This is a genomic window from Micromonospora sp. DT231, from assembly GCF_049847025.1.
In the GTDB taxonomy this organism is placed as follows: Bacteria; Actinomycetota; Actinomycetes; order Mycobacteriales; family Micromonosporaceae; genus Micromonospora.
In genome coordinates this window covers 57,539-171,689 of the sequence record NZ_JBNCNO010000007.1, presented here as the reverse complement: position 1 = coordinate 171,689, position 114,151 = coordinate 57,539, and the positions used below count along the sequence as shown (strand labels likewise).

At 73.1% G+C, this 114,151-nt stretch carries 105 protein-coding genes, 1 pseudogene and 1 riboswitch (1 of these 107 only partly in view); of the genes and pseudogenes, 56 read left to right on the top strand and 50 right to left on the bottom strand.

Features of this window, described 5'->3' with window-relative positions:
• A protein-coding gene (locus ACPXBU_RS19995; protein WP_393371025.1) for an FAD binding domain-containing protein crosses the window boundary here: on the bottom strand, window positions 1-322 show its 5' portion. 662 nt of this gene lie to the left of the window's left edge; the window shows 322 of its 984 coding nt (coding positions 1-322); the start codon lies at window positions 320-322; its stop codon lies beyond the left edge, outside the window.
• A complete protein-coding gene (locus ACPXBU_RS19990; protein ID WP_425759258.1) occupies window positions 319-816 on the bottom strand; it encodes a 2Fe-2S iron-sulfur cluster-binding protein in 498 nt (165 codons plus the stop codon). The genes ACPXBU_RS19995 and ACPXBU_RS19990 overlap by 4 nt, the downstream gene beginning before the upstream one ends.
• A 111-nt stretch (window positions 817-927) precedes the next feature.
• Between ACPXBU_RS19990 and ACPXBU_RS19985 the strand changes: the two genes are divergently transcribed.
• A complete protein-coding gene (locus ACPXBU_RS19985; protein WP_425759134.1) occupies window positions 928-1,506 on the top strand; it encodes a nucleotidyltransferase family protein in 579 nt (192 codons plus the stop codon).
• Window positions 1,507-1,562: 56 nt separating this feature from the next.
• Here ACPXBU_RS19985 and ACPXBU_RS19980 read toward each other — a convergent pair whose 3' ends face one another.
• The 4 genes from ACPXBU_RS19980 to ACPXBU_RS19965 all read right to left on the bottom strand — a co-directional run bounded on the left by ACPXBU_RS19980 (window position 1,563) and on the right by ACPXBU_RS19965 (window position 6,162).
• Window positions 1,563-2,939, bottom strand: coding sequence for a GH1 family beta-glucosidase (locus ACPXBU_RS19980; RefSeq protein ID WP_425759133.1), 1,377 nt, complete (start codon window positions 2,937-2,939; stop codon window positions 1,563-1,565).
• A gap of 29 nt (window positions 2,940-2,968) precedes the next feature.
• Entirely contained in the window at window positions 2,969-3,808 is an 840-nt protein-coding gene (locus ACPXBU_RS19975) for a carbohydrate ABC transporter permease (RefSeq protein WP_393371017.1), read from the bottom strand.
• On the bottom strand, window positions 3,801-4,793 hold the full coding sequence (locus tag ACPXBU_RS19970) for a carbohydrate ABC transporter permease (RefSeq protein ID WP_425759132.1): 993 nt from the start codon (window positions 4,791-4,793) through the stop codon (window positions 3,801-3,803). The genes ACPXBU_RS19975 and ACPXBU_RS19970 overlap by 8 nt, the downstream gene beginning before the upstream one ends.
• 70 nt (window positions 4,794-4,863) lie before the next feature.
• The gene (locus ACPXBU_RS19965) at window positions 4,864-6,162 is read right to left on the bottom strand and encodes a sugar ABC transporter substrate-binding protein (protein ID WP_425759131.1); all 1,299 of its coding nucleotides are present in this window, start codon (window positions 6,160-6,162) and stop codon (window positions 4,864-4,866) included.
• Window positions 6,163-6,400: 238 nt separating this feature from the next.
• Here ACPXBU_RS19965 and ACPXBU_RS19960 point away from each other — a divergent pair, with 238 nt between their 5' ends.
• Both ACPXBU_RS19960 and ACPXBU_RS19955 read left to right on the top strand, forming a co-directional pair.
• Window positions 6,401-7,600: an ROK family transcriptional regulator gene (locus ACPXBU_RS19960; protein ID WP_393371011.1), complete on the top strand. Its 1,200-nt coding sequence runs from the start codon at window positions 6,401-6,403 to the stop codon at window positions 7,598-7,600.
• Between the two features lie 256 nt (window positions 7,601-7,856).
• Window positions 7,857-10,085 (top strand): discoidin domain-containing protein, encoded by a 2,229-nt coding sequence (locus tag ACPXBU_RS19955; RefSeq protein ID WP_425759130.1) that lies wholly within the window; start codon window positions 7,857-7,859, stop codon window positions 10,083-10,085.
• Between the two features lie 109 nt (window positions 10,086-10,194).
• Here ACPXBU_RS19955 and ACPXBU_RS19950 read toward each other — a convergent pair whose 3' ends face one another.
• Window positions 10,195-11,649: a flavin monoamine oxidase family protein gene (locus ACPXBU_RS19950; RefSeq protein WP_425759257.1), complete on the bottom strand. Its 1,455-nt coding sequence runs from the start codon at window positions 11,647-11,649 to the stop codon at window positions 10,195-10,197.
• Window positions 11,650-11,789: 140 nt separating this feature from the next.
• On the opposite strand from ACPXBU_RS19950, the gene ACPXBU_RS19945 reads away from it, so the two are divergent.
• The 3 genes from ACPXBU_RS19945 to ACPXBU_RS19935 all read left to right on the top strand — a co-directional run bounded on the left by ACPXBU_RS19945 (window position 11,790) and on the right by ACPXBU_RS19935 (window position 14,557).
• Entirely contained in the window at window positions 11,790-12,146 is a 357-nt protein-coding gene (locus ACPXBU_RS19945) for a YciI family protein (protein ID WP_393371005.1), read from the top strand.
• 2 nt (window positions 12,147-12,148) lie between these two features.
• Window positions 12,149-13,357, top strand: coding sequence for an RNA polymerase sigma factor (locus tag ACPXBU_RS19940; protein WP_425759129.1), 1,209 nt, complete (start codon window positions 12,149-12,151; stop codon window positions 13,355-13,357).
• A 66-nt stretch (window positions 13,358-13,423) separates the two neighbouring features.
• Window positions 13,424-14,557, top strand: coding sequence for a carboxylate-amine ligase (locus ACPXBU_RS19935; protein WP_425759128.1), 1,134 nt, complete (start codon window positions 13,424-13,426; stop codon window positions 14,555-14,557).
• A 10-nt stretch (window positions 14,558-14,567) separates the two neighbouring features.
• Here ACPXBU_RS19935 and ACPXBU_RS19930 read toward each other — a convergent pair whose 3' ends face one another.
• Window positions 14,568-16,352, bottom strand: coding sequence for an N-acetylglutaminylglutamine amidotransferase (locus tag ACPXBU_RS19930; protein ID WP_425759127.1), 1,785 nt, complete (start codon window positions 16,350-16,352; stop codon window positions 14,568-14,570).
• Window positions 16,353-16,547: 195 nt separating this feature from the next.
• Entirely contained in the window at window positions 16,548-16,979 is a 432-nt protein-coding gene (locus tag ACPXBU_RS19925; RefSeq protein ID WP_393370996.1) for a MarR family winged helix-turn-helix transcriptional regulator, read from the bottom strand.
• A gap of 79 nt (window positions 16,980-17,058) precedes the next feature.
• Between ACPXBU_RS19925 and ACPXBU_RS19920 the strand changes: the two genes are divergently transcribed.
• From ACPXBU_RS19920 to ACPXBU_RS19895, 6 genes are all read left to right on the top strand, one after another.
• Window positions 17,059-18,852, top strand: a complete 1,794-nt coding sequence (locus tag ACPXBU_RS19920; RefSeq protein WP_425759126.1) for an ABC transporter ATP-binding protein — start codon at window positions 17,059-17,061, stop codon at window positions 18,850-18,852.
• Between the two features lie 58 nt (window positions 18,853-18,910).
• The gene (locus ACPXBU_RS19915) at window positions 18,911-19,552 is read left to right on the top strand and encodes a TMEM175 family protein (RefSeq protein WP_425759125.1); all 642 of its coding nucleotides are present in this window, start codon (window positions 18,911-18,913) and stop codon (window positions 19,550-19,552) included.
• Window positions 19,553-19,741: 189 nt separating this feature from the next.
• Window positions 19,742-20,689, top strand: a complete 948-nt coding sequence (locus ACPXBU_RS19910; RefSeq protein WP_425759124.1) for a DUF559 domain-containing protein — start codon at window positions 19,742-19,744, stop codon at window positions 20,687-20,689.
• Between the two features lie 114 nt (window positions 20,690-20,803).
• Window positions 20,804-21,373, top strand: coding sequence for a carboxymuconolactone decarboxylase family protein (locus tag ACPXBU_RS19905; protein ID WP_425759123.1), 570 nt, complete (start codon window positions 20,804-20,806; stop codon window positions 21,371-21,373).
• Between the two features lie 101 nt (window positions 21,374-21,474).
• Window positions 21,475-21,804: a hypothetical protein gene (locus tag ACPXBU_RS19900; protein ID WP_425759122.1), complete on the top strand. Its 330-nt coding sequence runs from the start codon at window positions 21,475-21,477 to the stop codon at window positions 21,802-21,804.
• Between the two features lie 314 nt (window positions 21,805-22,118).
• Complete coding sequence (locus ACPXBU_RS19895) at window positions 22,119-23,069, top strand: DUF559 domain-containing protein (RefSeq protein ID WP_425759121.1); 951 nt, start codon at window positions 22,119-22,121, stop codon at window positions 23,067-23,069.
• Between the two features lie 133 nt (window positions 23,070-23,202).
• Here ACPXBU_RS19895 and ACPXBU_RS19890 read toward each other — a convergent pair whose 3' ends face one another.
• Complete coding sequence (locus ACPXBU_RS19890) at window positions 23,203-23,937, bottom strand: hypothetical protein (RefSeq protein ID WP_425759120.1); 735 nt, start codon at window positions 23,935-23,937, stop codon at window positions 23,203-23,205.
• 338 nt (window positions 23,938-24,275) lie between these two features.
• On the opposite strand from ACPXBU_RS19890, the gene ACPXBU_RS19885 reads away from it, so the two are divergent.
• The 17 genes from ACPXBU_RS19885 (at window position 24,276) to ACPXBU_RS19805 (ending at window position 42,900) form a co-directional block, all read left to right on the top strand.
• A complete protein-coding gene (locus tag ACPXBU_RS19885; protein ID WP_425759119.1) occupies window positions 24,276-24,716 on the top strand; it encodes a ribonuclease domain-containing protein in 441 nt (146 codons plus the stop codon).
• 16 nt (window positions 24,717-24,732) lie between these two features.
• Window positions 24,733-25,098, top strand: coding sequence for a barstar family protein (locus ACPXBU_RS19880; protein ID WP_393371762.1), 366 nt, complete (start codon window positions 24,733-24,735; stop codon window positions 25,096-25,098).
• A gap of 210 nt (window positions 25,099-25,308) precedes the next feature.
• Window positions 25,309-26,250 (top strand): hypothetical protein, encoded by a 942-nt coding sequence (locus ACPXBU_RS19875; protein WP_425759118.1) that lies wholly within the window; start codon window positions 25,309-25,311, stop codon window positions 26,248-26,250.
• A gap of 189 nt (window positions 26,251-26,439) precedes the next feature.
• Window positions 26,440-27,609: a hypothetical protein gene (locus ACPXBU_RS19870; RefSeq protein WP_425759117.1), complete on the top strand. Its 1,170-nt coding sequence runs from the start codon at window positions 26,440-26,442 to the stop codon at window positions 27,607-27,609.
• Window positions 27,610-27,626: 17 nt separating this feature from the next.
• Complete coding sequence (locus tag ACPXBU_RS19865; RefSeq protein ID WP_387196822.1) at window positions 27,627-28,055, top strand: hypothetical protein; 429 nt, start codon at window positions 27,627-27,629, stop codon at window positions 28,053-28,055.
• 44 nt (window positions 28,056-28,099) lie between these two features.
• On the top strand, window positions 28,100-28,354 hold the full coding sequence (locus ACPXBU_RS19860) for a hypothetical protein (RefSeq protein ID WP_393370967.1): 255 nt from the start codon (window positions 28,100-28,102) through the stop codon (window positions 28,352-28,354).
• A 2-nt stretch (window positions 28,355-28,356) separates the two neighbouring features.
• Window positions 28,357-31,581, top strand: coding sequence for a hypothetical protein (locus ACPXBU_RS19855; protein WP_425759116.1), 3,225 nt, complete (start codon window positions 28,357-28,359; stop codon window positions 31,579-31,581).
• Window positions 31,578-33,056 carry a hypothetical protein gene (locus tag ACPXBU_RS19850; protein ID WP_425759115.1) on the top strand — a complete coding sequence of 493 codons (1,479 nt, stop codon included), beginning with the start codon at window positions 31,578-31,580 and terminating at the stop codon, window positions 33,054-33,056. The genes ACPXBU_RS19855 and ACPXBU_RS19850 overlap by 4 nt, the downstream gene beginning before the upstream one ends.
• A 2-nt stretch (window positions 33,057-33,058) precedes the next feature.
• The gene (locus tag ACPXBU_RS19845; protein WP_357063288.1) at window positions 33,059-33,556 is read left to right on the top strand and encodes a hypothetical protein; all 498 of its coding nucleotides are present in this window, start codon (window positions 33,059-33,061) and stop codon (window positions 33,554-33,556) included.
• Window positions 33,556-34,203: a hypothetical protein gene (locus ACPXBU_RS19840; RefSeq protein ID WP_425759114.1), complete on the top strand. Its 648-nt coding sequence runs from the start codon at window positions 33,556-33,558 to the stop codon at window positions 34,201-34,203. The genes ACPXBU_RS19845 and ACPXBU_RS19840 overlap by 1 nt, the downstream gene beginning before the upstream one ends.
• Entirely contained in the window at window positions 34,200-36,227 is a 2,028-nt protein-coding gene (locus tag ACPXBU_RS19835) for a hypothetical protein (protein ID WP_425759113.1), read from the top strand. The genes ACPXBU_RS19840 and ACPXBU_RS19835 overlap by 4 nt, the downstream gene beginning before the upstream one ends.
• 10 nt (window positions 36,228-36,237) lie before the next feature.
• Window positions 36,238-36,561, top strand: coding sequence for a hypothetical protein (locus tag ACPXBU_RS19830; protein ID WP_393370958.1), 324 nt, complete (start codon window positions 36,238-36,240; stop codon window positions 36,559-36,561).
• A gap of 1 nt (window position 36,562) precedes the next feature.
• A complete protein-coding gene (locus tag ACPXBU_RS19825; protein WP_355028719.1) occupies window positions 36,563-37,066 on the top strand; it encodes a hypothetical protein in 504 nt (167 codons plus the stop codon).
• Complete coding sequence (locus ACPXBU_RS19820; protein WP_425759111.1) at window positions 37,059-38,495, top strand: baseplate J/gp47 family protein; 1,437 nt, start codon at window positions 37,059-37,061, stop codon at window positions 38,493-38,495. The genes ACPXBU_RS19825 and ACPXBU_RS19820 overlap by 8 nt, the downstream gene beginning before the upstream one ends.
• Before the next feature lie 11 nt (window positions 38,496-38,506).
• Window positions 38,507-40,852, top strand: coding sequence for a hypothetical protein (locus tag ACPXBU_RS19815; RefSeq protein ID WP_425759110.1), 2,346 nt, complete (start codon window positions 38,507-38,509; stop codon window positions 40,850-40,852).
• A gap of 13 nt (window positions 40,853-40,865) precedes the next feature.
• On the top strand, window positions 40,866-41,993 hold the full coding sequence (locus tag ACPXBU_RS19810; RefSeq protein WP_393370947.1) for a hypothetical protein: 1,128 nt from the start codon (window positions 40,866-40,868) through the stop codon (window positions 41,991-41,993).
• Between the two features lie 136 nt (window positions 41,994-42,129).
• Window positions 42,130-42,900 (top strand): AfsR/SARP family transcriptional regulator, encoded by a 771-nt coding sequence (locus tag ACPXBU_RS19805; RefSeq protein WP_425759109.1) that lies wholly within the window; start codon window positions 42,130-42,132, stop codon window positions 42,898-42,900.
• Between the two features lie 465 nt (window positions 42,901-43,365).
• Here ACPXBU_RS19805 and ACPXBU_RS19800 read toward each other — a convergent pair whose 3' ends face one another.
• From ACPXBU_RS19800 to ACPXBU_RS19770, 7 genes are all read right to left on the bottom strand, one after another.
• Window positions 43,366-44,856, bottom strand: a complete 1,491-nt coding sequence (locus tag ACPXBU_RS19800) for an FAD-binding oxidoreductase (RefSeq protein WP_425759108.1) — start codon at window positions 44,854-44,856, stop codon at window positions 43,366-43,368.
• A 149-nt stretch (window positions 44,857-45,005) separates the two neighbouring features.
• Window positions 45,006-45,734, bottom strand: a complete 729-nt coding sequence (locus ACPXBU_RS19795) for an HD domain-containing protein (RefSeq protein WP_425759107.1) — start codon at window positions 45,732-45,734, stop codon at window positions 45,006-45,008.
• A gap of 78 nt (window positions 45,735-45,812) precedes the next feature.
• Window positions 45,813-47,027, bottom strand: coding sequence for a Gfo/Idh/MocA family protein (locus ACPXBU_RS19790; RefSeq protein ID WP_425759106.1), 1,215 nt, complete (start codon window positions 47,025-47,027; stop codon window positions 45,813-45,815).
• Window positions 47,017-48,507 (bottom strand): mannitol dehydrogenase family protein, encoded by a 1,491-nt coding sequence (locus ACPXBU_RS19785; protein WP_425759105.1) that lies wholly within the window; start codon window positions 48,505-48,507, stop codon window positions 47,017-47,019. The genes ACPXBU_RS19790 and ACPXBU_RS19785 overlap by 11 nt, the downstream gene beginning before the upstream one ends.
• Window positions 48,498-49,802 (bottom strand): enolase C-terminal domain-like protein, encoded by a 1,305-nt coding sequence (locus ACPXBU_RS19780; protein ID WP_425759104.1) that lies wholly within the window; start codon window positions 49,800-49,802, stop codon window positions 48,498-48,500. Before ACPXBU_RS19780 ends, ACPXBU_RS19785 begins: the two co-directional genes overlap by 10 nt.
• On the bottom strand, window positions 49,799-51,232 hold the full coding sequence (gene uxaC / locus ACPXBU_RS19775) for a glucuronate isomerase (protein ID WP_425759103.1): 1,434 nt from the start codon (window positions 51,230-51,232) through the stop codon (window positions 49,799-49,801). The genes ACPXBU_RS19780 and uxaC overlap by 4 nt, the downstream gene beginning before the upstream one ends.
• Window positions 51,233-51,256: 24 nt before the next feature.
• Window positions 51,257-52,585, bottom strand: a complete 1,329-nt coding sequence (locus ACPXBU_RS19770; protein ID WP_425759102.1) for a Gfo/Idh/MocA family oxidoreductase — start codon at window positions 52,583-52,585, stop codon at window positions 51,257-51,259.
• A gap of 240 nt (window positions 52,586-52,825) precedes the next feature.
• Between ACPXBU_RS19770 and ACPXBU_RS19765 the strand changes: the two genes are divergently transcribed.
• From ACPXBU_RS19765 to ACPXBU_RS19735, 7 genes are all read left to right on the top strand, one after another.
• Window positions 52,826-54,004: a LacI family DNA-binding transcriptional regulator gene (locus tag ACPXBU_RS19765; protein WP_425759101.1), complete on the top strand. Its 1,179-nt coding sequence runs from the start codon at window positions 52,826-52,828 to the stop codon at window positions 54,002-54,004.
• A complete protein-coding gene (locus tag ACPXBU_RS19760) occupies window positions 53,976-55,325 on the top strand; it encodes an ABC transporter substrate-binding protein (RefSeq protein ID WP_425759100.1) in 1,350 nt (449 codons plus the stop codon). Before ACPXBU_RS19765 ends, ACPXBU_RS19760 begins: the two co-directional genes overlap by 29 nt.
• 79 nt (window positions 55,326-55,404) lie before the next feature.
• Complete coding sequence (locus ACPXBU_RS19755; protein WP_425759099.1) at window positions 55,405-56,382, top strand: carbohydrate ABC transporter permease; 978 nt, start codon at window positions 55,405-55,407, stop codon at window positions 56,380-56,382.
• 8 nt (window positions 56,383-56,390) lie between these two features.
• A complete protein-coding gene (locus ACPXBU_RS19750; RefSeq protein ID WP_425759256.1) occupies window positions 56,391-57,281 on the top strand; it encodes a carbohydrate ABC transporter permease in 891 nt (296 codons plus the stop codon).
• Complete coding sequence (locus ACPXBU_RS19745) at window positions 57,265-57,897, top strand: hypothetical protein (RefSeq protein WP_425759098.1); 633 nt, start codon at window positions 57,265-57,267, stop codon at window positions 57,895-57,897. The genes ACPXBU_RS19750 and ACPXBU_RS19745 overlap by 17 nt, the downstream gene beginning before the upstream one ends.
• Complete coding sequence (locus tag ACPXBU_RS19740) at window positions 57,894-58,787, top strand: PmoA family protein (protein WP_425759097.1); 894 nt, start codon at window positions 57,894-57,896, stop codon at window positions 58,785-58,787. Before ACPXBU_RS19745 ends, ACPXBU_RS19740 begins: the two co-directional genes overlap by 4 nt.
• A gap of 120 nt (window positions 58,788-58,907) precedes the next feature.
• Window positions 58,908-59,282: a cupin domain-containing protein gene (locus ACPXBU_RS19735; protein WP_393370913.1), complete on the top strand. Its 375-nt coding sequence runs from the start codon at window positions 58,908-58,910 to the stop codon at window positions 59,280-59,282.
• A 164-nt stretch (window positions 59,283-59,446) separates the two neighbouring features.
• Here the strand turns inward: ACPXBU_RS19735 and ACPXBU_RS19730 are convergent, their stop codons facing one another.
• The 16 genes from ACPXBU_RS19730 to ACPXBU_RS19655 all read right to left on the bottom strand — a co-directional run bounded on the left by ACPXBU_RS19730 (window position 59,447) and on the right by ACPXBU_RS19655 (window position 74,091).
• Complete coding sequence (locus ACPXBU_RS19730) at window positions 59,447-60,223, bottom strand: hypothetical protein (protein ID WP_425759096.1); 777 nt, start codon at window positions 60,221-60,223, stop codon at window positions 59,447-59,449.
• Between the two features lie 71 nt (window positions 60,224-60,294).
• Window positions 60,295-60,756: a hypothetical protein gene (locus ACPXBU_RS19725; RefSeq protein ID WP_425759095.1), complete on the bottom strand. Its 462-nt coding sequence runs from the start codon at window positions 60,754-60,756 to the stop codon at window positions 60,295-60,297.
• A complete protein-coding gene (locus ACPXBU_RS19720) occupies window positions 60,753-61,682 on the bottom strand; it encodes a hypothetical protein (RefSeq protein ID WP_393370905.1) in 930 nt (309 codons plus the stop codon). The genes ACPXBU_RS19725 and ACPXBU_RS19720 overlap by 4 nt, the downstream gene beginning before the upstream one ends.
• Entirely contained in the window at window positions 61,679-62,194 is a 516-nt protein-coding gene (locus ACPXBU_RS19715; protein ID WP_425759093.1) for a phage tail protein, read from the bottom strand. Before ACPXBU_RS19715 ends, ACPXBU_RS19720 begins: the two co-directional genes overlap by 4 nt.
• Window positions 62,175-64,868, bottom strand: coding sequence for a putative baseplate assembly protein (locus ACPXBU_RS19710; protein WP_425759092.1), 2,694 nt, complete (start codon window positions 64,866-64,868; stop codon window positions 62,175-62,177). The genes ACPXBU_RS19715 and ACPXBU_RS19710 overlap by 20 nt, the downstream gene beginning before the upstream one ends.
• Window positions 64,865-65,299: a GPW/gp25 family protein gene (locus tag ACPXBU_RS19705; protein ID WP_393370896.1), complete on the bottom strand. Its 435-nt coding sequence runs from the start codon at window positions 65,297-65,299 to the stop codon at window positions 64,865-64,867. Before ACPXBU_RS19705 ends, ACPXBU_RS19710 begins: the two co-directional genes overlap by 4 nt.
• A complete protein-coding gene (locus ACPXBU_RS19700; RefSeq protein ID WP_393370894.1) occupies window positions 65,296-65,634 on the bottom strand; it encodes a hypothetical protein in 339 nt (112 codons plus the stop codon). The genes ACPXBU_RS19705 and ACPXBU_RS19700 overlap by 4 nt, the downstream gene beginning before the upstream one ends.
• Window positions 65,634-67,226, bottom strand: a complete 1,593-nt coding sequence (locus tag ACPXBU_RS19695) for a contractile injection system protein, VgrG/Pvc8 family (protein ID WP_425759091.1) — start codon at window positions 67,224-67,226, stop codon at window positions 65,634-65,636. The genes ACPXBU_RS19700 and ACPXBU_RS19695 overlap by 1 nt, the downstream gene beginning before the upstream one ends.
• Entirely contained in the window at window positions 67,223-68,095 is an 873-nt protein-coding gene (locus ACPXBU_RS19690) for a hypothetical protein (RefSeq protein ID WP_425759089.1), read from the bottom strand. Before ACPXBU_RS19690 ends, ACPXBU_RS19695 begins: the two co-directional genes overlap by 4 nt.
• Entirely contained in the window at window positions 68,095-68,385 is a 291-nt protein-coding gene (locus tag ACPXBU_RS19685; RefSeq protein WP_425759088.1) for a hypothetical protein, read from the bottom strand. The genes ACPXBU_RS19690 and ACPXBU_RS19685 overlap by 1 nt, the downstream gene beginning before the upstream one ends.
• A gap of 1,291 nt (window positions 68,386-69,676) precedes the next feature.
• Window positions 69,677-70,159 carry a phage tail protein gene (locus tag ACPXBU_RS19680; protein ID WP_355028749.1) on the bottom strand — a complete coding sequence of 161 codons (483 nt, stop codon included), beginning with the start codon at window positions 70,157-70,159 and terminating at the stop codon, window positions 69,677-69,679.
• A gap of 1 nt (window position 70,160) precedes the next feature.
• Complete coding sequence (locus ACPXBU_RS19675; RefSeq protein ID WP_425759087.1) at window positions 70,161-71,462, bottom strand: phage tail sheath family protein; 1,302 nt, start codon at window positions 71,460-71,462, stop codon at window positions 70,161-70,163.
• 23 nt (window positions 71,463-71,485) lie between these two features.
• On the bottom strand, window positions 71,486-72,184 hold the full coding sequence (locus ACPXBU_RS19670) for a carboxypeptidase-like regulatory domain-containing protein (RefSeq protein ID WP_425759086.1): 699 nt from the start codon (window positions 72,182-72,184) through the stop codon (window positions 71,486-71,488).
• Window positions 72,181-72,789, bottom strand: a complete 609-nt coding sequence (locus tag ACPXBU_RS19665; RefSeq protein ID WP_393370878.1) for a glycine zipper family protein — start codon at window positions 72,787-72,789, stop codon at window positions 72,181-72,183. Before ACPXBU_RS19665 ends, ACPXBU_RS19670 begins: the two co-directional genes overlap by 4 nt.
• A gap of 13 nt (window positions 72,790-72,802) precedes the next feature.
• A complete protein-coding gene (locus tag ACPXBU_RS19660) occupies window positions 72,803-73,138 on the bottom strand; it encodes a hypothetical protein (protein ID WP_110568237.1) in 336 nt (111 codons plus the stop codon).
• Between the two features lie 146 nt (window positions 73,139-73,284).
• On the bottom strand, window positions 73,285-74,091 hold the full coding sequence (locus ACPXBU_RS19655) for an LppM family (lipo)protein (protein ID WP_425759085.1): 807 nt from the start codon (window positions 74,089-74,091) through the stop codon (window positions 73,285-73,287).
• Window positions 74,092-74,244: 153 nt separating this feature from the next.
• Here ACPXBU_RS19655 and ACPXBU_RS19650 point away from each other — a divergent pair, with 153 nt between their 5' ends.
• From ACPXBU_RS19650 to ACPXBU_RS19640, 3 genes are all read left to right on the top strand, one after another.
• Window positions 74,245-75,312: an adenosine deaminase family protein gene (locus tag ACPXBU_RS19650; protein ID WP_425759084.1), complete on the top strand. Its 1,068-nt coding sequence runs from the start codon at window positions 74,245-74,247 to the stop codon at window positions 75,310-75,312.
• 9 nt (window positions 75,313-75,321) lie between these two features.
• Entirely contained in the window at window positions 75,322-75,774 is a 453-nt protein-coding gene (locus ACPXBU_RS19645; RefSeq protein WP_425759083.1) for an NUDIX domain-containing protein, read from the top strand.
• Window positions 75,775-75,948: 174 nt separating this feature from the next.
• Window positions 75,949-77,073 (top strand): FUSC family protein, encoded by a 1,125-nt coding sequence (locus ACPXBU_RS19640; RefSeq protein ID WP_425759082.1) that lies wholly within the window; start codon window positions 75,949-75,951, stop codon window positions 77,071-77,073.
• An 84-nt stretch (window positions 77,074-77,157) separates the two neighbouring features.
• Here the strand turns inward: ACPXBU_RS19640 and ACPXBU_RS19635 are convergent.
• Window positions 77,158-77,421, bottom strand: a pseudogene (locus tag ACPXBU_RS19635) (alpha/beta hydrolase); the annotation flags it as partial.
• A gap of 465 nt (window positions 77,422-77,886) precedes the next feature.
• Window positions 77,887-78,879 carry a LacI family DNA-binding transcriptional regulator gene (locus ACPXBU_RS19630; RefSeq protein ID WP_393370864.1) on the bottom strand — a complete coding sequence of 331 codons (993 nt, stop codon included), beginning with the start codon at window positions 78,877-78,879 and terminating at the stop codon, window positions 77,887-77,889.
• Between the two features lie 161 nt (window positions 78,880-79,040).
• On the opposite strand from ACPXBU_RS19630, the gene ACPXBU_RS19625 reads away from it, so the two are divergent.
• The gene (locus ACPXBU_RS19625) at window positions 79,041-80,303 is read left to right on the top strand and encodes an MFS transporter (RefSeq protein WP_393370861.1); all 1,263 of its coding nucleotides are present in this window, start codon (window positions 79,041-79,043) and stop codon (window positions 80,301-80,303) included.
• Window positions 80,304-80,376: 73 nt separating this feature from the next.
• A complete protein-coding gene (locus ACPXBU_RS19620; protein ID WP_425759081.1) occupies window positions 80,377-81,273 on the top strand; it encodes an aldo/keto reductase in 897 nt (298 codons plus the stop codon).
• A gap of 19 nt (window positions 81,274-81,292) precedes the next feature.
• Here the strand turns inward: ACPXBU_RS19620 and ileS are convergent, their stop codons facing one another.
• The 6 genes from ileS to ACPXBU_RS19590 all read right to left on the bottom strand — a co-directional run bounded on the left by ileS (window position 81,293) and on the right by ACPXBU_RS19590 (window position 88,012).
• The gene (gene ileS, locus ACPXBU_RS19615) at window positions 81,293-84,439 is read right to left on the bottom strand and encodes an isoleucine--tRNA ligase (protein WP_425759080.1); all 3,147 of its coding nucleotides are present in this window, start codon (window positions 84,437-84,439) and stop codon (window positions 81,293-81,295) included.
• A 288-nt stretch (window positions 84,440-84,727) separates the two neighbouring features.
• Window positions 84,728-85,393, bottom strand: coding sequence for a hypothetical protein (locus ACPXBU_RS19610; RefSeq protein ID WP_393370853.1), 666 nt, complete (start codon window positions 85,391-85,393; stop codon window positions 84,728-84,730).
• Window positions 85,394-85,413: 20 nt separating this feature from the next.
• A complete protein-coding gene (locus ACPXBU_RS19605) occupies window positions 85,414-86,226 on the bottom strand; it encodes a metallophosphoesterase (protein WP_393370850.1) in 813 nt (270 codons plus the stop codon).
• A gap of 19 nt (window positions 86,227-86,245) precedes the next feature.
• Entirely contained in the window at window positions 86,246-86,788 is a 543-nt protein-coding gene (locus ACPXBU_RS19600; RefSeq protein WP_425759079.1) for a hypothetical protein, read from the bottom strand.
• Between the two features lie 65 nt (window positions 86,789-86,853).
• Entirely contained in the window at window positions 86,854-87,564 is a 711-nt protein-coding gene (locus ACPXBU_RS19595) for a hypothetical protein (protein WP_425759078.1), read from the bottom strand.
• The gene (locus ACPXBU_RS19590) at window positions 87,557-88,012 is read right to left on the bottom strand and encodes an RNA polymerase sigma factor (RefSeq protein ID WP_393370843.1); all 456 of its coding nucleotides are present in this window, start codon (window positions 88,010-88,012) and stop codon (window positions 87,557-87,559) included. The genes ACPXBU_RS19595 and ACPXBU_RS19590 overlap by 8 nt, the downstream gene beginning before the upstream one ends.
• Before the next feature lie 247 nt (window positions 88,013-88,259).
• Here ACPXBU_RS19590 and ACPXBU_RS19585 point away from each other — a divergent pair, with 247 nt between their 5' ends.
• On the top strand, window positions 88,260-88,595 hold the full coding sequence (locus tag ACPXBU_RS19585) for a hypothetical protein (protein WP_393370840.1): 336 nt from the start codon (window positions 88,260-88,262) through the stop codon (window positions 88,593-88,595).
• A 28-nt stretch (window positions 88,596-88,623) separates the two neighbouring features.
• Here the strand turns inward: ACPXBU_RS19585 and ACPXBU_RS19580 are convergent, their stop codons facing one another.
• On the bottom strand, window positions 88,624-89,331 hold the full coding sequence (locus ACPXBU_RS19580; RefSeq protein WP_425759077.1) for an MBL fold metallo-hydrolase: 708 nt from the start codon (window positions 89,329-89,331) through the stop codon (window positions 88,624-88,626).
• Window positions 89,332-89,465: 134 nt separating this feature from the next.
• Here ACPXBU_RS19580 and ACPXBU_RS19575 point away from each other — a divergent pair, with 134 nt between their 5' ends.
• Window positions 89,466-89,630 (top strand): hypothetical protein, encoded by a 165-nt coding sequence (locus ACPXBU_RS19575; RefSeq protein ID WP_425759076.1) that lies wholly within the window; start codon window positions 89,466-89,468, stop codon window positions 89,628-89,630.
• Between the two features lie 66 nt (window positions 89,631-89,696).
• Here the strand turns inward: ACPXBU_RS19575 and ACPXBU_RS19570 are convergent, their stop codons facing one another.
• The gene (locus ACPXBU_RS19570; protein ID WP_425759075.1) at window positions 89,697-90,503 is read right to left on the bottom strand and encodes an inositol monophosphatase family protein; all 807 of its coding nucleotides are present in this window, start codon (window positions 90,501-90,503) and stop codon (window positions 89,697-89,699) included.
• Complete coding sequence (locus tag ACPXBU_RS19565) at window positions 90,500-91,384, bottom strand: DUF5919 domain-containing protein (RefSeq protein WP_425759074.1); 885 nt, start codon at window positions 91,382-91,384, stop codon at window positions 90,500-90,502. Before ACPXBU_RS19565 ends, ACPXBU_RS19570 begins: the two co-directional genes overlap by 4 nt.
• 156 nt (window positions 91,385-91,540) lie before the next feature.
• Between ACPXBU_RS19565 and ACPXBU_RS19560 the strand changes: the two genes are divergently transcribed.
• The 13 genes from ACPXBU_RS19560 (at window position 91,541) to cobA (ending at window position 109,020) form a co-directional block, all read left to right on the top strand.
• Window positions 91,541-91,816 (top strand): hypothetical protein, encoded by a 276-nt coding sequence (locus tag ACPXBU_RS19560; protein WP_425759073.1) that lies wholly within the window; start codon window positions 91,541-91,543, stop codon window positions 91,814-91,816.
• Window positions 91,817-92,038: 222 nt separating this feature from the next.
• Window positions 92,039-92,215, top strand: a riboswitch (cobalamin riboswitch).
• 311 nt (window positions 92,216-92,526) lie between these two features.
• Window positions 92,527-96,195, top strand: coding sequence for a cobaltochelatase subunit CobN (cobN, locus tag ACPXBU_RS19555; RefSeq protein ID WP_425759071.1), 3,669 nt, complete (start codon window positions 92,527-92,529; stop codon window positions 96,193-96,195).
• A complete protein-coding gene (locus ACPXBU_RS19550) occupies window positions 96,192-98,540 on the top strand; it encodes a VWA domain-containing protein (RefSeq protein ID WP_425759070.1) in 2,349 nt (782 codons plus the stop codon). Before cobN ends, ACPXBU_RS19550 begins: the two co-directional genes overlap by 4 nt.
• Before the next feature lie 73 nt (window positions 98,541-98,613).
• The gene (cobO, locus tag ACPXBU_RS19545) at window positions 98,614-99,225 is read left to right on the top strand and encodes a cob(I)yrinic acid a,c-diamide adenosyltransferase (protein WP_425759069.1); all 612 of its coding nucleotides are present in this window, start codon (window positions 98,614-98,616) and stop codon (window positions 99,223-99,225) included.
• Window positions 99,219-100,574 carry a cobyrinate a,c-diamide synthase gene (locus ACPXBU_RS19540; RefSeq protein WP_425759068.1) on the top strand — a complete coding sequence of 452 codons (1,356 nt, stop codon included), beginning with the start codon at window positions 99,219-99,221 and terminating at the stop codon, window positions 100,572-100,574. Before cobO ends, ACPXBU_RS19540 begins: the two co-directional genes overlap by 7 nt.
• On the top strand, window positions 100,571-101,377 hold the full coding sequence (gene cobI / locus ACPXBU_RS19535) for a precorrin-2 C(20)-methyltransferase (RefSeq protein ID WP_425759067.1): 807 nt from the start codon (window positions 100,571-100,573) through the stop codon (window positions 101,375-101,377). Before ACPXBU_RS19540 ends, cobI begins: the two co-directional genes overlap by 4 nt.
• Window positions 101,374-102,219: a precorrin-4 C(11)-methyltransferase gene (cobM, locus tag ACPXBU_RS19530; protein WP_425759066.1), complete on the top strand. Its 846-nt coding sequence runs from the start codon at window positions 101,374-101,376 to the stop codon at window positions 102,217-102,219. The genes cobI and cobM overlap by 4 nt, the downstream gene beginning before the upstream one ends.
• Window positions 102,216-103,367: a cobalt-precorrin-5B (C(1))-methyltransferase gene (locus ACPXBU_RS19525; protein ID WP_425759065.1), complete on the top strand. Its 1,152-nt coding sequence runs from the start codon at window positions 102,216-102,218 to the stop codon at window positions 103,365-103,367. The genes cobM and ACPXBU_RS19525 overlap by 4 nt, the downstream gene beginning before the upstream one ends.
• Entirely contained in the window at window positions 103,364-104,782 is a 1,419-nt protein-coding gene (gene cbiE, locus ACPXBU_RS19520; RefSeq protein ID WP_425759064.1) for a precorrin-6y C5,15-methyltransferase (decarboxylating) subunit CbiE, read from the top strand. The genes ACPXBU_RS19525 and cbiE overlap by 4 nt, the downstream gene beginning before the upstream one ends.
• Window positions 104,779-106,596 (top strand): precorrin-3B C(17)-methyltransferase, encoded by a 1,818-nt coding sequence (gene cobJ, locus ACPXBU_RS19515; RefSeq protein WP_425759062.1) that lies wholly within the window; start codon window positions 104,779-104,781, stop codon window positions 106,594-106,596. Before cbiE ends, cobJ begins: the two co-directional genes overlap by 4 nt.
• Window positions 106,584-106,775, top strand: a complete 192-nt coding sequence (locus tag ACPXBU_RS19510) for a 4Fe-4S binding protein (RefSeq protein ID WP_425759060.1) — start codon at window positions 106,584-106,586, stop codon at window positions 106,773-106,775. The genes cobJ and ACPXBU_RS19510 overlap by 13 nt, the downstream gene beginning before the upstream one ends.
• On the top strand, window positions 106,772-107,368 hold the full coding sequence (locus ACPXBU_RS19505; protein WP_425759059.1) for a precorrin-8X methylmutase: 597 nt from the start codon (window positions 106,772-106,774) through the stop codon (window positions 107,366-107,368). Before ACPXBU_RS19510 ends, ACPXBU_RS19505 begins: the two co-directional genes overlap by 4 nt.
• Window positions 107,365-109,020 (top strand): uroporphyrinogen-III C-methyltransferase, encoded by a 1,656-nt coding sequence (gene cobA, locus ACPXBU_RS19500; RefSeq protein WP_425759058.1) that lies wholly within the window; start codon window positions 107,365-107,367, stop codon window positions 109,018-109,020. Before ACPXBU_RS19505 ends, cobA begins: the two co-directional genes overlap by 4 nt.
• A gap of 3 nt (window positions 109,021-109,023) precedes the next feature.
• On the opposite strand, the gene ACPXBU_RS19495 is transcribed toward cobA, so the two are convergent.
• The 6 genes from ACPXBU_RS19495 to ACPXBU_RS19470 all read right to left on the bottom strand — a co-directional run bounded on the left by ACPXBU_RS19495 (window position 109,024) and on the right by ACPXBU_RS19470 (window position 114,130).
• Window positions 109,024-111,177 (bottom strand): FtsX-like permease family protein, encoded by a 2,154-nt coding sequence (locus tag ACPXBU_RS19495; RefSeq protein WP_425759057.1) that lies wholly within the window; start codon window positions 111,175-111,177, stop codon window positions 109,024-109,026.
• Window positions 111,174-111,854 carry an ABC transporter ATP-binding protein gene (locus ACPXBU_RS19490; RefSeq protein ID WP_425759056.1) on the bottom strand — a complete coding sequence of 227 codons (681 nt, stop codon included), beginning with the start codon at window positions 111,852-111,854 and terminating at the stop codon, window positions 111,174-111,176. Before ACPXBU_RS19490 ends, ACPXBU_RS19495 begins: the two co-directional genes overlap by 4 nt.
• Window positions 111,851-112,375 (bottom strand): PadR family transcriptional regulator, encoded by a 525-nt coding sequence (locus ACPXBU_RS19485; protein WP_393370804.1) that lies wholly within the window; start codon window positions 112,373-112,375, stop codon window positions 111,851-111,853. Before ACPXBU_RS19485 ends, ACPXBU_RS19490 begins: the two co-directional genes overlap by 4 nt.
• Before the next feature lie 78 nt (window positions 112,376-112,453).
• A complete protein-coding gene (crcB, locus tag ACPXBU_RS19480; protein ID WP_393370802.1) occupies window positions 112,454-112,816 on the bottom strand; it encodes a fluoride efflux transporter CrcB in 363 nt (120 codons plus the stop codon).
• The gene (locus ACPXBU_RS19475; protein WP_425759055.1) at window positions 112,813-113,289 is read right to left on the bottom strand and encodes a fluoride efflux transporter FluC; all 477 of its coding nucleotides are present in this window, start codon (window positions 113,287-113,289) and stop codon (window positions 112,813-112,815) included. Before ACPXBU_RS19475 ends, crcB begins: the two co-directional genes overlap by 4 nt.
• Window positions 113,290-113,371: 82 nt before the next feature.
• On the bottom strand, window positions 113,372-114,130 hold the full coding sequence (locus ACPXBU_RS19470; RefSeq protein ID WP_425759054.1) for a class I SAM-dependent methyltransferase: 759 nt from the start codon (window positions 114,128-114,130) through the stop codon (window positions 113,372-113,374).
• Window positions 114,131-114,151: the final 21 nt, after the last annotated feature.

The window sequence follows — 114,151 nt, the reverse complement described above, 5'->3', positions numbered from 1 at the left end:
TGGCCATGTTGCGCAGCTGTCCGGAGGCGGCGGCGAGCAGGGCGCGGGCCAGCACCGGGTAGTCCCGGCGGACCACCGGGTGGGCCGCGAGGTCGCTGTTGCGGACGGTCGCGCCGATCCGCAGCCCACCGTCGGGCAGCTCCTCGACGGTGTCCAACGGGAGCCCGGTCACGTCCACCAGCACGTCGGGGCGCTGCACCCCGAGTTTCATCAGGTCCACCAGGTTGGTGCCGCCGCCCAGGTACGCGGCGTGCGGTTCGGCGTCGAGCACGGCGACCGCGTCGGCCACGTCGGCCGGCCGGTGGTAGCGGAACGCCCTCATCGCGTCGCGGCCGCCTCGCGCACGGCAGCCACGATGTGCGGGTACGCGGCGCAGCGGCACAGGTTGCCGGCCATCCGTTCGCGGATCTCCGCGTCGGTCAGCTCGGCCGGGGCGTCCAGGTCGTCGGTGACCGCGCTGGGCCAGCCCCGGGCGACCTCGTCGAGCATGCCGCGGGCGGAGCAGAGCTGCCCCGGCGTGCAGTAGCCGCACTGGAACGCGTCGTGCGCGACGAACGCGGCCTGCAACGGGGACAGCTCGTCCGGCCCGGCCAGCCCCTCGACCGTCACCACCGACCGCCCGTCGAGCGTGACGGCGAGCACCAGACAGCTCTTCACCCGGCGACCGTCCAGCAGCACCGTGCAGGAGCCGCACTGGCCGTGGTCGCACCCCTTCTTCGCCCCGGTCAGGCCGAGGTGCTCACGCAGCGCGTCCAGCAGCGTGGTGCGGTTGTCGAGCGTGACCGCGTGGGCCGAGCCGTTGACCTCGACCGTCACCCGGGACGAGTGTCGCTCGTCGGTCGTCGTCGCGTTCCCTGCTCGGTCCGGCACCGGCCCAGACTAGCTTTACCGGTACGAACAGGGGCGAATAACGCGGGAGGTGGCCGGGTGGGAGACCTGCCCGTGATCGCCGGGCTGCTGCTCGCTGCCGGGGCCGGGCGGCGGTACGGCCGCCCCAAGGCGCTCGTCGAGTTGGAGGGCGAGCCGCTGGTGCGGCGCGGAGTCCGGCTGCTCGACGCCGGCGGCTGCGCGCCCGTGCACGTGGTGCTCGGCGCGGGCGCCGACGAGGTGCCCGACCTGCCCGGCGCGATGCCGGTCCGGCACGACAGGTGGTCCGAGGGGCTGGGGTCGTCACTGCGCCGGGGCCTGGTCTCGCTGCCAGCCGACGTGTCGGCCGTCGTCGTGGTCCTCGTCGACCAGCCGCTGCTCAGCCCGGTCGCGGTCCACCGGGTGCGGGCGGCGTACGCCGGCGGCGCGCTGGTCGCGGTCGCCACCTACGCCGGCCGGCCGGGGCACCCGGTCCTGCTGGGTCGGGACACCTGGCCGCTGCTGGACGGCTACGCCGTCGGCGACCGGGGTGCCCGCGACCTGCTGCGCGAGCGGCCGGACCTGGTGGTCGAGGTGCCCTGCGACGACGTCGGCTCCCCGGTCGACGTGGACACCCCGGCCGACCTGCCCGGCCGCTGAGCGGCGCCGAACGGCCGCCCGGGGTGTCGACACCCCGGGCGGCCGTACCCCCGTTCTCAGGCCACCGGCGTCGCGGTGCCGGTGGCGCGGGCGAGACGCTGGTGGGCGCGGATCAGCTCGGCGTAGCGCAGGCCGCTCGCCTTCACCGTCCGGGCTTGCGTGGCGTAGTCGACGTGCACCAGCCCGAAACGCTTGTCGTAGCCGTACGCCCACTCGAAGTTGTCGAGCAGCGACCAGACGAAGTAGCCGTCCAGCGGCACCCCCCGGGCCACCGCCGACGCGCACGCCGCCAGGTGCTGCTCCAGGTGGTCGGTGCGCTCCTTGTCCTCCACGGTGCCGTCCGGGGTGACCTCGTCCGGCCAGGCCGAGCCGCTCTCGGTGACGATGATCCGGCCCGGCCGGTACTCCTCGTGCACGTCGACGAGCAGCCGCTCCAGGCCCGCCGGGTACATCTCCCAACCCATCGCGGTCTCCACCGAGCCGGGCACCGGCACCTGCCGGGCGTACGGCGCCGCGCCGGTCGGGTCGTCGACCACCAGTTGACGGAAGTAGTAGTTGACCCCGAGGAAGTCGGTGGGCGTGGCGATCACCGTGAGGTCGTCGCCGCGTACCGGTGGCTCGACACCGTAGGTGGCGATCATGTCGGCGGGGTAGCCGCGCCCGTGGATCGGGTCCAGCCACCACCTGTTGACGTGCCCGTCCGCCCGGCGGGCCGCCGCCACGTCCTCGGGTCGGTCGGTGGCCGCCTCGATCGGACTGAGGTTGACCACCAGACCCACCGAGGCCGGGCGGGCCGCGTTGGCGCGGATCGCCTGGGTGGCCAGCCCGTGCCCGAGCAGCACGTGGTGCGAGGCGTGCACCGCGCGGGTGAGGTCCCGCTCGCCGGGGGCCATGTTGCCGTCCAGGTGCCCGATCCAGCACACGCACAGCGGCTCGTTGACGGTGCACCAGTCGGCGACCCGGTCACCGAGGCGGGCGGCCACCACCGCCGCGTAGTCGGCGAACGCCTGGGCGGTGGCGCGCTCCGGCCAACCACCGGCGTCCTGCAACGCCTGCGGCAGATCCCAGTGGTAGAGCGTGACGAACGGCCGGATCCCGTCGGCGAGCAACGTGTCGACGAGCCGGTCGTAGAAGTCCAACCCGGCGGGATTGACCCGACCGACGCCGTCCGGCATCACCCGGGGCCAGGCCACCGAGAAACGGTACGCGTCCACGCCGAGCCGGCGCAGCAGCGCCAGGTCCTCCGGCCACCTGTGGTAGTGGTCGCAGGCCACCGCGCCGGTGTCGCCGTTGTCGACGTTGCCGGGGATCGCCGAGAAGGTGTCCCAGATGGACGGCGTCCGGCCGTCGACGTCGACGGCCCCCTCGATCTGGTACGCCGCCGTGGCGACACCCCAGAGGAAGTCGGGTGGCAGCTTGGACAGGTCGGGCACGGGACGGGTCTCCTCTGGGATTGACGTACTCACTTGACCGCGCCGGCGGTGAGGCCGGCGACGAAGTACCGCTGCAGGGCCAGGAACCCGACGACGACCGGGACGCTCACCACGAGTGAGGCGGCCATGATCTGGTTCCAGTAGACGTTGAACTGGGTGGAGTAGCCCTGGAGGCCGACGGCCAGGGTGCGGCTGCCCTCGTCGGTCATCACCGACGCGAAGAGCACCTCGCCCCAGGCGGTCATGAACGCGTACACGGTTACCGCGACGACGCCGGGCACGGCGGCCGGCAGGATCACCTGGAACAGGGTGCGCAGCGGCCCGGCCCCGTCGACCTGCGCCGCCTCGTCCAGCCCTCGCGGGATCGAGTCGAAGTAGCCGACGAGCATCCAGATCGAGAACGGCAGCGAGAAGGTCAGGTACGTGATCACCAGGCCGGTGCGGCTGGCGTACAACTCGATGCCCGTGGCGTTGCCCAGGTTCACGTAGATGAGGAACAGCGGCAGCAGGAACAGGATGCCGGGGAACATCTGGGTGGACAGCACCGTCACCGAGAAGAGGCCCCGGCCACGGAACCGGTACCGGCTGACCGCGAACGCCGCGAAGATGGCCACCGCGACCGAGCAGATCGCCGCGATGCTCGACACCACCAGGCTGTTCACCAGGTACCGGGCCAGGGGCACGGTGCTCCACATGTCCACGAACGGTTGCAGCGTGGGCCGGCTGGGCCACCAGGTGAAGCCGTTCTGCACGTCCTGCAACGGCTTCGCCGCCGAGGTGACCATCACGTAGAGCGGGATGACGACGAAGAGGGTGAGCAGGGTCAGCACGATGCGCCGGCCCCAGCGCTCACCGGCGGTCTCACGCATGGTCGTCCCTCCGACGGTTGGTGATCAGCAGGTACGCGGCCGAGACGATCATCAGGAACAGCAGCAGCGCCACCGACATCGCCGAGCCGGAGCCGAAGTCCCAGGTCTTGAAGGAACTGCGGTAGATGTGGATGGAGATGAGGTCGGCCTGCTCGGGGGCGGAGCCGCCGAAGAGCACGAACGGGGTGTTGAAGTCGTTGAACGTCCAGAGGAACAGCACCAGCAGCAGCACCAGGTTCACCGGCCGCAACATCGGCAGGGTGACCGAGCGCAGCCGACGCCAGAACCCGGCGCCGTCGATCGCGGCGGCCTCGTACAGCTCGCCGGGCACGTTCTGCAGGCCGGCCATCAGGCAGAGGAACGCGAACGGCCAGTTGCGCCAGACCGACACCACGAGCAGCGACCAGAAGCTGTTGTCACCGATCAGCCAGAACGGCCGCTCGTTCAGCAGCCCGAGCTGGTCGACCAGGACGTGGTTGACCAGGCCGGTGTCGCGTTGCAGCAGGAAGCTCCAGGTGATCACCGCGGCGTAGACCGGCAGGGCGTACGGGGTGAGGAAGAGCGCGCGCAGGATCGCCCGTCCGCGGAACGGCTTCTGCAACACGACAGCCGCCGCGATGCCGAGCAGCCAGGCGAACCCGACCGAGAGCAGGCTGTAGGCCAGGGTGATCCAGAACGAGTGCAGCAGTTCCTTGCCGGCCGCGCTGTTCAGGTCGAGCGTCGCCCGGTAGTTCTCGAACCCGATGAAGGGCGCGGTGGACCAGTCGCGGATGTGGAACTGGGTCAGCTCCAGCAGGCTCATCCAGACCCCGACCACCATCGGGATGACGTGGATGGCGAGTTCCAGCACGATGGCCGGGGCGAGCAGCAGATACGGCAGGAGGGAGCGGCGGGGGCCGCGGGGCCGGCGGGCCGGCTTCCGGGCCGGTGACCCGGCCCGGGGTTCGCGCCGGTCGGCGTCCGGCGCGGTGGTGCTGGTTGCCATCGGGGTCCTCTCGGAGGCGGTGGCCGTGGCCAGGCTCAGCGCCTGACCACGGCCACCGGTGACGCCTGGGTCAGCGCATCTTCTGCTGCGCGTCGGTCAGCTTCGCCTTCACCGAGGCCTCGGTGACCGGCTTGCCGCTTGCCGCGTCCGCGAACAGTTCCTTCATCGCGGTGCCGACCAGGGTCTCGAAGGTGCTCTCCTCGGGCACCTGCGGCAGCGGGGCCGCGGTGGTGACCAGGGTCTCCTGGATGGTCTTCTGCTCGGTGGCGCTGAACGCCGGGTCGGAGCCCGCGGTCTTGACCGCCGGCAGCGAGCCGTACGTCTTGTTGAGGATCGTCTGCTCCTCGTCGCTGGTCATGAACTTGACGAAGCTCAGCGCGCCGTCCTTGTTCTTGGTGTGCTTGAAGACCGCCATGTTGATGCCGGCGACCATGCTGTTGACCTTCTTGCCGCCGGCCGGCGGGCTGGCCAGGAACGGCACCGGGGCCACCCCGTACGCGTCGGCGGCCATGTTCTGCGTCTTCAGGTTCGAGCCGGCGGACTGCCACAGCAGCATGGCGGCCTTGCCGTTGGCGAAGTCGGAGACCGACTGGTTCTGCGCGTACTCCGCGTTGCTCGGGTTGGTGATCTTGTCGGCGGCCATGAAGTCGATGTACCGCTTGATCGCCGAGACGTTCTGCGGGGTGTCGAAGGTCGGCTTGCCGGCCGAGTCGAACCACTCGCCGCCGTACTGCTGGCTGAAGGTGAACGCGTGGTGGGCGTTCTCCGACGGGTTGGCCCCCTCGATCGCCAGGCCCCACTTGCCGCCGGTGCTCAGCTTCTTGCCGTACTCGGCGAGCTGTTCCCAGGTGGTCGGCGGTGCGGTGAGGCCGGCGTCGGCGAACGACTTCTTGTTGTAGTACAGGCTGTACGCCATGCTGTAGAGCGGCACGGCGGCCGGCGGCTTGCCGGGGGCGCCGGCGGCGGCGAGCGCGGCGGGCACGATCCGGTCCTTGCCGCCGACGGCCTGGAGGGTGGCGTCGTCGAACTCGACGAGCGCGCCGGTGGCCTGCAACGACGCCGACCAGGTGTTGCCGATGTTCACCACGTCCGGGCCCTTGCCCGAGGCGGCGGCGGCGAGCAGCCGGTTGAGCAGGTCCGACCACGGGACCACCTCGACGGTGACCTTGATCCCGGTCTGCTTCTCGAACTTGTCCAGCTCGGGCTGGAGGGTCGTCTTGTCGGCCTCCAGGCTGGCGCCCTGGTTGCTGGCCCAGTAGGTGAGCGTCTTGGGCGATGCGGCGGAGTCGTCGCCGGAGCCGCCGCAGGCGGTCAGCGAGGCGGCGGCCAGTACGGCGGCGGTGAATATCCCGAGGTGTCGTCTCGACACGGGTCAGCCCTTCCGGAGCGTGGTGGGGGTCCGCCGACCTCCGTCGCCGATAGGGGTCGAGACGACGGGCGGCCGGCTGCGGGACAGGGTTCGGGGGTGCGCCGTCGGAGTCCGTCGGCGTTTCCCGGGAGTTACATCACGGCTTAAATTATGTCGTCATTAAAGTGGCTGGCCGGTGGGTCGTCAAGCACGGTGCGGTTACAGTCGCCTCGAACGGCCAACCAGAACGGGGTGTCGAGTGGAGCTGGCGCGTGCCACCAACCGCAGCGTGCGGCTGCGCAACCGGTCCGCGCTGCTGACCAAGCTCTTCCTCGACGGCCCGCTCACCCGCCAGGACCTGGTGCGCAGCACCGGGCTGAGTCAACCGGCGGTCAGCAACGTGGTGGCCGACCTGATCGACGAGGGGCTGGTCGCCGAGGCCGGGGCCGCCGAGTCCGACGGCGGCCGGCCCAGCATGCTGCTGCGGATCGCGCCCCGCTTCGCCTTCGTGGTCGGCGTGGACGTCGGCGAGACCCGGGTCCGGGTGGAGCTGTTCGACTTCGCGATGACCCTGCTGGCCAGCGTCGAGTACCCGCTCGACCCGGCCCGGACCGAGCCCGACCTGGTGGCCGGGCACGTGCTGGCCGGCATCGACGCGGTGACCGGGCAGGCCCAGGTGGCCCCCGGCGACGTGCTCGGCGTCGGCATCGGCGTGTCGGGAGTGGTGGAGCAGGGCGTCGAGGCCGTCGTGCACGCCCAGGCCCTCGGTTGGGACCGGGTGCCGCTGGAGAGGCTGATCAGCGCGGGCACCGACCTGCCCCTGCACATCGACAACGGCGCGAAGACCCTCGGCCAGGCCGAGATGTGGTTCGGCGCCGGCCGGGGCGCCCGGCACGCCGTCTTCGCGCTTGTCGGCTCCGGCGTGGGCGCGTCCGTGGTGACCGGCGGCGCCACCTACCGGGGCGCGTCCAGCAGCGCGGGGGAGTGGGGGCACACCACCCTGGTGTACGGCGGCCGGGCCTGCCGGTGCGGCGCGCGCGGCTGCCTGGAGGCGTACGTGGGCGCGGAGGCGATCATCGAGCGCTACCGGGAGGCGCGCCGTGGTCGACCGGTGCCCGGCGAGGACGAGGAGTCCCAGCTCGCCGCCCTCGTCGCCGCCGCCGACACCTCGGTGACCGCCCGGCGGGTGCTGGACGAGACCGCCGGCTACCTCGGCGCGGGCGTGGCCAACCTGATCAACCTGTTCAACCCGGAGCGGGTGGTGCTCGGCGGCTGGGCGGCGATGGCGCTCGGCGACCTGCTGCCGGCCGTCCGCGAGGCCGCCGGCCGGCAGGCGCTGCGCCAGCCGTTCGAGCAGGCGTCGATCGAGCTGTGCCGCCTCGGCGTGGACGCGGTGGCGCTGGGCGCCGCCACGCTCCCGATCGCGCGCTTCCTCACCGAGGGCGGCGTCCGCCGCTGAGCCGGGACGACGGCAGCGGGGCACGGCGAATTACACAAAAAGAATCCTCGGGATAAATAACGAAGTTATAGATCGATGTCTTGACGCCGCCGCAATCTCGCCGCAACACTCCTACGAGAGCGCTCTCCGGCCCGCGGTGCCGTACCGGCGGCACCCAGAACTGTGGCGTCGCATCGGCGGCACCACCAACGGCACCACGGGGCGAGCCCGATCCCACCCTCGCGCAACCCGTAGCCCCCTATCGACAGGCGATGTCATGACATCTCGTGCAACATCCGTACGCCCGCGTCCCCGACGGGCCGTTCGGCACCTGCTCGTCGGACTCACCGTGGCCCTGGTCGCGGCGCTCACGCCGACCGGTGCCACCACCCCCGCGCAGGCCGCCCCCTCCCTGCTGTCCCAGGGCCGCACGGCGACCGCCTCGTCCACCGAGAACGGCGGAACGCCCGCCGCCGCCGCTGTCGACGGCAACACCGGCACCCGCTGGTCCAGCGCGTTCAGCGACCCGCAGTGGTTGCAGGTCGACCTGGGTGCCCGCGCCACCATCACCCAGGTCAACCTGCTGTGGGAGGCCGCCCACGGCCGGGCCTTCCAGCTCCAGACCTCCGACAACGGATCCACCTGGACCACGATCTACTCGACCACCACCGGCACCGGCGGCACCCAGAACCTCACCGTCTCCGGCGCCGGCCGCTACGTCCGCATGTACGGCACCGCCCGGGGCACCGGCTACGGCTACTCGCTCTGGGAGTTCCAGGTCTACGGCGAGACCGGCGGCGGCACCAACGAACCCCCGGTGACGCCCACCGACCCGTACAACCCCAACCTCGGTCCGAACACGTTCGTCTTCGGCCCGAGCACCCCGACGTCGACGATCCAGAGTCGACTGAACACCCTCTTCACCCAGCAGGAGACCAACCAGTTCGGCCCGCAGCGCTACGCCGTGCTGTTCAAGCCCGGCACCTACAGCGCCGACGTCAACCTCGGCTTCTTCACCCAGGTCGCCGGCCTCGGGATGAGCCCGGACGACGTCAACCTCAACGGTCACGTCCGCACCGAGGCGTTCTGGATGGGCGGCAACGCCACCCAGAACTTCTGGCGGGCCGCCGAGAACCTGTCGGTCACCCTGCCCGCCGGGCAGACCGTGGAACGGTGGGCGGTGTCCCAGGCCGCGCCGTACCGCCGGATGCACCTGCGCGGCGGGCAGAACCAGATCCAACTCTGGAACGGCGGCGACGGCTGGTCCAGCGGCGGCCTGCTGGCCGACACCCGCATCGACGGGCTTGTCGTCTCCGGCTCGCAGCAGCAGTGGTACTCCCGCAACAGCGAGTTCGGCAACGGCTGGACCGGCTCGGTGTGGAACATGGTCTTCCAGGGCGTCACCGGCGCGCCGGCGCCGAGCTTCCCCAACCCGTCGCACACAGTCATCGCGCAGACCCCACAGGTCCGCGAGAAGCCGTTCCTCTACGTCGACGGCACCGGCGAGTACCGGGTGTTCGTGCCGGCGCTGCGCACCAACTCGGCGGGCACCAGTTGGTACAACAAGACCCCGGCCGGCTCGTCGATCTCGCTGTCGCAGTTCTTCGTCGTGCAGACCGGCACCAGCGCCGCCACCATCAACGCGGCTCTCGCCCAGGGCAAGCACCTGCTCTTCACCCCGGGCGTGCACCACGTCACCGAGCCGATCCAGGTCAACCGGGCCGACACGGTCGTCCTCGGCCTCGGCCTGGCCACCATCCAGGCCGACAACGGCAGCGTCGGGATGCGGGTGGCCGATGTGGACGGCGTCAAGGTCGCCGGCCTGATGTTCGAGGCCGGCACGACCAACTCACCGGTGCTGATGGAGGTCGGGCCGTCCGGGTCGTCGGCGAGCCACGCCAGCAACCCGACCTCCCTGCACGACGTGTTCTTCCGCATCGGCGGGCCACACGTCGGCAAGGCCACCAACACGTTGACAGTCAACAGCGACAACGTGATCGGTGACCACATGTGGCTGTGGCGGGCCGACCACGCCGCCAGCGGCGTGCCGACCGGGTGGACGTTGAACACCGCCGACACCGGGCTCACGGTCAACGGCGACAACGTCACCATGTACGGCCTCTTCGTCGAGCACTACCAGAAGTACCAGACCATCTGGAACGGCAACGGCGGCCGGACGTACTTCTACCAGAACGAGCTGCCGTACGACGTGCCGAACCAGGCGGCCTGGATGAACGGCTCGACCCGGGGCTACGCCGCCTACAAGGTCGCCGACTCGGTGACCAGTCACCAGGCGTTCGGGCTGGGCAGCTACAGCTACTTCAACGTCAACCCCGCGGTGGTGGAGGAGCGGTCCTTCGAGGTGCCGGTCAACTCGAACGTGCGGTTCACCAACATGGTCACCGTCTCGCTCGGTGGCGTCGGCACCATCAACCGGGTGATCAACAACGCCGGTGGCACCGCGAACGCGGCCAACCAGACGGTGTACCTGACCACCTACCCCTGACCGGGGCGTCCGCGCCGGCCCGGTCCTTGCAGACCGGGTCGGCCGGGTAGCACCCAGGGCCGTCGCCGGCCCGGTCCCGCCGAGACCGGGCCGGCCCGGTCGTGTCCGCTCAACCCGCCAGCACCTCGGCCGCCGCCCGCTCACCAGCCCGCACCGCGCCCTCCAGGTAGCCGGTCCAGCGGGTCGCCGTCTCGGTGCCCGCCCAGTGCACCCGCCCCACCGGCGTCCGCAGGCGCGGGCCGTACGTCTGCCAGGTGCCCGGGGTGAGCGCGCCGCAGAAGCAGCCCCGGGTCCACTCGTCGGCCGACCAGTCGTACTCGACGAGGTCCACCGGGTTTCCGGCTGCCGGCCCGACAACTGTGGCGAACGCGTCCAGCAGGCATCGTCGACGCCGCTCGGGCGACATCTCCCGCAGCGCGGCGGCATCCGCGGCGTAGCTGAACCCGGTCAGCACCCCGAGCGGCGAGGTCGGGGTGGAGTTGTCGACCGTCTCGGTGAGCGGACCGGCGCTGCTGGTGGACACGCCGGACAGCCCGTCGGCACGCCAGAACGGCTCCCGGTAGACGGCGTGCACCTTCAACGCCGAACCCATCGGCATCCGCTGGGTGAGCCCGTCGCGCAGCGCGGGCAGCGGCGGGTCGTACCGGATCCGGCCGGCCAGTGCCGGGGCCAGCGCGACCACCACGGCGTCGCCGGCGACGCGCCCGGTGTCGGTACACGCCGTCACACCGTCGACGGTCTGCTCGATCGCCCGCACCGGCGTGGCAAGCGTCAGCGTTCCCGGGGGCAGGGCGGCGGCCATCCGTTCGGCGAGTGCCGGCGGCCCGCCCACGATCCGGTCCTGCTGCGCGCCGCCGGCCATCCCCAACAACGGACCGGTCCCGCCGGCGCTGCGCAGGTAGAACAGCAGGTGCAACAGGGACAGCTCGTCCGCGCCGGTGGCCAGCAGCCCGCCGGCGAGCAGCCGCCCCAGGTAGTCGGCGATGTCGTCGTCCCCGGCCGTCGCGCGCAGCCATTCGCCGAGGATCGTCCGGTCCCACCGTGCGGCCTCCGGCGTCTCCCAGGGCGCGGCCGGGTCCAGTCGGGCGGCGTACTCGTCGAGCAGGCCGAGCACCCGGCCGACCTGCGCCGGCGGCGCGGCCCGGCGCTGGCCGGCCCAGAGCAGGGTGGGCGCGCCGTCCGCAGCCGACGCGAAGGTGGCCAGCCCGTGCTCGGCGACCAGCGCGTACATCCGGTCCTGGGTCGGGCCGATCCACTGCGCCCCCAGGTCGAGTTGCGTGACCTCGGGCAGCCACCGGGTCAGCGCCCTCCCGCCCACCCGGTCGCGGGCCTCCAACACCCGCACCTGGGCGCCGGCGCGGCTCAGCGCCAGCGCGGCGGCGAGTCCGGAGAAGCCGGCGCCGACCACGACCACCCGGATGCCAACGGTCACGCCGGGACGCTTACCCACAACCGTCGCAGGCATGACTACCGGCCGGTCGCGGCGCTGGTGGGCCGTACCCCGTCCTTCGTCCTTTGCTCTGCACCCGCCGACGCGCCACCCGTGCCTGCGCACCCGTCGCATCCGCGGGTGCAGAGCAAAGGACGCCAGCACCGGGCCGGACCGGACGCCGAGAATTTTCCGGCGGCCTGTCGATCCGGGCGGCGGCCGATCGTGTGGAGGATGAGAGGTCGGCGACGGGCCGGCCCTCGCGAGGAGGAACCATGACGCTGTACCTGCTCAGCCTTCACCAGCCGCAGGGTGAGCTGCCGCCGGACCCGGAGTTCCTGGCCGGGGTGATGCGCCAGCTCGGTGAGTTTCGTGAGGAGTTGGCCTCCACCGGGTCGTGGGTCTTCGGGCAGGGCCTGCACGGCCCGGAGACCGCCACCGTGCTGCGCGCCCGCGACGGCGACGTCCTGGTCACCGACGGCCCGTTCGTGGAGGGCAAGGAGCACCTGGGCGGCATCACGATCATCGACGTGCCGGACCTGGACGCCGCCCTGCACTGGGGTCGCCGCTACGCGCTGGCCACCACCCTGCCGATCGAGGTGCGCCCCTTCCAGGGCGGGGCCGGCGACTGATCGTGCCCGACGTGGAGGCGGTGTTCCGCGCGGAGTACGGCCGCGCGGTCGCCGTCCTGGTGCGCCTCCTCGGCGACATCGAACTCGCCGAGGAGGCGGTCCAGGAGGCGTTCGCCGTCGCGGTGGCGCGCTGGCCGACGACCGGCCCGCCGCCCAGTCCGGCCGGCTGGATCATCACCACCGCCCGGAACCGGGCGATCGACCGGCTGCGCCGCGACGCGTCCCGGGTCGACAGGCACTCCCAGGCGGCCCTGTTGTTCGCCGCCGACCGACCCGTCGAGGAGGGACCGGTGCACGACGACCGGCTACGGCTGATCTTCACCTGCTGCCATCCGGCGCTCGCCCCGAGCACCCGGGTCGCCCTCACCCTGCGGCTGCTCGGTGGCCTGAGCACCGCCGAGATCGCCCGGGCCTTCCTGGTGCCGGAGCCGACCATGGCGCAGCGGCTGGTCCGGGCCAAGTCGAAGATCCGCAACGCGCGGATCCCGTACCGCGTGCCGCGTGCCGCCGACCTGCCCGACCGGCTGCACGCGGTGCTCGCGGTGCTCTACCTGATCTTCAACGAGGGGTACACGGCCAGCGCCGGACGACATCTGGTCCGCGCCGAGCTGTGCGTCGAGGCGATCCGGCTGACCCGGCTGCTGGTCGAGCTGATGCCGGACGAGCCGGAGGCGCTCGGTCTGCTCGCGTTGCTGCTGCTCACCGAGTCGCGCCGCGACGCGCGGACCACCGCCGAGGGTGAGCTGGTGGCGTTGCCGAGCCAGGACCGGGCCCGGTGGGACGCTCAGCTGATCACCGAGGGGCAGGCGCTGGTGCGCCGCTGCCTGCGCCGCGACCGGCCCGGCCCGTACCAGATCCAGGCCGCGATCGCCGCCGTGCACAGCGCCGCGCGGCGCGCCGCCGACACCGACTGGGCGCAGATCCTTGCGCTGTACGACCAGCTGACGGTGATCGCCCCCAGCCCGGTGGTGGCGCTGAACCGGGCCGTCGCGCTCGCCGAGCTGTCCGGACCGGCGGTCGCGCTGACCGAGGTGGACCGCCTCGACCTGGTCGGCTACCACGTCTACCACGTGGTCCGCGCCGATCTGCTGGCCCGGCTCGGCCGGGGCGGGGAGGCCGTCGAGGCGTACCGGATGGCTGTCGCCCGGACGGACAACGCGGCCGAACGGGCCTTTCTCACCGCACGCGCGGCGGCCCTGGCAATGCCCTGAGGGCGTGTTTGTCACCGGGGTAGCCCGGGAAACCGAGGCGCCGGCCGCAGCAGTGGGGGAGGCGCCATGGCGTACCGTTCGGCGACCGCCGGCATCGTGCCCGACCTGTCCACCCTCACCCTCGGCGTCGAGGAGGAGTTCCTGCTGCTCGACCCGGCCAGCGGGCGCAACCTGCCGGTGGCCGACCAGGTGCTGGCCGCGCTGCGCGGCCCCGCCCGGGACCAGAGCCGCCAGGAGTTCCGGCACAGCATGGTGGAGATGGTCACCCCGGTCTGCGCCGACCTCGACGAGCTGCGCGCGCACCTGGTGGCGCTGCGTCGCTGGGCCGCCGAGGCCGCCACGGCGGCCGGGGCCCGGCTCGTGGCGATCGGCGCCACCCCGGTGGCCGAGCCGCACCGGACGGTCCCCGACGAGCCGCGCTACCACGCGATGTCGCGCCGGTACGGCCCGGTGGCGCACGACCCGGCGGTGTGCGGCTGCCACATCCACGTCGGGCTCTCCGACCGGGAACTGGCCGTGCAGGTCTGCAACCACCTACGGGTCTGGCTGCCGGTGGTGCAGGCGATCACCACCAACTCGCCGCTACAGGACGGGCGCGACACCGGTCACGCCAGCTGGCGGTCGATGCAGCTGGAACGGTGGCCCAGCATCGGCCCGACGCCGTACTTCGACTCCGCGACCGACTACGACCGGACCGTGGAGGAGCTGATCGCCGCCGGCGTCATGCTGGACGCGGCGATGGTCTACTGGTACGCCCGACCGTCGTCGGCCTACCCGACCGTGGAGATCCGGGTGGGCGACGTCTGCCCGGACGTGGACGACGTGGTGCTTGTCGCCGCGCTGGTCCGGTCGCTCGTTGCCACCCTCGCCGACGACGTCCGCGCCGGGGTGACCGCGCCGCCCGTCCGCGACTGTCTGGTGGCCGCCGCGCACTGGCGGGCCGCCCACGACGGTCTCGACGGCGAGCTGATCGACCTTCGTGCCGGGGGCACCCGGCCGGCCTGGGCACTCGTCGACGAGCTGATGGCGGTGATCGCTCCGGCCCTGCTGCGTCACGGCGACCTGGGGTACGTGTTGGCACAACTGGCCCGGGTACGCCGCGACGGCACCGGGGCCACCCGGCAGCGCCGGGTGCTGGAGCGTACCGGTGACGTTCGCGCCGTCCTCGACGACCTGGCCGCCCGCACGACGGCCGGGTGACCGGCGGCGCTCAGCGGATGTCGTGGGTCTGTAGCCACAGCTCCAGCAGGCCGAGCTGCCACAGCTTGTTGCTGCCGGCCGCCGCCTCGGCCCGGTCCGGGTCGGCGAGCAGGCGTGCCACGTACTCCGGGCGGAACAGCCCTCGCTCGCGCGCGGCCGGCGCCTGCAACGCCTCGGCGACCAGCTCGCGCACCGGGCCGTCCACCCTGCGCAGCGCGGGCACCGGGAAGTAGCCCTTGGGACGGTCGATCACCTCGGCGGGCAGCACCTCCCGGGCGACCTCCTTGAGTACTCCCTTACCGCCCTGGGCGACCTTGTGCCGCGGGGGACAGTGCGCCGCCAGGGTGACCAGGTCCTGGTCGAGGAACGGCGTCCGCACCTCCAGGCCCCACGCCATGCTCATGCTGTCCACCCGCTTGACCGGGTCGTCCGGCAGCATCAGGTGGGTGTCCAGGCGCAGCACCGCGTCCAGCGCGGTCTGTGCCCCGGGCGCGGCGAGGTGCGCGGTGAGCAGGTCCCGGCTGGCGTCGTGCTCCAGCGCGTACGCCGGGCCGACGATGGCGCGCAACTCGTCGTGGTCGCGGTCGAAGAACGCGGCGGCGAACGTCTCGGCGGCGCTGTGCCGGGACGCCTCGGTGAGCGGTTGGTGATAGCCGTAGCCGGCGAACACCTCGTCCGCGCCCTGCCCGGACTGTGCCACCTTGACATGCCGCGCCACCTGCTCGGAGAGGAGATGGAACGCGACCACGTCGTGGCTGCCCATCGGCTCGGTCATCGCCAGCACGGCACGCCGGACCGCGGGCACCAGGTCGTCGTCGGCCAGCCGGATCCGGTGGTGGTCGGTGTCGTACGCGCGGGCCACCAGGTCGGAGTAGTGGAACTCGTCGCCGGACTCGCCGTCGCGGCCGTCGAAGCCGATGCTGAACGTACGCAGGTGCTGTTGACCGGCCTCGGCGAGCAGCGCCACGATGAGGCTGGAGTCCAGTCCACCGGAGAGCAGCACCCCGACCGGCACGTCGGCGACCAGCCGTCGGCGTACCGCCGTGCGCAGCGCGTCCCCGACGGCGGCCCGCCAGTCGGCGGCGTCCATCCCCGCGTCGGCGGGCTCCCGCACGTAGTCGGGCCGCCAGTACACCTCCTCGCGGCCGCGGCCGTCCGCCTCGATCACCCGCAGGGTGGCCGGCGGCAGCTTGCGCACCCCGCGCAGCACGGTCCGCGGCGCGGGAACGATGGAGTGCCAGGACAGGTAGTGGTGCAGCGCCACCGGGTCGATGCCGGTGTCGACGTCGCCGGCCCGCAACAGCGCGGGCAGGGTGGAGGCGAACCGCAGCCGCCCGGGGGTCTCGGCGAGGTAGAGCGGTTTGATGCCGAGCCGGTCGCGGGCCAGGACCAGCCGCCGCCGCGCCCGGTCGACAAGCCCGAGCGCGAACATGCCGACCAGGTGGTCGACGAAGCGTTCACCCCAGTGCGCGTACGCGACCAGGACCACCTCGGTGTCGCTCGTGGAGTGGAAGCCGTAGCCGGCGTTCTGCAACTCCTCGCGCAACTGCGGGTAGTTGTAGACGCAGCCGTTGAAGACCAGGGCCAGGCCCAGGTCGTCGCGGACCATCGGCTGCCCGCCCGCATCGGACAGGTCGATGATTGTGAGTCGGCGGTGCCCGAGGGTCACCCAGCCCTCGGCGCACAGGCCCTCGTCGTCCGGGCCGCGCGAGCGCATCGCCTCGGTCATCCGGGTCACCGCCGCCGCGTCGGGCGACCTACCGTCGAAGCGCGCCTCCCCGCTGATCCCGCACATCAGCCGGGGCGGTTGTTCGGGTGTGGCACCAGCGGCACGAGCGTCCTCCTGTCACCTCGCCCCGGCCGGTGACGGCCGGTCCCTCCGGCGGGGGCCGCTGGCTACCCGTGCGCGAGGTGGGCAAACCCGCTGCGTGTGCGGGGCGGGCGGACCGCCGTCCCCGCTGCGTGTGCGGGGCGGGCGGACCGCCGTCGGTCAGGCGCGCAGGGTCCGCAGGATGCGGGCCAACTCGGCGCGGTCGGTGTCGTTGAGGTGGCCGAAGAAGCGGTCCGCCTCGGCCCGCCGGGCGGTCCGGATGGCGGCGCCGAGGCGCTTGCCCTCCTCGGTGAGCGCGACAAGTGTCGCCCGCCGGTCGGCCGGGTCCGGTCGGCGTTCGACGAGCCCACGGGTCTGCAGGTCGTCGACGACCTCGGTGGCCGAGCGGGCCGCGATGCGCAGGTGCTCGGCGAGCGTGCCGGGACGTACCTCACCGTGGCGGCCCAGGACACCGAGGGCTCGGGACTGGCTGGGCGTGATGTCCCAGGGGGTCAGCGACTCCTTGGTCTGCCGGCGCAAACGGGACGCCACGGCCCAGAACGTCTCGGCCAGGCTGTCGTCGTCGCCGGTCCCGGTGGTGTCCTCGGTCACCGGAATACCGTAACAGCAAATGCGGTTGCTCCCTCATGTTGAGGTAACCTCAGCATATTCGACGGAAAGGCAGTCCCCCTTGGAACCCACCCCGAAGGGCCGCGACCGCGGCCACCGCACCCTCAGCGCCGAAGAGAAGGCGCAGGCCCGCCAGGTGTCACTGCGCCGCATCGGCCGCCTGTTCACCCCCCACCGGCCCGCGCTGGCCGTGGTCACCGCGATCATCGTGCTCTCCTCGATCATCGCGATGGCGACCCCCTTCCTCCTGCGTACCGTGATCGACCGCGCCCTGCCGCAGGGCGACGTGACCCTGCTGGTCTGGCTCGTCCTCGGCATGGTCGCCGTCGCGGCCGTGACCTCCGCCCTCGGCGTCGTGCAGACCTGGATCTCCACCCAGGTCGGGCAGCGGGTCATGCACCGGCTGCGCACCGACGTCTTCAGCCACCTCCAGCGCCAGTCGCTGGGCTTCTTCACCCGCACCCGCACCGGCGAGGTGCAGTCCCGGATCACCAACGACATCGGCGGCATGCAGTCGGTGGTCACCTCGACCGCCACCGCCGTCGCCGCCAACCTCACCACTGTCGTCGCCACCGCCGTGGCCATGGTCGCGCTCTCCTGGCAGCTCTCCCTCGTCTCGCTCGTGGTGCTGCCGCCGGCGATCTGGCTGACCCGCCGGGTCGCCCGGATGCGCCGCGAGATCACCGCCCAGCGGCAACGCGAACTCGCCGACCTCAACGTCACCGTCGAGGAAGGCCTGTCGATCAGCGGCGTGCAACTCGCCAAGACCCTCGGCACCGGCCCCGCGCTGATCGACAGGTTCACCGCCTCCTCGGAACGACTCGTCGACCTGGAACTGCGCAGCGAACTGGCCGGCCGCTGGCGGATGGCCTCGATGAGCATCATCTTCGCCGCCGTACCCGCGGTCATCTACCTCGCCGCCGGGCTGCCCAGCACCGCCGGCACGCTGAGCATCGGCACCCTCGTCGCGTTCACCGCGCTGCAGGGCGGCCTGTTCCGGCCACTGATGGGCCTGCTCAACGTGGGCGTCTCGCTCACCGCGTCGCTGGCGCTCTTCGCCCGGATCTTCGAGTACCTCGACCTGCCGGTCGACGTGGCCGACCCCGCCGAGCCGGTCCACCTCGACCCCACAGGCGTACGCGGACACCTGCGCCTGGAGGACGTCACCTTCGGCTACCCGGGCAGCGACACCGCAGCCCTCGCCGGGATCACCCTCGACGTGCCCGCCGGCACCAGCCTCGCCCTGGTCGGCGAGACCGGCTCCGGCAAGAGCACCCTGGCCGGCCTGGTCAGCCGCCTGCACGACCCGACCGCCGGCCGGCTCACCGTCGACGGCGTCGACCTGCGCGACCTGCGCCTCGCCGACCTCGCCGCGATCGTCGGCGTGGTCAGCCAGGAGACGTACCTCCTGCACACCACCGTCCGGGAGAACCTGCGCTACGCCCGGCCGGAGGCCACCGACACCGAGATCGAGGACGCCGCCCGCGCCGCCCAGATCCACGACCTGATCACCGGGCTGCCCGACGGGTACGACACCATGGTCGGCTCCCGCGGCCACCGGTTCTCCGGCGGCGAGAAGCAACGCCTCGCCATCGCCCGTACGCTGCTGCGCGACCCGCGCATCCTGGTCCTCGACGAGGCCACGAGCGCGCTGGACACCGAGACCGAACGGGCCGTGCAGCGGGCGTTCGACGTCCTCGCCGAGGGTCGTACCACGATCACCATCGCCCACCGGCTGTCCACGGTGCGTGACGCCGACCAGATCGCGGTGCTCGACCACGGCCGGATCGTCGAGGCCGGCACCCACGACAGCCTGCTGGACCGCAACGGTCGCTACGCCGCCCTGGCGGCCTGAGCCGGCGCCGGCTCCGGCTCCGGGGTTGCGCGAAAGCGGCATATAGCATGATTAGGGCGTGAACGCCCAGAGGGGTACGTCGCCGCTGACCCGTCAGCCGGGCCGGTTGGTGAGCTTCAGCGATGGAGTCTTCGCCATCGCCGTGACGCTGCTCGTGCTGGAGATCCAACCGCCACCGGACTTCGGGCACCTGCTGCGGGGCCTCGGGGCGCTCTGGCCGTCGTACCTGGCATACACGCTGAGCTTCCTGCTCATCGGGCAGGTGTGGGTCAACCACCACGTCATGTTCGACTACGTCCGACACGTCGACCGGGGAATCCTGTTCCTCAACACTCTGCTCCTGATGGTCATCGCGTTCCTGCCGTTCTCCACGTCGCTCCTCGCCGGCGCGCTCCGCGCGGAGCAGGGACTGCGGACCGCGATCCTCGTCTACGGCAGCACACTGTGGATGGCCGCGGCCCTGTTCAACATCATCTGGTCCTATCTCCGCCGCGCGAAGCTGCTGGCCCCCTCCCTCGGGGCCTTCGGCGTCCGGGCCATCGGCCGCCGATTCGCGCTCGCGCTGCTCTGGATCGGCTCCGGCATCCTCGTCGGCGCGTTCGTGCCGATCGCGGGCGTCGCCATCATCGCCGGCTTCCTCCCCGCCTACTACCTACCCATCCGCGGCGAGTACGGCGAGAACAATTCGGCGGCGCGATGACGGCCATCCCCCTGATCGTTGGCAGCTGAGCAACTCGACACGCCGGTGTCCGCCCTGCTGAGCTGCCAACGATCGGTGCGGCTAGCAGAAGTTGAACTGGGTGGGGCGTTGTCCACAGACAGTTGCGTTTCCACAGGGCAGCTGCGGGTGTGGTTGCCGAGGGTCGAGGTGGGGCCGCACGGTCGTCGCGTGCAGGTGGCGCTTCAGGAATTGGTTCGGCTCGGCGGAGGGCTGGTTACTCTCGGTGCCCTGCGGCAGGTGGTGCCGCAGTGGACGGTGCGGCAGGCCTGTCGTAGCGGCGAGCTGGTACGCGTACTGCCCGAGGTCTTCGTGGCAGCGGACCTGCTCGACGATCGACCCGGCGCCCCCGCCCTCAGTCGGCTCCGCCCTGCCCTGAGTCAACGGGCGGCTCTCGCCTGGGCAGACGACTGCGGCGCGCTCAGTCACCTCAGCGCGCTCGATCTCTGGGGGTTGCGCCCGTCGGCGCCCGGTGAGCCGGTGCACCTCAGCACACCGGCGAGCGCCAGCCTGCGCACCCGACCCGGACTTGTCGTACATCGACGCCTCGGCCTGAGCATGGGACCACCGCACGTCGTCGTCCGGCGGGACCTGCCGGTTACGCGCATCGAGCAGGCACTCGTCGACTCCTGGCCGATTCTGCCACCTGCCGAGCGGCGGGCGCCGGTGATCCGAGCGGTGAACGACTGGCTGACCACACCCGAACGGCTGACAGCGGCCCTGGACACCGTACCGAAGCTCGCCGACCGGGCGGTGCTCCGAACGTTGCTGGCCAAGCTCGCCGACGGCTGCCGCAGCCCGCTGGAGATCTGGGGACACGAACACGTCTTCACCGGCCCCGGGATGCCGGCGTTCCGCCGACAGGTGCCGATGAGCGTCGGGCGAACGATCTACCTCGACATGTTTGCCGAGCGGGAACGGGTCAACCTCGAACTCGACGGTGCGACCACCCACGGCGACCCGCGTCAGCGGGAGATCGACCTGCGCCGGGACGCGCTGCTCGCGACCATCGGAATCGTGGTGGTCCGGTTCGCCCACCGTCGTCTGGTACACGAGATCGACGAGGTACGCCGGGAAACCCTCGCCATCCTGGCGATCCGCAGGGATGTGAAGCGCTAGCGGGGATCACGGCTGGACGTCCCGCCATGCCAGACGCCGGTACACGACCGATTTCCTGACAGTGCCCGCTGTTCCAACGGCGTACCGTCCGGGTCAAACAAGGGGAGGAGTCGGATGAGTCTTCTGCGGCAGGCAGAGCAGTCGCCGGACACCGAGCGGATGTTCGAGACCGACACGAAGGCGATGGGCTACCTGCCCAACTACACCAGGTTGTTTGCGCACAGCCCGGCGGCGTACCTGGCATGGCAGCAGCTCAACGGTGCGGTGAAGGCCGAGATGGAGCTGCGCCGCTATGAGTTGGTGACCCTCGCCGCAGCCCGGGCCCTGAAATCCTCCTACTGCGGCCTGGCACACGGAAAGGTCCTCCGCGACAGGTTCTTCGACGCGCCGACCGTCGCCGCCATCGCCTCGGATCACGGCAGCGCCGGTCTCTCCGCGCAGGAGGTCGCAGTCGTCAACTTCGCCGGAAAGGTCGCGGCAGATGCGAACTCCGTCACCGAGGCCGACGTCGTGGGTCTGCGCGGTCACGGTCTCGACGACACGGACATCTTCCGCGTGATCCTCGCCGTTGGCGCCAGATGCTTCTTCAGCACTGTCCTGAGCGCTGCCGGGGCTGAGCCCGATCCGCAGTACGAGGAGAGTCTGGACGTGGATCTGCGGCAGGCGCTGAGCTTCGGCGGTTGAATGCCCGTGCCGAACAGTGAGCCGCTCGGACTGCAGCGGCACCTAAGTTGAACCATGACGGCGCCGCCCCACCCAACCTCCCGATTCCACCGGTACGCCAGATGACGAATGAGGAGTTGGCGGACCTGGCCGCGAGCGGGGCCGCGTACCGGGGCAAGGCGGTGTTCGAGTTGGTCGACCGAGCACCCTCCGACGACGATGCCGCCAACCGGCTCGATCAGCTGAGTCGGCTGCCGGTTCTGCGCGAAGACCGCGCATTTCACCTGGTGTCCCTCGCCTGGGCGGCGATCATCGGCCTACTGGCCGCGGAGACGGCGCACGCACGGGCGAAGGCGTACGCCGCGTTCGAGGCCCTCGATCAAACCGATCAGACGGAGTTCCTCGCGTACGTACGGGCCGAGCGAATCGAGGAAGCGCATCTCCACATGTGACCGCCGCACTTTCGAGTCGAAGCGGTCAGGTGACGCCGGTGCGGGCGGTGCAGCTCCGTAGCCCGGGTAAAGCACCATTGCCACTCCCGCGAAGCCACTGTCGGGCCCAACCCGCCGACGCTTCAGCAGCCGAGCAAGGATCTGAATTGCCGGCATATCACTGCGTACACCGCTCCGGTAGACGGTTCGGACGCCGTGCCACCTGTCCTGACGGCTCCGTAGCACAGTCGATGTCGCTTCGGACGGTTGTCCACAGGTGCCTCCGCTGTCCACAGCAGCCCTCAGGGAACAGTGCTCCGAGGCAGGGTGGGCGGGTGGACCCGAGGCTGCATGCTCTGCTCGTACGCCATGACGGCGTGGTCACCCGACGGGACGTGCTGCAAGTGGCGCCGGCCTGGACGATTCAGACTGCTTGGCGTGCGGGTCGGCTAATTCCGGTGCTGCCCGGGACCTACGTTGACGCCGCACTGGTCCGCAACCTGGACGCCGACCTGCCGGTGCTGGCCCGTGTCGAGCCCGAGCTGGCACGCCGGGCGGCTCTGGCATATGGCGGTGGGCGGGCGACGCTCAGTCGCCTCACCGCCCTCGACGTGTGGGGCCTCCGCCGCCAGCCCCCCGGAGAGCCGGTTCATCTCGACCTGCCCAGAGGGTCTGGCTTGCGGAACCGACCACACCTGGCGGTACGCCACCGCAACAACTTCGCGATCGCGCCGCCGCAGGTGGTGACACGTTCGGGAGTGCCGGTCACCCGGCTGGACCGGACTCTGCTGGACTGTTGGCCGCTGCTCCAACCGGTCGACCGACCTGGTCCGCTCATCCGTGCGGTCAATGACCGGCTGACCACCGCGCAGCGCCTCGTCGCCGCTCTCGGCGAGGTGCCGAGGATCGACGACCGCCTGGCGTTGCGGCGTCTGCTCGACCGGCTTGCCGCTGGTTGCCACAGCCCGCTGGAGATCTGGGGCCACGACCACGTCTTCACCGGGTCGGGTATGCCGACGTTCAGCCGGCAGGCACGGGTGCTGGTCGGGGCCCGGACCATCTATCTCGACATGTTCGCCGAGGCGGAGCGGGTCGACATCGAGCTGGACGGCGCTACCAGCCATGGCGATCCGGCCGAGCGGGAGATCGACCTTCGCCGTGACGCCCTCCTGGCGACCATCGGGATCCTCGTCGTCCGGTTCACGCATCGACGGCTCATCGCGGATCCGGTCCAGGTACGCCGGGAAACCATGGCCATCCTCGCCACACGCTCCCGTTTCCCATGATCAGGTGATGAAAAGTAGGTCTCAGGGGCGCTCCAGACCTGTTTCTCATCACCTGATCATGAAATGCGGTGGGGTGGGCGTGGGGTGGGCGTGGGGTGGGTCTGGGTGGGCAGGGCAGCTGGACGGGCGGGAGTCAGGTGGGGGTGGGGCGTTGGTGGGGTGGGGTTGGCGTTGGGGTCAGCGGGGCGCTCGGAGGGTCCGCGTGGTGGTGGAGGAGGTCGGTGATCCATCGCGCGGCTTCCCGTTGGGTGTCGAGCAGGTGGTCGCGGGCGTCGGCGATGTCCTGGTCCTCGCCGTGGGCGCTCAGGATCGTCGTCCACTGGCGGCTCAGTTCCTCGGCGTAGCGCGCCCTGCGTAGCTGCTCGTCGAACTGGTACTCCAACTTCAGCATCCGGTCCACGTGCGGCTGCAGCGCCGGCATGATCCGCTCGTCGAGGCGGACGGCGGCGTCGGGCCGGCAGGTGATGACGACGTCGCCGCGCTGGTAGGTCCACTCCGGATCGTCGGCGAGCGCCTGCTGCAACGCCACCTCCAGGTCACCGGCCCGATGCGGTGGCAGGTCCCGGGCGGCGTCGGCGGCGAGGCGGGTCAGGCGCTGCACGGCGGTGGGCTGGAAGTACTGCACGTACCAGCTGAGCACCTCGGAGCGGAGGCTCACCGGCGACGACCAGGCGAACGTGGCGCGGATGTGGAACGAGTACACGTAGCCGCGCGCGGGCACCGTGATCAGTCGTGGCGCGTCGCGTTGTTCGACGAGCGGGCCGGATGGCGACGGGTCGGCCGCGGAGCCGACAGGTGCCTCGTCCTGGAGGGCGGCGACCAGTCGATCCCAGGTCCGCGCCCACCACCGCCACCCACGGACACTCACGTCGCGGGCGACGGTCAGCCCGCGGATGCCCCGGTGTCGCCACTGGTCCGCGGGTCTCGGCCTCCCATCGGGGGCGTCCGGCATGGCACCCCTCCACGGTCACGGATCCGCGTCCCACGCTAACAACCGGTGCCCGAATCGCCTGCCGCCACGCCGACACCAACCGGACCTCATACCGGCACGAACCGGACCGTCGCGCTCCGCGCGCGGAGAGAGTTCACCGGGCATTGTGGAGCCGTTGGGGTGGCGAGGGGTGCCGCCGTCGGCCGGCAGCGGTGAGACTGGGTCCGATCCGACAGTTACGTCGATCGATGAAGTTGACGATCTGGAGGCAGCCCGTGTCCACCCCCGTGTCCCCGCTCGGCGCGATTCGCCGGCGTACCACCACCCTCGCCCTGCTCCTCGCCATTGTCGCCGCCGCGCTTGTCGGCCCGTCCGTGGTCTCCCCCCGGTTGACCGACTCTGCCTCGGCGGCGGTCTACAGCTCCTGCACCACGAGTCGCTGCGCGGACGCCCGCACCGCCCGCTCGGGCTGGTCGGCCAAGGGGTTCCCGACCAGTCGCGGCTGGTACTCCTGGAGCGGTGGGAAGTCCAATTTCGCCGGCGGGCAGTTCTACAACTACGAGGGTCAACTGCCCACCAACGCCACCTACCACGAGTACGACGTCTACCCGCGTACCCAGGGTGCCGCGCGGGACGCGTACCGGATCGTGGTGAACCGCAGCACCGGGGTCACCTGGTTCTCACCCAACCACTACACCGACTTCTACCGGCTCTGAACAACCTGGGGGCGTGATGGTCGACGAGGGCGCGGACCGCATGCCCGACTGGCTGGTCATCCGCCGCGACGGTGCCCCCGACGTGCCCGGCGCGGTGGTACTGCCCGGGGCGGCGAGTCGGACCAGGGCCGGCCTGGTCGTCGCGCTCGCCGCCGCGCTGGCCCTGCCGGCGTACCTGGGGAACACCTGGGATGCCCTCTCCGACGTGCTCCGGGACCGGCTCGACACCGGCCCGCTCACCGTGCTCGTCACCGACGCCGGGCAGTTGCTCGTCGACGAGCCGACCGATCAGTACGCTCTGCTGCTCACCGTGCTCGGCAACCTCGCCGCCAGCGCTCCGAATCCCTTCCGCCTCGTCCTGCACGACGCCGCGCCGGCCTGATCGGTGCTCCGGCCGTCCTCGACGCACGCTGCCCGGAATCTCACGGCGGGTGACGGCTACCGCTGGCTGTGCGGGTGCTCAGTTTCCGACAGTCCGGGCGGCGGCCGGCCACGGTGACGGTGGTGGTGACGGTCGGGTGACGGGCACCTGGCGATCATCGTGCCGAGCCGGGCATGGTGCACCGGCGCGGGGCAACGGGGAGGCCGTGCGGTGGACTTCGTCGACGGGGTGCTGGTGCGGTTGGCCGATCCGGGCACCCGTGCCGCGCTCTTCGACGACGCGTCGCTGACACATCTGGTCGAGGCCGCGTACGACACCGAGGCGATGCCTGTCGCGCCGCCGTACGCGGCGGTCTTCGACGAGCTGACCCTCGGTTTCGCCGCCGCACCCGTCACCGTGGCCGAGGGGGAGTTGCTGGCCTCCGGTGGCACCGTCCGCAGTGAGCTGCGGGTCCGCCTGCACGGGCTCGGCGGCTCGGCGCTGCGCATCGACGCGTTGTGGCGGGGAAGCCTGGTGGTGCGTACCAGTGCCGCCCGGGACCGGGTCGAGGACCTCGACGTGGCGGTGCCCGCCTTCGACGTCGACCCGCAGATCATCACCGACCTGGGTGCGTTGCCGGTGGACCCGGCGCAACTGGAGACCGAACGCCGGAGCCGGCTGGTGGCCCGACTGCGCGCCGGGCTGCACCAGCCGGCCGCGTTCACCGATGCGCACCTGGACCGGCTACTCGCGGGCGTCGGCGCCGCGAACGCCGGTGACCTCGTGACGCGGATGCGCGGGCAGGCGGCCGGAGCCACCGTGCGGTTGCGCTACGCCGCGCCGCCGGTCGCGCCGCCCACCCCGCGCCCGCTGCCGTTCGCCGCCGCCGTGCTGATCCGTGACCAGGGCTTCTCCCTGGCCGACCTGCTCGTCGAGACCCGCCTCGTGCGGGCCCGCGCCGAGGAGCTGGGGCTCGACGTGCCGGCACCGGACGACGTGCGGCGACGACACCGGGTGGTCGCCGTGTGGGTGGTCCCTGTCGAGACCTTCGACGACGACGGGTGGCCCGGCGGCGACACCGGCACCGACGCGCAGAAGCGGGCGGCCCGCTTCGCGCGGGCCGGCCAGTGGCTCGCCCGCAGTGGCATCGGACTGGCCGCCGTGACGACCTGAGACGGCCGGGTTGCCGCGCAACGACCGCAGCGGCGGGAGCCGCGCAAGGACGGGAGCGGCGCAACCCGCGCAAGGACCGGAGCGGCGCAGCACCCGACAACCGCAGCACCCGACAACCGCAGCACCCGACAACCGCAGCGGCGGGAGCCGCCCAACGACCAGCAGCAGCAACTTCGTCCGGGAGGACCCGTGGCACCGACAGCAGCATTCCCGTTCATCGAGGTCCGGATCGTGCCGCCACCGGCGCCGCTGGCCCAGCGTTCACCGGGCGTCATCGCCGTGGTGGGCAAGGCGCCGTCCACGGCCGACGGCGGTTCGGCGCCGGCGAACACGCCGGTGCGGATCGAGACCCTGGACGACGCGGTCACCAACTTCGCCCGCCGGCAGGCCGGCAACGTGGTCCGCAACGCCCTCTACAACTCCCTGGAGCTGGCGTTCCTGCAGGATCCGCGTCCGGCCAAGGTGTACGGGGTGAAGGTGGCAGGCGACGACTACGCGGCCGCGCTCGGTGGTCTGGAGGCCGCCGACGACGTGACGATGGTGTCGCTGGCCAACGAGTCGAGTGTCGGCAACCCGGCCGGTGCGGGCGCGCCCACCGGGCTGCACGCGCTCAAGGCGCACGTGGAGACGATGTCGGCGGCCGGCCAGCGGCGGATCGGCTTCGCGATGGTCAACCCGGCCACCGAGAAGGGCCCCACCTACGTCGCGGACATCACCACCGCCGCGAACCCGCTCAAGAGCAGCACCAGCCGGATGGTGATGATCGCCGCCAGAGGAGCGGACGGCGACGCCGCGACGGCCGCGATGGCCGCCGTGGCCGGGCTGCCGGTGCACCACAGCATCGTGCTCAAGAAGATCCGCGGCGTGGCCATCCCGGTGGCCAAGCAGTACAGCCCGGCGGAGATCAAGGGTCTCTCCGAGGCCAACCTCACGCCGATCATCGACCCGACGCTGATCACCGGGGAGAGTCTGCACTTCGCCGACGGGCGGCTCTTCACCTCCGACGCGAGCCTGCTGCACGTCGACCTGGTGCGCACCCTCGACCAGATCGAGTTCATGCTGCGCGCCGGCCTGATCGGTCTGGTCGGCGACGCCCGGATCACCAAGCCGGGGATGACGCTGCTGAAGACCCAGGTGGACGGCATCCTCGGCCCCCTCAAGCGGCAGACGGTGATCGACGACTACCGCGTCGAGATCCCGGTGCTGGACATCCTCACCATCCCCGAGGTCGCACGGACCGCCACCGACACCTCGATCGTCACCGCCGCCCGGGCCGACCGCACCGTCGACCTGGTCGTCACCGTCACGTACGGCCCTGCCGTGAGCCGCCTGCTGGTCACGCTCGTGGCCAAGTTCTGACCCGGAGGAACCAGACCATGGAGTGGAAGACCCGCCTCGCGGTGCAGTACACAAAGGGCACCGAGACGGTGCTGATCAGCCCCATCGACTCGTTCAGCCCATCCTTCTCGCTGAACGTCGAGGCGTTGCACTCGTGCGAGGTGACCCACCTGGGTGTCATCCACGCGCCGGTGTCGATGAACTTCACGATGACCGTCAAGGCGATCGGGGACGTCGCCGGCCGGCTCACCAAGCTGGCCCTCGACGGCGAACTGTTCGACATCGCCCTGCTGGAGCACACCGGGGACGACTGGGCGTTCTCGTCCTTCGTCCTGCGGGACTGCATGATCACCAGCGCCACGCCGACCACCGCCACCATCTCCGGCGCTCCCGCCGCGACCTTCAGTGGCTTCAGCCTGGCCGCCTCGGTCGACCCGAAGACCGGCGACCCGTCCGTACTGCCCTGACCGGGCCGGACGACAACCCGCAAACGATCAACCGGAGGTAGGAGATGGCGACCGGTGCTGGCCGCGCCGCCCGGGTCACCCGTACCGGGCTGGCCCTGGTGCACGCGGGTGAGCTGGTGCTGCCGGCGGCCGGCAGCGAGGCGGAGGCCGCGCAGGTGGCCGAGGACGATCGCGCGGTCATCGCGTACCACTTCCCGGTGGAGATCGAGGTGGTCGCGGCCGGCGGCGCGGTCGACGCCGACGCGCTCGCCGACCTCGCGCTGGCACGCCTCGCCGAGCACCTGGACGGGCGGGTCTGACGGTGGCCATCTCGGTGCACGTGCCGGTGCGGGTCCGGCTGGACGCCCGGTCGGTGACCGAACGTCCGGAGGCGGTGACCGAGGCGCTCGCCGCGGCCCTGGCCCGCGCTCTGGAGCACTCCCGCCGCGAGGTGGTCGCGCCCCGCGGCGGCTACCTGGAGGTACGCCCCGAAGCGCCGACCTTCCGCTGGACCGGCGCGGACGGTGCGCGGGTGTCCCCGGACGACAGGCGAGCCTTCGAGGCCCGGCTGCGCCGACGCATCGACGAGGTGATCGCCTCGGCGCGGCTGGATCCGGGGTTGCCCGCCGGGGTGGCCGTGCCGCTGAGCCGACCGGCGGCCGAGGTGTTCGATCCGCAGCGGATGCGTCACCTGCTGGCCGTCTACCGGGTGCCGTCCTACGACGACGGTGGTGACGCCGCCGAGGTGCCGGTGGACGGCGACGAGCCGCCCCCGGTCACCTACCAGTGGTTGCTGCGGCCGGTCACCTACCTGGTCGGTCACTTCGCCGAGCTGGCCCGCGAGGCGGTACGCCAGCACGGTGGCCTGCCGTCGGGTACTCCGCAGGGGGTCATCGCCCGGGTCATCGACCCCACCGGGCGGCAGGTGTGGCTGGTCATGGTGACCACCACCCCGCTGTCGTACCTGACCTTCGACACGTTCGGCGAGACGGTGTTCCGGGCCACCCCGCAGCCGCACTTCGAGGTGGAGGCGCGGGTGCCCAGCCCGCAGCCCGGCGCGGTGCGGCGTCGGCCGGTCGCCGACCGGGCCGGGCTGGTGGCCATGGTGGACGAGGAACTCAGCGCCGACATCCGGCAGCGGCTGCGGACCGCCCAGCCGCGCGGTGAGACCACGACCGCGGACGAGTACCAGGCGCAGATCGAGCGGGCCGTCGACGCCGAGGTGACCCGCCGGGTCGACGGGATCCTGACCTCGGTGGGCGGGGCGTTGCCGACCAGCCTGGTGACGATCAGCATCGGCGGGGTCTCCCTGCTGCTGGTGGGCACCGAGGAGACCGACGCCACCCTGCACTGGACGGGTACGGCAAACCTGTTGCCGATCAGCGTCGAGCAGCGCCCGACGACCCCACCGGACCCGAACGCCCCACGCGGCGGCAGCATCGGCGACGGGACGGGCAGCGGGTCCGGCGCGGGCAGCGGGTCGGGCGGTGGCACCGGCAGCGGACCGGGCGGCAGCGCGGGCACCCGGTCCGGCGCGGGCACCGGGTCCGGCGGCGGCACGGGCACCGGGTCCGGTGGCGGCACGGGCGGGGACGGCAGCGGCGACGCCCGGCGGGGTGGGTTCGTCTTCGACCCGAGCAGCCCCAGCGCCCCACCCGGCGTCGAGGGCCGACGGTTTCCGGCCGTCACCGGCGAGCACTCCGAGCTGCGTGCCTGCGCCCCGTTCAACGGTGAACCGGAGTTGGCCGCGCTCGGGCCGGACGGCGACGAGCTGCGCCGGTTGATGGACGACATCGCGTTCCGGTTGCAGATGGGCGAGCCGTGCCGCTACCCGGCGAACTTCTGCCTCCAGGCCGCCGCCATGCTGCGCGGCCGGGCCGCGGCGATCAGCCTGCTGGTCGGCGGGGCCGAGCGGGAGGCGTTCACCCGGCCCGTGCCGCAGGGCTCCGGAGGGCTCGGCCCGCTGGACTTCCGGCCGGTCGCCTCACCCGCCGTGCAGTTCCTGCGCCACCTCGCCGGGGTGGTGCCGCGCCTGGACCACCTGGCCGAACTGGTCATGGACCGCTACCGCAGGCCCGAGCACTTCGCCCGCATCCAGGGCGGCTGGATCGACTCGTCCGCGTCCTGGAACCTGCACTTCCTGCAGGCGTTCAGCCCCGCCGTCAAGAGCGCCGTCGGGCAGTTGTTCATGGTCGGCAACCAGGCCATGCTCGTACAACTGCTGCTCAGTTCGCGGACCGGCATCGACGCGCGGATCGCCACCTTCGACAGGTACGCGCCGATCTTCGAACGGTTGATCGTCTCCCAGCTCACCGACTACGCCGAGTTGCAGGGGCTGCGCGAGCGGCTGCGCCGACACGAGGCGGCCCGGTGGGTGTCCGCGCACACCGACGTCGGCGGCGGCACCCTCGCCACGGTCAGCGTGGCCAACCCGTCCACCGCGTGGTTCGGGGCCGCCCGCGCGATCTCCAGCGCGTTCCTCGCCACCGAGGCCGCGTTGGGCAGCCCCGGCGCGGCCGGCGAGATCGTCGAACGGGACGGCACCACCCGGATCCGCGACGCGCACGCGGTGCTCTGGACCCTCGCCGAGATCGAGCAGGCGCTCGTCATCCAGCGCGGCGAGGCCGAGGGCATCGACCCGCTGGTCAAGCAGATCACCGACGTGCCCGACGTGCTGGCCCGCTTCGCCGGCGACCGGTCGGCGATCCGCGACGAGCTGTGGCGGGTGTTGCAGGACATGCGGCACAACAACACCGAGATGCTCGGTCGGGCCCGCGCCGACGCCCGGTTCGCGTTCCGGTCCAGTCGGATCAGTGAGCACATCCCGTCGGCGACCATCCCCCGTGGACGCTTCGCCCTGCAGGGCATCCACCTGGTCACCCACCAGCAGATCGGGGAGTTCTTCGGCGGCAACCTCTACTACGCCACGGGCATCGACGAGCTGTTCGGCACCGAACTGGGCCGGGAGGCGCTCAACGCGTTCGCCACGATGGTCGGGATCATCGCCCTGTCACTGCTCTGCCCGCCGCTGGGCTTCGTGGTGGGGGTGGCCGTCGCCGCCGTCGACGTGGCACACGCCCGCCAGCGCGAGCGCCTCTACGCCTCGATGCTCGACCCGGAACTGGTGCTCACCCGCACCGAGGTCGAGGTCGAGCTGTTCGCCGCGTACCTCGGGATGGCGTTGTCGCTGATCCCGGAGGCCGGCACCATCGGCGGCGCGGCCGTGCGCGGCGGCCGGGTCGCCCTGCGCTTCGGCGTCCGCGCCGGGCTGCGTGCCGCCCGGGGGTACGTGGTGCGTCGGGTCACCCGGCAGATCATCGAAGCCGCGTCCCGGGACCTGCTCCAGGGGTTCCTCACCGAGATCCTGCTCAACGAGGTGCTGGAACGGGTGGTGCAGAAGCTGATGGAGCCGGTGCTCGCCTACGTGGAGCGCGAGGCGATGCTCAGCGGCGCGGTCGGCGGCCCGGAGGGCGCCCGGTTCATCCTCATGGTGCTGGACTCCCCGCCCGCCGCCGCCGGGCCGCACGTGCCGGTGGTGCGGCCGTGACCGGGCCGCGCCGGTTCCGCGCCGGCCGGTTCCTCGACGCCGCCGCCGTGCACGCCGCCGCCGACGCCAACCCCCGGCTGCGCCAGTTCATGCGGACCGTCGCCGCGCACAGCGAGGCCGGCGAGGTGCGCTCCCGGCGGCTGCTGGAACACCTCATCCGGCGCATCGTCGACGACGTCGGTGACCTGCACCTGGGCAACGCGCTCAACCGGCTGGAACGCATCGCCGTGCTGCGGGACAACATCGCCGCCATCCTCGACCACGTGTTGGAGGGCGGCACCCTGCCCGACGGGGTGCGGGTGGCCACCCTCGGCGAGTACTTCGACCAGCTCAACACGGAGATGCGCGAGCTGAGCCGGCCGCGCGACGGCATCGTCGGGGACGCCCCGCTGCGGCTGGCCGACGACTCCGCGGCGTACGCCGACTCGCTGTTGCGCGAGTTCGACGCCGCCGGCGGCGCGGCCGGCCGGCACACCGAGCCCGCCGCGATCGTCGGGGACGCGTTCCGGGCCATGCCGGCGGACCGGCAGGCCGCGCTGCGCCGCGCCGCCGAGGTGGAACCGGCCGCGCTGTGGCGCGCCGTGGCCGCCGAGAGCGAGGCCGGCAAGCGGGCCGCGGTCGCCGACCTGGAGACCCGTCTCGGCGGCCGGCTCACCCCCGACGAGCTGACCCGGCTGCGCGCCGCCGTCGACGACCTCGGCCGGGCCCGCTCGCGCGGCCTGCAGGTGAGCGAGGCCCGGCTCACCGAGGCGCTGGCCCGCATCGGCGACCCGGAGCTGCGGGCGGTGGTGGCCGGCGGCGACGTCTGGCTCACCCAGCAGCTCGCCCTGCACAACCCGGAGGCCCTGGCGACCCTGTGGCGGCGCTTCCGGGACCGGGGCGGCCGTGCCGACGACGGCCCCGGCTTCCGCGCCTACCTGCGCCACGACATGGTCACCTACGGTCGGGGCGTGCTCGGCGAGTACAGCGCGGCGTTCTCGCTGAGCAGCATCGAGCTGTTCCTCAAGGGGCCGGACGCCAACGTCAAGGTCGCCGGCACCGACCTGGTCGGCATCGGCCACGACGGCTGGGTGTGGCTGATCGACGACAAGTCGCACCGCGCGCCGAGCGTCGGCGGGGTCAGCGCGCTCACCGACAACCTCGTCACCAACCTGCGCCGCGACGCCGCCGACTTCCGCGCGGCCATCGCCCGGCTGGGCCGCGACGATCCCGGGTTCGCCGCCGACCCGCGGATCCTCGACGCGATCTCCCGGATGGAGGACGCCGCCGCCGAGATCGACCGGATCAACAGGCGCGGGTCGGCGGCCACCCGGCCGGCGCGGATCAGCGCGGCGCTTCAGGAACGCCGGTTGCGGCTGCGGGTCACCAGCGCCGCCGGTGAGGTCCGTGAGATCACCCAGGCGCTGCGCGACCTGGGCCTGGCCGTCGAACCCACCGGTCCGCCGGTGCCGCTGCCACCCACCGGAGGGCGCTGAGCATGGCCACCACCAGTTTCCTGCGGTACGGCACGGTGCCGTCCGCGATCATCAGCGACGGGATCCTGCCCATCCCGATCTGGGCCGTCACCGCCATCTCACTGGCCCAGACCTACCACCTGCCGCCGATCGGCTCCACCGCGCACAAGGCCATCGTGGCCACCCACGACGACACCATCACCCTGACCGGGGTGCTGGTCGGCCCGGAGCGCTACGCCTGGAAGTTCGCCCTGGAGACGATGGCCGAGGCCAGCAAACGCGGCACCGCACTCGCCGCGTACTCCGGGGGGAAGTTCGGCGGGCTGATCCTGGTCACCTCGATGACCATCCGCACCGACATGCAGGTGCAGTCGCTGACGTTCAACGCCTCCGCCGCCCGCCGCGACGTCCTGGACACCACGATCACCCTCGTCCACGTGCCCCGTCCCAGCCTGCTCGGCAAGCTGCTCGACGTGGCCAGCATCGGAGTCGGCGCGCTCGCCGACGGGTTGGGCAACTGATGCCACAGTTTCCGATCGACCGCTACCTGCTGCCGGAGACACCCGTCGAGGTGCCCGACGGGTTCACCGAGGTACGGCAGAGCCTCACCGCCGGCCTGCCGCACCGCGTCGAGCTGGGCGCCGGTGTGCACGCGGTGCTGATCCTGCCCACCGGGCTGGCCCGGCAGTGGCTGCACACCGACCCCCTCGCCGTGGTCAGCACCTCCGCCGACGACCTGGCCCCCCGACCCGCGCCCCCGGCCGTGCCCCCGCCCCCGGCGCTCGTCGGCCGGGTGCCGCTGCGCCTGGTGGTCCGTCAGGGCACCCGGATCCTCGGCTCGGTGCCGCTCGCCGCCGGGCTGCGCCGGGTCTGCCCCGACGCCGGCCCGGCGGTCGCCACCGGAGCCGCCCCGATCGCCGTCGAGGTGGTGGTGCTCGGCTGGCTGCTGCACGCCGGGACGGTACGCGGCTCCGGCGACTACGGCTCGTCCATCGCTCTGGCGTGGCGGCGCGCCGACCGCGCGACGGACCAGTTCGGGCCGCCGCCGATAAACGAGTTCGTCTGGCGTCGCCGCCCACCCGCGCAGCGCGTCGAGTCCGAGCTGGGCCCCGGCCGGCTGCGCTACCGCTATCTGCTCGACAAGAAGCTGCGGAGGGTGCTCCGATGACGCTCACGCCGTTCCAGACCGGTCAGGTCCGCCAGGGCGCGGTCGGCAACGACGCCGGTTGGACCCTGACGTTGCACCGCGAGGCCCCGACCGGGCTGAGCCCCGACGTGGTCCTCAGCCTGTCCAGCGCCGACTACTACGCGGCCATCGACGCGGCGCTGCCCGACGGGCTGGGCCCCGGCGCGTACACGGTCACCGTGCAGGGGCTGATCGACGAGCACTTCGCCGCGCTGCGCACCGCCGAGGGACAACCGCCGCTGGTGGCGAAACTGCACCTGTACTGGCGGGACGCCAACACCTCCGTCGGCGCGTTCTTCACCAACCTGGTCGGCGTCAACGCCGGCCCGACCCCGGCCGAGCTGACTCAGGCGCTCGTCGCCGTGCTGCGGGTGACGAAGGTACGGCGGCTCACCGGCGACCGGACGTACGACACCGAGCTGACCCTCGTCGAGCAGGCGTACGCCCGGCTCGGTCAGCGGGTCGCCGAACGGTTCGAGGCGGCGACCTTCAGCGCGGCGATCCGGGCCGTCGCCGAGCGGACCAGAGTGGACATCGCCACCTGGGGCGCGAACCCGGACGGCACGATGACCTCCGGCGCCACCGAGGCGGCCGGCGACGAACGTGTCGCCTTCGGCGCCGGGCTGCTCTACCGCGCCGCGGTGGAACGGATCGGCGGCGCGTTGCAGCAGTCGCTCAACGCGTACGGGCGGGGAATGCTGCTGATCCGCGACGGCACCGTGCACGTCGGCAGGCGGCCGATCCCCTACCCGGAGGGGGAGCCGAAGCCGCTGACCCTCGCCACCGGCCTGCTGGAGTGCACCGAGAACGGCACCCAGGACACCGACCCGTATGCGGCCACCGAGGCAGGCGGCCCCGCCGCGCCGCGCCGTCGGGCGTGGACCCTGACGCTCAAGGGGCGGCCCGACCTGAAGCCCGGTGACCTGGTGTGCTTCGACCCGCCGGCGGTGGACGAGGCCACCACGCTGGGCAGCGTCGGCGCGGCGCTGCTCGGCTCGTTCGCCGCACCGTTCGTCCCGTCGACGGGGGAGTTGGGGGCGGGGGCGAAACTTCTCTACCTCAGCGCCGCGCGGCACACCCTCTCGCGTACCGCCGGTTTCGTCACGGTCGTGCAGGGCGTCGAGGTCACCTCGGGCGCGCAGGCGTGGGACAGCTGGAGCGACGCCTCCGGTGTGGGCACCGCCGAGCCGGCCGGCCCGGCGTCCTCGCCCGGCGTGGCCGCGGCGGAGGCGGTGCGCCGGGCGGCCCGCGCCGCCCGGGGCGAGACGCGCGGCCTGGAGATCGGCGAGGTACGCGCGGCGGCCACGAACGCCAGCGGCGCGGTCGAGCCACCGGCACAGACCGAGACGGTGTGGGAGGGGTTGGCCCGCCCGGACGGCCGACCCAACGCCGCCCGCCGCCTGCCGGTACGCCGGGAGCAGCCCGCGCCGCTGCCCGGGGTGACCTACCTGACCCCGTTCGCCTGGGGTGGTTGCGGGCTCATCCTGCCCCGCTACCCGGGCACCCGGGTGGCGCTCGCCTACCGCAACGGCTCACCCGACGACCCGGTGGAGGTGGGCGCGCTCTGGCCCACCGGGCACGCCCCGGTGTCGCAGCCGGGGGACTGGTGGCTGTCGCTGCCGGTGGGGGTGGCCAGCAACAGTCGCTCGTCGATCGGCGACACGGTGGTGCCCGCCGACCACGACGGGAAGGTGGCGCACGACCTGACCGACGGCGACGGCAACCGGGTCATCGAGCTGGGTGAGCTGACCGTGCGGGTGGGCCGGGCCCAACTCCAGGGGCGGGGCCAGCGCCCGGCGCGCGCCGACGAGGCCGACAGCATCACCATCGAGCACGCCGCCGGCGGGTCGTCGATCGTGCTGAAGCAGGACGGCTCGATCACCATCACCGGCACCCGGATCGACCTGGACGCGGGCAACGGCGCGGTGAACATCAGCGGCGGCACCGTCACCATCGCCGCCGACGACGTCGACGTGCAGGTCGACAACGCGATGAACGTCCACTGAGGAGATCGCTATGGCCTTCGTGCTCACCACGTCGAGCGACGTGCACTGCCCCAGCCAGGGGACTGTCACCCCGGCCGGGCAGAGCAAGCTGACCGTCGACCACGTCGCGGTGACCCGCCCGGACGGGATCAGCGGGAAATCGGTCGCCGGGTGCACCATCACCACGAGCAACTCCACGAAGCAGTGCAGCACGGTGACCGCGGCGACCGGTGCCGCCAGCAAGCTCAAGGTCGGCGGGGCCGGGGTGGCCCTGGACTCGCTCAGCGGCGCCACCGACGGCAGCACTCCCGGCCTGTCCGCGACTGCCGGGCAGAGCAAGCTGAAGGCGGTCTGAGGTGGACCGGACCGAGCGGGAACGCCAGGCCGCCCAGCGTCGCTACCTCGGCTGGGGCCTCGCCTTCGAACCCACGATGCCCGGCGTGGACCTGGCCCGCGACATCGTCTTCGACGACGGCCCGAACGGCCGGGTGCTGGCCCTCGTCGCCGGCACCGACAACGTGGCCCAGAGCCTCGCGGTGGCGCTGACCACGTTGCGCGGCTCGAACGTCTTCGACGCCACCTTCGGCTTCGACGGGCTCAACGCCCTCGCCGAGCAGATCGAGCCGAACCTGATCCGTGAGCAGGTACGCATCGGCATCATCACGCTGCTCGACCGCGACCCCCGCGTCCGGAAGATCGTCGACGTCAACCTCGACGACGGCCGGCTCGGCGCGGGCCGTGCCGACGACGCGGCGGCAGCCGCGCTGCGGTCCTCCCGCACCCTCCAGGTGCAGGTCCAGTTCGAAACCATCACCGACGACCGGCTCTCGGTGCATCTCGGGGAGCTGCCCAGTGTCTGATCCCACACTCCCGGCCGAACTGGCCGACGTCCTGGCCGTCGACGCCGCCGCGCTGCGGGCCACCGGCTCGACCGGCTTCGGCGTCGTCGAGAGCGGCTTCGTGCCGAAGTCCTTCGCCCGACTGCTCGCCGAGAAACTAGCCACCGCCCGGCTGCTCTTCGGCGACGACATCGACCTGACCAGCGGCGCCGTACTGCGTAAGGTCCTCGAACTGGCCGCGCTGGAGGACGCCCGACTGTGGGCGGCGCTCGGCGCCGTCTACGACAACTCGTACGTGGTGTCGGCCACCGCCGACGCGTTGACCCGCCTCGGCGAGGAACTCGGCATCGGGCGGCCGTACCTGCCGGCGAGGGGGACGGTGAAGCTGAAGCTGAAGGCCGCCCTGCCCACCGGCCGTACCCAGCTCACACTGCCTCGGGGCGCGCGTTTGTCCACACCCGGCGGGCACCACGTGGCCCTGGACGAGACGGTGGTGCTCTCCGCTGCCGTGGGCGAACGGACGCCGGCCGTCGCCGCGTTCTACCCCGGCCCGGCGCACAACCTCGACCCCGCCCAACCCAGCCAGAAGATCGACCGCTGGAACCGGGCCGACACCCTGCTCGCCGACCTGGACGACGCCGAGCAGGCTGCCGGCGCCGAACTGGTGGAGATCACCCACACCGTCGCGCTGACCGGTGGTGAACAGCAGGCGTCCGACGCCCGCTACCGGCAACTGCTGCTGGCCGCGCCCCGCTCCATCTGGACCGCCGAGGCGATCGGCCTGGCCGTGGCGACAGTGCCCGGCGTACGCCAGGTGCAGGTCTTCGACGGCCGGGGCGGGCTGGACCTCAACCAGTCCATCTTCGGCAACTTCAACTTCATCGAGCGGGTCTTCAGCACCGAACGCGACCTGGGCAACCCGTACTACGTCACGGTGCTCGTCGCGCCGACCGCCGCGGCCATCTGGGACGGGCCGGACGGGCTGCACGCCGCCGTCGAGTCGGTCATCGAGGATCTGCGCCCGGTGGGCATCTTCGCCTCGGTGGACCGGGCCGACGAGGTGGGCATCGGCGTCGAGGCCGACCTGGTGATCCGGGGCCTGCCCCTGCCCACCGGTTCGAAGGAGACGGTGAACGCGTCCACCGCCGCCACCGAGCTGCGCGCCCGCCTGCACGCCCGACTGCGCCGCTACGTCGACGAGCTGCCCTTCGGTGAGCCGGTCCGCGCCGCCGAGGTGATCTGGACGCTGATGAACGAGCCGGGCGTCGCCGACGTACGCGGGCTGCGGCTCGTGCGTTTTCCGGCCGACTCGGCGGTGGTGGTGACCGGCAGCGCGCCCACCGGCGACGGGGTGCAGCGCCTGCCGGTCGGCGACAACGCGGTGCTCGCCGCGAACCAGGTGCCCGTCTACGTCGACCGGGACGACCCCCGGCCGTTCCGGATCGTCTGAGCGGGGGACCGATGACCGACATCCGGGTGCCGGTGGACGGCGCCGACCCGTCCGTCGAACGCAACCTCGTCGACCAACTGGAGGGCCCGTACCCGGGCACCGTCCGGCGGGTGGTGGTGCCCCTGGCCGGCACCGGTACGGCGGTGGTGGACTGGACCAGCCGGCATCCGCTGCTCACCGTCGTGCTGCGCCGGGACCTCGTCGAGGAGACCGTGCGGGTGACCGTCACGGTGGACCCGGGCGGCGCCGACGAGCGGGTGCTGCCGCCGCTGGTCTTCGCGCCCTGGTCGGCCGCCGGCGCGTCGGTGCCCGCGTACGCCCCGGACACCGCCGACGAACCGCTTGTCGCGTCGTTCCCGGTCGCCGTGACCGTCGAGCGGGCCGTCGACGGAGGCGCCGCCACGGCGGTCACCGGTGCGGCGCTCCCCGGGCTGGTCGAGCTGGCGGTGGTCGAGGGCAACCTGGGCCGGCTGCTCTACCTGGTGTCGTACGAGAAGCACCGGCTGCGGCGCGCGGCCCGGGAGGTGCACGCGTACCGGACCCTGGCGCACGCCCGACGCGACGCGCTGGACCGGATCGGCGCGGACGTCGGGGTGGCCCGCTTCGTCGACGAGCTGGTGCACGAGCCGGCCAGCGGCGAGGTGTACGCCCGCCGGCTGGCCCCGCCGGCCCGCGAGCCGGACACCGCGTACGCCCACCGGCTCGGGCTCTACCGACGGTTCCTGCTGCCCACCCCGGGTGCGGTGCGCCGGCTGCTCAACGGGCCCGGCACGGACACCGACCCGAACGCCGGGCTCTTCGCCGACCTGCCCGGCGGCGCACGGTTCACCGTGCGCGAGGAGGACGACAGGTTCGCGGTGGCGATCCGACTGGTGGCCGCCGGGGATCCGCAGCACCGCACGAACTTCCTCGCCCAACTGCGCCGGGACCGCCTGGTGCTGCCGGCGAACACCCCGCCGAACAACACGGCGCACGCCGGCCGGGCCCTGCCGGGCAGCCGGCTGGCCGAGGTCACCGCGCTGCGGGCCAGCCTGCGCCAGTCGTACGCCTTCGACAGCGCGCACGGCGTCGCGCCGCCGCTGGCCGCCGCCCTGGACCGCGCGGGGCGGGTCTGCCGGGCGCTCGGCTCGACGATCGTGTGGCAGGTGACCCGGGCGCAGGACGACGGGGGTGGCAGCCGCTACGAGCTGGGCCTCGGGGTGGACGTGAGCTCGCCGACCCCCGCGCAGGCCAATGACCTGCGCGACCGGGTGCTGGACACCGGGCGGGCGGTCACCGCCGACCGGACCGCCGAGGCGCTGATCGCCGCCGCCCGCGCACGCGGTGTGCCCACCGTGGCGGCCGACGGCGAGCTGGCGTGGCTGTGGCAGGCCTGCGGGTTGCCCACCGCGCACCGGATCAGCACCACCAGGATGTACCTGTCCCACCTGCCCACCCGGGGGCTGGCGGTGACCGCGCCGCTGAGCGCCACGGTCGGTGCCGACGCGACGGTCGAGGCGCGGTTCCACGCGCCGGGCGACCCGGGCGGCAACGCGCTGCTGCTGGCCGGGTTGGTCGCCGCGGCGTCCGCCTGGACGGGTGCCGGGGAGCCGGCGTGGACACCGCTTACCGACGCGGCCGCCCGGACCCGGTGGGCGGCGGTGCCGACCCGGCCGGCGGGGCAGCCGGTGGACCAGGTACTGGCCGCGGCCGGCCTGCCGGCGGTGCGGGACCCGGCGTCGGTGGTGGCCGCGCTGAACCAGTTGCCGGACGAGTTGGTGGAGACCATCGAACTGCCGGCGGCGTTGGCCACCGCGCTGATCGCCGGCCAGCCGGCGGCCGGTGACCGGCTGGCCCGGCTGGTCGGGTTGCTGCGCGACCAGCACCTCGCCGCCGCGCTGCCGCTCGTCGAGACGGGCAACCGGGTGCTGCTGGTGTGCAGCGTGATCGGCCTGCCGCAGGCCGGGCTGAACCTGGCCGAGCGCCGGGCCACCGGGTTCCGCTGGTACACGGTGGGGCTCGGCGGCGGCACCGCGGAGATCAAGGCGGTCGGCGCGCGGACCGCGCTGCGGCCCACCCACGCCGGGCTGGTCGCCGTGGTGGCGCTCTCCTACGTGCGCACCGGCCGGACCGACCCGTACGAGTTCCGGGTGGAGCTGCCCGACGGGGTGACGGTGACCCTGGAGCAGTACGAGCGGCTGATGAACGCGCTGACGAGGGTCTGCCCGCTCGGCGTGGAGATCAACACGTTCGGTATCCGCCGCGACCACGTCGACCTCGACGCCGACGGCACCGCCGAGCCACTGCGACCGGCGGTGGCCCGGACCTTCCGCACCTTCCAGCAGCGCCGGCACCGCGGCGTGTACGACCAGCTCTGAGAGGGACACCACAATGGCGAGCGAGATCAATTACGACGGGGTGACAGTCACCGAGCTGTACGAGGCATTCACCCAGCACGGCATTCCGGCCTCGGACGCCAGTGTGCTTGTCTCGTCCTGGATCTACGAGAACGTGGGCACCGCGAAGCGGGTGTTCAGCTACGCCGAGTCGTTTCCCGCCGTGGAGCCGGGCTGCGCGCCGCCACCGTTCGCCCGGACCTTCGCGCACACCGACTGGGTCGACGGCGAGGACGTGGTGCAGGCCGGGCAGACCCCGGGGGAGCAGGGCTTCAACGAGCGGTTCCACCGCATCGAACACGACCTGGACCACCTCGGCACCGACGTGGCCAAGGCGTTCTCCTGCATGGCGGCGATGCGGGTGAGTCTGCGGCGGCTGCTCGACGAGATCCGCGCGGAGCTCAACCGGCTGCACTCGACGGTGCACGAGAACAAGGTCAGCCCCGGCCCGTACCAGCTCGAACAGATCCCCAACTACATCGGCACGCTGGACTTCGGCAGGTACATGGGCACCACGATGTTCATGGACAAAAAGGTCAGCATCTGGCAGACCAAGGCCGGCACCATCGTGCTGCCCGCCGTGGAGACCCTCGGCGTGGACGTGGTCGTCGGCCCGAAGGTCCGGGGGGCCGCCTACCTGGAACGCCACGCCGCCGAGAACGGCGACATCCGGCAGCGCTTCCCGCGCGAGGTGAAGCTGACCGAGTTCATCCGTTTCTTCGGCGAGGACGAGCTGGCCGACGGCCGGACGGTCCGCGACGTGCTCAAGGTGCTGCCGGCGGAGAGCGACTATCCGAGCCTGGACGCGATGTTCGGCGAGGTGAGCGAGCGGGAGGCGGCGATCGTCCGGACCACCGTCGGCGCCCAGTCGGCGGTCGCCGCGGCGCTGGGCATCGAGGCCGAGCTGGAGAACGTCGCCGACGCCGACATCGCCATGCTCGCCGGCGTGCCGACCAAGGCCCGGGCGGCGCTGACCCGCGCCGGGATCAGCACCCTCGGCAAGTTGGCCGACACGAAGCCCGAGCAGGTGCTCGCCATCATGAAGGAGGCCGGGGTCCGCGCCGAGGTCGGCGACGCCGCCGAGTGGGCCGGGTACGCCCGGACGCTGAACAAGCTGCGCTGAACGGTCGGGACCGAGTCCGGCGAACGGTTGATCCCCGCCGCTCGCCGGGTCGGTGTGACGACACAGCGCTGGCGCGCCGACAGTCCACACCCGAGCGTGGAACCCGCCACGGGGATCGGGTGCGAAAGGCGCGGGCATGGTTGTTCACGAGGTGACGTACGACCTGCACTCCGCGGTGTCCGAGGCCGCGGCGGGGCAGCCGTCCCGGTACGCGTTGCGGCTGCTCGGCGGGTTCGGGCTGGAACGCGACGGGCGGGTGGTGGTGGTGCCGCAGGGCGCCCGCCGGCTGCTGGCCTTTCTCGGCGTACGCCAGCGCTGTGCCCGCTCGGAGGCCGCCGGGACGCTCTGGCCCGGCTCCCACGAGGACCGGGCGAGGGCCAACCTGCGCACCATGCTGTGGCGGCTGCACCGGGTCACGCCGGAGCCCCTCGTCGAGGAGGACGACCGGCTGGCCCTGGCCGCCGTGGTGACAAGTGACGTGGCCGCCCTGGGCGCGGCGGCGGCCGTCCTGCTGGCCGACGGTTCGCCGGTGGGCGCCGTGCCGATGCTGGCGACGGGTGAGCTGCTGCCCGGCTGGTACGACGACTGGGTCCTGGCCGAGCGGGAACGGCTGCGCCAGACCCGGCTGTACGCGCTGGAAGCCCTCGCCGAGCGGCTCACCACCCAGGGCCGGTACGGCGAGGCGGTGCAGGTGGCGTTGACCGCCGTGCACCTGGAGCCGCTGCGGGAGAGCGCCACCCGCGCGTTGATCGCGGTGCACCTGGCCGAGCGCAACATCAACGAGGCGGTGCGGCGTTTCGAGCTGTTCCGCGCCGACCTGGGTCGGGAGTTGGGCGTGGCCCCGACGCCCTGGCTGGAGCGCCTGGTGCAGGCCGGCAGGTCCGGGGCCGTAGTCCCGTATCCCTGAGCGGCGGCGCCACTCACCCCGACGTCGCGTCCTGCCCCCGACTGCCCTGCCCCCGCCCGTCCGGCCCGCCTCGCCCCGTCCGGCCCGCCTCGCCTGGCCAGCTTGCCTCGCCCCGTTCGGCTCGCCCCGTTCGGCCCGCTTCGCCTTGTCCGGCCCGCTTCGCCCCGTCGACTTGCCCCGTGCAGCCGGCCCCACGGGCCAGGCGACCGTCGGCGGCCGCCCAAGGTGGGGTGGGGAGGGGCTGCCCAGAAGGTGGGTTGCGGCAAGGCAAGGCAAGGCAAGGCGGGGATGGGGTGGGGCCGCACGCAAGGTGGGGTGGGATGGGGTGGGGCCGCACGCACGGTGGGGTGGGTTGGGGTGGGGCCGTGCGCAAGCTGGGGTTGGGTTGGGGTGGGTTGCTGGGTGGGCGAGGTTGGTGGTGGCCGGCGGCGCGGTTCGTGTCACCCGCGCCGCCGGCCGCCGGGATCAGTGGGTCGCCGGCGGGATGCTCTGCTCGTACTGGAAGACGTTGTGCGGGTCGTACTTCGCCTTGATCTTGCGCAGCCGCGGGAAGTTGCGCCCCCAGTAGGCCTCCTCCCACTCCGCCATGCCGATGTTCGGCACGTTGACGTAGGCGCCGTCCACGTAGGGCCGCAGCGCCAGGCTGAACTCGGCGATCCAGGCCTGGGCGATCGGGGTGACGGCGTCGTCGCTGTCCGGTTCGCCGCGAGTGCCCCAGCCCGCGCCGGGCTCGGAGTAGAAGAGCGAGTCACGGTGCGGGAACGCCGCGCCGCCGAAGGGCTCCTGTCGTTGGGCTCCCCGGCCGAAGGCCTGGGCGAAGAAGTTGCTGTCCGGCGACGGGGCCTTCTCCATGAACCGGCGGACGATGCTGATCGCCTCTGCCGGGAAGGGCTCCCTGGTGAACTGGGAGTAGAACTTCCACTTCCCCGGATCTTCGTCGCTCGGGACCTGGAATCCGGCGTACGTCTCGCCCCAGCCGCCGACCTGCACGACGACCTCGGGGTTGCCGATCGAGAGGAGCGGCTCCAACAGCCTCCTCGCCTCGGCCTCCGAGCCCTCGGCGAGCACCGCGAAGAACAGGATCTTGTCCGGGTGGACCTCGACCTGGGTGCCGAGACGAGGGTCGGCGAACGGTCCGGTGTGCTGCCAGGTGTCGAAGACGTCGTGCAGGTTGTCGAGGCCCGGCCAGGTCGCCTGCAGGTAGGCGACGCTCTCCAGCGGAGCCACCTGGTAGGTCAGGGACGTGACGATCCCGAAGTTGCCGTTTCCGGCGCCGCGCAGCGCCCAGAGCAGGTCCGAGTGGTTCCACGGGTCCACCTGGAGCACCTTGGCGCCGTCGGCCCCCGCCGCGACGACGATCTCCACGCCGATCAGGTTGTCGCAGGCCATGCCGATGTAGCGGGTGAGGAAACCGAGACCGCCCCCGAGGGTCGCACCGGACAGGCCGACGGTCCCCTCGCCGCCGGTCGTCGCCGCGAGGTCGTACTCCCCGAGTGCGGCGACCGCCTCGGACTGGGTGAGCCCCGCGCCGAGCTTCGCCTTGCGGGCGGCGGGGTCGATGTGGACGTCCTTCAGCTCACTGACGTCGATCACGATGCCGTTGTCGACGTTCGACCAGCCTTCCAGGCTGTGCCGGCCGCTGCGTACCCGCAGCGCGACGTCGTGCTGCCGGGCCCAGGTGAGGGCGTTGACGACGTCCTGGGTCTCCTGGGCGAAGACGATCACCAGCGGGTAGCGCACGAACAGTTCGTCCCAGCCGAGGCTCGCCTCCGCGTAGTTCGGGCTCTGGGGACGGACGATCCGGCCGGTCAACGTGGCGGACGGGAACTTCTCACCATCCAGGGGCGGGCCGTCCGCCGCCACCGCCGAACCGCCGGCGATCACGCCGGGGAGGGCGACAGCTCCGGCGCCGACAGCCGTCGCCTTGAGCAGGTCGCGGCGAGTGAGGTCGCGCATGGTCGGAGTCCTCTCGATCGGGGTCGCGTCAGAACGTCGATGGAGAGGACTTCTGCCCCTCAACTGACGCAAAACCACCGTAATGCCGCAGGTGGCGGCAAAGATCCGAGAACTTGTCACGGAACCCTGTCGGGTGATGTGGCCGCAGGTCAGTTGGGGTGCGCGGGCTGGTCCAGGATGGCGCTGAACCGCTCCTCGGCGAGGTCGAGCTGGCCGAAGATGTGCCGCTTCACCACGGCCGACAACGGCGTGTCCGGCCGGCTGATCAGGTCGCGGAAGAGCGGCACCAGCGGCCGGTACTTCCGGGCCGACGAGACGACCTTCGGCCCGACCGTGTGGATCACCCCGACGCCGTTGTCGGTGAAGTCCGACACCTTGATCACCCGGGCCCAGGGCTCGCGGTCCAGGCTGACCGCCAGGTGCTCCCGGTACTGCGCGTTGCGGTCCCGCTCGGGGTCGTACACCGGGTTGGTGACGGCGGCGACGAGCGTCGCGACGCGCGTCCCGAACCGCGCGGCGAGCGCGGCCAGCGCGGCCCCGGTCGGGTCGGCGCCCCCGTCGCCGTCGGCCAGCTCGACCGGGTGGTCCTCGACCGCGTCGTGCAGCAGGCCGGCGACGATCACGTCCACGTCGCGCACCTGGTAGTGGTGCATCAACCGGATCGCCACCCGCAGCAGGTGGTTGAGGTACGGCTCGCGGACGCGCCGGTCGTCGCGGTGCAACTCGGCGGCGAGGTCCAGCGCGGCGGTCAACCGCTCGCGGGCCGCGTCGTCGAACTGCCGGACCTCCAACCGGAAGCGCTCCAGCAGGCCCGGTTCGCCGTGGATCTCGGTGATCGCGTGCATCGGCATGCTGCCCAGGTGCGGCGGGAAGTCCATGCGTCACTTATAGCCGATCTTCCCCACATCGATGAGCCCTTACGTCGCCGACCCGACCGGCGAGCCGGCGTCGGTCGGCTATCCCGCCAGGTCGGCGCGGTACGCGGCGGTCGCCCACGGCACCGCCAGCTCGCTCGGAAGCGCCCCCCGCTCGGCCGCGCGGCGCAACACGTCCACCACGCCCCGCAGGTGGCGCACCCGTTGCCCACCGTCCCCGACGACGCTCACCAGGTCGCCGTCGAGCAGGTGGGGCTCGGGGGCGGCCCGCAACGCGTCCAGCACGGCGGTGAACGGCGCGGTACGGGCCAGCGGGGCGATCAGCGGCACCCCCGACGGGTCGATCCGGTGCGCGAGCAGGTTCTCCAACAGCCCCCGCCGCCCCGGGACCTGGCGGGTGACCGCGTCCCCGGGCAGCCGCAGCCGGTCCGTCGGATACTCCAGCACCGCCTGTCCCGCCGTGCCGGTCACCGCCACCTCGCCCGCCACGAACTCGTCGGCGGCCAGGGTCGCCGCCACCAGCACGGGCGGGCCGGCGCGCAACCGGATCCGCAGGACGGCGGTGTCCTCCACCTCGATCGGCCGGACCCGGTAGCGCTCCACCTCGATCGTCACCGGCCACGGCGTCACCCCGCCCAGCGCCTCGGCGACCGCCAGGCACTGCATCACCGCGTGCGCGAGCGGGTTGACAAGCGCGCCGTCCAGCACCGGCCGGCCGTCCAGGCTCCGGCGACCGGCCCAGGGGGAGCGGACGTAGTAGGCGTCCGGCCGTTGCCAGGCGGCGACCGTGGACATGCCGGTGACCGTGCCCAGTCGGTCCCCGGCCAGCGCGTCGGTGAGCGCCGTGAGCGCCGCCGAGCCGAGCGCCTGGAAGCCGACCTGCGCCACCCGGCCGGCGGCGGCGAGCGCCCGGGTCAGCTCCTCGTGCTCGGCGAGCGACAGCACCGGCGGCTTCTCCAGCAGCAGGTCCGCGCCGCTGGCCACGACGTCCCGCGCGATCGCCAGGTGGGTGTGCGGCGGGGTGCAGATCACCACCACCTCCGGCCGGGTGGCGGCGAGCATCGCCCGGTGCTCGGTGAACACCTCGACCCCGGGCGGCACCGGCGCGGCCGGATCGTCCTGCACCGGCCGGACGTCGACGAGGGCGACAAGCCGCAACCGGCCGGTGGCGTGCAGGCCGGCGATCACCCGCCGGTGCGAGCGGCCGTGCCCGTTCGCCCCGACCACCGCCACCCGGGGTGGCGACGGCGTCGCCCGACCGCTCACCGCGTACCCACCGGCCAACTCACCGGGCACCGGCCAGGGTGGCCTCGACGCCGTGTCGTCCCAGCGCGGTCAGCCAGGCGATCACGTCGGCGCGGACCTCGTCGTCGCCGGCCACCTCCGCCGGGAAGATCTCGCGGAGCGCGAAGACGGCGTCCACCGCGCCGGCCGGGGTCTGCGCGCCGGCGTCCAGGGCGGCCCGGATCGGCCCGGCGAGGGGGTCCTGCAACGGCAACGCCCGGCCGTCGTCGGCGTACCCCAGCGCGAAGCGCAACCAGGACGCCACGACCAGCGCGCCCCAACGTGCGGACCGGCCACTCGCGCGCAGGTCGACGATTGTGTGCAGGACGCGTTGCGGCAGCTTCTGCGAGCCGTCCAGAGCGACCTGGAGGGTGCGGTGGTGGATCGCCGGGTTGCCGAACCGGGCGAGGACCTGCTCGCCGTAGTCGACCACCCGGACCCCGTCCGGCGGGGTGAAGCTGGCCGCGACATCCTCGGCGATCAGCCGGCGCAGCACGTCGGTCAGGTGCGGGATCTCCAGCGCGTCGGCGATCGTCTCCCGCCCGGCCAGCGCGCCCAGGTACGCCACGGCCGAGTGCACGCCGTTGAGGGCGCGCAGCTTCAACCGCTCCCACGGGCCCGCGTCACCGGTCAGCACCGCGCCGGCGTGCTCCCAGCCCGGCCGGCCCCCGGGGAAGTCGTCCTCGATCACCCACTGCGCGTACGGCTCGGCGGCGACCGCGGCCAGGTCGGTCACGCCGAGCGCCCGACGGGCCGCCTCGATCGTCGCCGGGGTGCTGGCCGGCACGATCCGGTCCACCATGGTCCCCGGGCAGGTGACGTTGCCGGCCACCCACTCGACCAGCCCGGCGGGCACCCCGTCGGCGCGGCCGACCGTCTGGTCGAGCATGCCGCGCAGCCGTCGGCCGTTGGCCGGCAGGTTGTCGCAGCTGACCAGGGCCACCGGTCCGGCGTCCGCGGCGGCCCGCGCGGCCAGCCCGCGCAGCAGCAACCCCGGCACGGTGGTCGGCGGCCGGCCGCCGGCCAGGTCGGCGGCGAGCGCCGCGTCCGGGGACAGTTGGCCGGTCACCGGGTCGAGCTGGTAGGCCTTCTCGGTGACGGTGAGCGTCACCACCCGCACCGCCGGGTCGGCGAGCAGCGCCACCACGGCGTCCGGGTCGTGGGGAGCGTGCCGTACGGCGCTGAGCGCGCCCACCACCCGGGTGCCGCTGCTGGCCGCGGAGAGGGTGCTGACACTGAACAGGTTGTCCTGGGCGGCGAGCGCCTCGACCACCGCGGCACTGCGCGGCGCGACGGCCACGATGCCCCAGTCGCCACCGGCCGCGCCGACCGCCGCCTCGGTGTAGACGGCCTGGTGCGCCCGGTGGAACGCGCCCAGCCCCAGATGGACGATGCCGGCCGGCACGGTGCCCGGCCGGACCAGGGGGCGGGCCTCGACGGGCAACCGGCGCAGCACGCCCAGGCCGAGTCGGGCGCCGACGGTCACCGCCATGCCGGACCGTCCGGGAAGCGGAACTCGGCGATCGACGCCGGCTTCATGGTGGCGCTGTAACCGGGCCGCTCGGGCAGCAGATAGCGGCCACCCCGGGTGCGGACCGGGTCGACGAAGTGCTCGTGCAGATGGTCGACGTACTCGATCATCCGCCCGTCCAGGCCGGTGCCCACCCGCAGGTAGTCGAAGATCGCCAGGTGTTGGACGTACTCGCAGAGGCCGACGCCACCGGCGTGCGGACAGACCGGCACCCCGAACTTCGCCGCCAGCAGCAGCTCGGCGAGGACCTCGTTGACGCCGCCGACCCGACAGGCGTCGATCTGCATCACGCCGATCGCCTCGGCCTGCAACAACTGCTTGAAGACCACCCGGTTGGCGGCCACCTCACCGGTGGCGACCCGGCACCGCCCACCGGTCAGCTCGTCGACCGCCCGGGCGATCCGGGCGTGGCCGAGGATGTCGTCGGCGTGGGTCGGCTCCTCGATCCAGTACGGATCCACCTCGGCCAGCGTCGCCATCGCGGTGATCGCCTCGTCCACGTCCCAGACCTGGTTGGCGTCCATCATCAGCAGCGCGTCCGGGCCGATCTCCTCCCGGATGATCCCGGCCCGACGCCTGTCGTCGGCGAGCGGGCCGCCGACCTTCATCTTCATCGCCCGCCAACCGTCGGCGTACGCCTGCCGGGTCAGCGCCCGCACCTTGTCGTCGGGGTAGCCGAGCCAGCCGACCGAGGTGGTGTACGACGGGAAACCGTCGCGTTCGAGGGTGGCCAACCGGTCGGCCAGGCCATCGCGTCCCTTGTCCAGGATGGCCGCCGCCTCGTCCGGGGTGAGCGCGTCGGTGATGTGCCGGAAGTCGACGCTGGCCACGAGGTCGTCGGTGGGCAGCTCGGCGAGGAACCGCCACATCGGCTTGCCGGCCAGGGTGGCCCGCAGGTCCCAGACCGCGTTGACCAGCGCGCCGGTCGCCATGTGGATGACGCCCTTCTCGGGGCCCAGCCAGCGCAGTTGCACGTCGGCGCTGAGCGATCGCCAGAACGCGACCGGCTCGGTGACGATCTCCTCGATCGTGCGTCCGCTGACGTGGTGGGCGAGCGCCCGGACCGCCGCGCAGGTGATCTCGTTGCCCCGGCCGTTGGTGAAGGTGAACCCCGCGCCGGTCGGGCCGGCGTCGGTGCCCAACTCCACGTACGTCGCCGAGTAGTCGCCGCGGTTGACCGCGTCGGAGCCGTCGCCCCGGGCGGCGGTCGGGAACCGCACGTCGTGTACCTCGACGGAGGTGATGGTGACGGTCACCGGTCCACCCTTCCGAAGTTGAAGGCCCGTTTGGGCAGCCGGTACGCCAGGTCGACGATGGTCTCGGCGGCCTCGTCCATCGGCAGCCGGTGCTCGGCGACCAGCCGGGCCAGGAAGCCGGCGTCCACCCGGCGGGCCACGTCGTGGCGTACCGGGATGGAGCAGAACGCCCGGGTGTCGTCGACGAAACCTGTGGTGTTGTAGAAACCGGCGGTCTCGGTGACCGTCTCCCGGAACCGGCGCAGCACCTCGGGGGAGTCCAGGAACCACCAGGGCGCGCCGAGCAGCACCGCGGCGTACCCGCCCGCGAGGGGCGCCAGCTCGCGGGTGAAGGTGTCCTCGTCGAGGGTGTAGAGCACCAACCGCAGCCGGGTGTCGTTGCCGTAGCGCTCCAGCAGCGGGGCGAGGGCGTGCACGTACTCGGTGGCCTGCGGGATGTCGCCGCCGACGTCGCGGCCGTGGCGGGCGTGCAGCCACCGGTTGTGGTTGCGGACCGCGCCGGGGTGCAGCTGCATGACCAGGCCGTCGTCGAGCGACATCCGGGCGAACTCCATCAGCATGTGCGCCCGGAACGCCTCCGCGTCGGCGGCGTCGGCCGCGCCGCGCCGCCCCCGGTCGTAGAGCCGCTCGGCCTCGGCCGGCGTCAGGTCCAGGGTGCGCGCGGTGGGGTGGCCGTGGTCGGTGGAGGTCGCGCCGGCGGCGACGAACGCGGCCCGCCGGGCCCGCAGCGCGGCCAGATAACCGGCGTACGTGCCGGTGTCCTCGCCGGCCCGCTCGCCGAGCCGGTCCACGTTCGTCGACCAGCCGTCGAACTCCATGTCCACCACGTCGTCCGGGCGGAACGTGGTGATGACCCGGCCGCCCGGCCCGCCCCACCCGTCGGCGGCGAGCTTGGCGTGCTGGCCCAGGTCGTCGAGCGGGGACTCGGTGGTGGCGAGGACCTCGATGCCGAACCGTTCGAACAGGGCCCGGGGCCGGAAGTCCGGCTCGGCGAGCCGGGCCGCGATCTCGTCGTAGAGGGCGTCGGCGGTGCTCGGGCCGAGCGCTGTGTGCACGCCGAACACGGTGCGGAAGGTCTGCTCCAGCCAGAGCCGCGACGGGGTGCCCCGGAACAGGTGCCAGTGCGCGGCGAAGCGTCGCCAGATCACCCGGCCGTCGGTCTCCACCGGGCTGCCGTCGCGGGTGGGCACCCCCAGGTCCGCCGGGGGTACGCCCTGGCTGAGCAGCATCCGGGTCAGGTAGTGGTCGGGCACGATGAGCAGCCGCGCCGGGTCGGGGAAGGGCTGGTCCTCGGCGAGCAGGGCCGGGTCGACGTGCCCGTGCGGCGAGATGATCGGTTGCTCCGCCGCGAGGGCGTACAGCTCCCGGGCCAGCGCGCGCTGGCCCGGTTCGGGCGGCAGGAGCAGGTCGGTGTGGTCGAACGTCGGCACGGAGATGGGCTCCTCGTCTCCTGGTCAGCGGGGGGTGAGCAGGTCGGCGACCCGGACCGGTCGACAGGTCTCGAAGGACCGGTTGGCGGCCAGGCCGGTGAGCAGGGCCGACGCGCCGTCGTCGGCGGTCGCGGCGCGGCCCATCGGGTCGGGTTGACCACCGAGGAGCACAGCGGTCATCCGGGCGTCCGCGCCACCGTGGCCGTGCCGGGTGCGACAGTCGACGGGGATCTGCCGGGGCGGGGCCCAGAACGGGCGCAGGGTGAGTGTCGCACCGCCGCCCTCGGCCGGCGCGTCGGTGCCGTGCAGGGCGGCGCCCTTGACCGCGCCGGCGGTGCCCCGGTCGACGAAGTCGTTCTCGGTGACCTCCAGCTCCAGCCGGCCCCGGCTGCCGTTGACCATCACCCGGTAACCCTCCCAGGGCGCGTAGGCGGTGAGGTGGTACGTCATCGTGGCGCCGGTGGAGTAGCGGGCGAGCACCGCCATGTCGTCCTCGATGGTGACGCCGGGGGCGAAGACGTTGCGGTCCCGCTGGTAGCCGTCCTCGGCCTCGGCGTCGAGGTACAGCTCGCGTAGCCGGGGGTGGGCGTCCAAGCGCAGCGCGAACGGGTCGTCGGCGGCGGCGGGGGAGCCGTGGGCCCGGTCGTAGTCGCGGGCGTAGCCGTGGCGCCGGCCGGCGTCGCCGTAGAAGAAGAGGCGACCGGCCGCGTACACCTCCACCGGTGTGGCTGCCAACCACCAGTTGACCAGGTCGAAGTGGTGGCTGGCCTTGTGCACCATCAGCCCGCCGGAGGTGGCCTTGTCGCGGTGCCAGCGGCGGAAGTAGTCCGCGCCGTGGCGGACGTCGAGCAGCCACTCGAAGTGCACCGAGCCGATCTCGCCGACCGCGCCGTCGGCGAGGAGCCGGCGGACCTGCTCGTGCAGGGGGTTGTAGCGGTAGTTGAACGCGACCGTCACCCGACCGCCGGTCTCCGCGACCGCGTCCAGGATGCGCCGGCAGCGCGGCGCGTCCACAGTCATCGGCTTCTCCGTGATCACCTCGCGGCCGGCGTGCAGCGCGGCCACCACGTACTCGTCGTGGGTGACGTCCACACTGGTGACCAGCACGACGTCCACGTGCTCGGCGTCCATCATCGTCGCGAAGTCACCGGCCGGGTAGGTCGGCACCCGACGGTGGCCCAGCTCGACCAGCCACCTGTTGTGCGTGTCCATCCGGGCCTGGTTGACGTCGGCGAAGGCGACCAGCTCGGCGGTGTCGGCGTGGTCGAGCACCAGGGCGCGGACGAACATCTCCGCGCGTGCGCCGGTGCCCACCACGGCGTACCGGACCCGGCCGCCGGTTCTCGGTGACATGGGGTCGCCTCCCGATGATCCTGCAAAGGTTTGCAGTGAAGTAACCACGATCAATGCAACTGCGTCAATGACGGAGACGTGAACGGCGGTGATTTTCCATCTTTTATGCGGCCCTGGGTCACCGCGAGGAGTGTGCCCGCAACAAAGACGCAACCATTGACCGTTGACACTGGCACAACCGTTTGCATTAATGGGCCACACCCCGCGTGACCGCCGCCACACGCAGACGAAGGGCCAGCCGTGCCAGTCACCATCCGGGACGTCGCCCGAGCCTCCGGTGTGCACATCTCCACCGTGTCCCGCACCTTCTCCGCCCCGCACCTGGTCAACCCGGACACCCGGGTCCGGGTGCTGGCCTGCGCGGAGGACCTGGGCTATCGGCCGAACCGGGCCGCCCGGGCCCTGATCACCGGCCGTACGCACAACATCGGCCTGATCATCGCGGACATCGCGAACCCGTTCTTCCCGCCGCTGATCAAGGCGGCGGAGAGTCAGGCCCGACACCGCGACTACCACGTCTTCGTGGCCGACACCAACGAGGACCCCGCCGCCGAGGAGGAGCTGGTCCACGCCCTGGCCAAGCAGGTGGACGGCGTGCTGCTGTGCAGCCCGCGGATGAGCAACAGCCTGATCGAGCAGCTCAGCCGCGAGGTCGCGCTCGTGGTGGTGAACCGCCAGGTGACCGGCCTGCCCTGCGTGCTGATGGACGTCGGGCGGGGCGCCCGGTCGGCGGTCGAGCACCTGGTCGGCCTGGGCCACCGCCACATCGCGCTGCTCGGCGGCCCGCGCAGCTCGTGGACCAACCGGGAGATGCGCCGCGCCGCGGGCACGGCCGCCCGCGCCGGTGGCGCGGAGCTGACCGTGCTCGGCCCGAACGCGCCCACCGAGACCGGCGGCGCCGCCGTCGCCGAGCAGGTACGACGCAGCGGTGTGTCGGCCGTGCTCGCCTACAACGACCTGATGGCGATCGGCCTCATCGAAGGGTTGGACGCCCTCGGGGTCCGGGTGCCGGGTGAGGTGAGCGTCGTCGGCGTCGACGACATCACCCTGAGCCGGCTCACCAGGCCAAAACTGACGACGGTGGCCACACCCGCCGGGGCCGCCGGCCGGACGGCCGTCGACATGCTGCTGCAACAGGACATCGAGTCACCGCGCGGCGCGCGGGGACCCGGTGCCGGCACGGCGCTCGGCGTCCGTCGTACCACCGCACAGGTAATGCTGCAGACCGACCTGGTCATCCGCGACTCGACCGGTCCGGGCCCGCACGCCCGACCGGTGCGTCCCCCGGCCGCGCCGAAGGGCCCGGACCCGCATTGCCCTGCGGGCCCGGGCGCCCCGACCACGGCCAGCGGTGACGCCGTCGCCTCCTCATGCCAAGGAGTGAGCGCACATGCACCCCGCAACGCCCCCCACCACTGACGCGCCCGTCGGGCGCGATGACCGTACCCCGCTGCCCCGCCGGCGCCTGCTGCGCGGCCTGCTCGCCCTGACGGTGGCCGCGCCGCTGATGCTCGGTGCCGCCGCCTGCGGCGACGACGGCGGCGGCTCCGCCGACCCGAACGCCCCGGTCAAGCTCTCCGTCTTCTGGTGGGGCGGCGACGCCCGGGCCAAGCTGACCGAGGACGCGCTGGCCCTCTACACCACGAAGCACCCGAACGTGACGTTCGAGACGACCTGGCAGGCCAACCAGGGCTACTTCGACAAGCTGGCCACGCTCACGGCCGGCGGCAACCCGCCGGACCTGTTCCAGATCGACGACAACTACCTGGCCGAGTACGCGGCCCGCAACACCACGCTCGACCTGACCTCCTACCAGAAGTCCGGGAAGCTGGACACCTCGAAGTTCCCGGAGAGCCTCTGGCAGTACGGCGTGGTCGACGGCAAGCTGGCCGGCCTGGCCGCCGGGGAGAACACCCAGGGCCTGGTCTACAACAAGACGCTGCTGACCAAGCACAACCTGCCCGAGCCCACCACCGGGATGTCGTGGGAGCAGCACATCGCGTGGGCCGAGCAGGTCACCGCCACGACAAAGGTGCCCGGCACGCAGGACCCGAGCGCCGACTACAAGGCGTTCTGGGTCTGGCTGCGCCAGCAGGGCAAGGACCTCTACAAGGGCAAGGAGGTGGGCTTCACCGCCGAGGACGTGACGAAGTGGTTCGACCTGTGGAAGGGCGCCCGCGACCGCAGGGCCACCCCGACCGCCGACGTCATCCACGAGGGCAACTCCAGCGACGTCACCAAGCAGTTGGTGGTCACCGGCAAGTCGGCGACCTCCTGGGTGTGGGCCAACCAGATGCCCGACCTGAAGAAGAACACGAAGGACGAGCTGGGCGTGATCGCCTATCCCGGTGACCCCAGCGCGCAGTGGGCCCGGGCCTCGATGTACTGGTCGGTCTTCAAGGGCAGCAAGAACAGGGACGTCGCGGTCGACGTGATCAACTTCCTGTACAACGACAAGGAGGCGGTCACGCTGCTCGGCACCGACCGGGGCCTGCCGTCCAACCTGGACCTGCGCCGGGTGGTCAGCGACGACGTCACCGACCCGGCCATGAAGCAGTCGATCGCCGTCGAGGCCGAGCTGACCCAGAAGTTCGGCCCGTCGCCACAGGTGCCGATCAAGGGACACAGCAAGGTCAAGTCCGAGCTGATCAAGGCCGCCGAGAACGCCCAGTACGGCCGGGCCACCACCGTCGAGGCCGCCACGCAGTTCGTCGAGGCCTGCAAATCCGCCATCGCCTGACGCCGTCCCGGTCGGTGTCGACGTCCTCGGCCCGACCGGGGACGTCGACACGGACCTCCTGCGAGGAGAGGAGCCGTTCGTGGCGTTGACCACGGCGCCCGGCCCGACCCGACGCGGCCCCGTCCGGACCCGCGCCGGGAGGCGTGGGCCCGGACGCGTGCGGCACAGCGAAGGTCTGGCGGGGTACGTCTTCCTGTCGCCGTGGCTCGTCGGCCTGATGGCCGTCACGGCGATCCCCATGCTGCTGTCGCTCTACCTGAGCTTCACCAACTACGACATCCTCACCCCGTTCTCCGAGGTGGAGTGGGTGGGGCTGGCCAACTACGAGCGGATGTTCACCGCCGACCCGTCGTACTGGCACGCGGTGCGGGTCACCCTGACCTTCGCGCTGATCGCCGTACCGCTGAAGCTGGCCGCGGCGCTCGGCGTGGCGCTGCTGCTCAACCGCGCCTGGCGCGGCGTCGGGTTGTTCCGTGGGCTGTTCTACCTGCCGTCGCTGCTCGGCGGCAGCGTCGCGCTGGCCATCGTCTGGGTCAACATGTTCAACCGCGACGGGGCGTTCAACTCGCTGCTGAGCCTCGTCGGCATCACGGGCAAGCCGTGGGTCAACGACCCGGACTGGGCCCTGGAGACCCTGATGGTGCTGGCCATCTGGCAGTTCGGCGCGCCGATGGTGATCTTCCTGGCCGGGCTCAAGCAGGTGCCCACCGAGCTGTACGAGGCCGCCGCGGTCGACGGCGCCGGCCGGTTCCGCCAGTTCCGCGACGTCACCCTGCCGATGCTCTCCCCGGTGATCTTCTTCAACCTGGTGCTGGAGACCATCAACGGCTTCCAGGGCTTCACCGCCGCGTTCGTGCTCAGCAACGGCACCGGCGGCCCGGTCGACTCCACCCTGATGTACACGCTGAACCTCTACATCACCGGGTTCACCGAACTCCAGATGGGCTACGCCTCGGCGATGGCCTGGGTGTTCCTGCTCGCCATCGGGGTCATCACCGCGATCTTCTTCAGCACCGGACGGTTCTGGGTGCACTACTCCGACGGGGAGGACCGGTGACGGTGACCATGACCCCGACGGCCGACGTGCCGACCGGACCGGCGACCGCCGCGCGCCGACGCACCGGCGGTCGATCGGTGCTGCGACTGCTCATCCTGGTGGCGATCGTCGCCGTGGTGCTCTACCCGCTGATCTGGATGGTCGGCACCTCGGTGAAGTCCCCGGAGGAGATCGTCAACAACGTCGGCCTGCTGCCGGAACGCTTCTCCCCGGGCAACTACACCGCCGGGTGGTCCAACTTCGACGTCAGCTTCGGCCGGTTCTTCCTCAACAGCGCGATGGTCAGCCTGCTCACCGTCGTCGGCAACGGGCTCTCCTGCCTGCTGGCCGCGTACGCCTTCGCCCGGCTGCGCTTCCGACTGCGCGGGGTGTGGTTCGCCGTCATGATCGGGACGCTGCTGCTGCCCCAGCACGTGCTGATCGTGCCGCAGTACATCCTGTTCCGGACGCTCGGGCTGGTCGGCGGCGAATGGCCGTACCTGCCGCTGCTCGTCCCGCAGTTCCTGGCCACCGAGGCGTTCTTCGTCTTCCTGATGGTGCAGTTCATGCGAGGCATCCCGCGCGAACTGGACGAGGCGGCCCGGATCGACGGCGCCGGCCCGTACGGCATCTTCCGGCACATCATCCTGCCGCTGAGCCGCCCCGCGCTCGTCACCACGGCGATCTTCTCGTTCATCTGGACCTGGAACGACTTCTTCCGCCAGCTCGTCTTCCTGTCCCAACTGGAGGACTACACGGTGCCGGTCGCGCTGACCCTGTTCATCGACTCGACCAGCCAGAGCGCGGTCGGGCCGATGTTCGCCATGTCGGTGCTGTCGCTACTGCCGGTCTTCCTGTTCTTCGTCGCGTTCCAGCGGATGCTCGTCGAGGGGATCAACACAAGTGGCATCAAGGGCTGAACCGGCGACCGAGGCCGCCGGCCGGCGGGACTGGCGTGACGTCGCCCGCGACGCCGCCGACCTGGCGCTGCTGGGCATCCTGCTGACCCTCGCCGCGGCGCCCCTGCTCACCGCGGCGGCGGCGTCCGGCGCCGCCAGCGCGGCGGTGCACGACTGGACGCGTACCGGCAGTTGGCCGTCGGCGCGGGCCACCGTGCGCCGGTTCGGCCGCCTGGTCCTGCCGGGCGTGCCGGTCAGCCTGCTCACGCTCGCCGTGGCCGGGCTGCTCGCCGTCGACCTGGCGTCGCTGGCCACCGGCCGGGTGCCGGGCGGGGCTCCGGCGCTGCTGGTGACCGCGCTTGTCGCGGCCGGCCTGGCCGGGTACGCCGGGCTGGTCGTCGTCGAGGTGGGCGGCAACGGGGGTGGGCGGTGGCGGGCCGCGGCCCGGTCCGCCGCCCGCGCCTGCCTCGACGCGCCCGCCCGCTGGGTCGCCCTCGCCGGGGTGACCGCGCTGGCCGCGCTGCTCGCCGTGCTTGTCACCCCGGTCGCGGTGCCGATCCTCGCCGGGTACACGGTGGCCGCCCTGCACGCCGTCGCGGGTCGGTGGCCGGCTCCCAGCGGCGCGGAGCTGCCGTGAGCACCGGGCGGGAGCCGGCGCGGCTGTGGGTGGGGGACACGGAGGTGGCCCGGTACGTGGTCGACCCGCCGCTGGACGCGCGGCACGGGCCGCGACCGTACCTGCATCCGGTCCGCACCCTGGGCGGCACGGTGGTCACCGACGCGCTGCCCGCCGACCACGTGTGGCACCTCGGCGCCTCCCTCGCCGTGCAGGACGTCAACGGCAGCAACCTCTGGGGCGGGCGCACCTACGTCCGCGACGTCGGCTACACCTGGCGCGAGGACCACGGGCGGATCGCACACACCCGTTGGTCGTGGCGCTCCGCCGACCGGCTGGACCACCGACTGGAGTGGCGCGACCCGCGCGGGGCGGTACTGCTCACCGAAGACCGCCGGATCGGCGCCGTCCCGTTGACCGGCGCGGGACCGGCCGAGGAGCTGTCGGCCTGGCGGCTGGACGTGGACTACACGCTTCGGGCCCCGGACGGGCAGGACGTGCGGCTGGGCAGCCCGGCCACCAACGGTCGTCCCGACGGCGCCGGCTACGGCGGGTTCTTCTGGCGGGCGGTCTCGACCGGGCCCGCGTCGGTGTTCGACCCCTCGGCGACCGGGGAGGAGGCGGTGAACGGTTCCGCCGAGCCGTGGGTCGCCCTGGTCGGGACCGGGCCGGACGGGCGGGCGTACACACTGGTCTTCGGTGGTCTCGGCGACGGCGACAGGTGGTTCACGCGGACCGCGATGTATCCGGGCGTCGGGGTGGCGTTCGCGTTCGAGCGGCCGGTCACCATCGCGGCCGGCACGACGCGGCGGGGCCGGCACGCGGTGGTCGTCGCCGACGGTGCCCTGGACCGCGCCGCCGCCGCTGCCCTGGCCGCGACGACGCCACCGGGCGGGCGTCCCGCGACGTGACCGGGCCGCACGGGTCTTGCTTTCTCGGCATCCTCGCCCCGACGGCTCCGCGGCCACCTATTCTCGGGAATTGCCAACCGGGGCGGGTGCCGCCCGCACGACGGCGTGCAGGAGGCCGAGATGAGTGGGAAAGATCGACCCGAGGGGATCAGCCCGACAGCGGTGGAGGGCGCGCCGGGGCTGTGGCGCGTCGATCTCCAGAAACACGATCTCAGCATTCCCGGACGAGAGGTCATCCAGAGCCGGGTGGAGTTCACCCCCGACTCGCCGCCGTTCAAGCACTTCCATCCCGGTGAAGAGATCATCTGCGTTCTTCAGGGCACCCTGGAATACACGCTCGAGGGCCAGCCACCGATCGTGTGCAATGTCGGCGACGCGCTGACCGTGCCCTACGGCGTCCATCACCAGGCCCGCAACGTAGGCGACGGCATAGCGGTAGAGCTGGCCACCTACGTAGTAGAAAAAGGCAAACCCCTCCTAACCAAGGTGGACTAACCCCCCACCCCCCCACCCCCACCCCCACCCCCACCCCCACCCCCACCCCCACCCCCACCCCCACCCCCACCCCCACCCCCACCCCCACGCCCCCACCCCGACGCGTGCGTCGATCATGAGGTTATAGCTGCGACACGCCGGGCCAGAGGACGATAACCTCATGATCACCGGGGTGGGGGCGTTCCGGACCGGGCCGGCAGGGCGGCCGTCACCCGGACGGCCTTCACGATCGCCGGGATCGACCCGATCAGCAGCACCAGCCCCCAGATGATCGCGATCACCGCGAAGACGAGTGCCGCCACGTCGTCGACGATGCTCACCAGGATCACCGGCACCAGGTTGTGCAGGAACTCCAGGACGACCGTGCACAGCAGGGTGGTGAGGATCAGCAGGACGAGACCCTTGTTCTGCAGGAAGCGTGGCTGGGCCAGCACCAGCAGCCCGGCCCACACCAGTTTGAGCAGCAGCACCAGCCCCAGCAGCAGCGCCGCCTCGCCGACCGGGAAGAACCCCCACAGCGCCAGGTACGCGATCGTGCCGAACGGGACCGCCAGGAACAGCGACACCATGATGGTCAGCTCCACGAACGCGACGAGGAGCGCGACCAGCCCGACGATGATCAGGATGATCGAGAAGATCAGGCTGGCGACGCCCTGCACCCGGCCCTGGACCCGTTCGGGCAGCAGCATGCCCAGGCAGAACAGCCCGGTGCTCCAGACCGCCACCGCGTCGATCAACGCCAGGTAGCCGGTGCCCCGGCCGGACGGCTCGCTGACCCCGGACACGTCGTCGAGGTCGACCTCCAGCGCGCCGGCGCTGTCCGCGAGTGCCGCCCCGGCGTCGGCGCCGCCCAGCAGCAGCCCGGCGCCCAACTCCACGCCGATCACCAGGACGATGGCGAGCATCGCCAGCAACAGGAACGGTTTACGCAGGTCACCCACGGCGACACCTTCCTCTCAGCTCAGGACGTGGTCGCGACGGTCCGGTCCGGACGGGACGGCGACGATCAGGGTCAGGACGTGGCCACGAGGACTGTGCAGCTCCCGAGGCCGGGGCAGGTCAGGCCCACCTCGGTGGCCTGGTCGACGGCGACCTTCGCCACCGCGCCGGTGCCGTCGGACGCCGGCTCGACCTCGTCGCGGATGGTGAGGTCGGCGTCGCCGGGCGCCGGCGCGACGACGGTGAACCGTGCCGCGCTGCGCAGCACGAGGGTGCGCAGCCCGCCCGGGTCGGCGACGCGCACCACGCACCTGCCGGAGAACGTCAACCGGCCGGCATCGTCGGCGCAGTCGGCGTCGACGGTCGCCGGATCCACCGCCGCACGCTCGCCGCCCAGCGCGGCCAACCCGTCGACGAACCCGTGCCGGGCGCCCGGATCACCCCGGTCGCCGCCGCCCACGCCGACCGCGACCACGAACAGCGCCACCAGCAGCCCGGCCAGCAGCCCCAGCAGCGCCTTCTGCCGGCCACTCATCGCGCGGCGACAGGTGACACGACCTCGCTGAACCGGATCGTGTCCACCCCGGCGAAGTAGGATTTCGTACCCTGTGTCTTGCCCACCACCAGCAGCGTGACCTGGTGCGGCCCCTTGGCCAGCCGGATCGTCGCGACGTCCAGGAACTCCGTCGTCTGCACCTTCGCGCTGAAGCCGAGGAACGTGCCGCCGACCTGGTTGCCGTCGATGGTGAAGACGGTGTTCGCGTAATCGGGGGCCATGGTCCGTACCGTGGCGAACCGCCAGGTGCCGTCGGCCGGGATCTGCACCGTCACCGTCACCTGGTCACCGATGGCCAGCCCCGTGAAGAACAGTTGCTTGTCGTCGGACCAGGTCACCGCGCAGCAGTTGGGCTGCGCGCCCACGGCGGCCTTGCTCTTCTGCGGCGACGTGACCACCGCGGTGTCCACCAGACTCTCCGCCTCGATGGTGACCACCCTCGGCGTGCCCGGGGCCGGCTCACCGTCGCGGGTCAGCAGGACCACCCCCACGGCCACCACCACCAGCACCAACGCCGCCGCGGCGGCGATCCACAACCACGGGGTACGCCGAGGCGGCGCGACCGCCCGCACCTCGTACGTGACCCGACCGCTGGACCGGGAACTCTCCTCGGGCGCGGTGTTCGCCGAGTACGCGAACCCGGTCATGTCGTAGCGCCGAGGCGGGGTGCCGGCGGGCACGGCGAGCGTGACCAGGAACGACACCGAGCCCTGCCCGGCTACCACCCGTTGCGGTTCGGCGACGGTGAACCACGCCCGCTGGGAGCCGTCGCCGGGCGCCACGTCGAACACCACCGTGTCCGGTGCGGCGCCCGGGTTGGAGACGGTGAAGGTCAGCTCGCCGCTGTTGCGCGGGTCGAGGGTGAACTGCTCGGCGGCGGCGACGACCGCCCATTCGGTGGTCATGACGACTCCTCTTCCAGGACGATCTCGACGGTGGTCGAGGCGGGTTTCTCCGCCTCGACGATGCGGGTGATCACGGCGAGTTGGCCGGCGGCGGTGGCGGGGACCCGCACCACGACGTGGAAGGGCCGCTCGGCCGGCTCGTCGATGGCGAAGCCCGGCATCCCGGTGGCCAGCTCCAGGGCCCGCCGCATGCCGTACGGGGTGCCGCGCCACCGGGCCAGCAGGGCGGCGTTGGCGACCAGGTCGCGCAGCCGTCCCACCGGCAGCGGCAGGGGGGCGTCCGGCCGGGGTGAGGCCACCACGTGGTCCATCGCCACCCAACGGGTCAACCGCACGACCAGCCCGTCCGGGGCCCGGTACGGGTCGAACAGGGCGTCCACCTCGGCGAGGATCGCCTCGTCCGGGGCGTGCAGCCCCTCCATCACGTCCAGCAGCGCCCAGAGCACGCTGCCGGGTACGCAGGCCCGCTGGTAGGCGGCGGGCAGCAGCCGTTCAATCGCCGAACGTCGCATCCTGGCGCACCACCTCGATGTCGTGCTCGCCGGAGCAGAGCAGCCAGGTATCCGGGACGGTCACCACGTCGGCGGTGGCCTGGTTGGCGCTGGGCGTCCAGTCGACGGCGTCGGCGCTGCGGTGCACGCCGCGTTCGCCGCCGGCCAGGATCAGCCGTTCCGCCGGGCCGCCCACTGCGCCGCCTGCGGGGCCGCCGCTCGCTGGGCCACCGCCCGTTCCGGCGCCGCCGGCCGGGCTGCCGCCGGCCGGGCCGCCCACGGCGATGGCGTCCACCGGGACGAACCGGGTCCGGTCGCGCAGCGGCAACCCGCAGTTGACCGACACCGTCTGCCACTGCGGCTGGGCGGCGAGGGTGTCCAGCCGCAGCACCCCGCCGCTCTGCGTCGCCGCCACCGCGAGCTGCCCGGCGAACGCCAGGTCGCGGCACGTGCCGCCGACCCAGCCGAGTTGCACCGGCTGCCACTTCACGTCGGACTCGAACAACCGGGTGCGGTGGCAACCCTGTCCCGGCTTCTTCGGGTCCGGCTCGCCGGCGCCGCTCCACAGCAGCGTCGCCGGGCCGTCGTACTGCACGGCGAGCACCCGGTTGTCCACGTTCGCCAGGCCCACGTGCACGAAGCTGCCCGGTCGGCCGGCGGCGGTGGACAGGTACACCCCGAAGCCGGCCTGCGCGGCCACCGCCACCCCCGGCGCGCCCCGCTCCGAGACGAACGCGCGCACCGCGTAGAACCCCCGGTCGGCGTCGGACGGGTCGACAAGGATCTGCAACGGCACCGCCCCGGGCAGCAACGACACCTCGTACAGGCCGGTGTCGGTGGCCACCAGCAGCGCGCCCGCGCCGTCGCGGTCCAGCCAGGCCACGTCGGAGATCCGCGCGTCCAGGTCGGTCAGCAGCGACCAGGTCTCACCCAGGTCGGTGCTCAGGTGCACCCGGGAGCCACCGGAGGTCCGCAGCGTCACCACGGCCACCGAGCCGGGGCGCGCGACGATTCCCGGCCGCACCGGCGCGGGCGCGGGCGCGATGCGCAGCACCGTCTCGTCGTCGAACCGGCCGGCCGGCTCCCACCCCGCGCCGCCGTTGCTGGAGCGGAACAGCACCGGGCCGCGCCCGGCGTACCAGGTGCGCGGCTGGTACTTGTCGACGGCGAGGGCGCGTACCTCCGCGTCGGGGGCCTCGTCGACCACGAACCGGACCGACTCGACGTAGCGCACACCCGGCTCGGCGTGCTCCAACAGCCGGTACACGTTCGACGCCCGCAGTGGTTCGCCGAACGGCCAACCGGTCGGGTTGAGCGCGGTCGGCAGCGGACTCAACGTCTGGTGCAGCCGGTCGTGGATCCGGCGGCGTACCGCGTCCACGTCCTCCTCCCGGCGGACCACCACCCGGGCCCGGACCGACACCGCCTTGAACCGGGCCCAGGTGGCCCGGGACCGGATGCCGACCATCCGGCGTTCCTCCAGGTCGGCCTCCACCCGGCGGCGCGCCTCGGGCACCTCGTGCTCGCGCAACACCGCCACCGGCAGGCGGCCACCGGGGCGGGCCGTCGGCGGCACGTACGGCACCAGCACCACCTCGACCTCACCGGGCCGGGCGAAGCTGTACACCGCCGCGCGGGTGAACGCCCGCGCCCGTGCCACCGCCCCGGAGCTGGTGGCGAGGACCTCGAAGTCGCGGGCGGTGACCGCCCGTTGCTGGGCGAAGAACTCGTACGGGCCGCGCAGCAGCACCGATTCCAACGCCTCCACCTCCCGGCCGCCGGCCGCCGGGGCGGGGTTGTCCACGCGTACCCCGGGTAGCGGGTCGCGCAGGCTGGTGAGCGCGCCCGCCGCGACGTTGCCGGTGGGCCCGCCACCGGCGCGGTACCAGAGCCGGACCTGCCGCCCGGCCGGCGGCACCGCCGCCACGGTCACCGGCGCCGGGCCGGGTGGCGCGGGATCGCCGGGCCGGGTCGGCGGTCGCAGGTCCAGGGCCGGGGCGAAGGTGACGGTGCCCGAGCAGCGGTCCACCAGGTACGCCTTGGCCTGCGGGCCGAGCCCGGCGAAGCTGTCCACCGGCCGCCAGATCTCGTACGTGCGGCCGTCGTGCTCCCGGGCCGCCGCGCCCAGCTCCACGGTGCCGGCCGGCACCTCCACGCCGAGCAGCAGGTCCAGCGCCTCGGCGGTGTGCGCCAGCGGGGCGTGGGCGGCCCGCAGCACCTGCCCCGGCTGGCCGGTGCCCACGCCGAGCAGCTCGGCCTCGACGAGTTCGCAGTGGTGCATCCGTACCGTCACCGACGTCTCGCCGGCGGCCAGCAGCGTCGGCTCGGTGGTCACGAAGACGACCGGCCGGGGATCCGCGCCGCGCGCCGCCGCGACGCGCAGCCCGGCCGGGATCCGGATCGCGGCCCGGTCGCCGCCGCTGCGGGTGAACCGGACGTCCGCCCAGGCCGCGGTGGGCGCATGCCGGGTGACCCCGAGCAGGTTCAGAAACGAGACGTACGCCTTCTCCGGCAACTGGTTCAGCCGGTAGATCATCACCTCGGTCAGGTGCGCGAACGCCTCCACGAGCGCCATCCCGGGGTCGTGCGCCGACAGGTCGGTCCACGCCGGGCAGGACTGCCGGATCCGTTCCCGGGCCTCGGTGACGAGGTCGAGGAACCCGCGATCGTCCAGGTGCGGCACGGGCAGCGTCATGACTGTCCTCCCTGCGCGGGCTCGTCGGCGGGGAGCAGGTCCACGGAGAAGACAAGTTGCCCGGGTGTCAGGCTGGCGCGCACCCGGTAGTCCAACCGGATCACCAACCGCCACGCGTCGTCCAGATCCGGACCGGCGTCCACGTCGATCACCTCGACCCGTGGCTCCCACCGGGCGATGGCCTGCCGGACGTAGTGGATGGCCAGGCCCGCCGTGGTGTCGTCGTTGGGCGCGAAGACGAGCCGGTGCAGCCGGGAGCCGTACCCGGGTCGCATCAGCCGCTCGCCCGGCGTCGTCGACAGGAGCAGGAACAGCGCCTGCCGTACGCTCTCGTCGCCCTCGGTCATCGCCAGGCCGCCGGCCGCGGTCAGTGCCGGCCCGCCGCCGCGCCCGGCGTCGAAGCCGGCCCCGACGAAACGGAAGGCCCTCACCGGTCCGCCCCCAGCAACGGCTGGCGGGGGTCGCGCACCGTGTGGTGGACCAGCCCCGGCGGCGTGCCGTCGGTGAACCCCTCCAGGTGCGACAGCACCACCCGCTGCCCGTCGACCCGCAGCCAGTCGCTGTAGCCGACCCGGACGTTCAGGGTCTTGCCGCACGGCTTGATGGTCGGGCCGTAGTTCGGGCAGGCCTTGATGTCGCGTCCCTCCGGGTCGTCGTCGACGAGCACGGGTACGCCGGTGACGGTCACCCACCGCTGTGAGGGTCGGTTCTCGACCCGGCCGTCGTGATCGCAGGTGATCACGGAGTCACTGTGGATCCAGCGCATCAGCCGCCTCCTTCGTGGTGGGCGCGGGCCAGCGAACCCGCCTGCCGCGCCGCGGTGGTCGGGTCCTCGGTCGACTCGGCGTGCAGGAAGTCCACGCTGCGGGCGCGGACCACGATGGCCCGGCCCGGTGCGGAGATCACCAGGTCGGACGCCGCGTGCAGGGTGGCCAGATCCGGGGTCAGTTCCAGGAAGCTGCCACCCTCGGTGGCCAGCCGCAGGCTGCGCCGCACGTCGTCGACGACTATCGACTGCCCACCGGCGGTGCGCATCGTCCAGCGCCGCGCCCGGCCGTCGTCGATGCCCGCGTCGTACGGCTCGACGGCGCCGAACAGCGAACCGAGCACGACGCCCGAGGCCGGCTCGCCGGCGGGCAGCACCACGAGCACGCTGTCGTCCGGATCGGGCAGCGCCACCAGACCCTTGCCCCGCCCCGCGCCGGGGCAGAGCACCGCCAGCCAGCCGGCGTCCAGGTCCCCGTAGGCCGGCAGGGTCAGCCGGACCCGGCCCAGCCCGTCGGGGTCGGCGACGTCGGTGACGGTGCCGAGGGTGACCACCGCACCGCCAATCGGGGTCGGTGGAGCGACCGGCGGGACCGTGGAGAAGCGCGTAAGGTGCCCGTTGCCGTCCACGGTGTGCACCACCTCGGTCAGCACGTACGCCCCGGCGACCGGCTCGGGCACACCGCTCAGGGCGACCCGCCGGCCCGGCCGCAGCGCCGGATCGCCCTCGGCCACCCCCTCGGCGGTGACGAGCGCCGCCGCCCGGGTGTCCAGCCGCGCCTGGGCCAGCGCCGCCAACTCGTCGTCGCTGCGGCCCGGCTGGTCGACGGCGGTGCGGACCCCGTCGGCGCCCACGTCGGCCGGGTCCGGTCGGTCGAACGCCGGTCGGCCACACCGCGCCTCGTCGGCCTGCTGGCTGATCACCTCGGCCCGCTGCGGGTGCCAACCCAACGCGGCGCTGGCACCGCTGGCCTGGTCGGCGTTCGTGGACAGGCGCAGGCTGTGCACGCCCGCGCCGAGGGTCAGCGCGACCGGCTCCCCGTAGCCGGCGAGGGTGACCAGCCGGACCGTACCGTCGTCGGCGGCCAGGTGCAGCCCGGCCCGGCCGGCCACCTCGCACAGCAGCTCCAGATCACTGTGCCGGTGCTGCGACAGCCGGTCCAGCCGCGGCCCGTCGACCTCCGCGCTCACCTCCAGCCCCACCGGGCCGCACAGCTCCCGGGCCAACTCCACGGCGGTCACCGACGTGAACACCCGCAACCCCTGACGCTTGCGCAGCCGGTGCAGTGGGTCGTACGCCCGCAGCCGCAGCACCGCCGCCCCGTCGCCGGCGTACTCGACCTCCACGGCGGTGACCTCCCCGTTGAACAGGGCGTCGGCGTGGTCGGCGAGCCGGACGTCGAGCGTCGTGCCGGGGCGTACCGCCGGGTCGAACGCGCCGACGCCGACGGAGGTGGCGAGCACGAGCTCCGCCTGGGTGGGCTGGTCCAGCCGTGCCGCCACCCGCAGCGAGCGGATCCGCTGACGAACCGCACCGGTCAGCTCGACGCCGTCGAGCACGACGATCAGGGCCCGGGGCGCGACGCTTGTCACGGCGTACCCCCGGGGGTGGGGTTGGTGCCGGTCGGGCCCCAGGCGGCGGGCGCGGTGGCGATCGAGGCTCCGACGAACGACGCGCCGGCACCCACCCCGCCGGCCAACGCCCGCGCGACTCCGGTCACCGCGCCCACCACTGATCCGCTGCCTGGCGCACCGGGTGGTGGCACAGCCAGGGTGGTGCCGGCCGGCACCGCGAGGGGGTCGGTGATCCGGTTGTGTTCGGCGAGCAGACGCCAGCGCAGCGGCGAGCCGAGCGCGTCGTTGGCCAGCAGGTCGAACCGCACACCGGAACGGCCCGGCTCCGCCGCGCCGTCGCCCGCGGCGATCACCGCGCTGCCCGGGGCGGCCGTCGGGGTGCTCGCCGCGGCCAACTCCTCGGCGAACCCCGCCTCGGCCTGGTCGGCCGTCTCCGCGGCGCGGACCAACTTCAGCCGCAACCAGGAACGCCGGGGCGAGCCGGTGCCGGTGAACGCGTCGAACCGCTCCGCCACCGCGATGATCACCCCGGGTACGTTCCAGGTCTTTCCCCACACCAAGCGGACCAGCGGCGGACGCAGCCAGCCGTGCTCGGCGGCCGAGTTCTCCGCGAGCATCCACAGCGGACGGGTAAGCACCCGCACATCGGCCGGACGGACCTGCGCCTGGACGAACTCGACGTCGAAGAGCAGGTCGAGCACCAGCTCGGTCCGGCCGCCGCCGGTGAAGACAAGCGGGTCGTCGGCCAGCCCGGACCCGGTGAGCTGCCCGTCGCCGGCACCCCGAGGGCGTACGCCGGCGAGCCGGGTCACCTGGACGGTCTCCGGGTTGAGCAGGCAGTCCACCCGAACGCCTGTGGAGTCGATGAGGAAGGCGACGCGTTCCATCAGCCACCCGCCTGTTCCCGGTCCAGCCGGGTCAGGTGGGCGGTGTCCAGCGCCGCACCGGCGACCGACCACAGCGTGCTGTCATCGGGCAGCGCCGGCCACCTGTCGAACGCCGTCGCGTCGGGCTGGTCCGGGCCTCGCCCGCCGCCCGGATCGTGGTACGCCGAGCCGATCCAGCCGACACCTGCGGCTCCAGCGGCCGGACCGTCCCGCGGTCCGGTGTGCGCTCCGACCGACCCACCACCCTGCTGCCCCGACCGTGCCCGCTCGCCCGGCAGAGCCGGCCACAACCCGCCCCCAGCCGCCGCCCCGCCGCCCCCAGCCGCCCCGCCCCCGCCCGCCCCGACGCCCCCTACCGTCCGGCCGCCACCCGCGGTCCCGCCGCCAGCGGATCGCCCGCCTCGAGCTGCCGCCCGGCCCGGCCTCGCCCCGCCGACGTCGGCGGAGTCAGTTATAGATCTTGGAAAGGAATTGCCCCTGGAGGGGCCGAAATCTTCCAAGATCTCGGCGGGAGGGGTGTGGAGGGGAGAGTTGGCCGGGGCGGTTGGCGCTCGGCGGCCTCCTGGACCGCGTCCGGCTTCGGTGTACCGCTCTTCCGTGTCGATGGCCGGCGTGTCGTCCCGCGCCGGGCCTGTCGCCGCGCCCCGTCGGGATGCGCGCAGACGCCAGCCGCCCAGCAGCCGGCCCCGTGAACGTCGGCCCGCATCCGGTGCGAGGGGCACCTCGCCGGTCACCGCGCCGTGGGCGGCGCGGCTGCCGCCCGGTGGGCTGGCACCGCCCATCCCTGGACCGCCGGACCGGTCGGCTGCCCTCGACGCGTGCTGCGACCGTCCGATTGCGCCCGTCGAACGCGACCCGTCCGGCCCTCCGACCCCGCGCGTCGCCACCAGCCCGTCGACGCCGTACGCCCCGTCCACCGTCCCGTCGTGACCGACCGTGCCGTGGTGACCGTCCGTGTCGTTGTCACCGACTGTGCCGCCCGCGGCGGACGCCGGGCGGCCATGCCCGTAGGAGTGCGCGTCCGCGTCCGGGCCGCTCCTGCTGGTTGCGCCGCCGGGCCCACCCGTGCCGGGGGCACGAGGACCCACCGTGCCGGGGGCACGACGGCCCACCGAGTCGGCAGGAAGCCCGACACCCTCCCCGGCGGGCCGAGCTGGCCCGGTCACCGCAGCCCACCGATCCGGTCCGTCCTGATCGATCCGATCACCGGAGCCGGAGCCAGGTCCAAGGCCCGAGCCGGGGCCAAGGTCGGAGCCGGAGCCAAGACCGGAGCCGGAGCCCGAGCCCGAGCCCGAGCCCGAGCCCGAGCCGCTGGCACGGTCATCGCGCCCCTGCGGCGGTGCCGCAGCGGGCCGGTCGAGGTCCAGGTCGTGCAGCAGACCTGGTGCGTGGGCGGTGACCAGATCCAGCCAGTGCTGCGGGGGTTCCCCGAAGCGGCGCGGTGTCGCCCCGGGCGTCTCCGGCGGCGGCGGCCCATGGTGTGCGGCGGGCGCACGGGGTGTGCGGTGTTCGCCTGACTCGACCCGCCCGGCGAGGCGCTGCACCGCCCCGGCCGCCGAGCGCAGTCGGCCGGCCAGCCAGCTACGCGGGTGTCGGCGCGGTGGCACCGCCGGTCTCCAACTCCAGACCCTCGTAGCGCAGGGTCAACGCGGCGATGGCGATCTCGTGGCTGAGTGTGTTGAGGTGCGCGCCACGCCACCGGGTGGGCCAGGCGTCGATCAGGTTCCAGCGCAGCACCTCGGCGGTCCCGACCGAGTCGAGCAGCACCACGGAGACGTTGCGGCGGTTGAGGGTGCCCTGCGCGGTGGCGTTCACCCAGTCCCACAGCTCGCGGGAGGCGGTGAGGCCGAAGTGCAGCGTCACCGGCTCGTACTCGGCCTGGCCGGGCACCATCCGCATCCGGCCCAGGCCGTGCTCCCGGTACGGCTGCCCGGGGATGTTCACCTCCAGCCCGGTCATCTCGGTGAAGTGGCCGTTGGTGACGCCGTTGATGAGCAGCCGGAAGTTGTACGCCCGGTACGGGTCGACCGGGGCGCCGGGCTGCGGGGTGGCTGTGGTGGGCATGTCAGCCTCCGATCGTCTCGGTCTCGGTGCCGCCGGCCCACTGGCTCAGCTTGAACACCACGAATTCGGCGGGCTTGACGACGGCGATGCCGATGTGGGCGATCACCATGCCCGCGTCGCGGACGTCCGCCGGGTTGGTCTCCTCGTCGCACTTGACGAAGAACGCCTCCTCGGGGCTGCGCCCGAGCAGCGCCCCGTCGCGCCACACCCGGGTGAGGAACGCCCCGATGTCGCGCCGGATCGAGCGCCAGAGGGTGAAGTCGTTGGGCTCGAACACCATCCACCGGGTGCCGTTGGCGATGGCCTGTTCGATGGCGATGCTGAGTCGCCGTACGTTGAGGTAGCGCCACTCGCTGGCCTCGGCGGCGAGCGTACGGGCGCCCCAGACCCGGATGCCCTCACCGGCGAAGTAGCGGATCACGTTGACGCCCTTGGGGTTGAGCACGTCGTGTTCCGGCCGGGTGACCAGGTAGCCCAGGTCCACGGCCCCACGGACGGGCTCGTTGGCCGGCGCCTTGTGCACGCCGCGCAGGGCGTCGGTACGCGCCCAGATGCCGGCCAGGTGCCCGCTCGGCGGGGTCAGTTCCAACTCGCCGCTGATCGGGTCGCGGACCCGTAGCCACGGGTAGTAGAAGGCGCCGAACTCGGACTGCCGGGGCCGGTACGCCGCCCCCTCGTGCCCACCCGAGCCGCCGGGGCCGGCCGAGCCGCCGCCGGGACCGCCCGAGCTGCCGCCGGGACCGGCCGAGCCGCCGCCGGTACCGGCCGAGCCGCCGGCCGTACCCTCGGCGGGCTTGGGGGGTTTGCCGGAGGACGGGGTGGCGACCCGGGTCAGCGCGGCGATGTCGTCGATGTCCGGCGCCGGGTCGCAGATCGCGACCATGGTGCGGGTCCGCTCGGCCATGCTGAGCAGCGCCTCGTGCGACACCACGTCGTGGAAGCCGGGTGCGGCGATGATGGAGATCTCGTCGATGGCCTCCAGCAGTTGCAGGCCACCGCGCCGCTGCCCGGTGCCGGTGATCGCGCCGCCCTCGCCGACGTTCACCACCCAGCAGCGGGCGCCCCCGTTGTCGAGGAAGCCGAAGACCGCTCGGGCCAGCGGGGTGCTCTCCACCCGTTCTCCGTCGGCGAAGAGCCGCAGGAACTCCGTCCAGTTGTTGACCGGCACCGCCCGGCCCAGTTGGGCGTCGCGGTTCGGGGCGATTCCGACGAAGGCGGCGATGCTGGTGCTCGCCGGGCCGATCGGTCGGGCGCCGCTGGGGACCTCCTCGACATAGATGCCGGGGGAGAAGTAGCTGGGCATCGGTCCTCCTGTGCGGGTGGGCGTCAGTGGGTCGGTGGCGCGCAGACGATGACGAGGTCGGGTTCGCCGGGGTCGACGTCGGCGGTGAGGACGAGCCCACGCCCGGTCAGTCGCAGCCGGGCCGGGAACGGGTGCTCCGGGTCGTGCGGGACGCCGACGAGCCGGAACCGACCGTCGGAGTCGGTGCGGGTGGCGGATCCGGTGGCCGACAGCTCGACCCGCATCGCGGCGAGCGGTTGGTCCTCGGGGCCGACCACCCGGCCGGTGAGCGTGCGTACCTCCAGTTGCCGCAGCCGCAGCGGTTGCAGCACCGGCGGTGCGGCCGGGGTCGGGTGGTCGACCTGCGCGGGTACGTCGATCAGCAGCGCCGGACGCGGCGCGGCGCCGAACGCCGCCCACAGTGGCGGGTCACCCGCCTCCAGGACGACCGCGTAGCTGCCCTCGCTGGTGGCGGTGGTGAGCACCCGGTCCAGCCGGGGCAACCCGGCCGGCCCGGTCACGCAGAGCAGGTAGCGGACCGTGAACCGGTACGGTTCGCGGACCGCGCCGCTGGAGCGGGTCTGCCGGGCCGGGCGCAGCTCCAGCGGCCAGAGGGTGAGGCCGGCGGCGTCGCCGCCGGTGCGGGGCGGGCCGATCGGAACGGGTTCCCCCGCCGCGCTGGTCAGCCAGGCGGCCAACTCGGCGGTGGCCGTCTCGATCGGTCCGCGCCCGTGGTCGGTCATCGCGGCGGCGTCCCCTGGATCCGGTACGCGATGGCCTCGTTCCAGACGTGCGGGTAGACGCCGATCTCGAAGTACCTGGTGAACCGGTTGATCGGGGCGTTCGCGTGGTCGTGGTAGAGCAGCCACACCGGGGCGATGGTGAACAGCACGTAGTTCGCCAGCACCAGCGGGATGTAGAGCGGGCCGAGCAGGCGACCCTGGAAGATGTGCACGTCCTCGTGCCGTTGGATGCCCGAGCTGGAGCCGGCGCAGACGGTGCCGATGGTGGTGGCGTAGCGGGGCGAGACCCCCTGCACCACGCTGACCCGGCCGCTGCCCGACGAGGTGGGGCGGTCCAGTGAGTGCCCGAAGACCAGGTGCACGGTCAGGTAGATGGCGCCGACGACCGTGTTGAGCAGACTCCAGGTGTGGTCGACGACGAAGAGGAAGATGCCGCGGGCGTCCGCCGCGTACACCCCGGCGGAGGCCACCGCCCAGCCGAAGACCGCGCCGACGAGCAGGCCCACGACGGCGCCGACCAGAAGCCCGATCGGGCCGCCGGCGAGGAAGCCGAACAGGGCGCCGAGGATGACCTGGATCGCCGCGCTGAGAACTCCGAAGACCATGACGTCATCCCCCTCAGACCCAGGAGCGGAAGATTTTGGGCTCGCGACCGCTCGCGAGCTGGGTCGGCGTCGCCTGCCGGTTGCCGGGCGGGAACTGGCTGACGCCGAGCGCGGCGGAGAAGATGACAAGCGCGTTGAAGAACGCGATGATCCACTTCTCGCCACCGACCTCGTCCGCGAACGCCGCGGTGAGGTAGGACAGCAGGAGCGCGATGACGATGGCGATCCACTTGCGGAGCTTGTCGCCGCTGGGGCCGATCAGCCCCCCGATGACGTTTGTGGCCAGCAGGGTGGCGGCGCTCGCGCCGGCGATGGTCCCCAGGGCTGCCCAGGTGAAGAGATCGTTCATGACGATCCCCCTTTTCTGCGATGGTGCGACCGGGATGTGGTGGTGGTGAGGTCCGGTGCTGCCGGGTGGCAGCGCCGGGGCCGGTCGCCGTCGTCTCGGGGGCGGCCGGGGCCGGGCGTGGCCGGCTCAGCCGGCCACCGGGTGGATCAACCGGGCCCCGGGGCGCCGGCGGGCGGGCCCGGCGGTGTCGGTCCGGGCGAGGTCGGTCCGGGCGAGGTCGGACCGGGGGCGGCCGGCGCCGTGGGCCGCCGGCGTCGCAGCAGGAGTACGCCGACCGCGGCGAGCAGCAGCAGGAGGAGCGCGCCGCCGACGATCAGCGGCCATCCGATGCCGCCGTCGTCAGCACCGGCGGCGGCCGGCGAGGTGGACGGTCGGGGTGGCGCCTCGGCGACGGCGCGTAGCTCGCTCGGCTTGTCCTGGTTGGAGTCGACCTTCCAGCTGACCGACCGGCCGTTGACGGTGCCGTTGCTGTCGATCACCCGGCCGGGAAATGTCACCGAGATCTCGAACGACATCAGCTTGAGGAACGCCTGCTGTTGCTGCGGATTCTGCTGCGCCACCTTTCCGCCGTATTTCGACGGGTCGAGGGGCAACGTGAAACGGTACAAGTCGCCGTTCCGGACCAGTTTTACGCTCTCCGTGTCGAAACCCGCCAGCGGCGCTTTGCGATAACTGATCTGGGCGCCGAAGAGTTTGTCGTCCTCGTACCGGGTCTCTTCCCCCGCCGGCAGGGCGGGAATGTTTTGCCGCAGCTCCGCGAAGGCCGCTGGGATGTTCTTGTTTCGTGAGGTCAGCAGGGACTTCTCGGCGGTCAGCAGCAACTGCCCGTCGACGGTGTCGTCGGCGTTGACGGTGAGCCCCATGTTGAGTTGCATGCAGCCGCCCAACACGGCGACCAGAAGGAGACACACCGCGACGCGGAGTGCCTTACCGCGGTTGACTCTCCTGTTCATGGGATCAGTGTGTGTGATCCATTTCGCCATCGGCAGTCAGCGATCAGTCACAAGGCAGTCGCCGATTGTACCGACGCACTGTCATATGTGACCGAGGCGGATCGGGGCGCCTATTGACTACTCTGGAGCTTTGGGGTCGAGAACAGTTTTCCGGTGGTGATCCCCCGCGTGGGGGAGGTCGGCCCGGACCGGGGTGCGGCAGGCTGGACCCACCCGTTCGACCATCCCCCGAGGACAGCGATGACGCCGGCTCAGCGCCACACCCCGAAGATCGAACTACACGTCCACCTGGAGGGAACGGTCCGCCCGGCGCTGCTCGCCGAGCTGGCCCGCGGCCATCGCCTCCCGGTGCCGGCCGAGACGTCCGGAAGGTTCGACGACCTGTACGACTTCATCGCCACCTGGAACGCGATGACAACCGTGCTGCGGACGCCGCAGGACTACCGGCGGGCACTGCTGGCCTACGCCGCGGAGGCCGCTCGCGACGGCGCGGTCCACCTGGAGCCGATCGTGGACGCCGAGGAGCGGCTCGGGTTGGACGGCTGGGCGAACCTGCTCGCCGCGCTTGTCGACGCGGCGGCCGAGGCCCGCGAGTCGTACGGGGTGTCGATCGGGTTGACCCCGCAGGTCTGCCGGGGGCACGACGTCGAGTTCACCGAGAGCGCGGCCCGCGTCGCCACCCGGTTCGCCGGGCAGGGCGTGGTCGGCTTCGGGTTGTCCGGCGCCGAGGGACGGCACCCGACCACGCCGTACCGCCGGATGGTGGAGCTGGCCCGCGACGGCGGTCTGCCGTTCGTGCCGCACGCGGGCGAGGCGGCCGGGCCGGAGGCGGTCCGCGAGGTGCTGGCGATGGGCGCGGTCCGGGTCCGGCACGGGGTGCGGGCCGTGGAGGACCCGGAGCTGGTCGCCGAGCTGGCCGCGCGGGGCGTCGTGTTGGACGTGACGCCCACCTCCAACCTGCGCCTCGGCGTGGCCCGCGCGGACCTCCCCCATCCGCTGACAGTGCTGACCGACGCCGGGGTCGCCTGCTCGGTGTCCACCGACGACCCGGCCATTTTCGACATCACCCTGGCCGACGAGTACGCGTTCGCCGCCCACCTCGGGGTGACCCCCGCGACGGCGTACGCCGCCGGCCTGCGCGGCATGCTCGGCGACGCCGCCGACCACGCGCGGCTGGTGGTGGTGGGGGAGCAGGCGTACGGGGGCGGCACACCCTCCTAAGCTGAGCCGGTGATCGTCGTCGCGTGTGTGCTGCTGGTGGATCCCGACGGGCGGCTGCTGCTGCAACTGCGGGACACCGAAGCGATGTACCACCCGGACGTGTGGGGGCTGCCCGGCGGCCACGCGGAGGCGGGGGAGACGCCGGAGCAGACCGCCGAGCGGGAGCTGTGGGAGGAGACCGGCCTGCGTGCCGACGGGCCGCTGCGCCTGATCGCCGTGCAGCCGCGTCCCGAGCTGGATCGAGAGATGCACTACTTCCTGGGCCGCACCCGGGCCCGACAGGAGGACGTGGTGCTCGGTGAGGGCGCGGCGATGGTCTTCGTGCCCGGCGACGAGGTGCTCAACGGTCGTCCCTGGACGCCGGGCACCGTCGAGGTGCTGACCCGGTTCCTCGCCGCACCCGACGACACCGCCGCGTTCACCGGCCCGACGCCCGCCGAGTCTGCTCAGGGCAGGCCCTAGCCAGCCGGAGGTCGCCGCCCTCACCGGCACGTGACCCGGTCGGCGATCGTGTCCATGGCATCCCGACACCTCGGGCGCGGTGCGGGGCTGCCCCGGTGAGCAGGGCCGGCGCGGAGTGGGAGACGATCGCCTCGGGCTGCCGTGGGCTGACGGCGGGTTGAGCAGAGGGTGGCGATGGTGCGGTTCAGTGGCCTGCGGACGGCCGGCGGGCGGCTGCGGCACGGCTGGCGGCCGGTGCTGGAGGCGACCGTCGCGGCGACCGTGGCGTGGCTGCTGGCCACCCGGTTGCTCGGGCACCCGCAGCCCTTCTTCGCGCCGGCCGCGGCGCTCATCGTGCTCGGTCAGACCCGCGGTCAACGTATTCGCCGGGCCGTCGAGGTCGTGCTCGGGGTCGCCGCCGGGGTGCTCGTCGCGGACCTGGTGGTGCAGGCACTCGGCCCCGGCAGCACCTGGACCGTCGGCACCGTCATCCTGCTCACCGTCCTCCTCGCGGTGGCCTTCGGCGCCACCGGCGTGACGCTCGTGCAGGCCGCGGTCTCGGCGCTCTACCTGGTGGTGGTCGCACCGCCGGACGGGTCGCTGGTGCCGAACCGGTTCGTCGACGCCCTCGTCGGCGGCGCGGTCGCGCTCGCGGCCAGCCTGCTCGTCGACGCCCGGCACCCCCTCGCGCCGCTGGTCGCCGAGGTACGGCGGACCTTCGACGAGCTGGCCGGGCTGCTGGGCGGGATCGCCGACGCGCTGGACCGCGGCGACGAGGCCGCCGCGTTCGCGGCGCTGACGCAGGCCCGGGGGATGGACGCCCGGGTGGACGGGCTGCGGGACGGGGTGTTGGCCGCCGGTGAGGCGCTGCGGCTCAACGTCCGGCGACGCCGGCACATCGGTCGGCTGCGGTCGGTGGACGAGTCGATCCGGCAGATCGACTACGCGGTCCGCAACGTCCGGGTGCTGGCCCGCGCCGGCGTGACGCTGAGCCGACTGCACACCCCGGTGCCACCGGAGCTGGGCGCCGCCCTGCGATCGCTTGCCGAGGCCGTCCGCCAGGCCGGTGGCGCGCTCGCCGCCGACCTCGACGGCCAGGACGAGACCGCCGAACGGCACGGCAGCCGGGCCGACGAGTCCGCGTTGGCCGCCGTGCGCACCGCCGGGCAGCTCTTCGGCGCCACGCCGACCCTCCCCCTAGCCATGATCATCGGTCAGGTCCGGGCCACGGCCATCGACCTGCTGCGCGGTGTCAACCCGGAGGGCGACGCCGCCGTCCTCGCTCGCGTCGACGAAGCCCTCGGCCTGCCCGCCGTCTGACCTCTCCACGGGAGCGCGCGGGGCGCCGGATGTGCTGGTGAGCCACCTGGTGGCGGAGTCGCGGATCGGGGCGGGAATCTCGTGGCCGCCGGGAAACTCCTCGTAGGTGACGTCGTAGCCGAGCCCGCGCAGGTGGGGAACGAGGCGGCGGCTGCACACGTCGATGGGCAGCACCCGGTCGTCGACACCGTGCGAGACGAAGATCCGTGGCCGGCCGTGGGTGGTCGGTGGCGCGGCGAAACCGGGGGAGAAGGCCAGCACCGCGTCGACCAGCTCGCCGTTGGCCAGGCCCAGCGAGAGCGCGTACGAGGCGCCGTCGGAGAAACCGCCGAACGTCACGTCCCGCACCGGGTAGCCGTCGAAGACGGTCCGCAACAGCCCGTCGACACGCCTGACGTCCGCCCCGAACCCGCCGGCGATCAGGTCCCAACTGGCCGCCGACGACTCCGGGGCGACAAGCAGCAGGTGCCGCGCGTCCGCCACCGGCGACAGCAGGTCCAGCCCCTGTCGCGCGGAGCCACCCGCGCCGTGCAGGAGCAGCACCAGCCGGTACGCCGAACCGTCGGTTGCCGGCTCCGGAACGTACGCCAGCGCCCGCCGCTCCCCGTCGGGGCCGGTCAGACGCAGCAGGCCGGTGGGCCCCGGCGCCACCGGCGGGTGCAGGCGCGCGGTCAACCGCCCGTGCCGGTAGTCCGGGGGCGGCTGCGCGGAGTCGGACACGGCCTGCGCTCCTCGCGGTCGACGCAACGTCCGACGCGGTTACCCGGGCGGCCAGGGCTTAACCGTCGGCGTCGGGCAGGAACGCGCGGACGCTCAGGCGCTGGAGCGGGCCACCAGGGTGGACGGGAAGAGAGTCACCCGGGCGGCCGGACGCCCGTCCAGCAGGGCGGTGGCCGCGGCGACGGCGATCCGCCCGACCGGGTGACTCGCCGTGGTCAGCGCCGGGGCGGTCATCCCGGCCAGCGGGATGTCGTCGAAGCCGGCCACCGCGACGTCGCCGGGCACCCGTACACCGGCGTCACGCAACCCCGCGATCACGCCGAGCGCGGTGTCGTCGCTGATCGCGTAGATGGCGTCGACGTCCGCCCAGCGGCGCAGCGCCTCGCCGGCCGCCGACCGGCCGCGCGCCGCCGTGAAGTCCCCGGTGATCTCCCACTCCGGCAGGCCGGCCTGGCGCATCAGTCGGCGGTACGTCTGCACGGGGCGTTGCGCGCAGGGCAGCCAGCGGGGGCCGGTCACCATGGCGATCCGGCGGCGACCCGCGGCGTAGAGGTGGCGCAGCACCGCGTCCGAGCCGGCGGCGTTGTCGACGTCGAACGACGGCACGGTCGCCGAGCCGACTCCGATCGAGACCACCCGGCCGCGCATTGACCCGGGCACCGCCGCCAGCAGATCCTCGGTGGTGTTGACCAGGATCACCCCGCACACGGTGCGGTCCCCGGCGAGCTGGTGCAGGCCGCGGGGGTCGCCGAGCGGCAGCCAGTGCAACGCCACCCCGACACCTGCGGGTGTGCACACCCGGGCGGCCGAGCCGACCACCTGGTGGACGTACGGGTCGTCCAGCACCGCCGGGCTGGCCGCCTGGGCGGCCACGACCAGTCGTACGCCGCCGCCGCCGCGGACCAGCGCCCGGGCGGCCGGGTTCGGCACGTAACCGAGCTGGTCGACGGCCGCCGTGACCTGTTGCCGAGCTGCCGGCGACGCGAACCCCGTGCCGGCGATCACCCGCGACGCCGTGGACCGCGACACCCCGGCTATCCGGGCGACGTCCTCGAGGGTGGCCGCTCGCTGTGCCGCTGTCGTCATCGTCGCCTCCCCGAGCCGGCCCGTCCGGTCGGACAAACGCCTGTTTCACATCATGCCCTGGCCTGTGCGTCGCCGGTAAGGGGCGGTTGCCGGTTGTGGTGGTAGCGCTCTCAGGTGTGCGATCGTGCCAGGAGACCACCCCGAGGAAGAGGACCTGCCCCGTGAGCGCCCCCACCAGTCGACCCGTTGCCCCGGACACCGCACCACCGCCGTCGCGCGCCGTGCTGCTGGCCCGCAACGGCGTCGCTGTCACCTTCACCCTCAACGGGCTGGCCGTCGGTAGCTGGTTCTCCCGGGTTCCGGCGGTCCGCGACGCGTTGGACCTCTCCGCCGGTCGGCTCGGGCTGCTGCTGCTGGCGATGAGTGTCGGCGCGCTGCTCGCCATGCCCACCTCCGGCCTGCTCGCCCAGCGGTTCGGCGCGGCCCGCACCGTCACGATGGCCACCGTGATTGTCGCGATCGGCCTGAGCGTGGCGGGGCTGGGCGCGACGATGACCGGGTCGTTCGCCATCGTGGCCCTGGGGTTGGTCGCCCTCGGCTACGGCTCCGGCGCCTGCGACGTGGCGATGAACGTCGAGGGCGCGTCGGTGGAGCGACGACTGGGTCGAACGATCATGCCCCGCTTCCACGCGGGGTGGAGCCTCGGTTCGGTGGCCGGAGCGGGGCTCGGCGCCGCGGCTGCCCGGTTCGACGTGCCGGTCGGCGCGCACCTCGTCGCGGTCGCGGTGGTCGTGTTGACCGGCACCGCGCTCGCCGCCCGGACGTTCCTGCCCGTCGTCGTCGATCACACCGGCGACCCGGCGAACGCGACCCCGGCGGCCCGCCGTCGGGCGCAGCTCGCCGCCTGGCGGGAGCCGCGCACCCTGCTGATCGGGCTGTTCGTGCTGGTGGCGGCGTTCACCGAGGGTGCCGCCAACGACTGGCTGGCCGTCGCGTTCGTCGACGGTCGGGACCTGAGCGAGGCCGCCGGCGCGGCGGTCTTCGGTGTCTTCGTCGTGGGCATGACCATCGGGCGTACCGCGGGAACTGTCGCCCTGGACCGCTGGGGTCGGGTGCCGGTGCTCAGCGGCACCATCGGGCTCGCCGTGGTCGGCGCGGGCCTGGCCGTGTTGGCGGGCTCCGGGCCGCTGGCCATCGTCGGCGTCGCACTGTGGGGCCTCGGCGCGTCGTTGGGCTTCCCGGTCGGGATGAGCGCGGCCGCCGACGAGGAGGCGCACGCGGCGGTGCGGGTGAGCGTGGTCGCGGTGATCGGCTACACCGCGTTCCTGGGTGGGCCACCGCTGCTGGGGCTGCTCGGCGACGGGGTCGGCACCCTGCGCGCGCTGCTTGTGGTGCCGCTGTTGCTGCTGCCGACCCTGCTGTTGGTGCGGGTGCTGCGCCCGCCGCACCCCGCGGAAACCGCTCCGTCAGCCCACAAAAACTAACCCAGTTCGCCGTCGGGCGGTATCGGGTGCGCGGCCGACTGCGCCGCGTACCCGCCCTGGCTAGGGTCGCCGAATGCCAACTGACGAGATCACCGCCGCCGCGGCGGGCACCTGGACCCTTGGCGACCGCACCGTGCGCCGGATGGGCTTCGGCTCCATGCGGATCACCGCGAACCCCGACCGCGACCGGGCCCTCGCCCTGCTGCGCCGCGCCGTGGAGCTGGGCGTCGACCACATCGACACGGCCGCGTTCTACGTCTCGCCCGGCGGCGTCCTGCGGGTCGGCACCGGGCCGGCCCGCTACGCCACCGAGTTGATCCGCGCGGCGCTCGCCCCGTACCCGGACGATCTGGTGATCGTCACGAAGGTCGGCTTCGGGTACGACCCGGAGGCGGGCTTCACCGAGGCGCTCACCCCGGCGCAGTTGCGCGCGCAGGTCGAGGAGAACCTCCGCCGGCTCGGCCGCGACCAGCTCGACGTGGTGAACCTGCGCCTCGGCCGGGGGCCGGGCGCGGTGCCGCTCGCCGACCGGTTCGGCGCGCTGGCCGAGTTGCGGGCCGCCGGGCTGATCCGACACCTCGGGCTCTCCAACGCCCGGCCCGAGCACCTGGACGAGGTGGCCGCCATCGCGCCGGTGGTCTGCGTGCAGAACAACTACGGGGTGGACGCCTACCGGGAGCAGGACGCGTTCGTGCGGCTCTGCGGGGAGCGGGGCATCGCCTTCGTGCCGTTCTTCGCGCTGGCCGGCACCGGTCGGGAGGCGGGCGCGGGCGCCGCGCAGAGCGAGGCCGTCGAGGCCGTCGCCCGCGCCCACGGCGTCACCCCGCAGCAGGTACGCCTGGCCTGGACGCTGCACCAGGGCCCGCACGTGCTCGCCATCCCCGGCACCGCGAACCCGGACCACCTGGCGCAGAACGTGGCCGCGGCGGCCCTACGCCTGACCCCGCAGGACCTGACCCGGCTGCGGTGATCGTCCACCCCGGCGCCGTTCAGGCCCGCACGACGTGCACCACGATCTCCTGACCGTCGCCCACGGTGCCGGAGAAACCCTCCGACAACGCGTCCAGCACCGTCAGCGTGAGCGCGAGGGTCTCGTGCGCGATGAGCAACTGGTGCGCGGAGATCGCCGCCGCCACCTCGGCGGGCGCGGCGATCGACACGGTGATCCGGTCGGCGACCTCGAAGTCGGCGTCGCGGCGGGCCTGCTGGACGATGCGGACGACGTCGCGTGCGACGCCCTCGGCCGCCAGTTCGGGGGTGATCGCGGTGTCCAGCGCGATCGTCACTCCGCGCTGGGACTCCACCACCCAGCCGCTCCGCGGCACCTCCGTGACCAGGATGTCGTCCGGGCCCACCTCGACCTGGGCGCCGTCCACCGTCAGCGGGAAGGTCCCGTTCGCCCGGACACCGTCGACCAGCTCCCGTGGGGCCACGGCGGCGACGGCCTTCGCGACGTGCTGGGTGCGGTTGCCGAACCGGCGGCCCAGGGTCCGGAAGTTCGCCTTGACCCGCACGTCGATGACCCCGCTCTGGGAGTCGAGCGGCTGGAGGATCTTGACGTTCAACTCGTCGCCGATGTCGTCGAGCAACGCCTGCGGGAGCACCGTGCCGGCCGGTAGTCCCACGAGCGCGCGGCTCAACGGCTGCCGGATCCGCAGGTTGCTCGCCTTACGCGCGGACCGGCCCGCCTCGGCCAACGCCCGCGCCGTGGCCACCTGGGCCGACAACTCGGCGCTGATCAGCGTGGTGTCGGGCGTGGGCCAGGTCGCCAGGTGCACCGACTCCGGGGCCGACCCGGCGCCACGCCTGATCACCTGCTGCCACACCTCCTCGGTGAGGAAGGGAATGAACGGCGCGAGGAGCCGGGTGAGGATGTCGAGGCACTCGTACAGGGTGCTGAGGGCGTCCGGGTCGCCCTCCCAGAAACGCTGCCGCGAGCGCCGCACGTACCAGTTCGACAGGTCGTCGACGAAGTCGGCGAGCAGTCGGCCGGCGCGGGCCGTGTCGTAGTTCTGGAGTCGTTCGTCGACGGCGGCGGCGAGGGCGTGGACCTCACCGACGATCCACCGGTCCAGCACCTGCCGTTCGGCGACCGGCTGCGCCACCTGCGGCGCCCACGTCGAGTTCGCCGCGTAGAGGGAGAAGAACGCCGCGGTGTTCCAGTACGTCATCAACACCTTGCGGACGATCTCGTCGAGGGGACCGGGCCCGATCCGGCGCGGCGACCACGGTGAGCCGGAGCAGGCCATGAACCAGCGCACCGCGTCGGCGCCGTGCGTGTCCATCAACGGGATCGGCAACAGGATGTTGCCCAGGTGCTTGCTCATCTTGCGGCCGTCCTCGGCCAGGATGTGCCCGAGGCAGACGACGTTCTCGTACGGTGACCTGTCGAAGACCAGGGTGCCCACCGCCATCAGCGTGTAGAACCACCCCCGCGTCTGGTCGATCGCCTCGCAGATGTACTGGGCCGGGTAGGTGCGCTCGAAGATCTCCCTGCTGCCCGGCACGTGGGGGTAGCCCAGCGACGCGAACGGCATCGCCCCGGAGTCGTACCAGGCGTCGATCACCTCGGGCACCCGGACGGCGTCGCGACCGCAGTCCGGGCAGGCGAAGGTGACCTCGTCGACGTACGGGCGGTGCGGATCCAACTCGGACAGGTCGGCGCCGGCCAGCTCTCCGAGCTCCGCACGGGAACCGACGGCTGTCACGTGGTTGTCCGGGCAGCGCCACAGCGGCAGCGGGGTGCCCCAGTACCGGGAGCGGGACACCGCCCAGTCGATGTTGTTCTTCAGCCAGTCGCCGTACCGGCCGTGTTTGATGTGCTCCGGGAACCAGTTGGTGTTCTCGTTCTCCCGGGTCAGCTCGTCGCGTACCTCGGTGGTCCGGATGTACCAGGACGGCTGGGCGTAGTACATCAGCGGGGTGTGGCACCGCCAGCAGTGCGGGTACGGGTGCGCGAACGGCTCGTGCCGGAACAACCGGCCGGAGGTCCGGAGGCGGTCGATGAGCAACGCGTCGGCGTCCTTGAAGAACACCCCTCCGACCAGGTCGATGCCCTCGTGGAACCGCCCGTTCGGTGCGACCGGGTTGACCAGCGGCAACCCGTACGCGCGGCAGACGGCGAGGTCGTCCGCGCCGAAGGCCGGCGCCTGGTGCACCAGGCCGGTGCCGTCCTCGGTCGTGACGTAGTCGGCGAGGACCACCCGGTGCGCGTCCGGGATGTCCACCAGGTCGAACGGCCGCTCGTAGCGCACCCCCTCCAGGGCCGACCCCGGTACGGTCGCCAGGATCTCCGCCTCGTCTCCGAGCACCCGACGGGCCAGCGGTTCGGCGACGACGAACGTGCCCCGCTCGGTGCGGGCGAGGGCGTACGTCACCGTGGGGTGGACGGCCACGGCGGTGTTGGACACCAGGGTCCACGGGGTGGTGGTCCAGATCAGCAGCTCGACACCGCTGTGCCCGGCCACGTCCCCGTGGACCGGGAACCGCACGTACACGGACGGGTCGGTGACGGTCTCGTAGCCCTGCGCCACCTCGTGGTCGGACAGGGTCGTGCCGTCGCGGGTGCAGTACGGCGCGACCCGGAAGTCCTCCACCAGGCGCCCGCCGTCGTGGATCTGCTTCAGTGACCACCAGACGCTGTCCACGTACTCCGGTGACATCGTCTGGTACGGGTGCTCCAGGTCGATCCAGTAACCCATCCGCTGGCTGAGCTGGACGAACTCGTCGACGTGCCGCAGCACCGAGGTACGGCAGCTGGCGTTGAACTCGGCGATGCCCATCTTCTCGATGTCGGGCTTGCCGCCGAGCCCCAGCTCCTTCTCCACCGCCAGCTCGACCGGCAGGCCGTGGCAGTCCCATCCGGCGCGGCGTGGCACCGAGAAGCCCCGCATCGTGCGGTACCGGGGGAAGAGGTCCTTGAAGACCCTGGCCTCGATGTGGTGGGTGCCCGGCGTGCCGTTGGCGGTCGGCGGCCCCTCGTAGAACAGCCACGGCGGACCGTCGGCGGTCTGTTCCAGACTCCTGTCGAACACGTTGTTGGTCTGCCACCACTCGATGACGGCACGGTCCATCCCACCAAGGTCGATCTTGGTGGGCAGTGGCACGAATGGCGACTTCGACGGACCGTCCGGCACCGACGCTCTCCCTACACTCCACATCCGCTCGCGCGGGCATCAGCTCACTGCCCACACGGGGACGAAGTGTCTGGCGTCTGGCCAGGACTCCGCGGTACCACCCCGCTTGCGCCCCGACCGTGCGGGCGCCGCTTGATTTCGCGACGTGACGTGCCGCTCCGTCCGGGTCTAGTGAGGCAGCGAGCTGCCCGTTCTTCCGGAGGCTCCCCGGTGATGGCCGGATCGGTGCCGATGCCGTCCAGCATAGCCGTCCGCACGCGGCGCCAAGGGCGGTGCCGGCGCGGAGCCCTAGGCGCGGAGCCAGACGCGCAGCGGACCGGTGGGGGTGAAGCCGGTTTCCAGGGCGGGGGCCAGGTCCGCCGTGGTTTCGTAGCCGACAAGCGCCGCGTCGGGCACGGTGGCGCACACCGCGCGCCAGATGTCGCGGGGGCGCTCGGTGCGGGAGAACAGGTTGGAGACGCCGTACGGGCCGCCGCCGCTGAGCACCGCTCCGCCGGTGACCGCACCCGTGTCGTCGTGGCGGGCGAGCACCCGTACCCGTGGGTCGGCCAGGAGCGCGGGGCGGAACAGCTTCCCACCGCCGTGGGCCGCCGCCCAGGCCGCCAGGTCGTCGGTGGTGACGACCGGGGTGAGGGGTACGGCGTCGGCCGGTGGCGCCGCCGGTTGCCGAAGGATCCACTGCGCGTCGAAGAGCACCCGGAACCCGTATCCGGACAGGTCGAGGTCGGCGAAGCTGTCCTTCACCGACGCGCCGGGCCCCGCGTCGATCCGGTCCAGCAGGGCCACGGCGTCGACGCCCGGCCGCCTGGTGACCGCGTCCGGGTACCACTGTGGCGAGCGGTGGGGGACCGACCAGGCGTCGGCGTCGGTACGGCCGGCCAGCCCGTGGCTGGCGCAGACGATGTCGCACCATTCGGCGTTGTCGCGGGCCGCCGTCCGCGCGTCGTCGAGCACGTCGGGAAGCCTAGCCAGGGTCAGCGGAGTCGGGTGAGCAGGATCCGGCCGCCCTCGTAGACGCCGCCGTCGATGGCGATGACTCTGTCGTCGGCGTACCGCAGCGCGGCCGCGACGTCCTGCGGCGCCACACCGAAGTGCTTGGTGAGGGTGCTGTGGCCGTGGACGAGCACGGTGCCCCCGAGCGTGCGTAGCATCGTCGACACCCGGTCGTCGGGGTTCGCCAGCACCGCGTCGCGAAAGGCACCCCGGTCGCTCATCCGGCCACAGAACTCCAGCCAGGCCGTGGGGTCGCCGGAGGCGAGAGCCATGCCGACCGCCGCGTTCACGGTGTCCACGCTTCGCCCCATCTCCAGGTAGCGGGCGGTGTCGGAGTGCACGAGCAGGAACCCGTCGACGACCGCGACCGCGGGCAGCCGCGTCATCCACTCGACATGCCGGGGCGTCAGCCGGCGCAGGTCCTCCTCCCGTCCGCCGAACCGGGCCCAGCCGCCCCGAAACCCGCCGGGCTCGTCCCACCCGGCAACGGGCGTGGTGCCGAACCGGTACGCGGCGAGCAACTGCGCCTCGTGGTTGCCCAACAGCACCCCGACGTGGCCGCCCGCCGCCCGTGCGGAGTCGGCGAGCCGCCGGATGTCGTCGATGACACCGACACCGTCCGGGCCGCGGTCGACGTAGTCGCCGAGCAGCCACAACCGCGCGCCACCCCCGGCCCAGTGGCCGGTGTGGTCGACGAGCCCGGCCTCGCGGAGCGACTCCCGGAACTCCGACCGGTGGCCGTGGATGTCCGCCGCCACGTACAGCGGCGTGAGATCGTCGAGCAGAGTCACCATGGCCGCCACGGTACGTAGCTCAGGGGGCGTAGACCAGGTCCATCGTGTCGGTGTGCCCGGACCAGCGCAGGTCGAGATGCCAGCACCCGGCCTGCGGCATGTCGATGATCGACGGGCCCGGACCGCCGGCGACCTCTCGGGTCACCCGGGTGGCGGTGCCGTCCAGCGTCGCGGTGATCACCAGGGTCGACGGCGCGGTCGGGTCGGGTGAGGTCGTGGAGGCGCGGGCCACCCACAGGATCTTGTTGTTCGACCCGTCCTCGCGGACCTGGCGCAGCGGTTGGGCGAACAACACCGCCAGGATGTCGCCAGTCTTGCCGAAGACGTGCGGGACCTGGCTGCCCCCGTGGAACCCGGCGTCCGCCCAGTCGGGCAGCGACGTCGTCTCGATCCGCGAATGGCAGCCCGTCGCGGCGCTCGCCGCGCCCGTGGCGCCTGCCGCGCTCGCCGCGGTGGTGGCGATGGTGGCGGACGGTGCCGCCGACCCGCCGCTGGCCGTGGTCGTGCAACCCGCCAGCAGCACCACGGATGCCGCCAGCAGCGACCTGCCCCATGAACTCATCTCGATCCCTCCGTACCGCGTCGGCGACTCGTATCTTCAGGACACCTGTCGCGCCCGTCCGGTTCCTAGCGCAGCGAACGGGCGATCTCGATCGCCTCGGCCTGGGTGCGGGCGCCCTCGAGCCGGTAGCTCACGTCGGCGTCCTGCCAGATCAGGGTCGAGGCGGCCAGCCGGGCGCTCTCCTTGTGGACCGTGCCCGCCCGGTCTACGTACGACAGCACGTGCGGGCCGTCGACCCACACCGCGAAGTCGCCGTTGACCTCGACCCACTCCGCTCCCGGCGGGATGACCTCCTTGTGGAAGGACAGGTTGAGACGACCGTCGAACGCGTCGACGCGCAGCGCGCCACCGTCGTAGAGCAACGTCGCCACCCGGCAGGTGCCCGTGGGGTCGGGGTCGGCGACGACCACCCGCTCGGGCGGCCCCAGCTTCGCCGGCAGGCGGATCGGGAACCGTACCGCTCGTCGTGCCTCGTCCAGACCGGCGACCCGCTGCCCGGGCAGCGGCGACGCGACGCCGCTCGGCGCCGTCTGGTCGGGCGAGACGGCGATGCTGACGCCGGCGAAGCGCAGCAGCCCGGACACCACGTCGGCGACGGCGGCACGGGTCGGCGGCAACACCGCCACCAGTACGGCGGCCAGCGCCGCCGCGGCGAGCGGACGCCACCGCAACGCCGGCCGGTGGAGCCGTTCGCGGACCTGGGCGCGCACGTCGGGCGGCTCGGGCGTCTCCAGCCAGGTGGACAGGTCACGCAGTTCCCGTTCGAGGTCACCCATGCCGGACCTCCTCCCGGTCGAGGAGGCCGCGAAGCTTCGCCAGGGCCCGGGACGTGCGCGACTTCACCGTGCCCCGGGGCCAGCCCAGCGTCGCCACCGTCTCCTCCTCGCTGAGGTCGAGGAAGAACCGGCAGACGATCACCTCACGGTCGCGTACCGGAAGTTGCCGTAGGGCCCGCACCAGCGCGGCGCGGCGCTCCCCGGCGAGGACCGCACCCACCGCGTCGTCCTCGGCGATCTCCGACGCCGGGTCCGCCGCCGCGGCGCGCAGGACGAGTCCGTCGCGCCGGCCGCGCGACCGGTGCAGGTTGCGGGTCTCGTTGGCGACGATCGCGAGCAACCAGGACCGGAAGGACGACTCGCCCCGATAACGGGACAACTTGCGGTACGCCTTCACAAACGCCTCCTGGGTGACGTCCTCGGAGTCCGAGCCCGCGCCGAGCAGCACCGCCGTCCGGTACGCGGACGCGGTGTGCCGAGCGACCAGCAGGTCGTACGCCTCCAGGTCACCTGCGCGAGCGCGGGTGACGAGCGCCTCGTCGTCCAGGGGAACCTCCGTTCGGGATCACACTCATGACACCGCCCACGCTCGGCGGGTTCCAACCCTCGTCGGGTCAGCTGTCTCCCACCCGGCGTGCAGCGTATTGCCAGGATTCGGTGCTGCACTGGAGGGGCGTCGAGGGAAGGGGTGGGGCATGAGCTGGTTCAGTCGCCGGTCACGGGGTGCCGAGGCGACCCCGACGAAGCTGGACCGGGAGGCGACCCGGGACGACCTCGCCGCGCTGGAGGCGTTCGTCACGAGCCGGCGCGGGGTGGAGTTCTACCTGGAGCCGGAGACCACCGCGACGGACACCACGGTGGTGGCGATCGCCCACGACGGGGAGTGGATCCGGCGCCGCACCGGCACACCACGGGCGGCGGGGTCCATCGCCCGCAAGCACGCGGTGCCGCTGTACGAGGCGGGCCGCACCGGCTATCCGGAACGGATGCGGGTGTGGAGCCGCGCCCACCCGGAACGCCACGCCCGCTGAGGTGCGTCCCCGGCTCAGGCTCGTCCGCTCAGGCGGTCGCGATGGCTGAGCGGGCCTGCTCACGCGTCATCGGCTCGGCGTGGCTGGACACGTACCACTCGTAGTCCTCGTCGAGCAGTCGCCGGACCATGGCCAGGTCGAGGCCGTCCTCGGGTTGGCGCAGGTGCGCCGGCGGTGGGTAGAAGCAGTCGCCCAGCAGCATGACGCCCGAGTCGGGCACCAGCACGACTGTCGAGTCCGGTGCGTGCCCGCCGCCGACGTGACGTAGCTCGACCCCGACCGGCAGCTCGTCCACGTCGGCGAAGACCCGGGTGGGCGGCAGGACGGCGAAGTCCGCCCAGGAGTCCACGGCGCGTGCCCGAGCCCGGAAGCTCGGGCCGAGGCGGGGGTTGTGGCGTACCTGCTCGTCCAGGTAGTGGTGACTCCACGGTCGGGCGGCCTCGGCGCGCAGCAGCGGCACGGCCGCCTCGTGTCCGACGATCTCGACTCCCGGCCAGGCGCAGGCGCCCCAGACGTGGTCCCAGTGGTGGTGGGTGTAGACGAGCCAGCGGGGCTGGGGTAGCCCGGCGGCCGTCAGCGCGGCCTGGATCTCGCGGGCGTGCGCGGGGCTCTGCCCGGCGTCGATCAGCACACTGCCGCGCTCGTCGGCGACGACTGCGACGCCGGCCTGGACCGCGTCCGGGTCCGGGTCGCCCGGGCAGAGCCAGACCCGGCCGGCGAGCCTGTGAAATCGCATGGCGACGATGGTGATCGACCCCCGGAATTGATCGCGGACGTTGGTCCAGTGATCGTCGATCCTAGGTAACCGGGTCGCGGCGGGTGGAACCCGACTACCTGCTGTGAACCGGGTCGTCCCGTGCCGCCGCCCTGTTGGCCGAGCCCAACCCCGCCGTGATCAAGGGGGTGCTGCACGCGCAGGGCCGCATCCCGAACCCGAGAGTACGGCTTCCGCTGCTGCCGGCGGCCGCCGCCAGCACCGACGCGGCGGTCCACCACCTCGGCGTGACCACCGCGGGTCAGTACGCCAGAGCGTGATGTCGCAGTCTTTACCGCGCGAGTACCGGTGGGCGCGGGTGCAGGTGCCCAACTACCGTCGCGGTGCTAGCCGACCGCAGCACGTTCGAGTGATCGCTGGACGAGCGTGAGGACGGATGGTAGGAGCAGCTCGTTGCCGCCGATCGTGGCGACAGCGCGCGCGCTGTGGGGCGTGCCGTCGACATCGACGACCAGGGCGCCCGCCTCTCGGGCGATCGCGACGCCCGCGACGGTGTCCCAGGGCTTGTTGTTGAGCATGATGAACGCGTCGATCCGGCCGTGTGCCAACCAGGCGAGGTCGATCGCGGCGGACCCGTGCATGCGGATCCGTTGGACGTGCCGGGTGAGCTGCTCGGTGATGGCGAGTCGTTCGGCGTTCTTCCGGCTGGCCCCGGCGCCGACCGCGTAGTCGCCGATGGCGACGACGGCGTCCGTGAGGTCGGCGACCCGGCTGGCGTGGATGCGGCGGTTGCTGGCGTAGGCCCCGTGTCCCTTGGCGGCGTGGTAGCGGGTGCCGAGGAACGGCAGGTCGATGACGCCGAGGACGGCGTCCGCGCCGTGCAGGAGGCCGAGGGAGATCGCGCACAGGGGTGACCCGTGGACGAAGTTGACCGTGCCGTCGACGGGATCGAGTGCCCAGGTCAGTGCGCTGGCGTCGCCGCTGCTGCCGTACTCCTCGCCGAGGAACCCGATGTCGGGCGCCTTGGCGGCCAGATGCGCGCGGACCTGCCGTTCGATGGCGTAGTCCACCTCGGAAGCCATGTCGCGGTCACCCTTGAAGGTCAGCGCACCGGGCTGGAGTGTCCGCATCAGGTCGTGCGCCAGGTCGACGGCCTGCTGTGCGAGGGGCAGGAGGCGGGCGTGGTCGGTCATAGCTGGCGGCTGCGATCCCAGAGTGAGGTGAACATCTCGTCGAATATCGGGTAGAGGCCGGAGGGGCGCGCGCTGCGCTCGATGACCATCGTCGGACAGTCGACGCCCCGCATCTTCGGTAGGTAGTGCTGAACAACGCAGAGTCGGTCGTCGACCAAGAGCACGTTGGCGCGGATGGACTCGTCGTAGACGCCGATGGTGAGGTGGTCTCGGGCACCTGCGGGGAGTCGGTCGCGAATGCGGCGGGCCAGGTTCTGAATGTTGAGTTCGGTGAGCGCGCTCAGGTGTCCGTCCGGATAGTCGTCCTCACGCTCCTGTCGTCTGATCGCCTGGCCGGCCGGGTCGAGGAACAGGCAACGGAGGCGGGTGCCGGCGGCGAGGAGCTTCAGAAGACGGTTGTCGGCGTACTGCTGACAGATGAGGTTGAGTGACAGGCCGGACGCCCGGATGTCCGTGGCACGGTCGAAGAGGACGTGCGGCGGCATCTCCGCCACGAAATCTGACCGGCTGGAATAGATCGCGGTGACATCAGCGCACCGGTCCCGCGCAGCCTCGTCGGCCTGTAGACCGGCGAGGTCCAGGGCCGGCTCGCGTTCGCCGAGGAGGAGCGTCATGCGGGCATGGCGTGGCATGGACAAGCCGGTGCAGATGCGGGTGAGAACATCGATGCTACTGACCCGGCGGGCACCACTGGTGATCTCGCTGACCTGCGCCTGGCTGAGACCGGTGGCGACACCGACTGTGGTTTGGCTGGCGTGGGTGGCCCGCTGGACGAGCCGGAACACCTGAGCGACATCGCGAGCAGCCAAGGCATCGAGCATGTCGGTGCTGTCCCACAGCAGGTCGGAGATGCTAAGCGCGGTAGTCGTCCGGACGCTCACGAATGGCTCCCCCTTCCTGCTCAAGGGCTGAGGGTCAGCCTATCCATTCGTCGGATGGCCGCACCGAAAGGACATCCGGAGGGCGGAAGAAAGTTATCCGCCGAAAAATCGCCCACTGTGATGGATGGCGGCGGTTGCGGTGCGCAGGGTCGTGGTGTGAGTTCTCGGTCCCGCCCACACCTGCCCATGCGCCCCGCCTGGTTGTGCCGCAACTGCGCCGCCCCGTGGCCGTGCTCCCGTGCCCAACTCGATCTCGCCGCCGAGTTCTACGGCCACTCGCTGGCGCTGGCCCTCTACCTGACGTCCTGCGTGAACGAGGCGATCCACGACTTGTACAGCCTCGGCGGACGCCCCGACCTGGCCAACATGCACGCCCGTTTCCTCGGCTGGCTGTCGCTGGCCCGGCGGCCACGCCGCTTCGAGCACGAGTAATGCACGGCGGAGCGCGTCGGTGCCGAGTCGTCTACGGCATCAGCTCCAGGGGGAGTCGCACCCGTTCTCGACCCCCTCTGCGGGCGCCCTCCGCCACCGGCCCATCAGCTTGCCGTCTGGTGCGTCAGGCGACCCCCGCGCGCCGATATTTCCGCAGGTCAATGTGGTGAGCGTGGCCGGACGACGCCGGGGTCGGCGTTGACCGGCGGCGCGGCGGTGTGGCAGCATTCGCGGCCTGACGGCAGTGAAGGAAGTCGGTGCGATTCCGACGCGGTCCCGCCACTGTCACCGGGGAGCGATCCCCCCTCGTGAGTCACGGCCGTGTGTCTGCGGCTGGAAGGCTGGGGGAGAGCGTCGATCCGGAAGCCAGGATACTTCGGCCGTCGGGATGTGCCCCAGGGCGTGGACACCCGAGGAGGACCCGATGACGCACAGCGTCTCATTCATCGACGATCATCGTCATAACCCGCATCGCGGGCGCTGCGCCGCGCCCACGGCCGGCCGCGCCGGCACGTCTCGGGCCGGCCGCCGCGGCGTACGCCAGGCCGTTGGCTTTCGGTACCGCTGAGCCGAGCGCCCGGCGCTGACCGGCCCCGACGTCCGCGTCGGCGTGTCGTCCACCCGGGCCGTCGTACCGGCTGACGCCGTACCCACCCGCTTCGTCCAGGCCGCCTCCGTGGCGGCCGGGGCGTCACTCTCCGGAGCCTGCCGTGCGCATCCTGCTGCTCTCCACCGCCGACACCGACCTGCTGGCCGCCCGCGCCAGCGGCGCCGACTACCGGCTCGCCAACCCCGCGCGGGTCGCCGCCGACGAGGTGCCCGCCCTGCTCGACGGGGTCGCCCTCGTCGTCGTACGCCTGCTCGGCGGTCGACAGGCGTGGCCGGACGGCCTCGCCGCGGTGCTCGCCACGGGTGTGCCGACGGTGGTGCTCGGCGGCGAGGCGCTGCCCGACGCGGAGCTGATGGCCATCTCCACAGTGCCGTCCGGGGTTGTCACCCAGGCGCTGGCGTACCTGGTCGAGGGCGGGCCGGACAACCTGGCGCAGTTGGCCCGGTTCCTCTCCGACACCGTGCTGCTCACCGGCGAGGGGTTCGCCCCACCCGCGCCGACCCCGGCGTACGGCGTGCACGGCGAGCACCCGACCGACCCGCGACGGCCCACCGTGGGGATCGTCTTCTACCGGGCGCACGCCCTCGCCGGCAACACCGACTTCGTCGACGTCCTCGCCGACGCGGTCCAACGAGCCGGCGGCAACCCGCTGCCGATCTTCTGCGGCTCGCTGCGGGGGCTGACCACGGGCGCGGGCCCGCTCGGGCTGTTCGCCCGCTGCGACGCGCTGCTGGTCACTGTGCTCGCGGCCGGTGGCGCGGTCGCTGCGGACGCCTCCGGTGGCGGCGACGAGGACGCCTGGGACGTCGGCGCCCTGGCCGCCCTGGACGTGCCGATCATCCAGGCGCTGTGCCTGACCAGCACCCGCGAGCAGTGGGCCGGCAGCGACGCCGGTCTGTCCCCGTTGGACGCGGCCATGCAGGTGGCCATCCCCGAGTTCGACGGCCGGATCGTCAGCGTGCCGTTCTCGTTCAAGCAGATCGACGCCGACGGGCTGTCGGTCTACGCCGCCGACGCCGACCGGGCCGCCCGGGTGGCCGGGATCGCCGTACGCCACGCCCGACTGCGGTACGTGCCCGCCGCCGACAAGCGGGTCGCCGTGGTGCTCAGCTCGTACCCCACCAAGCACTCCCGGGTCGGTAACGCCGTCGGGTTGGACACCCCGGTCTCGGCGGTCCGGCTGTTCGCCGCGCTGGCCGAGGCCGGCTACGACCTGGGTGACGCGCCGCCGCCCGACGACGGCGACGCGCTGATCCACGCGCTGATCGCCGCCGGTGGACACGACGTGGAGTGGCTCACCCCGGAGCAGTTGGCCGCCGCCGAGGCCCGGATACCGGGGCCGACGTACCGGCGGTGGTTCGACCAGGTCCCGGCCGAGCTGCGCGAGCGGATGCGGGAGCACTGGGGTGAGCCGCCCGGCCAGCTCTACACCGAGAACGGGGACATCGTCCTCGCCGGGCTGCGCTTCGGCAACGTGGTGCTGCTGATCCAGCCGCCGCGCGGCTTCGGGGAGAACCCGATCGCCATCTACCACGACCCGGACCTGCCGCCGAGTCACCACTACCTGGCCGCGTACCGCTGGTTGACAGCGCCCGTCGCGGACGGCGGCTTCGGCGCGGACGCCGTGGTGCACCTGGGCAAGCACGGCACCCTGGAGTGGCTGCCCGGCAAGGGCCTCGGCCTGGCCGCCGACTGCGCCCCCGACGCGGTCCTCGGTGACCTGCCGCTGGTCTACCCGTTCATCGTCAACGACCCGGGCGAGGGCACCCAGGCCAAGCGCCGCGCGCACGCCGTGGTGATCGACCACCTGGTGCCGCCGATGGCCCGCGCCGAGACCTACGGCGACCTGGCCAAACTGGAGCAACTGCTCGACGAGTACGCCACCGTGCAGGCCCTCGACCCGGCGAAGGTGCCCACCGTGCGGGCGCAGATCTGGGACCTCGTCCGCGCCGCCGAGCTGCACCACGACCTGCACGCCGAGGCGATGCCCGACGCGGACGACTTCGACGAGTTCGTGCTGCACCTCGACGGGTACCTCTGCGAGGTCAAGGACGTGCAGATCCGCGACGGGCTGCACATCCTCGCCGACGCGCCCACCGGTGAGCCCCGGGTCAACCTGGTCCTCGCGGTGCTGCGCGCCCCGCAGATCTGGGGCGGCGCCCACGCCCTGCCCGGCCTGCGGCAGGCGCTCGCCGTCGCGTACTCCCTCGACGAGCAGGAGCTGCTGGCGGCACCGGGAGAACGACTGACGGTGCCCACGGCCTTGACCGACGTGGTGGACGGGCCGGCCGGCACCGCCGCCGACGCGATCGACCTGATCGAGGCGCTCGCCCGGCGGTTGGTCGTCGGGATGGAGACGCTGGCCTGGGACGCCGGGGCCGTGGACGCCGTCGTCGCGGAGGTGTCCGGCCAGTCGATCCCGGACGTCGCCGCCGTGCTGCACTTCGCCGCCACCGAGCTGGTGCCCCGACTGGACCGCACCACCGACGAGCTGACCAACACCCTCGGCGCGCTCGACGGACGGTTCGTGCCGCCCGGCCCGTCCGGCTCACCCACCCGGGGTCTGGTCAACGTGCTGCCCACCGGGCGCAACTTCTACTCCGTCGACCCCAAGGCCATCCCCAGCCGCAACGCCTGGGACGTCGGGGTGGCCCTCGCCGACTCGCTGCTGGCCCGGCACCTCGCCGACACCGGGGCGTACCCCCGCTCGGTGGGGTTGACCGTGTGGGGCACCAGCGCCATGCGCACCCAGGGCGACGACATCGCCGAGGTGCTCGCGCTGCTGGGCTGCCGACCGGTCTGGGACGAGCGGTCCCGGCGGGTCACCGGCATCGAGGTGGTGCCGACCGCCGAGCTGGGTCGACCCCGCGTCGACGTGACCGTGCGGATCTCCGGTTTCTTCCGCGACGCGTTTCCGCACGTGGTGGCGCTGCTCGACGACGCCGTCCGGCGGGTCGCCGCCCTGGACGAGCCGGACGAGGAGAACTACCTGCGGGCGCACGTCGCCGCGGACCTCGCCGAGCACGGCGACGAGCGGCGGGCCACCGCCCGGATCTTCGGTTCCAAGCCCGGGGCGTACGGCGCGGGTCTGCTGCCCCTGATCGACGCCCGGACCTGGCGCAGCGACGCCGACCTGGCCGAGGTGTACGCGGTGTGGGGCGGCTACGCGTACGGCCGGGGCCTGGACGGGCGGGAGGCGCGCGCCGACATGGAACGCTCGTTCGCCCGGATCGCGGTGGCGGTGAAGAACCAGGACACCCGCGAGCACGACATCGTCGACTCCGACGACTACTTCCAGTACCACGGCGGGATGGTGGCGATGGTCCGCCACCTCACCGGCACGTCGCCGCAGGCGTACGTGGGTGACTCGGCGATGCCACACGACGTCCGTACCCGCACCCTGGGCGAGGAGACCCGGCGGGTGTTCCGGGCCCGGGTGGTCAACCCGAAGTGGATCGCCGCGATGCGCCGGCACGGCTACAAGGGCGCGTTCGAGCTGGCCGCCACCGTGGACTACCTGTTCGGCTACGACGCCACCGCCGGGGTGGTGGACGACTGGATGTACGAGCACCTGGCCGCCGCGTACCTGTTCGACGACACCACCCGCGAGTTCCTGGAGCAGTCCAACCCGTGGGCGCTGCGGGGCATCACCGAGCGGCTGTTGGAGGCCGCCGACCGGGGGCTGTGGGCCAAACCCGAGCCGGCCACCCTGGACCGGCTGCGCGACACGTACCTGGCCAGCGAGGGCGACCTGGAGGACCGGGTGTGAGCGCGAGGAGTGAGCCGGTTTTGCGAGCCCCGCAGTCGCGAACGAAAGAAGGTCCAGTGACCGTGACTTATCCGTTCAGTGCGGTGCTCGGCATGGCCGACATGCGGTTGGCGCTGCTGCTCAACGCGGTGTCCCCGGCGATCGGCGGCGTGCTGGTCCGGGGTGAGAAGGGGACCGCCAAGTCCACAGCCGTGCGGGCACTCGCCGCGCTGCTGCCCCCGGTCCGCCGGGTCGCCGGCTGCCGCTTCGGCTGTGACCCGGCCGAGCCGGACCCGGGCTGCCCGGACGGCCCCCACCGGGCCGACGTCGCTGCCGAGACCCGTCCGGCCCGTCTCGTGGAGCTGCCGGTCGGTGCCGCCGAGGACCGGGTGGTCGGCTCACTGGACCTGGAGAAGGCCCTCGGCGAGGGCGTCCGCGCCTTCGAACCGGGTCTGCTCGCCGCCGCGCACCGGGGCGTCCTCTACGTCGACGAGGTCAACCTGTTGCACGACCACCTCGTCGACCTGCTGCTCGACGCGGCGGCGATGGGCCGCAGCCACGTCGAGCGGGAGGGCGTCTCGGTCAGCCACGCGGCCCGGTTCCTGCTGGTGGGCACCATGAACCCGGAGGAGGGGGAGCTGCGTCCGCAGCTGCTCGACCGGTTCGGGCTCACCGTCGAGGTGGGCGCCAGCCGGGACCCGGAGGTCCGGGTCGAGGTGGTCCGCCGTCGGCTCGCCGCCGACGCCGACCCTGCCGGGTTCGCCGCCCGGTGGGCCGACGCCGACGCGGAGATCGCCGGCCAGGTGGCCGCCGCCCGCCGCCGGCTTCCCGGGGTACGCCTGCCGGACGCCGCGCTGCGGCAGATCGCCGAGGTGTGCGCCGCGTTCGACGTGGACGGTATGCGCGCCGACATCGTCACCGCCCGTACCGCTCTCGCCCACGCCGCCTGGCACGGCCGGGACCGGGTCGGCATCGACGACGTCCGGGTGGCCGCCCGGCTGGCCCTGCCGCACCGCCGCCGCCGCGACCCGTTCGACACCCCCGGCCTGGACGAGAAGCGTCTCGACGAGGCGTTGCAGCGTGCCCAGGACGCCCACCCCGACGACCCGGACGACGACGGCCCCGACGACCGCGGCCCGGACGGTGGCGGCCCGCAGGGCGGCGGTGGCCCGGCCGGCGATGGCGGCCCGAACGGGGGCGGCCCGAGTGGCGGCGGCGCGCCGGGCGGTGACGGCGGCGACCAGGGTGGACCCGGGTCGGCCGGGCCTTCGGCGGCGCGGGACGGCAGTGGCCCGGACGGGCGCACCGACGGCCCGGACGGTGCCGACGGCTGGCCGCAGCACCAGACGGGCGACCGGGGCGACGACGGCTGGCCGCAGCGTCAGCGGGGCGACGACGACGGGCGGCCGCAGCGCCAGACGGGCGACCGGGGCGACGACGACGGGTGGCCGCAGCGCCAGACGGGCGACCGGGGCGGCGCGAACGCGCGCCCGCGCGGTGGCCGGGAGTCGGCGGTCGGTGACGACGATCCGACCCGGAGCGGCGGGAAGTCTCAGCCGGTGGCCGTACCCCGGGGTGGGTTGAAGGCGCGGGTGCTCACCGCGCCCGGCGTGGGTGACGGGGTGCCGGGCCGGCGGTCGCGGGCCCGCACCGGACGGGGGCGTACCACAGGCGCCCGGGTGCCGACGGGCCGTGTCGGCGCGCTGCACCTGCCGGCCACGATCCGCGCCGCCGCGCCGCACCAGGCGGTCCGGGGTCGGCGCGGCGGTCCGCTGCGACTGCGCCCGGACGACGTGCGCGAGGCCGTTCGCGAGGGACGCGAGGGCAACCTGGTGCTGTTCGTGGTGGACGCGAGCGGCTCGATGGGCGCCCGGCAGCGGATGGGCGCCGTCAAGGACGCGGTGCTCGCCCTGCTCACCGACGCGTACCAGCGGCGGGACAAGGTCGCGGTGATCGCGTTCCGAGGTGCCGGCGCCCGGACTCTGCTGCCGGCGACGTCGTCGGTGCTGGCCGCCTCGACCCGGCTGGCCGAGTTGCCGACCGGTGGGCGTACGCCGTTGGCCGAGGGCCTGCTCGCCGCCGCCGATCTGCTGCGGGTGGAGCGCCTGCGCGACCCGAAGCGCCGCCCCCTGGTCCTCATCGTCACCGACGGCAGAGCCACCGCGGGTCAACGTCCGCTCGACCGCGCGGCAGCAGCCGCGAAGGTGCTGGCGGCGACGAACGCCCCGTGCGTGGTCGTCGACTGCGAGTCCGGCCCGGTCCGCCTCAACCTGGCCACCCGTCTGGCAACCCAGCTGAACGCCCCGAAAACCACCCTGGAAGCCGTCACCCACCCCCGCGATCTTGCACTTTCTGTCGCGGCATAACGGGATCAAGTGCGCAGATGACCGACAGAAACTGCAAGATCGCGGGAGAGTCCGCGGGCGAGGGAGATCGCTGATGCCGCAGGGACAGCCGAGTCACGTGCCCGCCGACGGGCTGACCACCCGGCAGCGGCGGCATCGACCGCTCCTGATCGTCCACACCGGGCAGATGAAGGGGAAGTCGACGGCCGCCTTCGGGCTGGCGCTGCGGGCCTGGACGGCCGGTCTGCCGATCGGCGTGTTCCAGTTCGTCAAGAGCGCCAAGTGGCGGGTCGGTGAGGAGAACGCCTTCGGGGCGCTCGGCGAGGTGCACGAGCGCACCGGCCAGGGCGCGCCGGTGGCCTGGCACAAGATGGGCGAGGGCTGGTCGTGGATCCAGCGCGGCGGCGAGGCCGACCACGCCGCCGACGCCCTGGAGGGCTGGCGGCAGATCCAGCGTGACCTGGCCGCCGAGCGCTACGGGCTGTACGTGCTCGACGAGTTCACCTACCCGATGAAGTGGGGTTGGGTGGACGTCGACGAGGTGGTCGCCACCCTGGCCGACCGCCCCGGCTTCCAACACGTCGTCATCACCGGCCGGGACGCCGACCCGCGCCTGGTCGCCGCCGCCGACCTGGTGGCCGAGCTGACAAAGGTCAAGCACCCGATGGACGCCGGCCAGAAGGGCCAGAAGGGCATCGAGTGGTGAGCACACCCTGGGCGCTGCCCCGGCTGGTGGTCGCCGCGCCGGCCAGCGGCCACGGCAAGACGACAGTCGCCACCGGGCTGCTCGCCGCGCTGCGCCGTCGCGGCCTGACGGTCAGCCCGCACAAGGTCGGCCCCGACTACATCGACCCCGGCTACCACGCCCTCGCCGCCGGACGAGAAGGGCGCAACCTCGACCCCTTCCTGGTCGGGGCCGAACGGATCGCCCCGCTGCTGCGCCACGGCGCGAGCGTCCCGACGCCCGCCGACATCGCCGTCGTCGAGGGCGTCATGGGGCTGCACGACGGTGCGGTCGGTCGCCGCGACTACGCCTCCACCGCACACGTCGCCCGGCTGATCGACGCGCCCGTGCTGCTGGTGCTGGACACCACCGCACAGGGCCGTTCGGCCGCCGCGCTGACGCTGGGCATGGCCGCGTTCGACCCGGCGGTACGCATCGGCGGCGTGATCCTCAACCGGGTCGGCTCACCCCGACACGAGTCGCTGCTGCGCGACGCCCTCGCCGAGGTCGGCGTACCGGTGCTCGGGGCCGTCACCCGCGTCGTCGAGGTGGCCGCACCGGCCCGGCACCTCGGGTTGGTCCCGGTCGCCGAGCGGGCCCCCGAGTCCCTGGCGATCGTCACCGCGCTGGCCGAACTCGTCGAGGCCACCGTGGACCTGGACGCGGTGCTCGACCTGGCCCGCACCGCCCCGCCGCTGACCGGCCCGGCGTGGGACCCGGTCGCCGCCGTCGGCGGGCCGGCCGACGCCGAACGGCCACTCGTCGCGCTCGCCGGTGGCCCCGCCTTCACCTTCTCCTACGCGGAGACCGCCGAACTGCTCACCGCCGCCGGCGCGGACGTGGTCACCGTCGACCCGCTGCGTGATCCGGCGCTGCCCAGCGGCACCCGCGCGGTGGTCATCGGCGGCGGGTTCCCCGAGGCGTACGCGGAGGCGCTGGCCGGCAACGCCACGCTCCGCGCCGAGCTGGCCGACTTCGACGGGCCGATCGTGGCCGAGTGCGCCGGGCTGCTCTACCTCGGGCGGTCCCTGGACGGCGTACCGATGTGCGGTCGGCTGGACCTGACCGCCCGGATGACCGGCCGGCTCACCCTCGGCTACCGCGAGGCCCTGGCCGCCACCGACTCCCCGGTGGCCCGCGCCGGCGAGCAGGTACGCGGCCACGAGTTCCACCGCACCACCACCGACCCGCGGCACGGCGAGGCGTCGGCGTGGCGCTGGGACGACGCGGAGCACGGCTTCGTGAGCGGTCGGGTGCACGCCTCCTACCTGCACACCCACTGGGCCGGTCACCCGGACGCGGCCCGCCGCCTGGTCGAGGCGTGCCGATGAGCGCCGACGACAGTCGGGCCGGCGGACCGGCCGACGCCACGCTGACCGGGGTGGGGGTCGGCCCGGGTGACCCGGAACTGCTGACCGTCAAGGCGGTGCGGGTCCTGCGCGAGGCCGACCTGGTCTTCGTACCCGTGATGGCGGACCGGGTCGAGCCCACCGCGACCGCCGCCGCGACGCCTGCGGGTGCGGACGCCGGGCGGGCCGAGGCGACCGTCCGGTCCCACGTCCCGGTGGATCGGCTGCGCCGGCTGCCGTTCGCCCTGGACGACAGGGGTGGGGTGACCGCCCGCCGGGCGGCGGCCTGGGACGACGCGGCCCGGGTGGTGGTCGAGGCATTCGACGCGGGCGCGCGGTCGCTGGCGTTCGCGACGATCGGCGACCCCAACGTCTACTCCACATTCGGCTACCTGGCGCAGAGTGTGCGCGCCCTGCGCCCGGCGGTGCGGGTGGCGACGGTGCCCGGCGTCACCGCCATGCAGGAGCTGGCGGCGCGCAGCGGCATCCCGCTCTGCGAGGGGCGCGAACCGCTGACCCTGCTGCCGGCCACCGCCGGCCTGGCGCTGTTCGCCGACGCCCTCGCCGGGCCGGGCACCGTGGTCGCCTACAAGGGCTGGCGGCGGCACCCGGAGCTGCTCGCCGAGCTGCGCCGGCAGGGCCGCCTCGCCGACGCCGTGCTCGGGCGCAGCCTGGGGCTGCCCGGCGAACGCGTCGGCCCGGTCGACGACACCGCGCACGACCTGCCGTACCTGTCGACGCTGCTGGTCCCGGCCCGCCGCGAGCACCGAGGAGGAAAACTGTGACAAGCGACGGCAAGGTGTGGTTCGTCGGAGCCGGCCCCGGCGCGGCGGACCTGCTGACGCTGCGGGCCGCCCGGGTGATCGCCGAGGCGGACATCGTGATCTGGGCGGCCAGCCTGGTGCACGCCGACGTGCTGGAGCACGCCCGGTCCGGTGCGGAGATCGTCGACTCGTCGCAGCTGCCCATCGAGGGGGTGCTGCCGCTGTATGAGCGGGCCGCCGCGCAGGGGCTGACCGTGGCGCGGATCCACTCCGGCGACCCGGCGCTGTGGGGAGCGGTGCAGGAGCAACTGGACGTGTGCCGGGCGCTCGGCCTGGCCGTCGAGATCGTGCCCGGGGTCTCCTCGTTCACGGCCGTCGCGGCGATCGTCGGGCGGGAGCTGACCGTGCCCGAGGTCGCCCAGTCGGTGATCCTCACCCGCCTCGAAGGCGGCAAGACCCCGATGCCGCCCGGTGAGCGGGTCCGCGACTTCGCCCGGCACGGCACCACGATGGCGCTGTTCCTCTCCGCCGCCCGCTCCGGGCAGGTGCAGGCCGAGCTGCTGGCCGGCGGGTATCCGGCGGACACCCCGGCCGTCGTGGCGTACCAGGCGACCTGGCCCGACGAGCTGGTGGTGCGCTGCACGGTGGGCACCCTGGAGGCGACCGTCAAGCAGCACAAGCTGTGGAAGCACACCCTCTTCCTGGTGGGGCCGGCACTGGCCGCCGAGGGCACCCGTTCGCACCTGTACCACCCGGGGCACTTCCACACCTTCCGCCGCGCCGAGCCGGCCGCCCGCGCCGAGCTGCGCCGCCAGGCCGGCGCCGGCACCGGGGGGACAGCCACACCGGGGCACACACCATGACGTACGCCGAGCCGCCGCTGCGCGAGCCGGACCTGCCCCGGACCGCGAAGGTACGCCCCACCGCACTGCGGACCGGCTGGACGACAGGCGCGTGCGCCACGGCGGCGGCCAAGGCGGCGGTGACCGCGCTCGTCACCGGCGAGATCCAGCCGGACGTGGAGATCGGCCTTCCCGCCGGCCGGCGGGTGCGCTTCGGAGTGGAACGCTGCGAGCTGACCGGCACCCCGCCGGTGCGCGCCGAGGCGGTCGTCGTCAAGGACGCCGGCGACGACCCGGACGTCACCCACGGGGCCGAGCTGACCGCCACCGTGGACTGGACCGACGTCCCCGGCCTGCGGCTCGCCGGCGGCGCGGGCGTCGGCACGGTCACCAAACCCGGCCTCGGGCTCGCCGTCGGCGGCCCGGCGATCAACGACACCCCCCGCCGGATGATCGGCGAGGCGGTGGCCGAGGTGGTCGACCTCAGCGAGGTGGGCGTCCGGGTGGTGATCAGCGTGCCCCGCGGCGAGATCATGGCCCGTAAGACCACGAACCGCCGACTGGGCATCCTCGGCGGCATCTCGATCCTCGGCACCACCGGGATCGTCCGCCCGTTCTCGACGGCGTCGTGGCGGGCCAGCGTGGTACAGGCCGTGCACGTGATGGCCGCCCAGGGCGAACGGACCGTGGTGCTCTGCACCGGTGGGCGTACCGAGCGGGCCGCCCGCGCGCTGCTGCCCGACCTGCCCGAGGTGTGCTTCGTCGAGGTCGGTGACTTCACCGGGGCCGCCGTCACCGCCGCCGTGGGTGACGAGATGACAGGTGTGGTCTTCGTCGGCATGGCCGGCAAGCTGGCCAAACTCGCGGCGGGCATCCTGATGACCCACTACACCCGCTCGAAGGTGGACCTGTCCCTGCTCGGCGCGGTGACCGCCGAGGCCGGCGGCGACCCGTGGCTGGTCACCGCCGTGACCGAGGCGAACACCGGGCGGCACGCGTACGAGCTGTGGGAGGCCGCCGGGCTGCTCGCTCCGGCCGGTGACCTGCTCTGCCAGCGGGTCCGCCAGGTGCTGCGGCGCTTCGCCGGGCCGACGGTCACCGTGGACGTGGCGATGGTCGACTTCGCCGGAGCGCACGTGGTCGCCTCGTCGGGGCGGTGGCCCCGATGAGCCGGACGGCCCCGGATCCGCCGGCGAACCTGGGGACACCGGACGCGCTGGTGACAGTGGCCGGCCCGGAGGCGCTGGTGACAGTGGCCGGCCCGGAGGCGCTGGTGACCGTGGCCGGCCCGGAGGCGCTGGTGACAGTGGTCGGGTTGGACGCGGCCGGCGCGACGCCGCACCCGGCCCTCGCGCCCGCGCTGGCCGGGGCCGGGCTTGTCGTCGGGGCGGCCCGACACCTGGCCGCGGTGTCCGTACCGGCCGGCGCGGCCACCGTCGCCCTCGGGCCGCTCGCCCCCGCCCTGCACCGGTTGGCCGAGGCCGTCGCCGCCGGGGTGCCGGCCGTGGTGCTGGCCAGCGGTGACCCCGGCCTGTTCGGCATCGTCCGGCGGTTGCGCGCGGCCGGGCTGCCGCTGCGGGTGGTACCGGCGGTGTCGAGTGTGGCCGCCGCGTTCGCCCGCGCCGGCCTGCCCTGGGACGGCGCCGCTGTCGTCACCGCGCACGGGCGCGACCCGCGCCCGGCCCTGAACGCGTGCCGGGCGCTGCCGCTGGTCGCGGTACTCACCGCGCCCGGCGCCGGTGCCGCCGAGCTGGGCGCGGGCCTGATCGGCTGGTCCCGCCGCCTGCTGGTCGCCGAGCACCTGGGCACCGACGCCGAACGGATCCGCGCGGTGACCCCCGAACAGGCCGCCGCCGCGACCTGGGTCGACCCCCACGTCCTGCTCAGCCTCGCCGACGCCGGGCCTGTCGAATCCGCGCCCGCCGACGCCGCGCCCGACCCGGCCGAAGCCGCACCCGACTCGGCCGACTCCGCCCGTGGTCGGGTCGCGCCCGGTGGGATGCGCGCCGACAACCAGCCGGCCGCCGCCCCGGCCGGAGGCTGGGCCCTGCCGGAGGACCGGTACGTACACCGCGACTCCATGATCACGAAGTCGGAGGTGCGCGCCCTCGTCGTCGCCCGGCTGCGCCCCCGACTGGGTCGGCTGATCTGGGACGTCGGCGCGGGCAGCGGTTCGGTGGGCATCGAGTGCGCGTTGCTCGGCGCGGCGGTGCTCGCCGTCGAACAGGACCCCGCGGCCGGCACGAGCATCCGGGCCAACGCCGCCGCCCACGCCGTGCACGTCCGGCTCGTTTCCGGTCGAGCCCCGCAGGCGCTGGTCGGCCTGCCCGAGCCGGACGCGGTCTTCGTCGGCGGCGGCGGGGTCGACGTCCTCGCCGCCGTGGTGGCCCGCCGGCCCGAGCGGGTGGTGCTCACCCTGGCCGCCCTGGACCGGGTCGCGCCGGCCGTGGGTCTGCTGCGCGCCGCCGGCTACACGGTCGAGGGCGCCCAGCTCTCCGCCGCCCGCCTCGCCGACCTGCCCGGTGGGTCGATCCGCCTCGCGGCCACCAACCCGGTGGTCGTCCTCACCGGGGAGCGCCCGTGAACCACGAGAATCCGCCCGCCCGCATCGGTCTGGTGGCGGCCACCGCCGCCGGCCGTCGACACGCGCACACCGTCGCCGCCGCCTGGCCGCACGCCCGGCTGGTGCAGGGGGAGAGCGTCGCCGACGCGCTGCGGACCGCCTGGGTGGAGTGCGACGCCGTGGTCGCGTTCCTGGCCACCGGGGCGGTGGTGCGGATCCTCGCGCCGCTGCTCGCCGACAAGCGCAGCGACCCGGCCGTGGTGGTCGTCGACGAGGCGGCCCGGCATGCCGTGGCGCTGCTCGGCGGACACGTCGGCGGCGGCAACGACCTCGCGGAGCGGGTCGGCGCCCTGCTGGACGCCCGACCGGTGATCACCACAGCCACCGACACGGTGGGCCTGCCCGGGTTGGACACCCTCGGCTGGCCCGTGCAGGGCGCGGTCGCCGCGGTGTCCCGGGCCATCCTGGACGGTGAGCCGGTCCAGCTGGTCGCCGACGCCGACTGGCCGCTGCCCGCCCTGCCCCCGAACGTCCACCCACAGCCGATCGCCACGAACATCGGCGCCGACCGCGCCGACCGCGCCGACCGCGCCGACCGCGCCGACCGCGCCGACCGCGCCGACAGCGCCGACAGCGGCGACGCGGTGGGCGGCGGGTATCGGCTGCTGGTCACCGACCGGGTGGTGCCGCTGGACGGGCGGACCGCTGTGCTGCGACCGCCGTCGCTTGTCGCCGGGGTCGGGGCGAGTCGGGGCGTACCGGCCGGCGAGGTGGGGGAGCTGCTGCACCGGGTGCTGGCCGAGGCAGGCCTCGACCCGGCGAGCCTGCGCTGCCTGGCCAGCGCCGACATCAAGGCCGACGAGGCGGGCATCCTGCGTACCGCGGACACGCTCGGCGTACCCCTGGTGACCTGGCCGGCGACGCGGCTGGCCGCCGTCGACGTGCCGCATCCCAGCGAGGTGGTCCGCGCCGCGGTCGGCACGCCGAGCGTGGCGGAGGCCGCGGCCCTGCTCGGACCGGACGGCCGGGCCGACGACGCGACGCTGCTGGTCGGGAAGACCGCGACGGCGATGGCCACCGTGGCGGTGGCCCGGCACGCGCCGCGCGGCCGGCTCGCCGTTGTCGGGCTCGGGCCCGGCGCCGCCGACCTGCGCACCCCCCGCGCGGTGGCCGAGCTGCGTCGCGCGGCCGTGGTGGTCGGCCTGGACCAGTACCTCGACCAGGTCCGCGACGTGCTCCGGCCGGGCACCCGGGTGCTGTCCAGCGGCCTCGGCGCGGAGGAGGCACGGGCCCGCGCCGCCGTCGCCGAGGCCGTCGCCGGCCGCGCGGTCGCGCTGATCGGGTCCGGCGACGCCGGGGTGTACGCGATGGCAAGCCCCGCCCTGGAGTACGCCGACGAGCGCATCGACGTGGTGGGTGTGCCCGGGGTGACCGCGGCGCTCGCCGCCGGCGCGCTGCTCGGCGCCCCGCTCGGCCACGACCACGCCTATGTGAGCCTGTCCGACCTGCACACCCCGTGGGAGGTCATCGAGCGGCGGGTGACCGCGGCGGCCGAGGGTGACTTCGTGACCCTGTTCTACAACCCGCGCAGTCGGGCCCGGGACTGGCAGCTCGGCAAGGCGCTCGGCATCCTCGCCGCGCACCGGCCACCGGACACCCCGGTGGGTGTGGTGCGCAACGCCAGCCGCCCCGGCGAGCGGGTGCACCTGGCGACCCTGACCACCCTCGACCCGGCCGTCGTCGACATGTACAGCGTGGTGGTGGTCGGCAGCAGCGACACGAGGCTGGTCGCCGGCCGGATGGTGACACCGCGGGGGTACCGGTGGCGCTCGTGACGATCGACGCCTGCCAGGGCTGCGGCGCGTGCCTGCTCACCTGCCCGACGCACGCGATCTGGCCGGTCGCCGGCGGCCTGACGGTCCGCGCCGACCGTTGCACCGGCTGCCTGGAGTGCCTGGAGATCTGCCCGGTCGACGCGATCCGCGTGCTCGACCCTCAGGAAGGAGTCCGATGAGCAGGGTGGTGCACCCGATCGAGGTGGAGTCGTACCGCATCCTGCGCGAGCGGGTCGACCTGTCGCACCTGCCGCCGCTGAGCCGCGCGGTGACCGAACGGGTCGTGCACGCCAGCGCCGACCTCGCGTACGTCGACGAGTTGGTCTGCGACGAGGCCGCCCTGGAGTCGGGGCTGGGCGCGTTGCGCGCCGGGGCTCCCGTCGTCACCGACGTGGCGATGGTCGCCGCCGGTATCACCCGCGCCGGCCTGGAGCTGGTCTGCCCGGTCGCCGAGCCGGCCGCCGCCGAGCTGGGTCGCTCGGCCGGCATCACCCGCTCGGCGGCGGCGGTGCGGATCGCGCTGGAGCGGGTCGGTCCGGGCGCGGTCTGGGTGGTCGGCTGCGCGCCGACCGCGCTCGTCGAACTGCTCACCCTGGACGCCGCACCGGCGCTCGTCGTCGGCCTGCCGGTCGGCTTCGTGGGGGCCGCCGAGTCGAAGGCGGCGCTGCGGGCCAGTGGCCTGCCCGCCGTGTCGAACGTGGGGGAGAAGGGCGGTTCGGCGGTCGCCGCCGCCGCCCTCAACGCCCTGCTCTACATCGAGGAGAAGTCATGACCGGGTTGGTCATCGTCGGGCACGGTACGCGCAGCGCGGCCGGGGTCGACCAGTTCGCCGCCCTCGTCGAGCGGGTCCGTCGTCGCGGTGACGTCGGCGACGTCGAGGGTGGTTTCATCGAGCTGTCCCGCCCGCCGCTGACCGACGCGGTCGGCGCGCTCGTCGCGCGCGGGCACCTGGAGCTTGTGGCGCTGCCGCTGGTACTGACCGCCGCCGGGCACGGCAAGGGCGACATCCCCGCCGCGATGGCGCGGGAACAGGAGCGGCACCCCGGGTTGACCTACCGCTACGGTCGCCCGCTCGGCCCGCACCCGCTGCTGCACGACGCCCTCGAACAACGCATCGACGCGGCGCTGGCCGGTGCGGCTCAGGCGGACACCGCCGACCGGGCCGGCACGTGGGTCGCGTTGATCGGACGGGGCTCCACCGACCCGGACGCCAACGCCGAGGTCGCGAAGGTCGCCCGGCTGCTCTGGGAGGGGCGCGGCTACGCCGGCGTCGAGCCGGGCTTCGTCTCCCTGGCGCAACCGTCGGTGCCGGCGGTGCTGGAGCGCCTGCGTCGGCTCGGCGCGCGGCGGATCGTCGTGGCCCCGTACTTCCTGTTCGCCGGCGTGCTGCCGGACCGGATCGTCGCCCAGTCGGCGGAGTTCGCCGCCGCCCATCCCGAACTGGACGTGCGGGTCGCCGAGGTGATCGGCGACTGCGACGCCCTCGCCGACCTGGTCCGGGAACGCCACGCCGAGGCGCTGGGCGGGGACATCCGGATGAACTGTGACACCTGCGCGTACCGGGTGCTGATGCCCGGCTTCGCCGACAAGGTGGGCCGCCCGCAACGCCCGCACGACCACCCCGACGACCCGGTCGGCCACCACCATCACCACGGCCACGACCATCATCACGACGATCACCGTGACCACGGGTCGGTCGCGGTGGTCGGCGGCGGGCCGGGACCCGACGACCTGATCACGGTACGCGGAAAGGCCCTGCTCGACGCCGCCGACGTGGTGGTGGTCGACAGGTTGGCCCCGCAGGGGCTGCTCGCCGGGCTGCGCCCCGACGTGCTGGTGGTGGACGCCGCGAAGGTGCCCCGTGGCCCGTCGATGGCCCAGGAGGCGATCAACGAGGCCCTGGTCTCGCACGCTCGCGCCGGCCGGCGGGTGGTCCGGCTCAAGGGCGGCGACCCGTACGTCTTCGGACGCGGCCACGAGGAGGTGCAGGCCTGCGCGGCGGCCGGTGTGCCGGTGACAGTGGTCCCCGGGGTGAGCAGCGCGATCGCCGCGCCGGCCCTCGCCGGTGTGCCGGTGACGCACCGGGGCGTGGCGCACGACGTCACTGTCGTGTCCGGACACCTACCGCCCGGGCACCCCGACTCGCTCGTCGACTGGGCGGCGCTGGCGCGGGCCCGGGGCACTGTGGTGTTGCTGATGGCCGTCGACACGATCGCCAAGATCGCGTCAGTGCTGATCGAGCACGGCCGCGCCCCGGAGACCCCGGTGCTCGCCGTGCAGGACGCCGGGCAGCCCAGCCAGCGGTCGCTGCCCGCCCGGCTGGACGAGATCGGCGCGCTCGCCGCCCGGGAGGGCGTCGGCCCGCCCGCCGTCTTCGTGCTCGGCCCGGTGGTCGCTCTCACGACCACCGGACCGCACACCTGACGACTACTCGCTGCGGGCGGTCTCCGGACCGGTGATCCGTTCCAGCAGCGGCATCGTGGAGGCGATGACGCCGAGGCAGGCGACCAGTCCGACCACGACGATCACGTAGAAGCGCGGCTCCGGCGCGACCAGCGTGTAGTGCATCTGTGCCCGCAGGAACAGCTGCGCGGCGAGCAGGCCCATGCCGATGGCGACGGCGGCGACGGCGAGCATCGGCACCGCGCTCTCCAACGCGACCACCCGGCGCAGCACCCGCACCGGCGCGCCGCTGAGACGCAGCAGGCTGAACGGGCGTCGGCGCTCGGTGAGACCGCCGATGACGCTGACCGCGAGGCTGCACCCGCCCAGCGCGAGGCTGGCCACGATGATGACGTTTGCCAGTTGCTCCCAGCCGCGCAGCGTGTTCGCGAAGTCCGCCTCGAAGTCACCGGGCACGTTCGGCCCGACCCAGAAGGTCGGGAAGGCGGCCTCGAGGACGGTACGTGAGCGTTCGATGGCGGCTGCCGAGCCGTCCGTGTCGACGACGATCGACATCACCGGGAGCTGTTGAAGATCACCGAGCGGGACCGACGCGGCAGGCCAGACTCTGGCGGACGACGCCGACTCCCGGAAGGGGACGAGACCCGTCGCGACCTCGGCGACGGTGGCGCCCTCGGCGCACCGGCCGTACGCACTCGGGATCTCGGTGCACGCGATCAGGCCGGGCTCGCTGGCGGTCATCCAGTCCGGGTTCTCGCGCACCGCGGTCGCGGACCGCACGCCGGTGATGGAGCGAAGCCCGGTGAGAAGTGTGTCCGGCGCTGCCGGCGCATCGTCGGGAAGGTCGAGAGACACCCGCCCCGCCTCGGTCGAGCCGACCGGCGCCGGACCGCGGTTGGCAATGATCGTGGTGATCACGCCGACGGCCACACTCGTGACGAAGAGCGCGAGCATGATGCCGCTGATCGCCCGGAAGCCGGCCTTCGGGTTGTCGGCGAGGCGACGCGCGGCGATGAGCGTGGCCGGACGGTTGGCGTACCGGGCCAGGACCCGGGCGCCGACCATCGTCAACCACGGTCCGGCGAGCACGAGGCCGGCCATGATGAGCAGTAGTCCGGGCAGGAACACAGCGGCCTGGCCGTCGGACGTTTCCGGCTTGAAGCCGATGGCGAACACCAGCACGGCGACACCGAGCAGGGCCGGGATCAGCCGATACGCGCGCGGTGCCCGTGGCGTGACCCGCCGGGTGACGCCCAGCGGCGAGATCCGTACCCGGCGCAGCGAGACCTGGGCGGCCACCGCCGCGCCGGCCGGGACGCCGAGCGCCACCAGCAGGATGTCCAGCAGGCCCAGCGACATGTCACTGGGGAAGAACGGCATGCCGGTGAACGGGATGCCCGCGAGCGGGTCGCGCAGGGCGTAGAACAGGGCGAAGCCGACGGCGGTGCCGGCGACGGCGGCGGCGGCGGCCTCCACCGCGGCGACCATCGCGATCTGCCGGGGCGTCGCGCCGACCAGGCGCATCGCGGCGAAACGCTGCTCCCGGCGGGCGGCGCTGAGCCGGGTGGCCGTGCCGATGAAGATCAACACCGGGAAGAGCAACCCGCCGGCGATCACGCCCAGGATGAGGTTCACCGTGGTCTCGGGGAGGGCGGGGGTGTCGCCGACGCTTGTGACCTTCTTCGCGTTCGGAAGTGCGGCGACCCGGTCGGGGGTGCCGCCGGCGATGACGAGCAGGGTGTCCGGTGAGGTCAGCGCGGCCGGACCAACGGTGCCGAGGTCACGCCCCGGGTAGCGGTCGCCCAGTTGGTCGGCCGGGTGGGCGGCCAGCAGGTCGCGCAACGCGGGCGAGGCGTAGAACTGGCCGGGACCAGGGGTGGTGGGGACACCGACCGGGGTGGGCGCGGTCGCGCCGGTAGCGGCGACGTCGATCCGGATGATCTGCTTGCCGTGGAAGTAGTCGAACCGGGTCGACCACCACAGCGGGTCGGCGTCGCCGGCCGACGCCTGCGGATACATCGAGGCGTACCGGGTGAGCTGTGCGTTGACCGCGTTGACCCCGGCCAGGGTGGTCAGCAGCAGCCCGCTGCCGATCGCGACGGCGGCGGCGATGACGAGCAGGCGGGTGAGCGCCTCCCGGCCGCCGGCCACGGCGAGGCGGAGCCCGAAGCGGATCATGAGGCGATCCGGTCCGGCGCGTTCACGCGCCCGTCGCGGACCATGACCTCGCGGTCGGCGTACGCGGCGATCCGGGGCTCGTGGGTCACCAGGATGACAGTGGTGCCCTGTTCGCGGGCGGCGCCGACCAGCAGGTCCATCACCTGCTCGCCGGTGAGCGAGTCGAGCGCGCCCGTCGGTTCGTCGGCGAAGAGCACCTGCGGCTCGGCGACCAGGCCCCGGGCCAGGGCGACGCGTTGCGCCTGCCCGCCGGACAGCTCGCCCGAGCGCCGCTGCTCCAGGCCGTCCAGGCCGAGGCGCGTGAACCAGGCACTCGCCTTCGGCAGCGCCTGCTTGCGGTGTACGCCGCTGAGCAGGAGCGGCAGGGCGACGTTCTCCACGGCGGTGAGCTCGGGGACGAGCTGGCCGAACTGGAACACGAAGCCGAAGCGGTCCCGGCGCAGGCCGCTGCGCCCGGTCTCGGCCATGGTGTCGATCCGGGCCCCGTCGAGGAGGATCTCGCCGGAGTCGGGCACGAGGATGCCGGCCAGGCAGTGCAACAGGGTGGACTTGCCCGAGCCGCTGGGGCCCATGACGGCGACGATCTCGCCCGCCTCCACGGCGACGCTGGCGCCGCGCAGGGCGGGGGTCTGGCCGAAGGAGAACCGCACGTCACGTGCTTCGATCATGACGCTCACGGCCGTACCTCCTTGCGCAGGGCGTCCAGCCGGGCGCCTGTCATCTCGATCCACCGGAGATCCGCCTCCAGGTGGTAGAGGCCGTGGTCGGCCAGCAACGCGTCGACGAGGCTGCCGGCGCGCTTGATCTCGGTGAGCTCGCGCATCCGGTGCAGGTGCGCGCTGCGCTGGGTGTCGAGGTATTCGTCGGCCGGCCGGTCCAGCATCAGCGCGAGCACGACCTTGGCGAAGAGCACCGTCTGCAGGTGCGGCTCCGGGTCGACCGGCTGGGTCAGCCACTGCTCCACCTCGGTCGCGCCGACGTCGGTGATGACGTAGCGCTTGCGGTCCGGACCGGCGCCGGGCGCGACGTCGCTGATCACCACCTTGCCGTCCCGGGCCAGGCGGCTGAGGGTGGAGTAGACCTGGCCGAACGGCAGTGGCTTGCCCCGGCCGAAGAAGGCGTCGTAGTCGCGCTTCAGGTCGTAGCCGTGGCGGGGCTCTCGTTCGAGGAGGCCGAGAAGGGTCAGTGGCACGCTCATGGGAGGAGACTACACCGGGGGTATACCTCGCGTATATACCCCCGGTGTCTTCCCCGATCCGGGCAGGATTTCCACAGGTCAGCCCAGCAGGGCGCGGGTCAGGGCGTAGCCGGCGGCCGCCGCGGCGAGCCCGGCGGCGACACTGCCCACGACGTTTGCCAACGCGAGGAGGCGGTGGCCGCCCCGCGTCAGCCGCAGCGTCTCGTAGCTGAAGGTGGAGTAGGTGGTCAGCGCCCCGCAGAACCCGGTGCCGAGCAGCGCGGTGACCGCCGGGCCGGTCGGCCACCCGACGAGCGCGCCGAGCAGCAGCGAGCCGACCACGTTGACGGTGAGCGTGCCCCAGGGGAACGCCGAGTCGTGCCGGGACTGGATCGCCCGGTCGGTGAGGTAGCGCAGCGGCGCACCGACGGCCGCCCCCAGGGCGATGAGCAGCACGGTCATCGGGCCGCCCGCCGGCTCAGCAACGTGGCCGTGACGGCGTCGCCCAGCCCGACGGCGACAAGTGCCCCGAGCAGCGTCGCCGCCAGGTACGCCAGCGCGGTGCCCGGCGCGCCCGCGACGAGCGCCTGCTGGATGTCGACCGCGTACGCGGAGAACGTGGTGAACCCGCCGAGCACCCCGACCCCGAGGAACGGGCGGGCCAGCGGGTGCCCACCGCCGCGGTGGGCGAGCACCGCCATCAGCACCCCGATCAGCAGGCAGCCGGACAGGTTGATGCCGAACGTCGCCCAGGGAAAGCTGGTCGGCGGGTGCGGGGCGGCGTGTTGCAGGCCGGCCCGGGTCAGCGCGCCGAGCACCCCGCCGGCCGCGATCGTGGCGAGAATCGTCGCGGGGCGCGCGGTCAGCTCGCGGCGGTCGGCGGGGACGCGCAGGTCGACGTCGGGGTCGCCACGCTGCTCGGATGGCTCTGGCACGGGTCCTCAGCGTAGTGCCGGCGACGGCGGCGTCAGCGTAGTGCCGGCGACAGTCGCGTCAGCACTGGCGGCGACGGCCGCGTCAGCGCACCGCCGCGACGGCGGCGTCCGGACCGCCGCGCCACACCGTGCCGACCTCGCTGAACCCGGCCGCGGTGAGTGCGGTCAGGTGCCAGGAGACCGGCGGGTTCCACTCCGGGCTGTGCCCGGTCGGGTAGATGTCCTGCCGCTGGGCGACCAACGGGGCCAGCGCCGGGTCGGCCCCGGCCCGCTCCCACCAGTCCGACCAGGAGAGCACCGCGCCAGCGGCGTACCGGGCGTTGCGCCGGTCCCGGGCCCGGTCCAGCAGCCGCTTGGTCAGCTCCGGCAGGGTGTCGTCGGGCATGTGGTCGGCGTTGACGAAGACCCCGCCCGGCCGCAGCACGTCGCGCAGTTCGGCGTAGAGCTGCCCGAGCCGGTCGGCCGGCAGCCAGTGCAGGGCGGTGGCGGTGAGGACGGCGTCGTAGTCGCGGTGGGGGAGCGCGGCGCGCCACTCGGGGGTGCCGAGGTCGGCCGGGACGATCGTGGCCCGGTCGGGAAGGGTGGCCCCGGCGATGGCCAGCAGTGCCGGGTCGAGATCCAGCAGGGTCACCTCGGCGTCGGGGAAGCGCGCCAGTGTCCGCAGCGAGATGGTGCCGGTGCCGCCGGCCAGGTCGAGCACGCGAGGCGGCCGACCGTCGCGCACCGCGTCGACGGTGTCCAGCATGGTGGTGAACCGCTGTTCCCGGTCCGGCAGGTACGCCTCCTGCTGGCGATCCCAGCTCTCCTGCCAGGCCCAGGGCTCCAAGATGTAAGGACTCATAGCGAGCAGGCTAGTTACGTA

Excerpts from the sequence above, each read along its gene's own strand:
- ACPXBU_RS19975 (WP_393371017.1), bottom strand. The coding sequence starts at position 3,808 with ATGCGTGAGACCGCCGGTGAGCGCTGGGGCCGGCGCATCGTGCTGACC.
- ACPXBU_RS19970 (WP_425759132.1), bottom strand. The coding sequence starts at position 4,793 with ATGGCAACCAGCACCACCGCGCCGGACGCCGACCGGCGCGAACCCCGG.
- ACPXBU_RS19955 (WP_425759130.1), top strand. The coding sequence starts at position 7,857 with ATGACATCTCGTGCAACATCCGTACGCCCGCGTCCCCGACGGGCCGTT.
- ACPXBU_RS19950 (WP_425759257.1), bottom strand. The coding sequence starts at position 11,649 with ATGCGACGGGTGCGCAGGCACGGGTGGCGCGTCGGCGGGTGCAGAGCA.
- ACPXBU_RS19945 (WP_393371005.1), top strand. The coding sequence starts at position 11,790 with ATGACGCTGTACCTGCTCAGCCTTCACCAGCCGCAGGGTGAGCTGCCG.
- ACPXBU_RS19935 (WP_425759128.1), top strand. The coding sequence starts at position 13,424 with ATGGCGTACCGTTCGGCGACCGCCGGCATCGTGCCCGACCTGTCCACC.
- ACPXBU_RS19930 (WP_425759127.1), bottom strand. The coding sequence starts at position 16,352 with ATGTGCGGGATCAGCGGGGAGGCGCGCTTCGACGGTAGGTCGCCCGAC.
- ACPXBU_RS19905 (WP_425759123.1), top strand. The coding sequence starts at position 20,804 with ATGAGTCTTCTGCGGCAGGCAGAGCAGTCGCCGGACACCGAGCGGATG.
- ACPXBU_RS19900 (WP_425759122.1), top strand. The coding sequence starts at position 21,475 with ATGACGAATGAGGAGTTGGCGGACCTGGCCGCGAGCGGGGCCGCGTAC.
- ACPXBU_RS19880 (WP_393371762.1), top strand. The coding sequence starts at position 24,733 with ATGGTCGACGAGGGCGCGGACCGCATGCCCGACTGGCTGGTCATCCGC.
- ACPXBU_RS19865 (WP_387196822.1), top strand. The coding sequence starts at position 27,627 with ATGGAGTGGAAGACCCGCCTCGCGGTGCAGTACACAAAGGGCACCGAG.
- ACPXBU_RS19860 (WP_393370967.1), top strand. The coding sequence starts at position 28,100 with ATGGCGACCGGTGCTGGCCGCGCCGCCCGGGTCACCCGTACCGGGCTG.
- ACPXBU_RS19845 (WP_357063288.1), top strand. The coding sequence starts at position 33,059 with ATGGCCACCACCAGTTTCCTGCGGTACGGCACGGTGCCGTCCGCGATC.
- ACPXBU_RS19840 (WP_425759114.1), top strand. The coding sequence starts at position 33,556 with ATGCCACAGTTTCCGATCGACCGCTACCTGCTGCCGGAGACACCCGTC.
- ACPXBU_RS19835 (WP_425759113.1), top strand. The coding sequence starts at position 34,200 with ATGACGCTCACGCCGTTCCAGACCGGTCAGGTCCGCCAGGGCGCGGTC.
- ACPXBU_RS19830 (WP_393370958.1), top strand. The coding sequence starts at position 36,238 with ATGGCCTTCGTGCTCACCACGTCGAGCGACGTGCACTGCCCCAGCCAG.
- ACPXBU_RS19815 (WP_425759110.1), top strand. The coding sequence starts at position 38,507 with ATGACCGACATCCGGGTGCCGGTGGACGGCGCCGACCCGTCCGTCGAA.
- ACPXBU_RS19810 (WP_393370947.1), top strand. The coding sequence starts at position 40,866 with ATGGCGAGCGAGATCAATTACGACGGGGTGACAGTCACCGAGCTGTAC.
- ACPXBU_RS19805 (WP_425759109.1), top strand. The coding sequence starts at position 42,130 with ATGGTTGTTCACGAGGTGACGTACGACCTGCACTCCGCGGTGTCCGAG.
- ACPXBU_RS19800 (WP_425759108.1), bottom strand. The coding sequence starts at position 44,856 with ATGCGCGACCTCACTCGCCGCGACCTGCTCAAGGCGACGGCTGTCGGC.
- ACPXBU_RS19795 (WP_425759107.1), bottom strand. The coding sequence starts at position 45,734 with ATGGACTTCCCGCCGCACCTGGGCAGCATGCCGATGCACGCGATCACC.
- ACPXBU_RS19785 (WP_425759105.1), bottom strand. The coding sequence starts at position 48,507 with ATGGCGGTGACCGTCGGCGCCCGACTCGGCCTGGGCGTGCTGCGCCGG.
- ACPXBU_RS19770 (WP_425759102.1), bottom strand. The coding sequence starts at position 52,585 with ATGTCACCGAGAACCGGCGGCCGGGTCCGGTACGCCGTGGTGGGCACC.
- ACPXBU_RS19760 (WP_425759100.1), top strand. The coding sequence starts at position 53,976 with ATGCACCCCGCAACGCCCCCCACCACTGACGCGCCCGTCGGGCGCGAT.
- ACPXBU_RS19750 (WP_425759256.1), top strand. The coding sequence starts at position 56,391 with ATGACCCCGACGGCCGACGTGCCGACCGGACCGGCGACCGCCGCGCGC.
- ACPXBU_RS19735 (WP_393370913.1), top strand. The coding sequence starts at position 58,908 with ATGAGTGGGAAAGATCGACCCGAGGGGATCAGCCCGACAGCGGTGGAG.
- ACPXBU_RS19725 (WP_425759095.1), bottom strand. The coding sequence starts at position 60,756 with ATGAGTGGCCGGCAGAAGGCGCTGCTGGGGCTGCTGGCCGGGCTGCTG.
- ACPXBU_RS19720 (WP_393370905.1), bottom strand. The coding sequence starts at position 61,682 with ATGACCACCGAATGGGCGGTCGTCGCCGCCGCCGAGCAGTTCACCCTC.
- ACPXBU_RS19715 (WP_425759093.1), bottom strand. The coding sequence starts at position 62,194 with ATGCGACGTTCGGCGATTGAACGGCTGCTGCCCGCCGCCTACCAGCGG.
- ACPXBU_RS19710 (WP_425759092.1), bottom strand. The coding sequence starts at position 64,868 with ATGACGCTGCCCGTGCCGCACCTGGACGATCGCGGGTTCCTCGACCTC.
- ACPXBU_RS19700 (WP_393370894.1), bottom strand. The coding sequence starts at position 65,634 with ATGCGCTGGATCCACAGTGACTCCGTGATCACCTGCGATCACGACGGC.
- ACPXBU_RS19690 (WP_425759089.1), bottom strand. The coding sequence starts at position 68,095 with ATGGAACGCGTCGCCTTCCTCATCGACTCCACAGGCGTTCGGGTGGAC.
- ACPXBU_RS19680 (WP_355028749.1), bottom strand. The coding sequence starts at position 70,159 with ATGCCCACCACAGCCACCCCGCAGCCCGGCGCCCCGGTCGACCCGTAC.
- ACPXBU_RS19675 (WP_425759087.1), bottom strand. The coding sequence starts at position 71,462 with ATGCCCAGCTACTTCTCCCCCGGCATCTATGTCGAGGAGGTCCCCAGC.
- ACPXBU_RS19670 (WP_425759086.1), bottom strand. The coding sequence starts at position 72,184 with ATGACCGACCACGGGCGCGGACCGATCGAGACGGCCACCGCCGAGTTG.
- ACPXBU_RS19665 (WP_393370878.1), bottom strand. The coding sequence starts at position 72,789 with ATGGTCTTCGGAGTTCTCAGCGCGGCGATCCAGGTCATCCTCGGCGCC.
- ACPXBU_RS19660 (WP_110568237.1), bottom strand. The coding sequence starts at position 73,138 with ATGAACGATCTCTTCACCTGGGCAGCCCTGGGGACCATCGCCGGCGCG.
- ACPXBU_RS19655 (WP_425759085.1), bottom strand. The coding sequence starts at position 74,091 with ATGAACAGGAGAGTCAACCGCGGTAAGGCACTCCGCGTCGCGGTGTGT.
- ACPXBU_RS19640 (WP_425759082.1), top strand. The coding sequence starts at position 75,949 with ATGGTGCGGTTCAGTGGCCTGCGGACGGCCGGCGGGCGGCTGCGGCAC.
- ACPXBU_RS19630 (WP_393370864.1), bottom strand. The coding sequence starts at position 78,879 with ATGACGACAGCGGCACAGCGAGCGGCCACCCTCGAGGACGTCGCCCGG.
- ACPXBU_RS19620 (WP_425759081.1), top strand. The coding sequence starts at position 80,377 with ATGCCAACTGACGAGATCACCGCCGCCGCGGCGGGCACCTGGACCCTT.
- ACPXBU_RS19605 (WP_393370850.1), bottom strand. The coding sequence starts at position 86,226 with ATGGTGACTCTGCTCGACGATCTCACGCCGCTGTACGTGGCGGCGGAC.
- ACPXBU_RS19600 (WP_425759079.1), bottom strand. The coding sequence starts at position 86,788 with ATGAGTTCATGGGGCAGGTCGCTGCTGGCGGCATCCGTGGTGCTGCTG.
- ACPXBU_RS19595 (WP_425759078.1), bottom strand. The coding sequence starts at position 87,564 with ATGGGTGACCTCGAACGGGAACTGCGTGACCTGTCCACCTGGCTGGAG.
- ACPXBU_RS19585 (WP_393370840.1), top strand. The coding sequence starts at position 88,260 with ATGAGCTGGTTCAGTCGCCGGTCACGGGGTGCCGAGGCGACCCCGACG.
- ACPXBU_RS19580 (WP_425759077.1), bottom strand. The coding sequence starts at position 89,331 with ATGCGATTTCACAGGCTCGCCGGCCGGGTCTGGCTCTGCCCGGGCGAC.
- ACPXBU_RS19570 (WP_425759075.1), bottom strand. The coding sequence starts at position 90,503 with ATGACCGACCACGCCCGCCTCCTGCCCCTCGCACAGCAGGCCGTCGAC.
- cobO (WP_425759069.1), top strand. The coding sequence starts at position 98,614 with ATGCCGCAGGGACAGCCGAGTCACGTGCCCGCCGACGGGCTGACCACC.
- cobI (WP_425759067.1), top strand. The coding sequence starts at position 100,571 with ATGAGCGCCGACGACAGTCGGGCCGGCGGACCGGCCGACGCCACGCTG.
- ACPXBU_RS19525 (WP_425759065.1), top strand. The coding sequence starts at position 102,216 with ATGACGTACGCCGAGCCGCCGCTGCGCGAGCCGGACCTGCCCCGGACC.
- cbiE (WP_425759064.1), top strand. The coding sequence starts at position 103,364 with ATGAGCCGGACGGCCCCGGATCCGCCGGCGAACCTGGGGACACCGGAC.
- ACPXBU_RS19505 (WP_425759059.1), top strand. The coding sequence starts at position 106,772 with ATGAGCAGGGTGGTGCACCCGATCGAGGTGGAGTCGTACCGCATCCTG.
- cobA (WP_425759058.1), top strand. The coding sequence starts at position 107,365 with ATGACCGGGTTGGTCATCGTCGGGCACGGTACGCGCAGCGCGGCCGGG.
- ACPXBU_RS19495 (WP_425759057.1), bottom strand. The coding sequence starts at position 111,177 with ATGATCCGCTTCGGGCTCCGCCTCGCCGTGGCCGGCGGCCGGGAGGCG.
- ACPXBU_RS19485 (WP_393370804.1), bottom strand. The coding sequence starts at position 112,375 with ATGAGCGTGCCACTGACCCTTCTCGGCCTCCTCGAACGAGAGCCCCGC.
- crcB (WP_393370802.1), bottom strand. The coding sequence starts at position 112,816 with ATGACCGTGCTGCTCATCGCCCTGGGGGCGGCCGTCGGTGCGCCGCTG.
- ACPXBU_RS19470 (WP_425759054.1), bottom strand. The coding sequence starts at position 114,130 with ATGAGTCCTTACATCTTGGAGCCCTGGGCCTGGCAGGAGAGCTGGGAT.